Here is a 108,887-nt window from a genome sequence, read left to right on the forward strand (position 1 = left end):
GAGGTCGCCTTCGCGAGCGACCGCGGTGCGGTCCGCGCGGTCGCCGGCGTCAGCCTCCGGGTCGAGCGCGGCGAGGTGCTCGCCATCGTCGGCGAGTCCGGCAGCGGCAAGACCGTCACCGCCAAGTCGATCCTCGGGCTGCTGCCCGAGACGGCGACGGCCTCGGGCGTCATCCTGCTCTCGAAGAAGGACGGCAGCTCGTCGACCGACGTGGTCTCGGTGCCGAAGTCGCGCCTGCGCGAGCTCCGCGGCACCGACGTCGCCATGGTCTTCCAGGAGCCGGGCACCGCCCTGAACCCGGTCTTCACCGTCGGCTGGCAGATCGCGGAGGGCCTGCGCGCGCACGCCTCCGTCTCGCGCAAGGAGGCGCGTCAGCGCGCCATCGACGTGCTCCGCACCGTCGGCATCCCCGAGCCGGAGAAGCGGGTCGACTACTACCCGCACCAGTTCTCCGGCGGGCAGAAGCAGCGCGTCGTCATCGCGATGGCGCTCGTGCTCGACCCGGGGCTGATCGTCGCCGACGAGCCGACCACGGCCCTCGACGTGACCGTGCAGGCCGAGATCCTCGACCTGCTCCGCCGCTGCCGCGACGACTTCGGCACCTCGATCGTCCTGATCACCCACAACATGGGCGTCGTCGCCGACCTCGCCGATCGCGTCGCCGTGATGTACCAGGGCGAGCTGGTCGAGGAGGCGCCGGTCGCCGAGCTGTTCGCCGCGCCGAAGGCCGAGTACACCCGCACGCTGCTCGCCGCCGTGCCGCACGTGGGCCAGGGAGTCGCCCGGGCGAAGGAGCGCGCCATCGAGCGCGCCGGCGCCCCGGAGGCGGAGACGCTCGTCCTCGCCGAGGATCTGCGGATCCAGTACCCGGGCCGGCTCGGCCGCCCCGGCTTCGTCGCGGTCGACGGCGTCTCCTTCCGCATCCGTGCCGGGGAGGTGCTCGGCCTGGTCGGCGAGAGCGGCTCGGGGAAGACGACCATCGGCCGCGCGATCGCCGGGCTCACCCCCGTCACCGGCGGCTCATTGCGGGTGCTCGGCAAGGAGATGCGCGGCATCCGCGAGCGCGCCTTCCGCCCCGTCCGCGGCGACATCGGCTTCGTCTTCCAGGACCCGGCCTCGAGCTTCAACCCGCTGCTGACGATCGCCGAGTGCGTCGCCGAGCCGCTGATCGTGCACGGCCGAGCCCGCGACGCCGGCGCCGCCCGGAAGCGGGTCGACGAGCTGCTCGAGGCGGTGCAGCTGCCGCGCTCCTACGGCGACCGCTACCCGCACGAGCTCTCCGGCGGTCAGCGCCAGCGCGCCAGCCTGGCCCGCTCGCTCGCGCTCGAGCCGAAGCTGCTGATCGCCGACGAGCCGACCTCGGCGCTCGACGTCTCGGTGCAGGCGCGCGTGCTCGAGCTGTTCGCGGAGCTGCAGCGCGAGTTCGGCTTCGCCTCGCTCTTCATCAGCCACGACCTCGCCGTCGTCGACCTCCTCGCGGACCGGATCGCCGTGCTCTACCGCGGCGAGCTGGTCGAGGAGGGCACCGGCGAGGAGGTGCTGTCCGCGCCGAAGCACCGGTACACGCAGCGGCTGCTGGCCTCGCTGCCGGTGCCGGACCCGGGGGAGCAGGCCGAGCGCCGCGAGCTCCTGCGCAGCATCGTCGAGGCGGAGCGGACGGCGTGAGCCGAGCCGCCGCCTCGGCGCCCATCGTCGTCGACGACCTGAGCGTCGAGTACCCGCCGCGGGGGATCAGCGGGCGCTGGACCGCCCTGCGCGGGGTCAGCCTCCGCGTCGAGCCCGGCGAGGTGCTCGGGATCCTCGGCGGCAGCGGCTCCGGCAAGTCGACGCTGGCGCGCGTCCTCGGCGGCGAGGGTCTCGACGGCCCGGCCGGCGCCGGCGCGCGGACGCGGCCGGTGATCATCGGCGGCGAGGCCACCGTCTCCGGCCACCGCCTCCGCGGCATGCCCGCCCGCGAGGTCAAGCGGTTCACCTTCGACGTCGCGCACCTCGCTCAGGACGCCGGAGCGGTGCTGCGCCCGGAGCTGACCGTCTCCGAGCTCATCGCCGAGCCGATCTTCCTCCGCGACCGGCACTACGACCCGAAGAGCGCGGCGGTGCGCGTGGCGACGCTGCTCGACTCCGTGCACCTGCCGCTGTTCCTGCTCGACCGCTTCCCCTACGAGCTCTCCAGCGGTCAGCGGCAGCGCGTCGCGATCGCCCGCGCGCTCGTGCTCGGACCGAAGGTGCTGATCGCCGACGAGCCGACCTCGGGCATCGACGCGACCGTCCGCGAGTCGATCGTCGACCTGCTGACGGATCTCCGCCGGCAGGAGGGCTTCGCGGCGGTCGTCGTGAGCCACGACATCGACGTGCTCAGCCGGGCGACCGACCGGATCGCCGTGCTGGTCGAGGGCGAGGTGGTCGCCTACGGCCCGCTGCTCGAGGTTCTGACCGAGTCGCGGCACCCCTACGTCCGCGAGCTCGGCGCCGCGTTCGCGGAGTTCGAGCGCTTCGACGCCACCCGTGCCGCGCGCACGGCGCCCGCGGAGGACGCCGGATGAGCGCGCCGCGCGTCGCCGTCCTGCCCCGGCCGAAGCCGGTCTTCGCCGACGCGATCGAGGCGGGCGGCGGCACCGTCGTCGGCGTCGAGGAGGCCGAGGCGCTGCTCTGGCTCTCCTACGGACGCACCGACGAGCTCGCCGCGGTCCTGGCGGAGCATCCGGGCATCCGCTGGGTGCAGCTGCCCTGGGCGGGCGTCGACGTCTTCGCGCCCGTGCTCCGCAGCACCGGGCGTCGAGGCCTGCGCTGGACCAGCGCGAAGGGCGCCTACGCGGAACCGGTCGCCGAGCACGCCCTCGCCCTGACCCTCGCACTGCTGCGCTCGCTGCCCGAGCGCGCCCGGGCCGACTCCTGGGGAGCGAAGCGCGCCAGGACCCTGCACCGCGCGCGGGTCGTCGTCGTGGGCGCGGGCGGCATCGCTGTCGAGCTCCTGCGGCTGCTGAGTGTCTTCGACGCGCACGTCACCGTGGTGCGCCGGACCGACGCCGCCGTGGCCGGAGCCGACCGCACCGTCACCGCCGAGCAGCTGCCCGACGTGGTCGGCGACTCCGACGTCCTCGTGCTCGCGGCCGCCGCGACCGGCGGCACCGCCCGGCTGGTCGACGCCGAGCTGCTGCGGCGGCTGCCGGCCGAGGCCGTGCTGGTCAACGTCGCCCGGGGGAGCCTCGTCGACACCGACGCCCTCGTGACCGCCCTCGCGGAGGGGCGGCTCGCCGGCGCCGCGCTCGACGTGACGGATCCGGAGCCGCTGCCCGACGGGCATCCGCTCTGGAGCGAGCCGCGCTGCCTGATCACCCCGCACTCCGCCGACACCCCGGAGATGACGACGCCGCTGCTCGCCGCGCGGGTCCGCGCCAACGTCGCCGCGTTCGCCGCGGGCCGCGAGCTGCTCGGCGTCGTCGACCCGGCGCTCGGCTACTGATCCAGGATTTGGAGTTCGCGCAGACTTTGCTAAAGTAGTCACGCGCTGTTCGCCTCCGGGCGAGCGGATGATCCTCGATAGCTCAATTGGCAGAGCAATCGGCTGTTAACCGGTAGGTTCTTGGTTCGAGTCCAAGTCGGGGAGCGAAGGGCCTGGGACTCCACTCCTGGGCCCTTTTTCGTGCCCGCGAGTCGTTCCTCCGGGCCCGGTCTCCCTGCCGGGTTCCCGCGTCCCCACCGGTCCGCCGTGCTCTCTGCCACGACCCCGACCGGAGCCCCCATGCGCGACGACGTCCTCGACCTCCTCCGCCGCCGGCCCGACGTCGAGGCCCCCGATCTCGTCGCGGTCGACGCGAGCGACCGCCTCCTCCTCGACCTCGCCGCGGGGCACTCCCGGGTCGCCGTCGTCGGCGACGCCTTCGGAGCGCTGACGCTGGCCCTCGCCGCCGACGGCGTGGCGGTCTCCTCCGCCCAGGACTCGATCGTCGCGGAGCGCGCCCTCGCGGCCAATGCCGAGACGGTGCGCGCCACCGGCATCGAGCTCGCGCCCTTCACGATCGCCGACTCGATCGCCCAGGCGGTCGAGGGCGCCGAGATCGTGCTGCTGCGTCTTCCGCGCTCGCTCGACGCCCTGGCCGCCGTCGCGGCCGAGGTCGCACTCGCGAACCCCGCCGCGCAGCTCATCGGCGCCGGCCGGATCAAGCACATGTCGCTCGGCATGAACGAGGTGCTGGCACGCCGCTACGACAGGATCGACGTCAGCCTCGCGCGGCAGAAGTCGCGGGCGCTGCTCGCGAGCGAGGCGAAGGCGGACCAGCCCGCCGCCGCCGTCGCGGAGCGCCGCCGTCTCGTCGACCTCGGGCTCGAGGTCGTGGCGCTGCCGGGCGTCTTCGCCGGCGCGAAGCTCGACCTCGGCACGCGCGCGCTGCTCGCCGCGCTCGACCCGGCCGCCCTGCCCGGGGGAGTCGCGGTCGACCTCGGCTGCGGCTCCGGAGTCCTCGCCGCGTCGCTGGCTCTCGCCCGGCCGGACCTCGACGTCCTCGCCACCGACAGCTCCCGCTCGGCCGTCGAGTCCGCCGGCCTGACCGCCGAGGCGAACGGCCTGGGGGAGCGCATCCGGCTGCTCCGCGACGACAACGCCTCCACGCTCGCCGACGGATCGGTCGACGTGGTGCTCTGCAACCCGCCGTTCCACTCCGACGGCGCGGTGACCGACCTCGTCGCGCGCCGGATGATCCAGGCCGCCGGCCGCATCCTCCGGCCCGGCGGGGAGCTCTGGACGGTCTTCAACTCGCACCTCGCGCACCCCGCCGAGCTGCGCCGTTCCGTCGGGCCGACCAAGATCATCGAGCGCAGCGCGAAGTTCACCGTCGCGCGGAGCCGCCGCGAGGGCTGACCGCGAGCCCGCGTCGCCCGGGCGACCGCAAGCCCCCGTCGCGCCTCCGGCTCCGACGCCCGCTCCCGGGTACCATCGCTCTCCGGCGTCCCCCGCGCCGTTCCCTGATGCCCCGGAGGCCGTCGTGCTCGAAGTCGTCCTCGTCCTCGCCCTGATCGTCGCGGCGGCGGCGATCGTGCTGTGGCGCCGCTCCGCCGCCGCCGAGCGCCGCGCGCTCGACAGCCGGGCCGAGGGGGCGGCGCGCGCCGTCGCCCTCGAGCTGTCCGTCCGGGAGCAGGAGGCGCGGCTGCGCATCGTCGGCGAGCTCGAGCAGCTCGCCGTCCGCGCCGCGTCGAAGGTGGTGGAGGAGGCCGAGAGCGTGCGGCTCACGATCGACCGCGACCCCGCCGCGGCCTCGCGCTCCGCGGGTCGGGCCGTCAGCGCCGCCGAGGCGTCGCTCGCCCAGCTGCGCCGCATCGCGACGGTCGCCGCGGTCGATCCGCGCGAGCTGCCCGCGGCAGGCGGGACGGCCTCCCTGATCGGGAGCGCCCGGGAGCGCGGCCTGGTCGTGCAGGAGGAGACCTTCGGCGAGCCGTTCCCGCTCCAGGACGGCGCGGACGTCGCCGTGATGCGCGTGCTCGAGTACGCCTTCGACGAGGCCCTCGAGTCCGGCGGCACCGGCACCGAGCTGCGGATCACCTCGCGCTGGACCGCCACCGGCCTGCGCGTCGAGGTCGACGACGACCGCGAGCGCCACGCCGGCGCCGAGTCCGACGCGAGCGCCGTCGATGCGGATCTGCACGCCCTCACCGACCGCATCGACAGCCCCGCGCTCTCGGAGCTGCGCGAGCGGGCCGGCCTCTTCGGCGGCGACGTCGTCGAGAAGCGCACGCCCGGTGTCGGGCGCAGCGTCACCGCGTCCTTCCCGACCGTCCGCCACCACAACGGCGTGCACGGCGTCGACCTGGCCTAGGGCCTGCCTCGCCGCTCGGGCTCGGTCCTGCCCCGGCTCAGCTCTTCGCCGACTCAGTCCTCGAGGTGCTCGACACCCGGGGTCCAGGAGACGCCGGGCACGCCCCAGCCGCGCTTGCGGGTGATCTTCGCGACGGGCTTGGCGTACTCGTGCTCGAGGCGGTCCGTGTAGAGGACGCCGTCGAGGTGGTCGAACTCGTGCTGGAAGACGCGGGCGAACCAGCCCTCCGCCTCGATCTCGAACGGCGTGCCGTCGAGGTCGACCGCGCGCAGGATCGCGCGCTCGGAGCGCCGCAGCGGGAAGCGCTCGCCGGGGAAGGACAGGCAGCCCTCGGACTCGGTGTCCTCGTCGGCCTCGCCGAGCGGCGTCGGCGTGACGAAGAGCTCGGGGTTGATCGCGACGCCGCGGCGGGGCGTGCCGTCGTCGGCCTCGTAGTCGTAGACGAAGAGCCGCAGCGGCACGCCGACCTGCGGTCCGGCCAGGCCGACGCCGGGCGCCGTGTCCATGGTCTCGAACATGTCCGCGACGAGCGTGCGGAGCGCGTCGTCGAACTCGGTGACGGGGGCGGCGGGGGAGTGCAGGACGGGGTCGCCGGCGATGCGGATGGGGAGGACGGCCATGGGGATCAGGGTATCGCGGGCCCTGCGGACGGCCGTCCTGATCGTCATCCGCTCGTTAGCCGAGGTCCCCCGTGCGTCGGAGGATGCGCGGATCGATCGTGGGTAGGGTCGTGCCCATGCCCACTGACCTCGCCGACCTTCTGAACGACCCGGCGAAGTTCATCGGCATCCCGATCGCTCTGGTCGGGGCGGTCTTCCTCTCCCTCGGCGCTCAGTTCCAGCACCGCGGAGTCGTCAAGGTCGAGCGGTTCTCCAAGCGCTCCGGCTCGAGCGGGCTGAGCGGTGGGCAGCTGTTCGCGCTGCTCTCGCGGCCGTCCTGGGTGATCGGCACGCTGATGCTGGCGCTCGCGATCGTCTTCCAGCTCACCAGCCTCGGCTTCTCGCCGCTGATCGTCGTCCAGCCGCTCGGCGCCGTCGCCCTCGTCATCACGGCGATCGTCAACGCCCGGGTGAGCAAGGTCCGGCTGAACGCGTCCTCGATCCGGGCGATCATGCTCTGCGTCGGCGGCGTCGGGGTCTTCGTGCTGGTGGCCGCCTTCAACGCGGTCGACGAGTCGATCCGGACGTCGCAGCTGATCACGATCCTGGTGATCCTCGCGGTCGTGATGACGATCTTCGTCATCGCCTTCCGCGTCTTCCGCAAGAAGGCCCGGGCCATCTTCTACATCCTCGGCGCCGGCGTCGTCTACGGCTTCGTCGCCACCCTCGCCAAGGTCGTCCTCAACCGGATCAAGTTCGGCGAGTTCGACCCGCTGACCGTCGTCTGCATCGTGGCGCTCCTGGCCGCGACCGCGCTCGGCGGCTACTTCGTGCAGAACGCCTACGCGTCCGGGCCGCCCGACCTCGTCGTCGCCGGTCTCACCGTCGTCGACCCGCTCGTCGCCGTGGCGATCGGCATCATCGTCCTCGGCGAGGCGCAGTACGCCGCGCCGTGGGCGATCCCGCTCTTCATCGCGGCGGGAGTGGTCGCCATCTGGGGCGTCTTCCTCCTCGCGAAGCACCACCCGCAGGCCCGCTGAGCCGCCCGACGCGAGGCGCCGCAATCCCCGGATCCGGCGCTCTCCGCGCCTACACTGGGACCGCTTCGAGACGCCGTGCACCCGCCCGAACCCACGCCGATCGCTCCTTCCTCCGAGCGACACGACATCGTTAGGACCCACTCCGTGTCAGATCCCCGCGACGCGTCACGACCCGAGTCGTCGACCGGTGAGCCCGCCCCGGCTGACGCCGCCCGCCGCCCGCTGACCGTCGTGATCGGCTGCGACACCTTCGCCCCCGACGTCAACGGAGCCGCCAAGTTCGCCGAGCGCCTCGCCGCCGGCCTTCAGGCGCGCGGCCACGAGGTGCACGTCGTCGCGCCGTCGGCCGACGGCTGGAGCGGCACCCGCGTCGAGAGCCACGAGGGTCAGCGGATCATCGTGCACCGTCTCTTCAGCCTCCGCTGGTACCCGCACGACTGGCTGCGCTTCGCGCTGCCCTTCCGCATCCGCCAGAACAGCGCGCGGATCCTCGACGAGGTGAAGCCCGACGTCGTGCACTTCCAGTCGCACGTCATCGTCGGCCGCGGTCTGGGCCAGGAGGCGGCGAAGCGCGGCATCCGCATCATCGGCACGAACCACTTCATGCCGGAGAACATGCTCGAGTTCACGCTGCTGCCCAAGGCCGCCCAGGCGAAGGCCGTGGCGATGGCGTGGCGGGCCGCCCGCCGCACCTTCGGCCGCGCCGAGGCCGTGACCACGCCGACCCGCAAGGCCGCGCAGTTCCTCGAGAAGTACACCGGTCTGCAGGGCGTGCACGCCATCTCCTGCGGCATCGACGCCGACAACTACACGCCCGACTTCACCCCGCGCACCGCCAACCGCATCCTCTTCGTGGGGCGCGTCACCGGCGAGAAGCACATCGACGTCCTCCTCCGCGCGGTAGCGCTGCTCGATCCCTCGCTCGACGCGCAGCTCGAGATCGTCGGCGGCGGCGACCAGATGCGCAATCTGCAGCAGCTCGCCACCACCCTCGGCATCGCCGACCGCGTCCACTTCGCCGGCTACGTCTCCGACGCCGAGCTGAAGCAGGCGTACAGCCGCGCCACCGTCTTCGCGATGCCCTCCATCGCCGAGCTGCAGAGCATCGCGACCATGGAGGCGATGGCCTCGGCCCTCCCCGTGGTCGCCGCCGACGCGATGGCCCTCCCGCACCTCGTCCACGAGGGCGAGAACGGCCACCTCTTCGAGCCCGGCAACGCGCAGGCCCTCGCCGACGGCCTCACCGACGTCCTGACGGCCGACCCCGAGCGCCTCGAGGCCCTCAAGCGCAGCTCGCTCCGCATCGTCGCCGCCCACGACATCAACCGCACGATCAGCACTTTCGAGAGCCTGTATCGTGGGGAGCCGGTGGCCGATCCGGCCGCCGACGCAGCGTCCGCTCCGGCAGGCCGAGCCGCCTCCTGACGGTCCGTCCCGCTCCCTCGGGTGCCGCGGGGCGTTAGCTCAGCCGGTCAGAGCAGCGGACTCATAATCCGTCGGTCACGGGTTCAAGTCCCGTACGCCCTACTCAAGTAATCCGCTGGACAGCGGCTGTTTCTCGGAATGGGCCGGTGGCGCCACGCGGCGCTCGTGGAGCAGACATGGAGCAGAGCGCGGCAGACGCCGCGCGGCACGAGCGCTCGACCGGGCGTCCCGGAGGCGCCGCAGCCGGTACACGAGCATCGGCTCGGCGGCGAGCGCCGCGGGGTCCTCGAGCACTCGGGCGAGGCGCTGGTAGCAGCGTGCCGGGCTGCCGAACGCTCGACGGATCTCGTCCTCGTCGCCGGCGCCGAGGCCGTAGTCGCGCGCGAACTCGAGGACGTCGAGGTCGCTCACGCGCGCCGGCCTCCGCGGCCGCGGCGGTCGGCCTCCGCTGCGACCTCGGCGTCGTAGCGGTAGCGGCCAGTCTCCGGGTCGATCATCACCCGCCCGTTCTTCCATGCGAGCAGCCACGGCGCTTCCTCGCCGGCGTCGCGGTACGCCTGCACGGACGAGTCGACGTAGCCGCGCGGGCGGTGCGGATGGTTCGGATCGAAGGCGATTCCCATCCGAAGATCCTCCGCCCGACCACCGACATCAGCGCTCTGTCCAGCTCCACGCGAGGAACGCCTCCGCGGCGTCGCGCAGGGTGTCGCCGCCGCCGACGACCCACTCGTCGCGGCGAGTGACGCAGACGTAGGTCGGGAGGCCCTGGTAGTCGACGAGGCGGATCCAGCCGAGGTGCTCGCGCTTGTCGCCCACCCACCACTCGTTCGGGAGTACCGACCGCCGAACCATGCTCATCGGAGTCCAGTGGTGCGACATGTGGCCACAGTGGACGTGACCACCGACAGACGCTGCTCTCGGGTAGAGCCACTACGGGTAATAGATCGACCACTCATCTTCTGGAAGCTCTTGCAAGTCGTCGAGTACGCGGACGACCCATCCGCGCGCAGTGCGCTCCTCGATCTCTCCACGACGGATCTCTGGGCTCCAGCCGTCCCGAGTGTTCACGTATCGCACGAAGCGCATGTGTTGGCCGGGCAGGGGGCTCGCTGGTCCACCTCGTGACATGTCTCAACCGTGCCGCGTCCCGATGGAGGCGCATAGGGGATTGCGTCTTAGCGCCACCGCTCGATAGCCGCCGCTAGCTCTTTCAGCGCGAGCCTCGGGGGAGATCGTCGCGTTGCATCGCTTCGAGGTCTGCGACGTCCGCGTACTCGAGGAAGTCGAGCGGCGGCACGTCGGTCATCTCATCGTTCCAGGACGGCCGGGCCGGCTGCATGCGACGGGTCTCGCGCTCGATGTGGGCGATAGCCTCGGCGTCATCGGGCTCCTCGACCTCGCTGCTGTCGACCGGCACGGACCAGAGCTGACTTGCCGGTCCGATCAGGAGGTGCGCGTCGGCCCGACCGCCGCCCTCGGTCAGGACGGGGATCTGGATGACGTCCGACTTCCCGACGTCTGCGAGGGCCCGCGCATAACGCAGGACCGCCTTACAGGTAAGGTCGCCGACCAGTATGTGCCCGCTGGAGTAGTGCAGCTTTCTCATGCTCCCAGCCTCGCAACGGTTCCCCGGCGTCCTCCACAGGCTTGCCAACCACAGCAGACCTTGATATTCAGCCGCTGCAATCAGCGAATCGCGCGCCACGTCCACCGCTCTAGGCTGAGCGGACCACCCAGAGAACGGATGACGATGGACTACGCCCCGACGATGCTCGAGCGCACCAAGGACGCCCTGCACCTGCTCCACGGCGACACCTCGCGCCTGCACTTCACCGACTTCCCCGACTACGCGAACATCGGCGACTCCGCCATCGCGCAGGGCCAGTACCGCTACTGGCACTGGCGGAAGCTCGACATCCTCTCGACGTCGTCCTTCCACACGATGCCGCCGCGGCTCTACTCCGCCACCGACCCCGTCTACATCAACGGCGGCGGCAACTTCGGCGGCCTCTACAAGGAGCACAGCGAGCACCGCTACAGCCTCGCCGAGCGCCTGCCCGCCGAGACCCTCCTCATCCAGGGCCCCCAGTCGATCCACTGGGCATCCCCGGCAGATCGCGACGAGTTCCTCCGCCGCATGGCACCGCGGAAGCAGCTGCGCATCGCGGTCCGCGACCACGCCTCCTACGACGACCTCAAGGACGATGTCGAGGGGCTCGTCCTCTCGCCCGACGCGGTGCACATGCTCGGCCGCGTGCCCGCACCCGAGCCGACGCAGAAGGAGGTCCGGCTCATCCGCCGCGACCCCGAGTCCGCCGGCGGCCTCGGCGAGGGCATCGACTGGCCGAAGGACCAGCCCGTCACCCGCGCGAGCGCATGGCTCACCCACCGGACGAAGGAGCTGCCGTTCCTCCGCTCCGCGATCCCCACCGCCAACGGGCTCTGGGAGCCCCGATCACGCCGCCGACTGGCGACCGGGCTCGCGCTCCTCGCCCAGGGCGAGACCGTCGTCACCGACCGCCTCCACGGCATGCTCATCGCGCTGCAGCTCGGCCGGCCCGTGAAGGTCCGCGACAACAAGATCGGGAAGCTGCACAAGTACGTCGACACCTGGCTCGCCGACACCGACGCCGACATCACCTGGATCTGAGCCAACGACGAAGCGCCCCCTCGCCGCTCCCGAAGGAGTAGCGAGGGGGCATTCGTGCGTAGTGCGGCGGGTCAGGCGACGGCGGAGCCGGGGAGGACTGTCGGCCACGTCTGGGCCGGGTTGACCTCCCACGAGATCTCCTGCTGCTGCGATCCGTGCGCGACTCGGGCCGCGCTGGTCAGGCCGCCGCCGCCCGAGGATGCGGAGACGAAGCCGAGGTAGGGCGTCGCCGAGCTCCACAGGGTGACTCGCGCGTCGACCGCGGGCCGGAAGCCGGCGAGCGACGCTGTGGGGATGATGGTCGATCCGGTCGCCGCGGAGCCGTTCAGCCCCGCGAAGACGATGGTCGCGCGGCGGCCGCGGCGCACGAGGCGGATGAAGCCGTTCGCGTCCAGGGTCCAGCCGTTCCCGAGGAGGGTCGAGATGTCCCGCCATCCGGTGCCGTCGGCGATGCGATTGAACTCGGTCTTGATCTCAGTGAGGATCGCGATGAGGTCGTCGCCGACCTTGCCCTCGTAGGTGAGCGCCATTGGTGGTGTCCTTTCACTGCCAGAGGTCGTAGGCGACGCGGAGGTCCGCGCCGGCGGCGGGCGCCGCATCGAAGGTGATGGTGAGCGTCCCGTCGGCGAGGTCGACGAAGTGCGGTCGCGCCGCGGCCGACGACATCGCGGTCAGGTTGATCGCGCGCGCAGTCTTGAACGGCAGCCCGGATGCGACGGTGAAGACGACCTTGCTGCCATCTGCGCCGGTGAGGGTGGTGCGGTCGGCGACGCGGGTGCGCCACTCGTTCCCGTCCGCGCCGATCCCGACGTTGATGCCGGGCTCGGGGCCGGACCAGGCCGACCCGACCGCCTTCGTCCACGGCGTGGTGACCCGGCGGCCCACATTGTTCGCGAGGAGCATCCGCGAGCGTTCGCCGGTGCCGGCGTCGTGGATGATCGACCGCCACCGCTTCGTCGTCGACGGGCCGTAGAGCATGTTCCCGACGACGGACAGGTCGAGGATCTTGCCGGTACCGCTCATCGCGAGGAAGCTGCGCGCGTTGTCGACGATCGCGCTGTTCTGGAAGACGTTGTTCGCCTCGATGAGGATGTTCCGCGCGGTCGAGGTGCCGTCGGCGATGATGACGATCTGGTCGCCGATGACGCCCTCGAGCTGGTTGCGGATGATGTGGACGCCGCCGATCGTCTTCGACGAGTCGAGCTTGAGCGTGATCAGCGAGCCCGGGGTGGGGACGCCGTTCTGCCCGGTCCACATGTGCAGGTCGCCGACGAGGATGTTGCCGGTGCCGAGCGTCGACGATCCGATGGGCTGGATCATCATGCAGGCTCCGTCGGGGCCGGGCTGGCGGAGCTGGCCGTGCGAGAACTTGTTGTCGGGCTCGTGCGTGACGCGGATACACGAGCCGGTGTTGTTCTGCGCGACGGTGGAGAAGCCGTGGAAGGAGCCGTTCTGCCCCTCCACCTCGAGACCGATCAGCCGGCCCCAGTAGATGAGGCAGTGGTCGATCATCCACCGGCGCCCCGAGGTGAGGACGGTGTAGTCGGCGAGGTCGCGGCCGTCGACGAACAGGTCGACCATCGACGCCGACGTGTTCGTCGCGAGCGAGGACGTCGGGTCCGCGCCGAGCTCGATCAGCCGCGTCATGGCGGCGCCGGCGCGGATGACCGAGCAGCGCACGATGGCGTCTGTCGGGTCCGCGTACGGGATGCCCGTGCCGCGCAGCGTCACGCCGCCCGGGACGGGCAGAGTGGTGCCGTCGATGCGGTAGACGCCCGGCGGGAAGAAGACCTCTCCGCCGGTCGCGCCGATCAGGACCATCGCCCGGTTGAAAGCCGCCGTGTTGTCGGTCACGCCGTCTCCGACGCCGCCGACCTGCGGGTCGGTGAAGACGAGCCGGCCGCCGAACTGCTGCACGAGCAGCCGGGCAGACTTCGAGTTCGGCGTAGCGAGGATGAGCGAGATCCCGGTGTCGTCGGGAGCGAGCCCCTCGGGCAGGAGCGACTCGTCGAGCTTCCCGGTTTCCGGGTCGACGACGGGCATCTTCACTTCGACGGGCGTGTCCTTCGTGCTCGTCTGCACGACGGTCGGCGTGACGTACCGCGGGAGTGCCGCCTGCGGTTCGCGGAAGGTCCAGGACACGTCTGCCGTCGAGGTGTCGCTGACGAGTCCCTTCCCCTGCACGAGCTCGAGCTCGGAGGCCTTGAGGGCCCCGACTCGTGCCGCAGCGGCATCGACGACCTGCGGGTTCCCGGAGACCACCTGCTCGGCGATCGGCAGGACGCGATCGTCGATCGCGCGCTGCGTGCGAGTGCCCTCGGTCCCGATCAGGATCGAGGCGCTCACGTCGCCCATGACCTTGATCTCGCCGACGGGGACCATCTCTGCTTTCACTGGCGGACTCCGTTCTTGTAGTAGGTCGCCGTCAGGAGGTCGATGTAGGCGGGGTAGATCTTGTCCGGCTCGCCGAGCCCGACAGCGATCACGCCAGGCGGCGCCGGCGCGAGGAGCAGGTCGCCGATCCGGCCGCCAGTGCGGGGGACGCGCAGCTTCCACGGGAGCCGCTCGTACGGGGACGCCTGACCGGCCTCGAGGTAGCTGATCTCGGGCGTGTACCAGACCTCCGGCGAGACGGTCATGGTCGGGTAGAGGGCCGTCTTGAACGCCCCGTCTGCCGCGACGACTGCCTCGATGGGCACCTTCGAGAACAGGCGCCCCTCGTCGACGCCGGGGCCCGAGGGAGCGAACCGAAGCCGGACCTGGCGACCGGCGAGCGAGACGAGACGGAAGTCGGTGAGCATGCCCCACACGTCGACCGTGCCCTTGATGGTCGGGCTCGGGTCCGCCTTGAGTGGCGTCTCCTCGGTGATGATGTTCGACGACTTCCGGCCGGCGGTCGAGGACCAGGCGACCACGTAGACGCTGTACTCCTCGCCGGGCGTGAGGCCGGTGAGCTCGTAGGCACGCACCGTCGGGCTGACCTTGCGGACCACCGTCGGACCCGACATCACGTCGTAGCCTTCGGCGCCGGCGGAGGCGGTCCAGGAGATCTTCGCCGAGGTGGGGGTGATCGATCCGAGCGTGAGCACGGGAGCGGGCAGCTCTCCGCTCGGGGTCTCCGAGCCGATCGTGACGCTGCGCGAATTAGACCCGGTCCGCACCCCATCCGAGTCGACCGCGAACACCTGGTAGATGTACTGGTTGCCGTTCTCGACGGATGAGTCGCGGAACGTGGTCGCCAGGAGCGCCTTCCCTACCCTGCCCCCGGGCGTGCGCTCGACGTCGTACTTGACGATCGACCCCTCGGGATCGGAGGATGCCTCCCACGTGAGGGTGGCCGAGAAGGTGGTGACCGTGGGCTGCGCGAGGGTGAAGTCGAGCGGCGCCCGGTTCGTCGGCGCCTGGATCTCGGCGTTGTCGTAGACGGCCTTGAGGTACTCGCGAGTCTGCTCGGGAGCCTGGGCGAGGAACCACGACTTCGGCTTGTTCTGCAGCGTGTTGTCGACGCCCCACTGGGCGCCGCTGGACGGCTGCTGCGAGGACTGCGGCGCCTCCGACAGGACGGAGTCCTTCTGCCAGAGGAAGTCGAACGATCCGACCGTCCCGATCACGACGAGGCGGGTCGCGGTGCAGCCGGTGGGTCCGCCGTTCAGGGCGTTCGGGTTCACCCGCCCGGACCCGTCCAGGGTCCAGCCGACGGCGTCCTCGGGCAGCGGGTAGACGATGTTCGTCGCCCGGGTGCCGACGACGAGGACGTCCTCGAAGTGGTATCCGGTGAGCGCTCCGGTTGACTGGATCGCGGCGTTCGTGGAGCCGTAGATGATCGAGCGGACCCACTTGAAGTTGGACATCAGCGAGTTGCCCGACACCTGGCAGGAGTCGGTGTGCGAGGGCTTCTTGCGCTGCTCCTCCGTCTTCGGCGTCTCGTGGAACGCCGGGGCGACGTGAAGGCCCTTCATCAGGATTCCGGAGATGCTGGCGTTCGCGCCGGAGCGGATCGCGGCGACGTCCATGTTGTTGTTGACGTACCGCTTGAGCGTCGAGTCCGGGATGGACAGGTTGCAGAGCTCGACGCCCGAGGTCGGCTTGTTGTCGCTGGACTGGATGCCCCAGTACCAGAGCTCGCCCATGTTGAAGATGGCGCCCTCGGTCATGTCCGAGAGGAGGATGCCGCGGTTCACGCCCAGCGCGTAGTTGGTCGCGTTGAACTCGATGCCGCCGAAGGCGACGCCAGGCATCCGGATGCGCACGGACTTCGAGAAGGTGCAGGAGCCCCACTCGTCCCTGCTGATGACGAGCGCGCGGCGCTTGCGGCCGGTGCGCCCGTAGTCGATCCAGATGTCCGAGCCCGCGCCGGCGCCGTCGGGCGCAGCGGTGCCGGGGAGCATCCAGACGACGACGCCGGCGTCCCACTCGGCGTCGGTGAAGCTCTTGAGCGCGTCGACGACCGCGGTCGGGGTGAATGCGACGGTCTTCTGACGCGAGGCGGGGAAGGTGAGAGCCTCGGCACGGGTTGGCGTGCGCTCGGGCCAGAGGTCGACAGCGGGGCCGTACTTGGCCGGGGTGGGTCCGGGCATGGAAATGCTCCTCAGAGGGCGTCAGGCGCCCGTCTGCCGGGCGTGCGAAGGCCCCGGCCGGGAGTGGCGGGGGCCGGGTGGAGCTCGAGCGGGGTGGGACTACTTGGCGAGGTGGTCGGGGCCGTCGTCGACGGTCTCGACGGAGGTGAGCGAGGGTCCGTGTCCGCTGATGGGTGCGGAGACGACGGAGGTGAGGTAGCTGATGAGGATGCCGCCGCCGAAGACGCCGAGGAGGGTCGGGTAGTCGAGGGCGAAGGCGTTGATGACCTGGGCGTCGGCGTTGTCGACGGTGCCGGCGATGAGGCCGGTGGTGATGGTGACGACGACGAACTGGGCGCCGGACTTGAGGGCGCGCTCGGAGGCGGCGATCCAGAAGGCGAGGGTGAACATGGCTACTCCTTGAGTGGGGTGGTGGGCGCGGAGATCCCGCTGCCGGGGAGGACGGATTCGAGGCGCGGCCAGCGCTCGATGTCATCGGGGTCGACGCCGCGGAGGATGAGCTCGCGCCGCATGGCGGTCGCGTGCTCTTCCAGGCGGCGGCGGTTGCGCGCCTCGGCTTCCGCGCGCTCGTACTCTCGGTCGCGCTGCGCGACGAGGTCGTTCTTCCGCTTCGACTCCTTCGCGGAGACGCCGGTCTTGATGAGGGTGATGATGGACACGAGCTCGCGGAAGAAGACGCCGATGCCGCCGGCACCGATGACGGCGACGATCAGGGCGACGATGTTGACGCTCTCGACTACGGGTGCTGCTGTGTGCACTGCGCTCCCCCTACTCGGTGCGCGGTGCGACGTTCTGCGTTCGCCTCCGCAGCGCCTCGGCCACGCGCGACTGGAAGTCGAGGTGCGTCGGGTCGGAAGCGAAGATCTGCAGCTCGACGTAGCGGCGGATCATCACGAGCATCGCCACGAACACGAGGGTCGTCGCGACGGCCGCGGTGATGGACGTGAACGCGGTGCGGCCGAGAATCACGAGGTAGATCAGAATCCCGAACACCGCCGCGGGAGCCGCGGGAACTTCCAGCACCCAGTAGCGAGTGAGCCGGCCGATGAAGCCCACCCCACCGCCGATGAGCAGCAGCAGGGACCAGACGCCGATCAGCCACTCCCAGCCCGCGAGCTCGACCTGCACGGTCGTCGGGGTGAAGAACAGCGCGTAGACGCCGCCCGCGACGATCGCGAGGTAGATGACCATGTCGATGATCCGGATGAACGACTCGAGGCGCCGACGCTTCTCGTCGGGGATCGGGTAGCGGTCCACGCTCAGGCGATCCAGGAGCGCTCGAGCGCGCCGAACTCGACCTCGCGAAACTGGCCCCGCTCGGTCGACCAGCCGAGGCGGGGGTCGGCGTCCGTCTTGAGGAACTCCTCGACCGGGATGCCGTGCATGTTGAGGACGCGCTCGAAGTCGTCTTCGTTCAGGCTGCGGACGGGCTCGTCGAGCGCGTAGACGCCGATGCCCCTGGTCTTGTCGTCGGCGCAGCCCTTCACGAACTGCTTGCCGATGAAGTGGGTGCGGCCGGTCTTCTCCCGCAGGAACTGTCGCATGGTGTCCTCGTTCTCGTCGATCGGTGCCGGCGGGGCCGGCGGGGTGGTGGGTGGCGTGGCGGGCGCGGGCGGCGGGACGACGATCGGGCCGTCGCCGGGGATGATCGAGCCGCCGTGGTCGTAGGACCAGCCCTCGAGCTTCTGGCCCGGGAAGCGGCGGAGGTACGCCTGCCCGTCGATGAAGCCGAGGGCGGTCATGCCGGGGATCCGGTCGGTGACGCTGCTCGAGGCCATGAAGAGCAGCCCGCCGCCGACGTGGTAGGCGACGTGCCCCCAGTCGACGCGGTGGCCGTCCTCGGTGCCCCAGACGCCTGACATCCAGACCCAGTTGCCGCCGGGGCCGAGGCCGGGGCCCTGGATGCGGGACGCCTTCCGTGCGGAGGTCGCGTGGGGGAAGCTGCGGACGTAGCCGGGTGTCAGAACGTTGGTGAGGTTCCAGGCGGCGGCCTCGCACTTCCCGGACCAGTTGCGGCGGGCGTTGAGGAAGCTCGGCGCGACAGCGATGATGTGCTGGCGGGTGGGCATCTACTTCCCCCCGTTCGGCTGCGCGGGCTCGGTGGTGTCGGGCTCGGGGGTGGTGTCGCTCATCGCGAGCTCCTCTCGTGTCAGGCGGCTCGGAAGAGGCGCCCGGTGGGATTGATCTGCAGGTCGCCCGAGCCGCGGTCGGTGCGGGTGAGGCGGCCGTCGGCGCCGAGGCCGACGTTCCCGGCGCCGTTGACGCTGCGGGTGAAGCGGCCGTCTGCGCCGACGGTGAGGTTCCCGCCGCCCGGGTCGCCGGGGTCGTTGGGGTTCTCCGTGGGTGGGTCGCCGCCGCCGCCGTCGCCGGTGTCGGGCCAGTCGCCCGCGAGCGCTGCGCGGATGGCGGGGTCCGGGTCCTGGATGCCGGGTGAGCCGCCCTGCCAGATGGAGTCGTTGAAGCCGTAGGTGGTGTGGGAGTGGGGCCCGGACCAGGCGGAGCCGTGGAAGTCGGCGGCGGTGGCGGCGTAGCCGACGACGTCGCCGGGCTCGAGGTGCTGCCCGACGGCGACGGTGATGCCCCACAGGTGGGCCCAGGCGGCGCGCTTGTCGGAGCCGTCGATGCGGATGCCGACGACGGGGCCGAGGCCGCCGGTGCTGCTGACGATGTAGACGACGCCGGGTGCCCAGACGGGGATCGCCTGGCGACCGGAGGCGCTGATGTCGAGTCCGCGGTGTCCGATGCCGGGGGTGTAGAACGGGCCCGGCTCGCCGAAGGGGGTCGTAAAGCGGGCCGGGTTGTAGAAGGCGCGCCAGTCGGCGGTGGGCATCAGCTGTCCGGCAGGTTGTGGACGAAGACGTCGCCGCCCTTGAGCTCGATCCACGCGCCGGCGCTGCCGTCGGGTCCGACGATCTCGATGCTGTCTTCGCTCATCCCGATGACGCCGCCGCCGCCGCTGATGATCAGGCCGCGCTCGTTGAGCTGGATGACGCTTGACCAGGCGCGGATCTCCATCGGGACGCCGAACGCGAAGACCTTGCCGACGCCGTCCTGGTAGTAGAGCTGCATCGAGTGGCCGTTGTCGCCGGCGTCCGAGGCGACGACGCGGCCGCCGCCTTGCACGCGCATGCGTCCGGTGACGTCGACCTGGCCCTTGAGCTGGACAGGGCCCTCCCAGTCGATCGAGCCGTCGCCGCGCAGGGTGCCGGTGACCTCGATGGTTCCGTAGACCTTCTGGGAGCCCTTGCCGGCGTTCTCGCCCTCGGCTTCTCCGACGATGAGGCCCTCGTCGGAGAGGATGCGCAGGGCGCCGTTGGTGACGGAGGAGAAGCCGATCGGCGCCTGGGTGACGAGGCGCTCGAGCTTCTCGAGGCGGCGCAGCAGTTCGGACTTGTCGAGGTCGTCGTACTGCATCAGGGCCTCCATGGCTGGACGGACAGGGGCACTGCGGAGGTGAGGTCGCAGGAGTAGCCGATGACGTACTGCGGGTACCAGCCGCGGGCGATGAGGTGGTCGCCGCCGGTGTAGACGCGGATCACGCTCCCGATGCGGATCGACTCGAGGAGGGTGTTCTTGATGCGGACGCCGGAGGGCTCGTCGCGGACGTCGAGCTCGTACTCGCCGCGGGCGGTGTACTGCCACTGCTCGGTCGGCTCGCGCTGCCAGCGCAGGTCGGACATCGCGTGCCCGCGGAGGTGGTCGACGTCGTCGATCTCGGGGTAGGACTCGGAGCGGTCGCGGATCATCGACGTCCTGCCCGGGAGGCTGTTCGCGAAGGCGACTCGTTTGTCGGCCTCGGAGCCCTTCCCGAAGGCGACCGAGCCGGTGCGCAGCTGCTGTGCGTTGAGGCGGTAGACGACGTCGGTGAGGGGCACGTTCGGCGCGTCGAGGTTGAAGTCGAGGGCGCTCGAGGGGAGGGTCGGCGTGCCGCAGCGGACGACCCACTCGACGTTGGACGCGCCGGCCTGGTCGTAGACGGTCCAGCGCGGCTCGAAGTCGATGTCGGGGCCGTCGCTGGTGCTCTGCAGCTCTGTGAGCGCGCGTTCCGCGGTCCACCCCTCGTAGTACCACCAGGTGCGGGAGACGACGCCAGGGCCGTCCTCGGGGAGCACGAGGGGCAGGTTCCAGTTCGCGGTGCGCCCGGAGGTGGCCGCGGCGAGCAGCGCGCGGGCGGCGCCGGCGAAGCTGCGGTCCTTCACCTCAAGGGTGCCGGCGCGGTAGTTGCCCTCGTCGACGGGGTAGAGGAAGCGGTTCTTGAGGAAGTCGCGCACGCACGAGGTGCGGATCGTGAACGTCTTCGACGTGCGCACCCACGGGTCGATGGTGTGGATGTAGCCGGCGTACTTCACCGTCCCCTCCCAGGAGGAGACGAAGATGCGGTCCCAGAGCGGCAGCACGAGCGCCCGCCAGGGCACGTCGGAGTCCGGCTTGATCGTGAAGGAGTGCGTCCCTGTGGAGACCCCGTTGATGACCCGGTTGAACGAGGACGCGGAGACCTCTTCGGTGACCTCGGCGAGGTAGCGGCCGGAGTGACCGTCGCAGATGAAGTGCCGCCAAGCCATCCAGGCCTCCTCAGATGTAGGTGTCGGTGACCTCGGTCTTGAGCACGGCGAGGTCGGTCGCGGTGAACTCGACCTGATCGCCGGGGCGCACGGTCCAGACGTCGCCGCGTCGCACGCCGCCGAGGTCGACGACCCCGTCGACGCGGAGGAAGCCGTCGCGCATGTCGATCGTGTGCTCGTGGCCGGCGTCGAGGGCGCGGATGACCGTGTACTCGCCCGTCGGGCCGAAGATCGTGTACCCGTTCGGGAGGAGCCCTTGGATGCGGTGCAGCGGCCGGGCGGGGAAGTTGCCGCGGTGGGACGCCGGACGCTGCTCGAAGGTCTCGGTCGCTCCGTACTTGCGCGGGTCGGGCATCCAGAGCTGCAGCTGCCAGTCCGCGAATCGGGCGCCGCTGGCACCGCGAACGGTGAAACGGGTGCGTGCCGCCAGGCGGCACCGGCCCCAGAGCGTCTCGCCGTCGCGCTTCACCTGAATGCGCGCGTCGTCTCCGTCCGCGAGGAGGCCGGTGAGGCGGTGCTTGAGTGCGTCGAGCTCCTCCGGGCTGGGCGCCTGCGCGGTGCCGGCGAGGGCGACCGTGCGTGGGCCGAGACGCCCGATGGCATCGAAGGAGCCGTGCCCCTCCGGGCGGGCCGTCTCGTCTCGGCGGACGTCGACGCCGTCGTCCCAGCCGGTGAAGCCGGACTGGTCGATGAGGAAGCCGCCGTCCTCCGGAAGGTCGGCGCCGCGACCGTGGAAGGTCACGGCGCCGACGTTGATGGTGAGCTTCGGTGCGCGCATCACGCTCCTCGCAGCTCGTAGTTGATCGCATTCGCGGCGATCGTGCCGACGGTCTCTTCGGACATGCCGGGGCTGGTCTCGACGTTGACAACGGCGAGGGGGCCGTCGCCGCGCGCGTTGCCGATGTCGGGGTCGACGGTCGCGCCGCGGGGGAGGGTGAGCAGCTCGGGGCCGCGCTCTCCGACGATGACCGAGCCGGAGCCGGTGATCGTGCCGCCCTTCGCGAGCATCGGGATGCTGGGGATCGAGAGCGAGATCCCGATGGCGTCGCCGACGACGGAGGTGACCCCGTTGATGCCCTCGATCATCCCGTTGATGACCTGGATGATCGTGTTCAGCATCTGCTTCACGTAGGAGACGACCCCGTCGAAGGCGCCGCGGATGACGTCGCCGATGGTGCCGAAGACGTTGCCGAAGGCCTCGCCGATGATGTCGAGCACGCCCTGGATGTTGTTCCAGGAGTCGGTGAAGAAGGAGACGATCCCGTTCCACAGGCCGTTCCAGGCGGCGGCGATGAGGCCGCCGACGAAGGTAAAGACGCCGAGGACGAGGTTGATGTAGGCGGTGACGGCGCCGACGATCCAGTTCCAGATGCCGGCGAGGAAGTCGCCGATCCCGGTCCACAGTCCGTTCCACCAGGCGGCGATCATCGCGCCGACGACCTGCAGGCCGAGGAGGAAGTTGGCGAACACCTCGGAGACCCAGGTGGTGAAGCCGGTCCAGATCTCGACGATCCAGTTTCCGAGCCCGCCCCACATCTCCGACCACCAGGCGCCGAAGGCGTTCAGGCCGTCGGTGATCCAGCCGATGAAGCCGCCCCAGATGTCGGTGATCGTCGCGACGACGGTGTCCCAGTTGAGGACGAGGAGGACGATCGCGGCGATGAGCGCGATGATGCCGACGACGATCCAGGTGATCGGGTTGGCGAGCAGCGCGATCGTCGACGCCCAGATGGAGGCGGTCCAGGCGATGAACGCGGCGACGAGGCCGACGCCGATGACGCCGGCGATGACGCCGACGGACTCGGTGTTCTCGCCGACCCAGGTGCCGAGGTCGTTGAGCAGGGGCATGGCGGCGGTGAGGCCGTCGCCGAGGGCCGTGAAGACCGCGGTCGCGATCGGCTCGAAGGCCTCCATCGCCTTGTTCATCGTGATCTGCCAGCGCTCGGCGAAGTCCATGGTCTCTTCGCCGACGCCGAGGATCGTGTCGCCGGTGTCGCCGGTGGCGGCCATCAGGTCGTCCATGTTGAGGACGCCGTCCTGTAGCGCGCCGACGAACTGCGAGGCGCCCTTCGTGCCGAAGACCTCGGACGCGAGGTTCAGCGCGGAGGCGGTGTCGCCCGCGTCGACGAAGCCCTGGATCTCGCCGGTGACGCGCTGGAACGCGGCCTGCGGTTCCTCGCCGTCCTTCGCGAGGTTGATCATGCCCTTGGACATCGAGCCGAGGATCGCGGTCGAGTTCAGGCCCGCCTTGTCGAGCGTGCCCATCAGGTTGACGGACTCGTCGAAGCCGAAGCCGAGGGTCTGCAGCGCGGGGGCGACGGTCTGGACGCCGGACGCGAGCTCGTTCATGCCGACGCCGGTGGCCTGCGAGGTGCGGAACAGGCTGTCCATCGCGCCCTCGACGGCCTCGCCCTCGATGCCGAACGCGGTGAACGCGGCGGAGGTGGTCTGCACGTCGACGGCCTGGCCGAGGATGCGGCCCGCCTCGAGGTACTGGGAGGAGACGGTCTCGAGGGTGTCGCCGGAGAGGCCGAGGCGCTGGTTGAGGTCGGAGACGGTCTGGCCGGCGGCGGCGAAGTCGGTGGGGATCGAGGTGCCGACGTTCTTGGCGACCTCGGCGAGGCCCTCGAGCTCGGCGCCCTGAGCGCCGGTGCCGACGCGGATCGTGTCGGTGATCTCGTCGAAGGTCGACCCGATCTCGTAGAGGCCCTTGAAGGCGCCGACGACGCCGGTGACGATGCCGGCGCCGGCGAGGGCCTTGACCATGCCGCCGCCGAAGCGGCCGCCGGCCTTGTCGCCCTCGCCGGCGGCGACGTCGGCGGCGCCTCCGAACTGCTTCGCGATCTCGTCCTGGATGCCCTCGAGCGTGGGCACGAGGCGCATGTAGCCAGTGACGACCTCGTTGCCTTCGGGCATGCGGACCTACCTCTCGTCGTGCGCGGGGTGGGGACGGCTCGCGCGCGTCGAGGGTTGGTGGACGCGTCGCGTTCACCAGGTGCTCGTGATGCGTCGCGGTGCGCGGCCGCGAGACGCGTCGCTCGCGGCCGCGGACGACGCGTCGTCCTGAGCAGCTCAGCGACGGGAGATGAAGCGGCCGCGGGAGTCGCGCGGTCTCCCGGGTGGGGGCGCGGGCGGTGTCTTGACCTGCGCGTCCCACCAGCCGTCGAACTCGGCGACGGGGATCGCGTCACGGCCGAGGGTCTGGGTGCGCTTCTTCTCCCAGGGGCGGGGGATCGGCTTGGGCCGCGGCGCGGACTTCTTGCCGGCGCGCTGCCAGTTGCCCTGCGCGATCGAGTCGGCGACCATCGCGAGCAGCTGCTCGCTGATGCCCCAGCGCAGGCCGTGCACGGACTCCGACGTCGACGACTCCGGCCGCTGCTCCCAGCGGCGGATGAGCAGGCGCAGCTCGTACCAGCTGAGGCGCTCGGTGCCGACGTCGTGGAGGTGGAAGCCGGCGAGGACGAGGTCGGTGCGGATGGCCTCCGCGTGCTCTCCGGTTAGGAGATCGAAGAGGCCGAGGATTCCCCCAGGTCGATCTCCGAGCCGCCCTTCCAGGCGCGCATGAAGTCGTTGAAGCCGTTGCGGTCGAGCACGTCGAGGTGCTCGAGCTGCTCCTCGGTGAGGACGCCCTCGAGCAGGGTGAAGACCTGGTCGAGGGGCTGCAGCTTCCGAGCGGCGCGGAGCGCTCCGATCGGGATGTTCTCGAAGCGGGGGACGACGAGCTCGAAGCCGTCGGCCAGGGTGTAGTGGAACTTCTCCATCATCAGGAACCTCTCGTGGGTCCAGGAGCCGGGTGAGGACCGGGCGGGGGCGGGTTCCTGGGGCGCCCCCGCCCGGTGGTCGATCAGGCGGAGAAGACGCCGTCGTCGGTGAAGATGTAGATGTTCTGGCCGTCGGCGTCCGGGTAGGTCGCGAGGGTGACGGGCAGCGTGATCGCGCCGGTCGCGGTGAGGGGGATCTCGCCGCGGGAGACGACCTGCGCGCGCGGGGCGACGATGAGGACGCGGCGGTCGCCGTCCTTGACCTTGAAGTACCAGGCCTTGATCGGCAGCTCGTTCTTGCCGAGCGAGGCGCGCATGCGCGTGCCCTTGGTCGTGGTCGCGGCCTTCACGTCGACGTGGTCCTCGCCGAAGTAGTTGCGCGCGGACTCGGCGTTGAGCTCGAGGTGGGTCCACGCGATCTCGCCGGTGAACTCGGAGAGGATGCGGCGGATCTCGGCGCCGGACCAGTCCTTGATCGTCTCGGTCGAGTCGGAGGGCGTGATGGTCACGCCGTCCTCGTTGACGTAGCCGGAGTCGCCGAGCCCGGTGAGCGTGACGTCGTCGATGTCCTCGGGGACGTCCTCGAGCTCGGGACCGGTGAGAATGGCACCGGTGGCCTTCTGATCGGGCGCACCGACGAAGACGTTCTTGTTGTTGACACCCATGCGGGCAGCCCCTTTCAGGCGTGGTGGAGTGGCCGCGGCGCGCGCGACGGAGGCCGTCCCCGGCGGGGACGGAGCGAGGGGTCGTCAGAGCGCGGTGAGGCGGGTGTCGACGACGAGGGTGCGCGTGTAGCGGTTGCGCTTGGTGACGGGGTCGGCGCTGTTCGCCCCTCCGCCGAGCGAGCCGACGCGGTAGACGACGATGCCGGGCAGGTGCTCCTCGCCGACGAGCGAGCGGATCAGCGCCGTGGAGATGCGCATCAGCAGGGCGGACTCGGTCAGGGTGCGGCCGAAGCACTCGAGGGTGATCTGCTGGCCGACGAGGACTTGGTCGCGGGTGTCGGTGCCGCCGGTGTCGACGACGCGCACGTGCGGGGCGTCCTCGACGCGGCCGGACACGGTCGCCTTCGCGTCGTTCTGCTCGAGCCCCTCGGGCAGCCAGACGATCAGGCGGCCGGCGAGGTCGGGCTCGGCGAGCATCTCAGCCACGGCGCACCGCCCCGAGCGCGGCGGGCAGGAGGGTTGAGTCCTCGCGGACCGCGTCGAACGCCTCGGGGGAGACGGGGCGGACGATGGTGGAGACGCGGTCGCGGCCGTAGAGGCGGCGCGCCTCGAAGCCCTCGCCGAGATCCTCGGCGGCGCGGGCGCCGGCGGCGTCGACCCAGTCGGCGACCTCGTCGGAGCGGAGGATCTTCGCCATGCCGCGCGAGTTGAACTCGAGCCGGCGGCCGCCGCGACTACTCGCCATGTCGCCACCTCCGGATCGTGAAGAGGACGTCGGACACGAGCAGCGACCCGGTCGGCGACGGGGCCTTCGTCGGCTCGCCCTCGACCTGGTAGTCGAGGCCGTCGAACTCGACGATGTCCTCGGCGGTGACGTCGGAGCCGTGAGGCGCGGCGACCGAGTAGCCGGTCGCGACGGCGATGCGGTCGTCCGTGACCTCGGTCGAGGCGAGCGGCTCGACCCAGCAGCGCCGGATCGGCTTGCTGTCGGGGGTCGCGGCGTAGTCGCGGACGCTCGTGCCCATGTCGTCGACCTGCGGGTACCGCTTCCGGACGAGGACCATGCGGGCGAAGGATGCGGTCACGGGAGAGACCCCGGGACGTAGGAGGACAGCGCGGCGGCCTCGTGGGGCATGAGCACGGTGCCGCCGGCGACGCCGGCCGCGGTCTGCGTCCACTGGATCTGACCGGCGAGCGACTGCTCGCGGACCTGGCCGAGGGGTGCGCCGAGCGCGCGGGCAGCGATCTGCAGCGCGAGGTCGACGACGAGAGGGACCGCGGCGAGCGCGTGCCCGTGGGTGATGGTGACGACGACGGGCCAGGCGAGTCCGGGCGCTTCGATCGCGCCGTCGTCGTACCAGGTGAGCGCGGTGACGTCGAGCTCGCGGCCGGCGGAGGTGAGGGCGACGACGCCGGTGAGGTGCGTCGTCGGGAGGTAGAGGGTGCCGCCGACGTACTCGGAGCGGCGCGGCCGGTAGACGCTCGTCCGCGACGGGGCGATGTGCCAGTGGCAGTGGTCGGTGATCGCCTGCGCTGCGGCCTGCAGCGCGAGCGGGAGGTGGGGGTGGTCGGCGGGGATGTAGCCCTGCGAGCGGTCCTCCATCTGCTGCGCCGTGGCGAAGCCGTGGACGGGCTCGGGCTCGGTCTGGTCTGCCATCCCCGCCGCCTCCCTACTTCGTGCGGGCGGCGCGAGCCGCCTTGTTGGTGGGTGCGGCCTTGCCGGCCGGCTTGACGGTCTCGGTGAGGCCCTGCCGCTTCGCCTCTTCGGGCGAGAGCAGGAGGGTCGTCTTGTGGCCGTTGATGGTGGTCTCGTAGCGCTTGAGCGTCATGCTGTCGCCCTCTCTCCGTACGGCGCGGTGGTCGACGGGGACCACCGTGGACGGTGCTCCGCATGCCGCGTGCGGTGCTCCGCAGATGCGGCACTGTGCCACGGTGGTCCCCTCTCGGGTTACGCGGTCAGGTCGATGGTGACGAACGCCTTGGGGCGCAGGACACCGAACGCGACGCGCTCCTCGCCGAGGATGGCGACGAGGTTGCGGATGAAGAAGTCCGCGTGGGAGTCGGTCGCGGTGATCGACGCCTGCTCGCGGTCCCAGAGGACCGCCTTGCGGAAGTCGCCGACGAGGGCGACTCCGGAGGCGACGGCCTCCGACTCGACGACGGGCAGGCCGTGCAGGGTCGGGATCGCGCCGGCGGTCGCCTCGTTCTGTGGGTTCTTCGCGAGCCGGGCGAGCTGGATCTTCTCCCAGTCCGTCGGGTTCATCAGGTACCCGGTCGGCCGCGAGCGGCCCACGGTCTTGACCTTGGTCTGCGCGAGCAGGGTCGTCTCGAGCAGCGGGTCAAGACCCGCGACGGTCGAGGAGTAGCCCTGCGCCTGGATGCCCGAGGTGCTCAGGATCCCGCGCAGGTGCTCGCCCGTGCCGGAGCCGTTGACGATCTCGTCTTCCTCGGTCTCCGCGAGGTCGTCACGGAGCTCCTGGTCGATGAGGCCGCGCAGCTGCCCGGCGTCGGCGAGGCCGCGCTTGGTGGCGGGCACCCACTCGGCGATCGTCTTGACCGTCTCGGTCACCTGCTCGAAGGCCATCGAGCCCTCGGGCTTGTAGCCGCCGCCCGCGGCGAGCACGAGCGGTCCCGCGGCGCCGGGCGCCGTCGGGGCGGCCGAGCTGGTGGCCTCGGCGACGACGTCCGCGGAGTTGAGCTGCGCGGTCTGGCGGACGTACTCGACGGTGTCGGAGGTCGTCTGCCGGACCGAGATCAGGTCGCGCAGCGCGAGCGGCCGGCGGCCGAGGAGCTCGAAGTCGCTCTGGCGGTCGTTGGTCACGAACGCGCCGCCGGAGGTGCTCGAGGTGCCGGTGAGCAGCGCCTTGAGGCCGAGGGGCTGCGACTGCACGCGAGCCTTCGAGCTGATGCGGCCGTCGGGGAACGACTTCATCATCGCGTCGTACTCGACGGACTCCGTGAAGAGCTGGCCGATCGACTTGCCGCGGGTGGGCGCGATGAAGTCGCCGGGGGCGTTCTTGCGCTCCGGGGTCTGCTCGAGTCCGAGGTCGATGCCGATCGCAGCGAGCGCGGCCTTGACCTCGGCGCTGGACTGGCCCTTCTCGAAGTCGGCCTTGGCCGCCTCGTAGGACTTGAGGTGGGTCGACGCTGCGGCGACCTCCTCGTGGGTCAGGTCGCGGTTCTCGGCCTCGGCCTTGGCCGCGATGTCGCGGGCGGCCTTGAGCTCGACCCGCATCTTCTCCTTGGGGTCCACGGGGGACCTCCCTTCGTTAGAGAGTTGCGAGCTCGCAGGTTGCGAGCTCGATCTGCAGACGGGTCAGAGCGGACGGCTCGCCGGTCGGTTCGTCGGACTTCACCGTCGCCGGTTCGTCGTCCTTCACCTCGTGACTGCCGCTGGCCTTGCCTTCGTCTTCGGTTTCGAGGGCGGACAGCACGCGGCCGATCGAGTCGTACGCGGTGCGCAGCTCGCCCTCGTTCTTGGCCGAGATGACTCGGCCGGCCTTGACCTCGGCAGCCAGGCGTGCGGCGGAGCGGCCGCCGGCCTTGACTGCGAGAAGTTCGGTCTCCTGGTTCGCGCCGATCGGCGTCGGCCCGACCTCGTAGAGCTTGAGCTTGCGCAGCTCCCAGACGGAGTCGGGCTCGTCCTCGCTCTTGACGATCGCGTAGTCGAGCACGTCGTACGCGAAGGAGAACTGCGCGACGCGGCGGCCCTTGAGCAGGCGGTACACCTGCATCGCCTTCGGGCCCTCGAGGTCGAGCTGGGCCTTCACCCACAGGCCCTCGTCGGTCTCCTTCGCCTCGAGGACGTGCCCGATGTTGTAGTCGGGGTCGTCCATCCGGTGCGACCAGTAGACGGGGATCGGGTTGCCCGACGCCTCCCACTCGGCGAGGGTGTCGGCGAAGGCGCCCTTGAGGACGCGGTCGCCGTAGCTGTCGACGTTCCCGAAGACGGAGACGATCGCCTCGAAGACGCCCTCGCCGAGCTCGTCGTCGGGGCCGACGGCCTTCACCTGGACGGTGCTGTTCTTGGTGAGCATCTCTGCCTCCTACTCGAAGTCGATGACGACGTCGCACATGCAGCCGGCGACGTCGTCGACGTCGAGCGCAGAGGAGTCGCCGGGCCAGTTGGCGCCGTTGCTGAATGCCGCGTCGATGGCGACGGTCTCGCCGTTCATCGAGGCGTGCGTGGACCGGGGGTTGCTCGACGTGGTGATCCACGTCTTCGTCGCGCCGCGGCCGCCGGAGACCTGCGTGGCGGCCTCGACGGTCGCGAAGCCGGCGAGCGACGTCGTGATCGTCTGCGCGAGCTCGTCGGAGCGGGCGCCCTTGGCGACGTCGAAGACATGGCCGACCTCGGCGAGCGGCTCCTCCGCCTCGGCGAGGGCGTCCTCGAGCTTGATGCGGGTGACCGCGTTGATGCTCGTGGCGTTCGACTTCGCCACCTTCTGCAGGTACGCGAGGGTGCGGTCGACGTCGTACTCGTCGGGGTCGGCGCCGAGCGCGTCGAGCTGCTTGCGCGCGACGTCCTCGGTGATCGACGACGAGAGCGCGAAGAGGATCGCCGCGAGGTCGGTGTCCCAGCGGTCGCCGTTCCACCAGTCCGCGTCGGCCTTCGCGCCGAGCACCGATCGGATCGACTGCTCCTGCTTGGCGAAGAAGTCGCCGATGACCTTGCGCGCCTTCACGCGCTGCTGCGACGTCGCGCGCGCCTTCTCGAGCGGGCGCGCCTTCCGCGTCGGCCGTGGGCTCGAGAGCTCGCCGCCGGGCGCCGCCTCCTCCGCGACCGGGTCGGTCGCGCCGACCTCGAGCATGTTCAGCGGGGCGAGGAGGATGTCGCCGCCGGGGACGCTGGGCAGGTTCGCCCGGGCGCGTGCCTCGTTGCGGGTCATGTAGGGCGCGCCGACGGAGGACTGCAGCTGCGCGGCCTGCTCCTCGAAGGAGCCGCGGAGCTTCTCCTCCATGTTGAACTCGACGTAGACGCGGTCGGTGTCCGGGAATTCGGGCAGCAGCTGCAGCGCGATCTCCTGCTGGATGTCCGCGAGCCACGGGCCGAGGGTGTCCTGGTAGAGCATCTTGTGCTGCTCAGTGATGTTCGAGAACGTCGCGTGGTCGAGGATTCCGACCATGGGCGGCGGGATGAAGTAGGCGGCCGCGACCTCCTCGCGGGTGAGCTTGCGGCTCTCCACGTACTGCAGGTCGACGGCGGAGTGCGCCGCAGCGACGAACTTCATGCCGTCCTCGAGGACGGGCGTCCCGCCGGCCTCGGTCGCGGATCCACCGTTGTACTGGGCGCGCCACGCCGACCGGAATCGGTTGCGGGCCGCGGGGTCCCACTCCTTGCCCTGCGGGTCGGCGGGGCGCTCGATGTAGCCGGAGACGCGCGCGCCGTTGCGGAGGACCTGCTCGCGCATCTGGCCTGCGGCGTACTCCTCGGCGAGGATCCGGCGCAGGGTCTCGATGGGCGAGAGGCCGGAGCGGCCGTTGGTCGGGTTGTAGCCGCGGAAGTAGACCACGTGCCGGGCGTCGATCTCGGTCTTGCCCTTGTCGCCCTCGACGGCGAAGGACGTCGGCCGGAGCCAGTCCTCGCCCGAGGGCTTGATCATGGGCGGCGGGATGCGCACGAGGGCGGCCTGGCCGGCCTCCTGGTTCTTCACCCAGTAGGCGGCGTCGAAGATGCAGCGGTCGGCGACGAGGTCGCGCTTGAGGCGGTACGGGGTCGTGAAGCTGTTCGGCGCGCCGAGCAGCTGCGCGAGGGGGTGGTCGCGCAGCCGCTCGCGGTCCGTGTCGGAGATGCGGCGGAAGGCGTGGATGTTCAGCTGGGCGATGTTGCGGGCGAGGAAGTCGACGACCGTGCGCACCGCCGGCTGGGTCTTGTAGATCTCGGCGTAGTCCTGGGTGAAGTCGTCCGAGATCTTGAGCGCGTAGGGCGCCTGCGCGGTCGGCTTCTGCAGCGAGACCAGGGATCCGGAGGAGACGGCGAAGGCCATGCGGTGCCCCTCCCTCAGAGTGCCTGGATGTAGAGCACGCGGTCGCGCTCGATGACGGCCTCGCCGTCGAGCTGCAGCGGCTCGGCGCCGCGCTCGAGGCGGGTCGCGTCGCGCAGCACGAGGAGCGGGCCGGTCTGGCGGTAGAGGATCCCGTCGAAGGCGGACCCGTCGACGAGGTTGACGATGACGCGGCGGCGCCAGAGCAGCCGGCGGAATGCGAGCACGAGCGCCTCCTAGACGATGAACAGGTCGTGGTCCTCGTACGCGGAGCGTCGAGGCTTAGGCGCGGTGCGCATCAGCCAGTGCGCGCCCATGACGCCGGAGAGCGGGGAGGCGTCGCCGGGGGAGTTGACGCGGTCGACGACGTAGGTGTCGCCGAGCTTCTTGACGACTGCGGTGCCGGCGGCGACGTCGAGCACGGGCTGGTCGCGGTGCCACGCCTTTCCGTTGTGCACGGCGTCCAGCAGGAGACCGGTCGCGATGCCGATGTCCGGGCCCTTCCAGTCAGCGACGACGAAGCCTGCCTGCTCGAGGTCGACGCGCAGCGACGAGGCTGGCCCGCCGTTGGTCTGCAGGGTGACGCCGCCGAGCGGCCACGTGCGCTCGGGCGAGGACAGCCAGGGGACGAGCCAGTCGGTGCCGGGGCGGGAGCGCATGATGCCGATCTGCGCGGCGCCGTCCTCGCGCTCCATCGCGTAGGCGATGTGCGCCCAGGTGCGGTCGTGCGAGACCTCGACGCAGAGGTAGACGGGGGCGTCGGCCGGCGCGGTCGTGAGCGGGTCGCGCTGCTTCGCCCAGGTGCCCTCATGGAACGGGCCGCCGGTCGAGTCGTCGAGGAAGAGGTTCATCACCTCGGAGGTGAAGACCGGGGCCGGGTCGTAGGAGTACGACGAGGCGATGCTGTCGACGTGGATCGAGTAGCCGAGGGACGGGTTGGAGTAGGCCCAGGTCTCGGGCATGGACGGGTCGGCGCCCTTCGGCGGCGACCACCAGAAGAGGCCGACCGAGGTGTTCGTGTCGCCGGCCTCGATCGCGTCCATGGCGATCTTGTGGAAGTGGCGCTGAACGATCGAGTCGAGGTAGCCGGTATTGGACGCCGCGAGGATCTGCGACCGCCGCCGCGCCATCGTCGTCTTCGAGAGCGCCGACCAGGCCGAGAAGGTCTTCTGCTTGAGGATCTCGTCGACGAAGACGAAGTCGAAGGTGAGCGAGCGGCCGCCGTTCTCTGCGGAGTCGACCCAGTAGCGCTGCCCGCCGGCGAGCTCGAACCAGAGCTCGCCGTTGGTGTTGGACTCGCGCGCGAACTCCGAGCGCAGGTCGGCGACCGCGGCGATGATCTTCTTCGCGTGCTCCCACGGCTTCTTGGCCGCGGCGAGCTTCTGCGCGACACCGAGCACCTGCGCGTCGCCGTCGAGGTACATGCGGAAGAGAATCATCAGCGCGGCGACGAACGTCTTGCCGTTCTGCCGCGCGACCCACAGCAGGATCAGCTTGAAGCGGTAGGAGCCGTCGGGGTTCAGCTCGAGCGCGTGGATCAGGAACCAGCATTCCCAGGGGTGCAGCGGAGGGGCGAGCTCGGCGTAGCGCGTGTCCGCGAGCTCCGCCGTCAGCATCGCCGCGAAGGCGATGGCGGCGAAGCCCGCGGAGGTGCGCTCGGTTAGCGGCCGGCGCGGGGGCGTGAAGACCCGCGGCACCTCGTGCCCGACGAGGGGCTTCTGCTCACGCCTTCTTCCGCCCGCTGCTCGCGCTGCCACCCTGCGAACCTCCGTTCCAGAACTGCGTGCGCAGGCTGTCGAGCTTGCTGACCTCCTTGGTCTTCGACGCCTCGGCGAGCTTGCCCATCACCTCGACGTAGCGCGAGGCGAGCGAGGCACGCTGCGGTACGTTCCCGGCGCCGTCGAGGTCGCGGGCGAGCGTGATGGCCAGCGCGGCGAGGTAGGCCATCCCGGGCGGGATGGTGAGCGCCTCGACAGCGTCGAGCGCCGAGAGCTCGTTCGGGCCCGGGCCCGCTGGCTCCTCCTCGGAGGGGACAGGGGACACGGTCGGTGTCCCCTCGAATGTCCCCCCTGCTGTCCCCCCTCGCGGTGCGCGCGATGGCCGCATCTCGGTCACGGGAGCGACGTGCGGTGCGGCCTTGGAATTGGCCCGCTGCCTGCGCTTTTTCTCCCGCTCGCGTTCGCGCTTCTGCTCTGGTGTGAGCGGCACGGTGACCACCTCCTCGAGGTGGGATGGGGGACGGGACAGCGGGACAGGGGGGACATGCCTGCCCGGGGGGGGGGACGATTCTCTGCCGGCGGAGGTCGACGGGCGACCGCGCCAGCGATGCGAGGCCCCCTACCCCTCCGGGTCGGGCTCGATCTCGGCGAGGCGCTTGATGGTCGCGACCTGTTCGTCGTCGAGCTCGACTACGAGGGTCGCGTGCATGATCGCGAGACCGCCCGACATCGTCTCGATCTCAATCGGCTGGTCCGCGAGCTGCACGAGGGGCCGGACGCTCAGGCTGAGCCCGGCGACATCCGCGATGTAGTCGACGATGGCCTTCGCGCCAGCGCGCTGCACGTGCTTGTGCTGGGTGATGACGAGCTCGGCGCTCATAGCTACCAGACCCTTCCCGGATCGCCCAGACCAGGCTTTTGGTCGCCGGCGCCCTTGTTCTTGTTGCAGAGGGAGTGCGACGGCTGGCCGTTCGCGGGATCGTCGGCGAGCTCGGGATAGGCGATGCGCGACTTCTTGTGGTCGTATGCGAAGGCCTGCGGGTCTCGCCAGTCGAGGTAGGTGTCGATCGGCTCGCCGCAGAGCGCGCAGGGCAGGTTGTGTTCGCGGGTGACCTGCTTGAGGTTCTTGACGTTGCGGCGGTGCGCGGCGGTCGTGCGGCCGGGGATGCCAGCAGCCATAAGGGCGCCTCCGATGAACGACGAAGGCGCCTCGACCCGCTGACCGGGGAGACGCCTTCCGCTCGACACTTTCGCTTCCTACACGTGTCGGCCTGTGGCCATCATACACATTTCGAGACCGGGCGAAAGTCAAGCCGCGTCAATAAGATCAGCGGATGAGTGTGTGGCGCCCCTGGGATGCGGACGATGACGAGCAGGCCGAGCGGATGACGGTCCGGGAGATGATTCCGGATCCCGTAAGGGCAGGGGTTGGGGAGTGGCTCCGCGTGGAACTGCTCGGCCACTACGGCATGACTTCGGTTAACACGATCACCTTCGTGCAGGCAGCCCTACAGCATGACTTCGGTTTCGCGCCGGGCGCCGTCAACACGGACTACTTCGTCAGCCAGATCCTCAGCAACGGCGACAAGTTCACGATGCGTGTGATCGATCTCCTTGCTGGTCAAATTCGTCCCGGAATCTCCGCCGCAGAGAGCCGCATCAGGCAGATCGACACGCACCTCGAACTCGGCGCATCGAGCGTCACCGTCACTCGGCAGGGTCGCGAGTTCCGGGTCGCTCGGCGTCTTCCGGAAGGGGTCGAAGAGCTCGCCGCTCAGTCCGTCTCGTCAGCGTCGCGGCTCGCTGGGAATCATCTTGTGGTGGCATGGAATGAGATTCGCTCGTTGTCCCCGAATGTCAGCACAGCTATGACCGAAGCAATTCGGGCTGTGGAAGCGGCAGGTGGCGCTGTAGTCACGCCCAAGGAACTGAGGCCTCGTCTCAGTAAGATCGTGTCCACGATCAAGGACAACGATCGATGGACGCTGATCCTCGCAACCAGAGACGATGGATATCCCGACCACAGAGCTGTCCTGGTCGGCATGCTCGAGACCCTGGCCTTCGCTCAGCAGGACCGGCACTCAGGCAAGCCGCACACCGTCCCCGAAGGCCTCGGGCACGTGCAACTCGCCTCCACATTGGTGGCGTGGTTCTCGGCTGGCGTAGTCAAGAAGAAGGCGAGCTAGGGCGCTCGTACTCCGGCGAGCGCCGTGGGTCGGTGGTGGGGGTCGAGAAGATGTCCCAGGCGCGGAGGACGCCGCCGGAGCCGGGGAAGAGGTCGGTGAAGTCGTCGTGGGGTTCGGCGCCGAGCAGGTCGAAGATCCAGCGGCAGAAGACGGCGGGCTTCGCGCCGACGACGCGGTTCGGGTCGGTGAGGCGGGGCTTCGCGGCGTAGACGAGGGAGTCGACTCGTCGTGTCGCGCCGGCGTAGCGCAACGCATCGTGCGGATCCGCGAGACGCGTCGTCGAGCTGCTCGGGTCTACGGATGCGTCGCGTCCACCAGGTGCGGCGGATGCGTCGCGCTCGACGTCGGATGCGACGCGTCGCGATGCGCGGCCGCGAGACGCGTCGCCGTCGGCCGCGAACGACGCGTCCCGGCCACCGAAGTAGATGACCGGCTCCCACGCGTTCGCCGGCCCCCGCGAGCGACCGTGCCGGTCGCCACGATGCCAGGCCGCGACGCGTACTCCTGGAGGGCACGACGCGAGCACCTCGGGCAGCGCGCGGGCCGACGTCGACAGCGCCCACCCGTCGAAAGCGGCCAGCGAGGCGATCAGCGCGGGATGGTCGACTTCCCCGCCGAAATCCGGGTGCTCGCCGTAGTAGCGCTTCGACAGGCCCGGATACGGCGGATCGGCGTAGGCCAGGCGCAGCTTCTCGCCGCGGCGCGACGCGACAGGATCGCCGACCCCGCGGGCGAAGCGGTGCCTCGCCTGCCTGCAGCGGACCGAGCAGCACACCGCATCACGGCGCGCCGCCGCTGGGATCGGGCCCGAGCACCACGAGCAGATCCGCGTCGAGCTGCTCGGCACGACGGATGCCTCAGCCATGGTCGACCTCAGCGAGCGCCGGGGGTTCGTAGATGATGTGGGCGGGCAGGGGCACCAGCGCGTTCGGGAAGCACCCCTGGCGGCCGGCGCGCGTCCATCCCTCGGCGAGGCAGTGCCAGACCTCCAAGTCGTCGGCGTCGGCGCGGAGGACCGTGCCGGGCGGAAGCGTGCGCAGGTGGGCGGCCGTCGACACCAGACGTCCCCGCTCGAGCACCTCGATCCGCTCCCGCGCCGTCCGCTCCTTCGCCTGCAGCCGACCCATCTGCGCGAGGATCTCCACCGGCTGCCGAGCCGCGAGAGCCTCCGCCAGCGCAGTCAGCAGCTCCCGCTCCTGCGAGCCGTACGGGTGCTCCGCCGCCAGGATCCGGCCGTACGCGATCAGGTCGACCGCCGGCGCCCCGACCATCGAGCCGCGGTCCGCGCGCTCCGCCGCCGGCTCGAGCGGCTCCGGCACGGCGAGGGCGACCTCGACGGTCCAGTCGTGCACGTCCGCGCTCATCGGGTCCTCCTCGCGTCACGCAGCGCCTCGTTCGCCTCATCGACCGACACCCAACCCTCAGCGCCCGGATCCCCACGAGAGATGTGCACGGCGACCACGGCGAGCGCCGTCAGGGCGAGGGCGAGCAGTCCGCGCATCACGGCCGCACCGCCGTCATCGTGGCGAGCGCCGAGAGGTTCGCGCGGGCGATTGCCCAGTCCGTCGGCGTGCACAGGGTGTGGGTGTGGGTCTGCGCGACGACGTCGGCTACGAGGCCCTCCGAGAGGCCGAGCTGCTCGCCGAGGTCGCGGGTCGCGCGCTCCTCCTCCGAGCAGACCTCCTCGGCGGCCTGCCCGAAGGCGCCCGCGAGCAGAGCGCCCCACGCGGCGCTCACCCGCCCGAAGAGGCCGATCACGTCCGTCACCACCTCGCCGAGACGGCCGAACCGCTCACCGATCGTGAAGATCCGCTGCGCCTCCGCGAGCTCCCGCCGGCGCCGCGCGCCCCGCACCTTCATCCGCGGCCACTCCGCCGCCGTCCGCTTCCTCGTGCTCATCACAGGCTCCTCTCGGTGTACTTCCTCATCAGGTGAGCCGTCAGTCGGCTCCCCGCCGTCAACGCGCGCTGCTCCCGGTCGAAGAGCAGCAGCTCCGCCTCGTACTCGTCCTCCGACCACACGTGCTCGCAGACCACGCAGCGGATGACCATGTGCGACGTCTGCTCCGTCGGCGGGAACACCGCGACCGTGAACGTCCCTCGCTCCGGCGACCAGCAGCACGTCACCCGATCCGAGTGCGGCATCCGCGACCAGCGCGGCTTCATCGTCTGGAACCAGCGCCGCTCGAGCGTCCGCGTGTACTCCGCCTCCTCCACGAACCAGCGCACGACGTCGAGGTAGTGGTCCGACACCGCCGTCTCCGCGAAGATCGCGTCCAGGTGCCGGTCCAGCCACTCCGACTGCACCCGCGTCTCCCGCTCCGCCAGCCACGGCGAGACGCCGCCCGGGAAGCCGATCACCCGGCCCGTCGCGTTCCGCCACGCCTGCAGCGCCGCCAGCGGCCGCGACTCCCGCAGCCGAGCCGCGAACAGGCCCGAGAACTGCACGAGGATCGCGTAGAGCTCGTTCAGGTCATCGAAGGCCTGAGCGTTCATCGGGAGCGGCGCATCCTTCGCGACCGCGCCGGCCGACTCCCCGACGAGCTTCGTGCCCACCAGGGACGCCACGTGCGCCGCGAGCGTCGGCGCGAGGCGCAGGGCCGAGCGGGTCCGGTAGAAGCACCGATCGCAGAACGCGCCATGCAGCGCTCCCATCGGCTCCGGGACCTCGTCGAGCTCCGTGCCCCGACGGACACACCCACGCACGCACGTCAGCACCACGACGCCCTCGGCGAGCGCCGCATCGATTTCCTGCTGCTTCGTCATCAGCTCCCCGCCGGACTGTGGTTGATGCCGTGCCCGACCGCGCCGCACGACAGCTCGTTACTCCCCGACTCGAGATCCAGGGCGCGGCCCGTCGCCTCCCGGTCGCACCACGAGCAGCTCACGCGACGACCTCGCCCTCGAGCGCGGCCGCGCGCTCCTCGTACCGCGACGAGCGGGAGGCGTGCACGTCATCCATCAGGCGGCGGTCGATCGCCTCCGCCCACTGCGTCGCGACCGCGGCCGCCTGGATCAGCTCGACGCGCAGCCGCGCCGGGTCCTCCTCAGCGACCGCCTCGAAGACCTCCTCGAGGAAGATGTCCCGCCAGGTCACGGCGCCGACGAGGGCGGCCGCGTCCGTGATCGCGCTGAACAGGTCCGCGAGGTGCTTCGCGCGGGAGTCGTGGTAGACGCCGTGGAGCGGCCGCGTGTCCGGGCCAGTGCCGTCGGGGTGGTTTTGCTCGCGCCACTTCCGGTGCTGCCGGGCGCGCTCGGCGGCGATCTCGTCGAGCACCGTCTGCATCGGTTCGGTCATCATCTCGTCCTGTCTGATATCGCTGGTATGGGGTACTGGGGTGGCGAGCCGCTAGAACGGGGTTTCGTCGTTGTAGGAGCCCGGAGTCGTCCAGGCGGCATCGGCGGCCGGCGCGCTCGACGCCCACTGCTCCTGCGAGCCGCCGTCCGGGCCCGGCTGAGCGCCCGACACCGGCCGGCTCGCCGCCTTGCCGCCGGCCGCCCGGGTGACCTGCGCCGTCGCGTAGCGGAGCGAGGGGCCGATCTCGTCGATCTCGAGCTCGATCGACGTGCGCTTCTCGCCCTCCTTCGTCTCGTAGGAGCGCTGCTTGAGGCGACCCGTCGCGATGACGCGCATGCCCTTCGTCAGCGTCCCGGCGACGTTCTCGGCGAACTCACGCCAGACGGACGCGCGGAGGAAGAGGGCGTCGCCGTCCTTCCAGTCGTTCGCCTGCCGGTCGAAGGTGCGCGGCGTCGAGGCGATCGTGAAGTTCGCCACGGCGAGGCCGCCCTGCGTGTAGCGCAGCTCGGGGTCGGCGGTCAGATTGCCGACGACGGTGATGATCGTTTCGCCTGCCATCAGGAGGCCTCTCTCTCGGTTTCGGTCTGGATCCGGTCCGCCACGGCGAGCGCCGGGAGGGCGTCGGTGGGCGGCTCGGGGGTGTGCATGCGGGCCTTCGTCGTGGCGGGGCGGCGGATGAGGCCGAGGCGGGAGCGGGTGACGCGGACGGAGGAGATCGGCATGCCAGCGGAGCGGGCGATGTCGGGGTCCTCGAAGCCGGCGGCGAAGAGGACGCGGACGCGCTCTCGGCGGCGGGCGACAGCGAAGGCCGAGCTGCCCTCCGACGACGGAGGCAGCGGCTCGAGTCCGAGGGGCGCCTCCCAGCCGTCCTCGTCGACCGTGGGCGCCTCAGGAGCGGGCGGCGGGGTCTCGGCGGCGTAGGCGGTCAGGACCGGCGCGAGGGCCTGGCTGACCTGCTGCTCGATGAGGACGTGCGCGTTCACCTGCTGGCGGATGGCGATCGAAGACAGGGCGCGGTACTCGAGGTCCGAGATCTCGATCTGCAGGATGACGCTCATGCGCTCAGTCCTCCGGCTCGAAGCGGGGTCCGGCGGTAGCTGCTGCTGAGCGACGTTCCCTGGCGAGCTGCTGGTGGTACTGGCGCGCATCCCCGCAGTCCCGACAGTTGACCCCCCGGCCAGGACCCGCAGGCTGATGCACGACGCAGAACGGAGACGGGAGATCCAAGAGCGGCACCCCGCCCGGCTCGCCCTGCGCCCCCCGCGCGCCCCCACCCCCCTCTGCCATGAGCCGCTCGCGAGCGGCTCGCGAGGCACTCGCGAGGTCCTCCGGAGGACCTGGGAGTCGGCTGGGCGTCGCGCGCTGAATCGTCGACACCTCGCGCAGGAGCAGGTACTCCCGCCCCATCGCCGAGTACAGGTACAGGTACTCGATCTCCGCCAGCTGCAGCAGCATCGACTCGATGTCCGACTCCGACGTCGTCGCGTCCTCGAGGTACAGGTCCGCCTTCAGCTTCGACGCCTTCGACGACGCCCGCCCCTCGTCGTCCGCCTGCCAGTGCAGCAGCAGCGCGAACAGGCGCACCGCCGGCGGCAGCTCCTCGATCAGCTCGTCGAAGACGATCTCCGCCTTCAACGTCCTCTGCCGGCTCGTCGTCGACATGCTTTGCCATCCCTCGGAAGATCGTGTCCAGTGCCTCGGCGAGCGCCTCTCGGTCGACGCGGAAGCACTCGGTGAAGCCGCGGCCGCGGGGGAGCAGGTGCTCGCTCGCCTCGGGCGTCGCGAAGGCGCGCGCGAAGGTGGCGCGCATCTCGCGCAGCGCGTGAGTCTCGTAGCCGGCGGGCGTGTCCCGCATCAGCAGGAGCACGTGCGCGCCGGTGTCGGTCAGGTAGTAGATGCGGGCCATGCGGGACGCGCGGCCGACCTTGAGCACGCCGTGCTCGGGCCACCAGACCGCGTAGGTCATCGCCAGTTCGGGGCGCTTCATCGGGTGGTCTCTCTCTCGTACTGCTCGGGGGTGATCGCGACGCCGTCCGCCGTGAGATGGCGGAGGCGGCCGCGGTAGATGACAGGCACGGCCAGGGGGTCCTCGTCGGCGCGGACGGCCCAGCCGATAGCCGAGCAGCGCTCGGGCGTCGGAGGGCTGCCGTGCGCGGCGCCGTGGCAGCCGGAGTGGTTCCCGGACCCGCACAGGTGCAGGAGGTTTTCGACCGCGTTGTCGCCCCCACGGGAGCGGAACTTCCGGTGGTGCACCTCCGTCGCGCGGCGCAGGCCGCAGCCCTCGCACATTCCGGCGGAGCGCGCCTCCACCGCGAGGCGGGCGCCCTCCGGGATCGGCTCCGGCTCGGCCCGCTTGCGCGGCTCCGGCTTCGGGTACGCCGGGCTCATGCCGCTGCCTCGGCGAGCGCCGGTCGGAGCGCGTGCGCAGCGGCGACCTCGGTGAGGAGGTGCGCGGCGACGGGCGGGGAGACGACGTCGCCGGCCTGCTGGAACTGGGAGGTGCGCGAGCCGGTCCACGGGTAGTCGAGCGGGAAGCCGTTGAGTAGGCCAGCCTCGGCCGCAGTGAGACGCAAGCCGTCGTCGCGGGCCCAGGTGCGGGAGCGGCCGGTGAGGCACCACGACGGGCCGTCGGCCGAAAAGTCGTTGCCGCCGGACGTGCGGCGGACGCCGCGGGTGTTCATCGTGTGGCCAGCCGGCCAGCCGAGCGCGTCGGCCATGCTCGCGTGCTCGTCGCGGCGGAGGCCGACGGCGATCGGCCGGTAGTGGGAGGCGACGAGGAAGGTGCGGCGGCGACGCGAGGGGACGCCGAGGTCCATCGCGTCGATGGTTTGCACGTCGACGGACTCCCAGCCGACGGAGTAGAGCTCGGCGCCGAGGTCCTCCCACGCGAACTCGACCGCGGGGACCTGTTCCATCGCGATCCACTCGAGCGAGGGAAGGCTGAGCGCCCACAAGCCGGCGAGGGCGAGGAGCGCAGTGCGCGGGTCCTCGACGGTCGCGAAGACGTCGTCGACGGCTTCCTGCGGATCGATGCCCCAGCCGATCGACGTCCAGGAGTCGAGGACGCGCTGGTAGTCGTCGCCGCGGCCCGTCCCTCGACCGGCTGCTGAGAAAGTGGGACACGGCGTGGACGCGATGAGGCCGGTCGCGTCGGCGTAGTCCTCGAGCGATGTCGCTCGCATGTCCTCGTGGATGCGGTGGAAGCCCGCGGCGCGGGCGGTCGCGACCGCGTTGGCCGCGAGCTCGACGCCCTCGATGTCGAGGTCGAGGCCAGCCTGGCGGGCGCCCTCGTCCCAGCCGCCGGGGCCGGCGCAGAGGTCGATGGTGCGTGCGCTCATGCGACGATCCGTTCTCTGTCGAAGCCGACGACGGCCGGAAGGTCGAGCTCCTCGCGGATGCGCTCGACGGTGCGGATGTTGCAGGCCAGCGCGGCGGCGATCGCGCTGTCCGCGCGGCCCGCGTCGTTCATCTCGCGCACGGCGGCGCGGCGCTCGGCCGGGGTGAGGCTGACCGGCTCGCCAGCGACCGCGAGCTGCACCGCGACCTCGTCGACGTCGACGTCCTCATCGGCAACCGCCGGCGTCTCGTCCTCGTCGATGTCGTCCCAGGCGAGCGGTGCCGGCCAGCCGCCACGGCGAGCCTCGTTCATCGCGCGGGACACCGACTGCCGGTCCGGCTGCGTCGACGTTGGCGGGGCGACGTTCCAGATGCGCTCGTACGTCTCCGCGAGCGTCAGGTGCACCCGCACGGTCACGGTGTCCTCGAGCATGAGCCGATGGAAGTTCTCGGGCAGCATGCCCATCTGCCGCGCGATCTTTTGCCGAGACCAGCCGCGCGCCATCAGCGCCTGCATGCGACGGCGAGCGCCGCGGGCGGGGATCTTCGCGTTCTTCGACATCGTTGTCAGGTCCGCGCGGACGGCGAGGATGCGGTCCGCGGTGTCGCGGGAGATGCGCTGCAGCATCTCGCCGCGGCGCGGGTCGCCGTCGGCGCCGGTGCGGCCGTGGAGGAGGCGGGCGACCGTGCTCTTCTTGACGCCGGCGAGCGTCGCGGTCTGGGACCAGCCGACTCCCTGCGCCTTGAGGGCGAGGACGTGCTCGCGGACGGGCGCGGCGGGGACGTAGCGCTCGACGAAGCGGCCCTGCGCCTTGAGGCGGTAGCGGGTGCGCGCGTAGTCGGCGAGCACGACGCGGCAGTCGCGGCAGCGGCAGCCGTGCTGGCGGTAGCAGGTGACCCCGTGCTGGTGCTCCGGCGGGCACGTCGACGCGGCGCTCATGCGAGCCCCGCCATCGAGCGATCGGCGCGCGACTTCTTGCGGCGAGCGGCGACGCCGAGGAGGCGGTAGGTGACCTCGGGGTTCACGTCGAGGCACGCCTGCATCTGGTAGCCGAGCGCGTGGAACAGCCGCTCCCAGTAGCGGGTCTCCGAGAGGCCCCACCGCTCGCGGACGACGTCGCTGTGCGTCAGGAGCCGGCCGTCGACGTTCAGGCGCTTCGACCGATCCGGGAAGGACGCCTCGAGCTCGATCATCTCGCGCGGCGTGGGCGCCGGCGGCCGCTCGTTCTTTGGCGCGGTCACGAGCGGACCCTCCTCGGGGCGAGCGCGACCGCGAACGCCGCGACGACGAGCGCGGCGGCGAGGAAGCTCAGTCCGTCGAAAGCCCACCGCGACATCGCGATCTTGCCGACCAGCGCAGCGGCAGCGGCGAGGACGAGCGCGGCGACGATCGTCAGGCGCAGCAGCGCGGCCCGCGAGGCGGCGCTCATCGCGAGCCCCCGCGACCGAAGACGAGGAGCGCGACGGCGACGACGCCTGAGACGACCTGGTAGAGCTCGAACATGAGCTGTCCTTCCCGCGCCGAGGCGCGACGAATAGCGCCCAGGTGGGCGCGACGAGGTGGGGGAGAGGTGAGGCGGGGGCGAGCGCCGGGTCAGGCGGAGCGGCGGGTGCGGATCGGGGTCACGTTCCGCTGGTGCTCGCACTTCTCGCCGTCGAGGTAGGCCTCGAGGCACGGCTCCTTGACTGTCCAGGGGCCGCGGACCTTGCGCTGCTGGCCGTGGAGCTCCTTCGACCGGAGCAGCTCGCGGACGGTCTCGGGGTGCTTGCGGGCGATGGCGGCGGTCTCTTCGACGGTGAGGTAGGTCGCGGCCATCAGACGGCCTCTAGGGATCGGATCTCGACGGGGTCGTCGAGGTGGGCGAGCCGGATGCCGTCGTCGGGGTCCGGGGCGGGGGGAGGGGGCGGCGGCGCCGGGGAGAGCGCGCGGGAGAGCACCGCCGTCACGGTGCCGACGTAGGTCTTCGAGGGGATGAGCTTGTCGGTCTCGATCTTGGAGAGGTAGGCGACAGCGGTGTCGGCTTCTCGCGCCACATCTTCGAGAGTCAGGCCGGCGAGCATGCGCATCGTTCGGAGCGACTGTCCGATGCTTGCGGGTGCTTGGCGGGTCATGTCAAAGACCCTAGGCACTCTTTGACATGAGTGCAACCTCAGATGTCGAATACACAGGCCGGGTCTTGGTCGCCATGTCAACTTCTCGGGGGTGTTGCACCCGGAATGACGAGGGTAATAGGATCTGGCCATGTCAAAAAACGAGTCGGCGAGCATGTCTAACTCCGAGCGCGAGGAGTACGCCCGCCGCATCAAGTCGCTGCGGCAATCGGCCGGCATGAGTCAGGCCGAGCTCGCCGAGTACTCACGCGCCTCACGGCAGACGATCTCGAACATCGAGCGAGGGTCCGTCGTGCCCCAGGAGGACGTGCTGCGCCGGATCCTCGACGCGCTCGGCTTCGAGTACGCCGCGCCGCGCTTCGACCGCCAGACCGACCTCTGGCTCACGATGATGGGCACGCTCATCGAGGCGATCCCCGAGACCAACCGCGGCCCCGTCGTCGACCGCGCCATCCGAGTCCTCGCCGACGGCATCAAGAGCACGGGCGAGCGCCCCGTGGTCGAGCTCAGACCGACGAATGTCGGGAGCGGCGCACATACTGACGGCCTCGACATCGCGTCCGCCGACGAGGTGCAGGAATCGCTCGAGCTGCCGATGGCCGCCCGACGTGGCAAGCGGAAGGCCGACGAGGCGCCTTCCGCGGAGTAGGGGGGGGCTCGTGAGGGCATTGATGGATGAGGCCGCTCGACTCAACGTGCGAGTGCACCTGGCCCACCTAGATCGCGATCTGCTCGGCTTCTACAGCCACGAACGCCGCACCGCCTACATCAACCTCAGCCTGACGCCGGACGAGATCCGCGAGACGCTCGCGCACGAGCTCGGCCACGCCTACCACGGGCACACCTGCACCGAAGGCAACGAGGACGCCGCCGATCGCCGAGCCGCGCTCCTGCTCGTCGACCCCGACCTCTACGCCAAGGCCGAACTCCTCCACCACCATCCGGCCGCGATCGGCGAAGCGCTCGGGCTCAGCGAGCACATCATCCGCATCTGGCGCGACTGGTGGATCCCCAAGATCAGCGAGAGACTCCACCGCCATGCCTAGACGACTCCCGACGGACCCAGCCGCACCTCTTCGACGGACCGCCTGATGGCGTGGACGGAGCAGCTCCCCTCGGGGCGCTGGCGCGGCTCCTACAGGCTGGCGAGCGGCGCGAGCCGGTCGGCCGGGACCTTCGCCCACAAGAGCGCCGCGATGAACGCGGCCGCAGCCGCCGAGGCGAAGGCGCGGTCCCTCGGCTGGCGCGACCCCCGCGCCGGCCTTCGGACCTGGGGCGACTGGTGCGACGAGTGGTGGCCCACGCGCGGAGTCGAGGCGTCGACCCTGAAGAAGGACGCCTCCCGCCGCGACTCGCGGCTCGCGCCCCGCTGGCGCTCCGTCCCGCTCATCGAGATCACCCGGCACGACGTGAAGGCGTGGGCCGCCGAGCTCGCAGCGGACGGGCTCGCTCAGTCCACGGTGCAGCGGTGCGTCCATCTGCTGTCGGCGTCGCTCGCGGCCGCTGTCGACGCCGAGATCATCCCGACCAACCCGGCGTCCCGGATCGGGGTGAAGGTCGGCGACACGACGAAGGAGCGGTTCCTCACTCAGAAGGAGGCGCAGAAGCTCCTCGCCGAGCTCGACGACGACTCCGTCGACGAGGCCCTCGTCTCGCTCCTCATCGGGACTGGGCTCCGCTGGGGCGAGGCCGTGGGCCTGCGCGTCGAGCGCGTCGACCTCGAGCGCGGCATCGTCCGCGTCGCTGAGGTGTGGGACAACGTCAACGGCGTGATGAAGGCGTACCCGAAGAGCCGGCGCCGGCGGACGGTGCCGCTGCCGAAGTGGGTGGCGAAGAAGCTCAAGCCCCTCGTGAAGGGGCGTGCCGACGGGCACGTCTTCCTCTCGGCCGAGGGGCAGGCGATCGACTACTCGAACTGGCGCCGGCGCACCTGGGTCCCCGCGGTCGCCGCGGCCGGGATCCGCGCGCTCACAATCCACGACCTCCGGCACACCTACGCCTCATGGCTGATCCAGGACGGGGTTCCCCTCGAGGAGGTCGGCCGCCTCCTCGGACACGTGTCGCCGCTCACCACGCGCCGATACGCACACCTCGCCGAGACGCCGCGCGAGCTGGTCCTTGCCGCGCTGCCGGACCCGTCGAAGAAGGCGAAGCGTGGAGCATCCGTGGAGCAGAAGGCTCCGAAACGAGCCGGGACCGGACTGTACCGCGCGGTAGACAATCGCGCCGGAAAGACTGGCTGATCAGCCATTAGCTGCACGAGACTGTACGACGCGGGATAGGCCGGAATGAGCCGATATCGCAGATAGAGCGCTCATAATCCGTCGGTCACGGGTTCAAGTCCCGTACGCCCTACGTCCGTCTCTCGTTCCCCACTGCGGCGGAGACGTCCTCCGTCGTTCGTGGGGCCGCTGCGGAGGAGACGCCTCACGGTGTCGGAGCACTCGTCACGGCCTCCGCGATGACGTCGGCGAGCATCGTCGAGTACTGGATCGTGAGGTGGCTGGAGTCGGCGTGGACCGGCGTGGTGCCGACGAAGCCGGGACAGCGCTGGTGTGCGCAGAACCAGCCGAGAGTATCGACGTGCTCGGCGGGACTGCCCTCGAGGGCCCGCTTCTCCGCGGCGATCGTGGTGGCGAATTCGCGCGACGGCGAGGTCACGCAGTCCGCCGGTGAGGCGAAGGCCGTCGCGCACTCGCGCATCTGCTTCCCCTCGGGAGGAGAGGACAGCACGATCATCCTGTCGCTGCTCGAGGAGATGCCGTCGACGGTCCGGCGGAGGCCGGCGGCGAGCTCCTCGGCGTGCTCAGCGGGGGAGCCCGGCGACGTCATCCGGAGGATGGTCCCGTGGGACTGGGCGAGGATCGTCAGCTCCGGTGCGATCTCGGCCACCCGCTCCTGCCGCCACTCGTGGATCTCGTCGCACTCCGGGTAGGCGGCGCCGGTGCCGTGAGTCACGCTCACGAAGGAGGCGGGGCACTCTCCGCGGGTCAGCGGGTGGATGCGGTAGCCGAGCGGCTCGAGCGCGGCCTTGATGCCGGGCGACCAGGCGATGGCGAACGAGTCGCCGAGCACGACGACGTCCAGGCCCGTGTCGGTGGGGCCGCTCTCGCAATCGATGCTCTGCTGCGTCGTGGTGATGTCCAGGCAGTCCGGAGTCGTGACGGACGAGAACAGCGCCTCGGTGCTGAGATCGGCGATCGGCGGGTCGAACTCGGGGAAGGTCGTCGATGCCAGCGCCTGCTCGATCCGTCCCGTGAGCTCCGTCGCAGCGGTGACGGGCGCCGCTGGGCTCTCGGACGCGGCCGATGCGGTCGGCGTGAGCGGCCCCGGGGCGGCGCCCGCGGGCGGTGGCGGCGGCGGGGTGAGGGCGATCGAGACGGGGACGATCGTCGCGACGGCGAGGGCTGCGACGGCGCCGATCCTCAACCGAGGTCCGAAGACGCCCCACCAGGTGTGCCACGCCTGACGCCGTTCCCGCCGTCGTCCACCGGCCAGGAGAGGCGACGCCTGCGCGGGCTGCTCGATCAGGTGGTACGACGCGATCGACAGGACGAGGGCCGCGATCAGCGAGGACGCGACGAGGAGTGGCGACCCCGCGGGGAAGAAGGAGCCGGCGAAGACGACGGCGGGGAAGTGCCACAGGTAGAGCGAGTACGAGATGTCGCCGAGGAAGGTCGACACCCGGTTCGTCAGTGGCAGGAGGTGAGTCGCCTGGCTCCGCGTCCCGCTGTTGGCCGCGAGGACGAGGACGGTGGAGAGGACGGGCAGCAGCGCCCACGGGGCCGGGAACGGGAGCTCGTCGTCGATCAGGGCGAAGGAGACTCCGATGCCCGCCAGCCCGGTCCAGGCGAGGACCGGGCGCACGGCGGCAGGCAGGTGTGCGAGCCGGCCGGCGAGCACAGCGAGGATCGCGCCGGCGCCGAGCTCCCACGCCCGGCTGAGGGTCGAGAAGTAGGCGACGGTCGGGTTCGCCGTCGACTCCGTCATCGCCCAGGCGAAGGAGGCCACCGTGAGGAGGCCGATGACCACCCCGACCGCGGTCCGAGCGGCGGAGGCCGGGCGTCGCGCGACCGAGACCGTCAGCCAGAGGACGAGGAGCATCAGCCCCGGCCAGACCAGGTAGTACTGCTCCTCGACGGACAGCGACCAGAAGTGCTGAAGCGGGGAGACGGCGTCCCCGCTCCGGAAGTAGTCCGTCCCGATGGCGGCGAAGCGCCAGTTCGCGGTGACGAGGAAGGCGAAGAGCGAGTCGACTGCGACGCTCTCGAACTGGCGCGAGCCGTACAGGGCCGCGGCCGCGGCGAGGGTGGCGAGCAGGACGACGATCGCTGCCGGCAGGATCCGCTTGATGCGGCGCGCGGAGAAGCCGAGGAGCGAGATGCGCCCCGAGCGCTCCCACTCGCGGAGGAGGAGCCCGGTGATCAGGAAGCCGGAGACGACGAAGAAGACGTCGACTCCGACGAATCCGCCCGACGGCCAGGCCAGGACGTGATCGAGGACCACCGCGACGACGGCGACGGCGCGCAGGCCCTGGATGTCGCGCCGACTGTGCGTTCCACCCGACGAGGTGCCCGCACCCGGACGTCCCGTGGTCTGCAGGACCGAGCTCTGCGACATCCGCACTCCCCTTCCGCGGTGCCTCGAGAGGAGGTCCCGCGGAAGCACCGGTGGAGTTTTGCACGCTCGCGCTGCGGGGCGTCGCGATGTCGTGCGGTGCGTGCTCCGGCTGGCGCCGACCGCCGCGCTCGGGAAGGACTCCGCCCCCGAGCTGATGATCGGTCGTCGGGGTCCGAGCCGGTGGAGCTGTGGGGTCAGGCGTCCGGGCGGGACTTCTTCAGGCGGGACTTCGCGGCGCGCTCGGTGAGGACGGAGAGGTAGTCCTGGACCGGGCGGTCGGCGAGGGAGTCGAGCTCCTTCTGGACGGCCGACTCCACCTCGGCGGCGGGGCGGTCGGGGAAGCGGGTGCGCAGGCGCGCGGACACTTCGGAGACGATCTGGTCGAGGTTCACTTCAGCGGTCACGGGCGGATCTTCCTCCCTCCTGGTTAACGGACGGTGTTGCGCACACGGCGACCGCGCGGGCGCTAGCACGTCCGCCGCCCGGAAGCCCGTAGTGGCCGCTCCCCGCACGACGTGGTTCGCTGTTCTCGTGCCTGACCTCCCGATGTTCCCGCTCGGCTCCGTGCTGCTGCCGCACATGCCGCTCCCGCTCCGGCTGTTCGAGCCGCGGTACCTGCGGATGCTCGGCGACGTGCTCGAGGACGACACGCTCTCCTTCGGCGTCGTCCTGATCGAGCGCGGGCAGGAGGTGGGCGGCGGCGACCAGCGGTTCCCGATCGGCACGGTCGCGCGCATCCTCAACATCGACGGCGCCGAGTCGTTCGTCACCCTCGACAGCGTCGGCGAGAACCGCTTCGAGGTCGTCCGCTGGTACGAGGACGACCCCTACCCGAAGGCCGAGGTGCGCCCCGTGGCTCCGCTCGAGTGGGCGCCGGAGCACGAGGAGCTGCTGCGCTCCGCCGAATCGGCGGTGCGGACGGCGCTAGCGGTCGCGAGCGAGTTCGTCGAGCAGCGCTACGGCGCCGTCGTCGAGCTGGCCGAGGACCCGGCCGCGCACGCCTGGCAGCTCGCGGGAGTCGCTCCGGTCACCGAGCTCGACCGGCTCGCGTTCCTGCGCAGCACCTCGATGGTCGAGCTGCTGGAGGCCGTGCGCGAGCGCTCCTCCGAGGCGACCGAGTCGTTCCGCGCCGGCTGGGCCTGACCGACGGTCTCCGCTGACCGCTGGGGCACACCTCACTCCTCGAGCGCGACTCCGCGCTCGGCGGCCAGCTTGGCCAGGTCGTCGACGACGACGAGCGCCATCCGCACCGAGCGGTCGCGGCGGTACTCCTCCGCGTCCGCGTCGATCAGCGGCGCCCGATCGAGGGTCTCCTCGATCGACTGCGACAGCTCGCGCCAGGCGTCCTGCCGGGCGTCGTCGACGAGCGCGGCCAGGTACTGCTCGTCCCGCGCACGCTTGCGCAGGGAGTCCGCCACCGACAGCGAGAGCCGCTCGCGGTGGTCGAGGTTGTCGATGTCGGCCGAGCGGTAGTCGTGCACGTGGTCGGAGCGGCCGCCGACCAGGGTCGCGTCCGCGGCGATGGCGCGCAGGCGCTCGGCCGCGGCCTCCGACTCGTCCGCGAGCTTCTCCAGCTCGGCGGCGGCGATGACGGAGTAGTGCCGGACGTCGAAGGCGACGCCCTCGGCCAGGCCGTCCATCAGCACGCGGTTCTTCACGGCCATCCGGCTCGCGTACTGGGCGAGCAGCAGGCCCTCCTCCGCGGCCTCCTCGACCGAGACGGGCTCGCGCGACGGGTTCTCGTCAGGGTCGTACGGCTCCATCTTGAACCTGCGTCGACGGCGGAACCACACGCGCGTCACCTGCACCCTCGTCCGAGCGCCCCGCCCGCCGGAGCACCTCTTCGAGAGTACCGGTCGGGCGGGCGCGATGGTCGGCCGCTCAGGCGTCCCGCCAGTCGTCCTGCAGGAGGTGCGAGCCGGCCTGCGGGCCCATCTGCAGCATGCCGCCGTCGACGACGTAGGAGGATCCGGTGATGTAGGCGCCGGCGGGGGAGGCGAGGAGGGCGATCACGGCCGCGATCTCGCGAGCGTCGCCGGAGCGGCCGAGCGGGATGCCCGGGCGGTCGATGCCGTGCGGATCCACGTCCTCCGCGTCGTTCATCGGGGTCGCGATCTCGCCGGGTGCGACGGCGTTGGCGGTGATCCCGTAGCGGCCGAGCTCGAGGGCGGCGACCTTCAGCAGTCCGCCGAGTCCGTGCTTGGCGGCGACGTAGGCGCCCGCGCCGACGCGGGGCTGGTGCTCGTGCACGCTGGTGACGCCGATCAGCCGGCCGCCGGTGCCCTGCTCGACCATGATCCGGGCGGCGCGCTGGAGGCCGACGAACGCTCCGTCGAGGTTCAGCGCCACGACCTCGCGCCAGCTGTCGAGGCTCTGCTCGAGGAAGGCCTCGCCGCCGCCGCCCCCGGCGTTGTTGACGAAGACGTCGAGCCCGCCGAGCCGCCGGGCCAGGTCGTCGATCACGTCGCCCACCGTGTCGAGCTCGGTCGCATCGAGACGGGCGACCTCGGCGCGGCGGCCGTGCGAGCGGACCTCCTCGGCGGTGTCCTGGGCGCCCTGCTCGTCGCTGTGCCAGGTGATGCCGACGTCCATGCCCGCCTCGGCGAGGGCGACAGCGGCGGCCCGGCCGATGCCGGAGTCCGAGGCTGTGACGACGGCGCGGGTGGGTCGGAAGTCGCGGGGTCCCTGGGTCATGACGTCTCCTGTTCCGAGGAGGCGCGGCGCCCCCTCGGTCCCGATCCCAGCACCAGGGCCCGGAGGGCGGGACCCGCTTGACACGCCGGTCGGTGGCGTCGTGGGCGTGGCGGATGCCCGGGCGGGTGCCCGGATCGAGTTGACTGTCCCGATGGACTCCCGACGCATCTCCGTCGTCGTCCCCGTCAAGGACGACGCCCGGCACCTCGAGCGGCTGCTCGCCCTCCTCGCCGAGCAGACCCTCGCCCCGTTCGAGATCGTCGTCGTCGACGACGGCAGCACCGACGACAGTGCCGACCTGGCGCGCGCGGCGGGTGCGCGGGTCATCGTGCACGGCGGCAGCGGCATCCCGGCCAGCACGGCCCACGGCTTCGACGAGGCGGAGGGCGACGTGCTCGCCCGGCTCGATGCGGACTCGCAGCCCGACCGGCACTGGCTCGCGAGGATCGCGGCCCACTTCGCCGATCCGAGCGTCGGGGCGGTGACGGGCCCCGGCCGCTTCGTCGAGCTCGGGCCGGTGGCGCGGACGCTCGCCCGCATCGTCTACATGGACGCGTACTTCGTGCTGATGGGCTCCGCGCTGGCCAACTGGCCGCTCTTCGGCTCGAACTGCGCCGTCCGCCGCTCGGCCTGGCAGGACATCGCGGGGGAGATGCACCGCGACGACCCGTACGTGCACGACGACGTCGAGATCAGCGTGCACCTGGGGCTGCGCCACCGGATCGTGTACGACCGCCACCTCGAGGTCGGCATCTCGGCGCGCCCCTTCGGCGCGGCGACCGACATGGTGCGGCGCTTCGATCGCGCGCTGCACACGCTCCGGCGGCACCCCGGACTCGGGGACCCGGTGCGGCGCTGGACCCACCGCACCCGGCGCGGGCACGTCGACCGGCTGCGGGCCCTCGCCGCCGCCCGCCGCTCTCCCCGCTAGGACTCCGCGGAGGTCGCGGCCGGAGCCTTCGTCGGCCGCGGGTCGTCCTTCGGCATCGCGCGGACCGCGAAGAGCATCCCGACCGCGAGGACCGTCAGCGCGATGCAGACGAAGCGGGTGCCGGCCGCGAGGCCCTCGGGCGTCGGATCGCCGCCGCCGGCCTGGGCGTTGACGATCGCGCCGAACACCGCGACGGCGATCGCACTGCCGATGTTGCGGGCGAAGAAGTTGGTCGACGACACGACGCCGCGCTCGTTCCACTCGACGCTCGCCTGCGCGCGGATGAGCGTCGGTGTCGCGACCAGGCCCATGCCGGCGCCGATCAGCACGCAGAAGCCTGCGATCTCCCAGAGGCTCGAGGAGGCGCCGAGGAGGATCGTCAGCCCGGTGCCGACCGTGACCAGCGCCGCCCCGAGGAAGGCCGTGCGCCGGAAGCCGATCCGCAGGTAGAGCCTGCCGGAGAGGCTCGCCGCCACCGGCCAGCCGATCGTCATCGCGGCGACCGCGAAGCCGGCGCCGAGGGCGGAGCTGCCGAGGACGCCCTGCGCGAAGGTCGGGAAGTAGGAGGTGACGCCGAGGGTGATCGCGCCGACCGTCACCGAGACGAGACTCGTCGAGAGCAGCACCCGCCGGGTGAGCACCCAGAGCGGCAGCACCGGCGCGACCGCCCTGCGCTCGATCGCGACGAAGCCGGCGAAGGCGAGCGCCGCGACGACGAAGACGCCGACACCCGCTGGGGAGAGCCACGGCCAGGCGCTGCCGCCCTCGAGCAGGCCGAGGATGAGCAGCGCCGTGCCGACGGCGAGCACCGACGCTCCGGCGAGATCGAGCGGGGTGCGCTCGCCGCGGGTGGTCTCGCGGAAGCTGCGGATCAGGAGGAAGGCGGCGAGCAGGCAGAGCGGGATGTTGACCAGGAAGATCCAGCGCCAGGCGCCCAGATCCGACAGCACACCGCCGAGTGTGGGGCCGACGACCGAGGAGATGCCCCAGACGCTCGCGAGGTAGCCCTGGGTCTTCGCCCGCTCGGCGACCGTGTAGATGTCGCCGGCGATCGTGATGCCCATCGGCTGGATCGCTCCGGCGCCGAGGCCCTGCAGGGCGCGGAAGGCGATCAGCGCGGGCATGCTCCAGGCCAGGCCGCAGAGCAGCGAGCCGACGAGGAAGAGACCGATCCCGATCAGCATGATGGGCTTCCGGCCGATCACGTCGGAGAGCTTGCCGTAGAGGGGGACGGAGACCGCCTGCGCGAGCAGGTAGATCGAGAACAGCCAGGGGAACTGCTCGAAGCCGCCGAGGTCCGCGACGATCGAGGGCACCGCGGTGGAGAGGATGGTCGCGTCGAGGGCGACCAGCGCGGTCGAGATCATCAGCGCCAGGAGGATCGGACCGCGCTCGGAGCGCAGTCCGACGCTCGCGCGCGTGGGGGAGTCGGTCATTCCGCTCACGCTATTGCAGAGCCGGGCGATGGAACGGGGGCTCGACGCACTCGGTAGACTGGCCCTATGGAACTCGTGCTCTGGCTCGTCGTAGCCGCCATCGCCGGTGTCGGCCTCGTCTCCGGAGTCGCCGCTCTGATCGCCATGACGAAGGCGCCCTGGTCCGACAGCAAGTAGTGGGGTCCGGGTCGCGCCCGCCGGCCCTCACTCGTAGTACCGCACCACGCTCCAGCACGGATCCGCCGAGGCGACGACGTCGAGCACGAAGGCTCCGCCCGTCTCGAGATCGGTCGCCTGGAAGCGCCAGCCGCCGATGCTGACCGGCACGCCGCCGAACGTCGGCGGGAAGCCGTCGAGCGGCGCCCACCAGTCGCTGGTGCGCGTCCAGACCGTCGGACGGTCGGTGACCCGGTAGCTGGCGCCGCGCCACTCGAGGGCGACGGGCACCCCGTCGCCGTCGGTCGCGACCATCGCCGTCTCGTCGATCACCGCCATCGTGGGTGCTCCCGCCTGCTCCGCTCGACCCGTCGGACTCGACTGGCCGTTCGAACATGTGTTCGATAGTCTGCGAGTGTACGCCGCGGCGCCCGTGCTCGCCACGGCAGCGGACCGACCGGGCAGGAGGCGAGATGATCGAGTGGAGTCCCCTCCAGATGCTGCGCAGCAGCGGGCCCGACGAGTGGGTGATGGTCGACGCGATGCGGACGGGGCGGATCGGGCTGATCCGCCGGATCGAGACGGGCCCGTACCGCGAGAGCTGGTATCGGGCGGTCACGTGGGCCGCGGAGCCGAGCCGCCGCACGCTCGTGGGCTACTCGCGGTCGATGGACACGATCGCGGCGGCGCTCTGGGCGCATCAGCCTTTGACCGCGCAGGAGAAGCCGTTCCCGGGCTATCCCGCGTCGAAGCCGGCGCCCGAGCGCGCCCCGTGACGGCGGCCGCCCGGGCGCCCGTCCGAGCCGGGGCCGCCGCGGAGGAGAATGGCCGGATGCTCCTCGCGCTCACCGGTGGCCCCACGGGGGCGTGGCGGGCGATCGCGGCGGACGGCACGGGCACCGAGGTCGGCCGTGGACGCGGTCCGGTCGAGCTGGCCGCCTTCGTCCGCGAGCGCGAGGCGGAGCGGCCGCGCTGGGTCTGGGACGACACGGCGCGCTGGTACCCCGCGCTCCTGGCGGAGGGCGTGCACGTCGCGCGCTGCCACGACCTGCGCCTCGCCCGCGCCATCCTCCGCCGCTCGGAGCAGACGGCGCGCTCGCCGCTCGCTCGCGCGGCGCCCGATGCCTGGGACGCCGGAGCGGCCGCTCCGGTCGCGGGCGACACGCTGCTCGGCTTCGAGGAGGCTCCGGCCGCCACGGACGAGCTCGACCCGCTCGTCGAGCTCTCGCGGCAGGAGGAGGCGCTGACGGCGGCCGCCGAGGGCGGGCGCCTGCGGCTCCTGCTCGCCGCCGAGTCCGTCGGCGCGCTGATCGCCCGCGAGATCGCCGCAGCCGGGCTGCCGTGGCGCGCGGACATCCACGACCGGGTGCTCACCGACCTGCTCGGGCCGCGTCCGCACTTCGGCGGCCGGCCGGCCCGCCTCGAGGCGCTGGCCGACGACATCCGCCGCGAGCTGGGCGCTCCCGAGCTGAACCCCGACTCGCCGACGGAGCTCCTCCGCTCGCTCCGCCGGGCGGGCCTCGCGGTCGAGTCGACCCGCTCCTGGGAGCTGACGTCGATCGAGCACCCCGTGATCCCGCCGCTGCTGGAGTACAAGAAGCTCTCGCGCCTGCTGACCGCCAACGGCTGGGCCTGGCTCGACGCCTGGGTGCATGACGGGCGCTTCCGGCCCGAGTACGTCGTCGGCGGCGTCGTCACCGGACGCTGGGCGACCTCGGGCGGGGGAGCGCTGCAGCTCCCGCGGCAGATCCGCGCGGCGGTGACCGCCGATGCGGGCTGGACGCTCGTGGTCGCCGATGCGGCGCAGCTGGAGCCGCGCATCCTCGCCGCGCTGGCGGGCGACTCCGTGATGGCCGCCGCCGGCCGCGGCAAGGATCTCTACCAGGGCATCGTCGACGCGGGTGTCGTGCCGGACCGGCCGCGGGCCAAGGTCGCGATGCTCGGTGCGATGTACGGGGCGACCAGCGGCGAGGCCGGGCGCCTGCTCCCGCGGCTGGCCCGCGCGTATCCGCTGTCGGTCGCGCACGTCGAGGCGGCCGCCCGCGCCGGCGAGCGGGGCGAGCGGGTGTCGACCCGGCTCGGGCGCAGCTCGCCGCCCGGCGACGTCGACGCCGGTGGGCAGCGTGCTCGCGACTGGGGGCGCTTCACCCGCAACTTCGTCGTGCAGGGCACGGCCGCGGAGTGGGCGCTCTGCTGGATGGGAGAGCTGCGGGCCCGGCTGCGCGCGGAGGGCGCGCTCGCGCACCTCGTCTACTTCTTGCACGACGAGGTGATCGTGCACGCGCCGGCGGGCGAGGCGGAGCGGGTTGCCGCGATCGTGCGCGAGGCCGCCGCGCGCGCCGGGCGCGCGCTGTTCGGCGAGCAGGACGTCGACTTCCCGGTCACCGTCGCGGTCGTCGACGCCTACGACGAGGCGAAGTGACGGCGGAGCGACGAGTCGCTCAGTACCAGTGCGGGGAGCGGTTGTTCCACGCCGACCACGCCGCGCACGGCGAGCCGTAGCGGTCGGAGATGTACGCCAGACCCCAGTCGACCTGGGTGGCGGCGTTCGTCTGATAGTCGGCGCCGTAGGTCGCCATCTTGCTCGCGGGCAGGGCCTGCGGGATGCCGTAGGCGCCCGAGGAGCGGTTCAGCGCGTTCCAGCGCCAGCCCGACTCGCCGTTCCAGAGCGGGATCAGGCAGTTGTCGACCTGGTCCTGGCCCCAGCCGTGGACGCCCATGACGGACCGGGCGTAGTTCTGCGCCTGCGCGGGTGACATCCCGTCGGTGCGGCCGGCGTAGGTGCTGAGCGCGGCGATGGTCTTCGCGGAGCTGTCCTTGCCGGAGGCGTCGTCGTCGCCCAGCTCGACCGGGCCGCCGCCGCCGCCGCCGCCCGTGGACGGCGCCGCGGGTGCGGGCGCGGCCGGCGCGGGGGCGGAGGGTGCGGACGGCGCCTTCGCGGCCTGCTGGCGACGGGCCTCGGCCTCGGCGGCGAGGCGGGAGAGGCGCTCCTGCTCCTCGAACGCGGCCTTCGCCTCCTGACCGGTGGCGAACTCCTCCTCGAGTGCGGCCGTGGTGTTCTTGAGCGAGGCGAGCTGCTCGTAGAGACCGGAGCTGTACTGCTCCTGGTCGGCGACCTTCGCATCGGCGTCGGCTTGCGCGGCCTGCGCGGTCGCGAGCGCGTCCTGCGCGGCGCTGACGAGGGAGAGCCGCTCGGTGCGCGCCTGCTCGGCCTGGCCCGCGAGGGAGGCGGCGGCGTTCTCGGTGGTCTCGGCGTCGTCCTGGAGGCGGCTGGTCTGCAGCGTGAGCTGGCTCATGGTGCCCAGGCGGTAGAGCAGCTGGTCCGACTGCTCGCCGCCGACCAGGAGGTTGAGCGTGGCGTCGGTGCCGCCGTTGCGGTACAGCTGGGCGGCCAGGCGGCCGGCCTGCTCCTTCGCGGCGTCCGCATCGGCGCGGGCGGCGGTGGCGCGCTCCTCGAGCGCGGTCACGCGCTGGGTGGCCTCGTCGAGAGCGCTCTGCGCGGCGTCGGCCTCGGCGGCCCGGGAGATGGCGGCATCGGTGAGGGCGGCGGCCTGATCGCGCAGGTCGGCGAGGATCGCCGTGATGCGGTCGACCTCGGCGGCGGTCGCGCTCTCGCTCGACTTCGCGGCCTCGACGTCCGACCAGGACGGGTAGTCCGCCGGGTCGTAGGCGGAGGCCGCCATCGGGGCGGCGAGGGCGGCGCAGAGGACGAGGACCGTGCCCGCACCGGCTGCGACGAGCCGTCGGCGCGCGGAGGTGGACACGCGGAGGCCGAGAGGCGAACGGATCATACCCGCCAGCCTAGGCGACGGCGCCCGCGCCTGTCTCGTGCCGGCCGATCCTGTCGCCGGGCGGCTCCTCCGCGGCGGCGTCGTCCCGCGCCGCTGCCCTGCGGCCCCGCCGCGGGCGCTCGAGCGCGTAGCCGCGGACGGCGGCTCCGTCACCCGTTCCGGCGAGCTCCTCGCGGGCGGCCTCGAGCAGCCGGCGCAGCGCGTCGTCGCGCACCAGCACCGCGCGGGCGGCCAGGCGGCGCTGCGGGTGGTCGTCGAGCACCTCCTGCTCGTCGGGGAGCGTGCTTCCGTAGGCGTCGAGGACCGCGTCGAGATCGGCGTCGGACAGGCTCGAGGCCAGCAGGATCCGGTCGAGCACGTCGTCCCAGTCCTCCTCGGCGGACGCGCCGTCGCCGCTCAGCCAGGCGAGCGCCTCGGCGCGCCCCTCGTCGGTGAGGGCGTGCAGGGGGAGTCCGTCCTCAGTCGATCCCGCGCCGGCGACGAGGCCGCGCTCGCGGAGCCGGTCGAGGGTGGAGTAGATCTGGCCGACGTTGACCCGGCGACGGTGGGCCGCCCGGTCGAGCAGCTCGGCGTGGAGCTGCAGGCCGTAGGCGGGGCCGAGGGTGAGGAGAGCGAGCAGACCGTCGCGGACCGACACGGGGCTCCTCTCGAGCGGATCGCGGGCCCGGATGCGGGCGGCGCCGCGGTTCGGGCGGACGATCCCGAGTATAGGCAGGGGATCTCGGCGACCCGTCGGCGGCCGCGGCGAGGCGCCTTGTCGTGGCGCGGAGGGTCCTGCATAATCTGAACCGGTGGCTCGTCCACCGCACAAGAAGGCACTGCACGTCGCTCGTGGTCCAGGTCGTTGGGGAAGACGCACCAGGACGGACGGAGGACAGCGTGGTGACGCAACAGACTCGGGGTGTGCTCTTCGTGCACTCCGCCCCCCGCGCGCTCTGCCCCCATCTGGAATGGGGAGCGGGTCGCGCTCTCGGTCGTGCCGTGAACTTCACTTGGATCGAGCAGCCGGTGCAGCGCGGCGCCCAGCGTGCCGAGTACGCGTGGGAGGGCCCGGTCGGCACCGGTGCCGTCATCGCGTCCGCTCTGCGCGGCTGGGCCGACGTGCGCTACGAGGTGACCGAGGACCCGTCGCCCGGTGTCGACGGCGGCCGCTGGATGCACACGCCCGAGCTGGGCGTCTTCCACGCCCAGACCGACAGCGCCGGCAACACCGTCGTCCCCGAGGACCGCATCCGCTCCGCCATGGAGACCGCCGGCGCCGACCCCATCGAGCTGCACCGCGAGCTGCGCCTCGCCCTCGGCCAGGCCTGGGAGGACGAGCTCGAGCCGTTCCGCGCGGCCAGCGACTTCGGGCGGGTCATCTGGATGCACAGCGTCGGCTGAGCAGGCGGTGCCCATTTCTGCGCCGCTCCCCGCGCGGCGCAGCGCGGTCGGCTCGGGGAGGTGGTCGCGGTCCGCAGAGCGGGGTGCGAACGGCGACGGCGATTCGCTGGTACGCGAATCGCCGGATACGCCTCGTGGGGCGCGGCGATACGGTGCGCGCGACTCTCTGAAGGGTGGGCACATCTTCGGCTCGTGAGACGCGCTTCTGCTCGTCGGAACGTCGGGATCCGGCTGCTGGTCCGCCGTGCTGGGGACGGTGGGTCTCGATACGCCCCTGCGGGGCTACTCGACCAGCATGAGGGGGCGCTGCCGACCAGACGAGACGCGAGGCGGCCTGCTCCAGAAGTGCTGCCGGAGGTGTCCGACGGAGCGAGCCGCAGGCGATGCGGTCACTTCACCCGGAGTGCTGCAGCGAGTGTCCGGCAGAGCGAGACGCAGGCGATGCGGCCCTGTTCCCGGAACTGCTGGCGAGGGCTCGCGGTGAACGACCACCCTCGCGGCACGAGGCGTATCCGGCGATCCGCGTTCCAGCGGATCGCCGTCGCCGCACCGCACCGGCCCTGCGGAACGCGACCCCGCCGGGAGCGGACGCGCCTGCGCCGCGCGAGGAGCGGCGCAGCCCGCGTTCCGCTCGGGGTGACGGGGCTACGCCCCGTTACACCGACCGGAACGCGGCAACAGCATTGTGCCCCCCGAACCCGAACGAGTTGGAGAGGGCGACGAGCGGCGCGGCTCCGAGGCTGCGCGGGCTGGTGACCACGTCGAGGGGGATCTGCGGGTCCTGCTCGGTGAGGTTGATGGTGGGCGGGGCGGTGCGCTCGTGCAGGGCGAGGACGGTGAAGATCGCCTCGAGGGCTCCGGTGCCGCCGAGGAGGTGGCCGGTGGAGGCCTTGGTGGCGGAGACGGCGATGTTCGGGAGGTGGTCGCCGAAGACGCGGGCGAGGGCGCGGTACTCGGCGATGTCGCCGACGGGGGTGCTGGTCGCGTGAGCGTTGACGTGGGTGACGTCGGTGCGCGCGGCGCCGGCCTGCTCGAGGGCCTCGATCATCGCGCGGGCGGCGGCGGAGCCCTCGGGATCGGGGGCGGTGATGTGGTACGAGTCGCTGGTGACGGCGCCGCCGGCGAGCTCGGCGTAGATGCGGGCGCCGCGGGCGAGGGCGTGCTCCTCGGTCTCGAGGACGAGGGTGGCGGCGCCTTCGCCGAGGACGAAGCCGTCGCGGGAGACGTCGTAGGGGCGGGAGGCGGTGGCCGGGTCGTCGTTGCGGCGGGAGAGGGCCTGCATCGACGCGAAGGCGGCGAGGGGGAGCGGGTGGACGACCGACTCAGTGCCGCCGGCGATGACGACGTCGGCGAGGCCGCGCTGGAGGTGCTCGTACGCGTTCGCGATCGCCTCGGTGCTGGAGGCGCAGGCGGAGACGTCGGTGCGGGCGTAGGCGCGGGACGGGATGGCCATGCTGATCGCGGCCGCGGCGGCGTTGGGCATGAGCATGGGGATGGTCATCGGGAGGACGCGGCGGGGGCCGCGCTCGCGGAGGGTGTCCCACGCGTCGATGAGGGTCCAGAGTCCGCCGATGCCGGTGGAGTAGTCGACGCCGACGCGCAGCGGGTCGACGTCGGTGATGCCGGAGTCGGCCCACGCCTCGCGGGCGGAGATGAGGGCGAACTGGCTGGAGGGGTCGAGGCGCTTGGCCTCGGGACGGGGGAGGACCTCCTCCGGACGCACCTTCGCCTGAGCGGCGAAGGTGACGGGGAGCTCGAGCTCGGTCACCCAGTCGGCCTGGATCGTGCTGACGCCGGACTCACCCGCGAGAAGGGCGCTCCAGGACTCGCGAGCGGTGCCGCCGAGGGGCGTGCTGGCTCCGATGCCGGTGACGACGATTTTCTTGGGACTCATGACGACGATCTCTGTTCCGTGACGGGTGGGTTCCGGGCGCACCCCGGCCGGGCTCAGGGCCCTGGCCGGGGTGTCCGCCTCGAGGACGGGGGCGCGGGGCGCTGGTTACGCGGAGGCCTTGACGATGAAGGTGACCGCGTCGCCGACCGTCTTGAGGTTCTTGACCTCGTCGTCCGGGATCTTCACGTCGAACTTCTCCTCGGCGTTGACGACGATGGTCATCATCGAGATGGAGTCAATGTCGAGGTCGTCGGTGAACGACTTCTCCATCTCGACGGAATCGGTCGCGATGCCCGTCTCGTCGTTGACCAGTTCGGCCAGGCCGGCGAGGACTTCTTCGTTGGACAGTGCCATGGTTCTCTCCTTGAGGGGTGTTCGATCAGGGTGTTTCGACTCGGTGTTCGTCGAGATCGAGGTGTTCGTCGTGTGACCGTAGGTCAGTTTAGGGGTGGGCCTGCGCCCCCTAAGGGAGCACCACGACCTGCGCGCCGAAGACGAGTCCGGCGCCGAAGCCGATCTGCAGGGCGAGTCCGCCGCTGAGCTCGGGGTGCTCCTCGAGCAGGCGGTGGGTGGCCAGCGGGATGGAGGCGGCGGAGGTGTTGCCGGTCGTCTCGATGTCGCGGCCGATCGTCACGGTCTCGGGCAGCTTCAGCTGCTTCGCGAGCTCGTCGATGATGCGCATGTTCGCCTGGTGCGGGATGAAGGCGGCGAGGTCCTCGGGCGCGACGCCCGCCTCGGCCAGCGCCTGCTTGGCGACCTTGGCCATCTCCCAGACCGCCCAGCGGAACACGGACGGGCCGTCCTGGCGCAGCGTCGGCCACTCGGCGACGCCGTCGCGGTAGGCGGCGAGCGGGTTGTCCATGCCGACGGTGTCCCACTTCGAGCCGTCGGAGCCCCAGACGGTCTTCGAGATGCCGACGGTGTCGCTCGGGCCGACGATCGCGGCACCCGCGCCGTCGCCGAGGAGGAAGGAGATGCTGCGGTCGGTCGACTTCACGATCTCGGACAGCTTCTCGGCGCCGACGACGAGGACGTACTCGGCGAGTCCGGAGCGGACGAACGAGTCGGCCTGGGCGATGCCGTAGGTGTAGCCGGCGCAGGCCGCGGAGATGTCGTAGGCGGGGGCGGGGTTCGCGCCGATCCGGTCGGCGAGGAGCGCCGCGAGCGACGGAGTCTGCACCGTGTTGCTGATGGTCGAGACCAGCACGAGCCCGATCTGGTCGGCGCGGATCCCGGCCTTCTCGATGGCCTCGAGGGAGGCGGTGGTCGCGAGGTCGACGGCCTGGACCTCGGCCGAGGCGCGGCGGCGCTCGACGATGCCGGTGCGCTGGCGGATCCACTCGTCGGAGGAGTTGATCGGGCCGACGAGGTCGTCGTTGGGCACGACGAGGTCGCCGCGGGCGGCGCCGATGCCGAGGATGCGGGTGTACTGGCTGCCGCTGGACTGGCTGAGGGTAGGGGTCGTCATGGGTCTCTCCTGCTAGGCGGCGTGCTCGTCGATGAAGGCGCGGGCGGCGTCGAGGTCGTCGGGGGTCTTGATCGCGAGGGTCGGGAGTCCCTTGAGGCCGCGCTTGGCGAGGCCGACGAGGGCGCCCGCGGGAGCCAGCTCGATCAGGCCGGTGACGCCTGCCTCGGCGAAGGCCGCCATGCAGAGGTCCCAGCGGACGGGCGAGGCGACCTGGCCGACGAGCAGCTCGAGGAAGCGGGCGCCGGAGCCGACGACGGAGCCGTCGCGGTTCGTCCACAGGCGCAGCGTCGGGTCGGCCGGGGTGATCGAGGCGGCGACGCCGGCGAGGGAGTCGCGGGCCGGGGCCATGTAGCGGGTGTGGAACGCTCCGGCGACCTGCAGCGGCACGACGCGGGTACCGCGGAGGGGCTCGTCCTTCAGCGCCTGCAGCGCGTCGACCGCGCCGGCGACGACGATCTGCCCGCCGCCGTTGTAGTTGGCCGGCTCGAGGCCGAGCTCGTCGAGGCGGGCGAGGAGGGCCTCCTCGTCGCCGCCGAGGACGGCGCTCATCGCGGTGGGCGTCGCGGCGGCCGCGGCGGCCATGGCGCGGGCGCGCTCCCGGACGAAGACGAGCGCGTCGGGCTCGGAGAGGACTCCGGCTCCGGCCGCGGCGGTGATCTCGCCGACCGAGTGGCCGGCGATGCCCGCGATGCGCTCGCGGCGGCCGCCCTCGAGCAGCGCGGCCAGGCTGACCAGCCCGGCGGAGACGATCAGCGGCTGGGCGACCGCGGTGTCCCGGATGGTGTCCGCGTCCGAGACGGTGCCGTGCGCGGCGAGGTCGATGCCGACCGCCTCCGAGTGCGCGGCGACCTGCTCGGCCACCGAGGGGACGGCGAGCCACGGCTCGAGGAATCCGGGGGTCTGGGAGCCCTGACCCGGGGCGACGACGACGATCACGCTTTCAGTCTTCCGATCCGCGCCGGTTCGTGCGGCGCAATGAGGTACTGACAAACCACAAAGAGCTTGTGGCGGTTCTACAACAGGGTGCGGGGAGGGTGCGGCTCACTTGCGGGTCGGACGGCGGCGGACCGCTCCGTCCGGATCGCTCATCGAGCCGAGGATGAGGGCCGACTGGAGGATGAGCGCCTCGCGAGCGCCCGTCGCGTCCCAGCCGATCACCTCCGCCACCCGCTTGAGGCGGTAGCGGACGGTGTTGGGGTGCACGAAGAGCTCGCGAGCCGTCGCCTCGAGCGAGCGGCCGTTGTCGAGGTACGCCCAGAGCGTGGTGAGCAGCTCGGTCGAGTGCTTCTGCAGCGGCTTGTAGATCTGGGTGATCAGGCTCTGCCGGGCGAGCGGATCGCCGGCGAGAGCGCGCTCGGGCAGCAGGTCGTCGGCGTTGACCGGCCGCGGGGCGTTGCGCCAGGAGCGCGCGACCGCGAAGCCGGCCAGGGCGGCGCGGGCGCTGCGCGAGGCCTCGACGAGCGTCGGCACCTCGTGGCCGAGGACCAGATGACCGGAGCCGAAGCCCGGCTCGAGCGCGTTCGCGATCTCGAGGAAGGCGACCGGCGGGCCGGTCTCCTCCGTCGCGTTCTCGCTCGGCTCGGCGCGGCCGATCACCAGCACGAGCCGGCTGCCCTGCACGCCGATCAGCACGTCGGCGCTCATGTGCCGGGCGGTGCGGCGGAGCTGGTCGACGTCGAGCATCTTCGGCGCGGTGCCCACGAGCACCGCGACCTCGCCGTGGCCGTGCCAGCCGAGGGCCGCGATGCGGCTGGGCAGCTCGTCGTCGGCCTCGCCCGTGAGGATCGAGTCGACGACGAGGGCCTCGAGGCGGGCGTCCCAGAGGCCGCGCGCCTCCGCCGCCCGGGCGTAGACGTCGGCCGCGGCGAAGGCGATCTCGCGCGAGTAGAGCAGGATCGCCTCGCGTAGGTCCTCGCCGCGATGGGTGATCCGCTCCTCGACGACCTCGACCGTGACCTTGATCAGCTGGAGCGTCTGGGTCAGCGAGACGGAGCGGAGCAGCTCGCGGGGAGCCGCTCCGAAGACGTCGGCGGCGATCCACGGCGTCGCCGAGGGGTCGTCGAACCAGGAGATGAACGAGGTGATGCCGGCCTGCGCGACCATGCCCACGGCGGAGCGGCGGCCCGGCGGCATGCTGCCGTACCAGGGCAGCGTGTCCTCGAGCTTCTTGATGGTCTGCGTGGACAGCTCGCCCGAGAGGGTCCGCAGCCACGCGAGGGTCTGCTCCTTCGTGCGCGGAGCGCCCGGCCGGGTGGCCGGACGCTCCGCCGAAGGGGCAGTGCCCCGCGTCGTCGACTGCTCGTCGTCGGAGGAGAGCACCGAGCCGTCCGTCAGCTCTCGCCGCCCGCGTTGCCGGTGGTGCCGGCGTTCACGTCGTGGAGGCTGTACTTCTGGATCGCCTGGGCGGCGAGCGAGGGGTCGACCTCGCCGCGCTTGGCGAGCAGCTGCAGCGTCCGCACGACGACCGACGGTCCGTCGATCTTGAAGTGGCGGCGCGCGGCGGCACGGGTGTCCGAGAAGCCGAAGTCGTCCGCTCCGAGCGTCGCGAAGTCGCCTGGGATGAACTGCCGCAGCTGGTCGGGGACCTGGTGCGAGAAGTCCGACACGGCGACGAAGGGGCCCTTCGCGTCGGCGAGCTTCTGCGTGACGTAGGGCACCTGCGCCTCGTCCTCGGGGTAGAGGAAGTTGTGGTGCTCGGCCTTGATGCCGTCGCGCCGCAGCTCGTTCCACGAGGTGACCGACCAGACGTCGGCCGACACGCCCCAGTCCTCGGCGAGGAGCTTCTGCGCCTCGATCGCCCACGGCACGGCGACGCCGGACGCGAGCAGCTGGGCCTTCGGGCCGTCCCACTGACCCCAGGAGACGCGGTGGATGCCGCGGACGATGCCGTCCACGTCCACGTCCTCGGGCTCCTTCGGGTGCACGATCGGCTCGTTGTAGACCGTCACGTAGTACATGACGTTCGGGTCCGGGTGCGTCCCGCCGTACATCCGCTCGAGACCGGACTGCACGATGTGCGCGATCTCGTAGCTGTACGCCGGGTCGTAGCTCACCACGGCCGGGTTGGTGGCGGCGAGGATCGGCGAGTGGCCGTCCGCGTGCTGGAGGCCCTCGCCGGTCAGCGTCGTGCGACCGGCGGTCGCCGCGATCATGAAGCCGCGGGCCATCATGTCGCCCGCCGCCCAGATCGCATCGGCCGTGCGCTGGAAGCCGAACATCGAGTAGAAGACGTAGACCGGGATGAGCGGCTCGCCCTGCGTCGAGTACGAGGTGCCGACCGCGGTGAACGCCGCGAGGGCGCCCGCCTCGTTGATGCCGACGTGCAGGATCTGACCCTGCGGGCTCTCCTTGTAGGCCAGGAGCAGCTCGCGGTCGACCGACGTGTAGTGCTGGCCGCGCGGGTTGTAGATCTTCGCGTTCGGGAAGAACGCGTCCATGCCGAAGGTTCGGGCCTCGTCGGGGATGATCGGGACGACGCGGTTGCCGAAGTCCTTGGAGCGCAGGATGTCCTTCAGGATGCGGACGAACGCCATGGTCGTGGCGATCTCCTGCGTCCCGGAGCCCTTCTTGCCGATCTTGTAGGCCGAGTCGTCCGGCAGCGAGAGCTGCGTGTACTTCGACCGGCGCTCGGGCAGGTAGCCGCCGAGCGCGCGGCGGCGCTCCTGCATGTACTCGATCGCCTCGTCGCCCTGACCGGGGTGGTAGTACGGCGGGAGGTAGGGGTTCTCCTCGAGCTGGGCGTCCGTGATCGGGATCCGCATGGTGTCGCGGAAGCCTTTCAGGTTGTCCAGGGTCATCTTCTTCATCTGGTGGGTCGCGTTGCGGCCCTCGAAGCTGCGGCCGAGACCGTAGCCCTTGATGGTGTGCGCGAGGATGACGGTCGGCTGGCCCTTGTGCTCCGTCGCGGCCTTCATGGCGGCGTAGATCTTGCGGTAGTCGTGGCCACCGCGGCGCAGGCCCCAGATCTGCTCGTCGCTGTAGTCCTCGACGAGCTTCTTCGCGCGCTCGTCGCGGCCGAAGAAGTTCTCGCGGACGTAGGCGCCGTCCTCGGTCTTGAAGGTCTGGAAGTCGCCGTCGGGCGTCTTGTTCATCAGGTCGAGCAGCGCGCCCTCGGTGTCGCGGGCGAGCAGGTCGTCCCACTCGCGGCCCCAGATGAGCTTGATGACGTTCCAGCCGGCGCCGCGGAAGAACGACTCCAGCTCCTGGACGATCTTGCCGTTGCCGCGGACCGGTCCGTCGAGGCGCTGCAGGTTGCAGTTGACGATGAAGTTGAGGTTGTCGAGGCCGTCGTTCGCGGCGACCTGGAGCTGACCGCGCGACTCGACCTCGTCCATCTCGCCGTCGCCGAGGAACGCCCAGACCTGCTGGTCGGAGGCGTCCTTGATGCCGCGGTTGGTGAGGTACTTGTTCGCCTGCGCCTGGTAGATCGCGTTGATCGGGCCGAGGCCCATTGAGACGGTCGGGAACTGCCAGAACTCCGGCATGAGGCGCGGGTGCGGGTAGCTGGAGAGCCCGCCGCCCTGGTGCGACTTCTCCTGGCGGAACCCGTCGAGCTGGTGCTCGCTCAGGCGTCCCTCGAGGAAGGCGCGCGCGTAGGGGCCGGGGGAGGCGTGGCCCTGGATGAAGATCTGGTCGCCGCCGCCCGGGTGGTCCTGGCCGCGGAAGAAGTGGTTGAAGCCGACCTCGTAGAGCGAGGCGCTCGACGCGTAGGTCGAGATGTGCCCGCCGACGCCGATGCCGGGGCGCTGCGCGCGGTGCACGAGGATGGCCGCGTTCCAGCGGATCCAGGCGCGGTAGCGGCGCTCGACGTCCTCGTCACCGGGGAAGTCGGGCTCGTTCTCGGCCGCGATGGTGTTGATGTAGTCCGTGGTCGGCACCATCGGAACGCCGAGGTGCAGCTCCTTGGAGCGCTTGAGGAGGCTGAGCATGACGTCGCGTCCGCGACCGGCACCCCGCTCCTCGACGAGCGCGTCCAGCGACTCGTTCCACTCCGACGTTTCCTCGGGATCCGAGTCGACGTGTCCGACGGAATACGGGTCCTGATCGTTAACAGTCACCCTCGACCTCTCTCTGGGGGCAGATCGTGCCCGAGACATCACTCTCATGAAGCGGTGCGGATCCGCGCGCAGGATCCTCGGATGACGAGGAGCGCGCGGGCACCCGTGCAAGCCTAGCGATTCCGGCCATGTGTGGCGATCCACGACGGATCCGCACAGGGCTCTGTGGGATTTCTCCAGCAGCAGCGCGTTCAGCGGCCCGGACGGCGGCCACGATCCCGACCGCTGTTCGGCTCCTCCTTGGTGCACGGCCGGAGCGGGTCTAGCATTGCCCCTCGTGCTCGCGCGACATTCGCGCGCATGGAAGGACATCGTCCGATGGCTCTCGAGAAGCTCACGCTGGCTCCCGACTTCGAACTCGCGAACCAGTACGGCGAGCGCATCCAGCTCGGCGACTTCCACGGGCGGCGCAACGTCGCCCTCGTCTTCTTCCCCCTCGCCTTCTCCGGCACCTGCACCGGCGAGTTCTGCGCGCTGCGCGAGAACCTCTCGCTGTTCGAGCACGCGGACGTCGAGCTGATCGGCATCTCGGTCGACTCGAAGCACACCCTCCGCGCCTGGGGCGAGAAGCAGGGCTACGACTTCACGCTGCTCTCGGATTTCTGGCCGCACGGCGACGTCGCCAAGCAGTACGGCGTCTTCCTCGAGGGCAAGGGCTACGCCACGCGCGCGACCTTCCTCATCGACAAGGAGGGCGTCATCCGGGACACCTTCATCACGGCGCCCGGCGAGGCCCGCTCGATGGACGACTACCGCGCCGCGATCGACGCGCTCACTCCCGCCCACGCCTGACGCCCCGGCGCTCCTCCGCGAGATGCCACTTGTGACCGCCTTTCACGGCGTGTCGCGTGCACAAGTGGCATCTCGCGGAGTGCGGGCGCGCGTGCACACGACGAGGGTCAGCTCAGGATGTTGACGGCTCGGGAGATGACCAGGGCCAGCAGGACGAAGCCGGTGAAGCCCTCGAGGGCCATCAGGAGCTTGACCCGGCTGGAGAGCGGCATGGTGTCGGTGGGGCTGAACGCCATGGTGTTCGTCGTCGAGACGTAGAGGTAGTCGACGAAGCCCGGGCGCCAGTCGGCCTTCTCGGAGGAGCCGACCGCCACCTCGGCGACCGTGTCGCCGAAGGTGTCCTGGGGGAAGGCGAAGTCGGCGGGCGGCAGCTGCGAGCGCTCGAGCGTGCCGCGCGAGACGGGGCCGCCGCGGTCGAGCTCCCAGAAGATCAGCGCGTAGGCGACGACGTTGGTCACCCAGACCTGCAGCGCCGTGAGCAGGAGCAGCGGGCCGTCGGCGGACCCGTCGACGAGGTCGACCACGACCCGGACGACGTTGACCTGGTTCGCCGCGGCGAGGACGACCGCGAGGGTGATCGAGACTCCGCGCGACCAGCGGGTCTCGGTGTCGAAGCGGCGCGGGTTCACGACGAAGAGCGGGATCAGCAGCGCGAGCGTCAGGACCGCTGCGGCGATCCGGACGACCGAGGTGCTGGAGTCGTGCCCGACGAGGTTGAGCGCCACAGCGACGAGGATCGCGGCGGAGGCCGGCCAGCGGCTCTCGGCCCGGCGCCTCGCGCGCCCGTCGTCCGTGTCCGCCATGCGCCGAGAGTAGCGGTGCGAGCCGTGTCGTAGGATCGATCCGATCGTCCGCGGCCCGGCCGCGACGGGGGCCTTTAGCTCAGTTGGTAGAGCGCCACGTTTACACCGTGGATGTCATCGGTTCGAGCCCGGTAGGGCCCACCGAATCGACCTGTGATCAGCGTCATCGGGCTCAGGGCCACGAGTGGGAGCGCCCTCCGGACCTTCCTGCCGCGCTCTTCTCGTCGCACGCCCTCCGAGGCGTGCGCGGTCGCGTCGTGACGGCCGCAGGCCCGACCAGACCGGTATGGTAGGCGCGTCGGCCTATCGGAAGGCATCGCTCATGCGGCTCATGCACGTCGTCGATCGTGCTGTGGAGGGTGACGGCGCCTACGGCCGTCTCGCCGCGCATCTTGCGGAGTGGCTGAGTGATCCCCTGGTCCGCCTCGCACCTCTGGACCTCGCAACGAACGGAATGCGCGAGCTCGCTGCTGCGAGGACACCCGGCGGTGACCACCCTCGCCACGGAGACTGGGAGGTCAGCGAGGCAGGAGGAGACCGTGCGCTCAAGCTCGTCGTCTCTCAGGCCGTGGGCACGGGCCTCGAATCGTCCACCCGCGTCACGGTGAGCAGCATCAGCGGCGCTGTCCGTCTCCGAGTCGGGATCGGACGTGAGACGACGAATCAGCGTCTTGTCCCCGTCGGTACGACGGACATCTCTCAACCCGGCGCACTTCGCTTGCTCGATCAGGATGAGCATCTCACTCTCCGCGCGCGCGGCCGGCTCGTGAACCGGCGCTACATCCCCGTGAAGACGGCGGCAGAAGCCGGCGCCGTCGTCGACATCCTCACCAGTGAGGACCGACTGCCCCTCGCTCTCGTCGATGTTCGCTCCACCGAACATCGCGAGGGGACTCTCGAGAAGGCTGCTGGGGCTCGTCCGGACAGTGACGGTGAACGTCGAGACTGCGCGGATCATCGGAGAGGCGCACGCGGACGCGCGCGTTCCCTTCGGTGGGCTCGCCATCACGTGGCCCGGCCTGGAGGCGGCCTCTCCGACCGTCTCGGCGGAGCGATCGAACGCACTGGGCGCGGCTGAGGTGTGCCGCGATCTCACTCAGCGTCCAGGTGCTCCTGCTGCTCTCGGAGGGGGAGCGGACACGTCCTGGAGGCGAGTGCGGTCCGCAGCGGAGAAGGTGCGCCTGGTCGAGCTCTCCGATCAGGAGCGGCGTGCGCGCCGAGGCGGCGACGAAGACGGTGAGATCTCAGCACTCAAGCAACAGGTCGAAGCGCTCGAAGCCACGACAGCGGAACTGGAGACCATCGGCGAAGACGCACTCCGACAAGCTGACATCAGTGCGCGTGCTGCGCGCCAGCTCGAGGCAGAGCGCGACCGGGCTCGCGAGGAAGCAGAGATGTGGCAGAACTGTTATCGCGAACTGTCCGCCGGGAGATCGGTCCTCTCACCGGAGCCGGAGAATGCGTGGACCGCCGTTCCGAGGCTCGTGGCGAGGTCGAATCCCGACGCGACCTTCCTCGCGATCATGGATGCCGCCTCCGAGCACATCGTCTTCACCGATCGAGCTCGGAAGTCGTGGGAGGACATCGATTACCCCGATCCCGACGACATGACGGAGAAGCTCATCGCGCTCGCGCGGGCCGCCGTCGTCCTCTACGACGGCGAAGAGAAGAGCATTCCGCGACTGGATGATTGGCTGAAGGAGAACTTTGCGATCACTGTTGCACTCACGGACCAGACCATCACGAAATGGAGAAGGAAGGAGATGCGCTGGTTGAATCAGTTCGAGCACGAAGGCGCGACTCTCAACGCCACACCTCATGTCAAGGTCCGCGACGCAGTGAAGTTCAATGAGTGCGGACGTATCCATTTCGCCCTGGAGGCGGCCAAGGGACGGCTCGTCGTCCACCACGTCGGCGTCAAGACGTACGAGTGACGTTGCAGGGACCCTGGGTCAGCGGGACTGGCGGCGCTTGTAGGGCTTGGGCTGGCCCTTGACGACGGGGGCGCGGCCGGTGCCCTTCGAGGCCTTGGCCTTGCCGCCCGACTTGGGCGCCTCCTCCGGCTCGTCGCCGAGGGCGGCGAGCTCCTCGCGGGCCGAGGCGAGGCGCTGGCGGCCGGCGGCGGTGAGGGTCGTGGCGGCGGCACCGGGCTCGAAGAGCGGGCGGCCGAGGTCGAGCTCGACGGCGGCGACGGAGGAGTCGAGCTTCTTGCGGGAGATGCCGAGCTTCTCGGCGGCGCGCACGAAGTGGAGCTCCTCGGCGACGGCCACGAAGTGACGCAGCTGGCTGATCTTCATGAGGAACCTTTCGCGGCCGCTCGCTGCGACCGCCTCCACCCTAGGCGGACGCCGGGCTCGAGCGGACCGGCGCCGGCCTCACGCGGACGGCGTCAGCCGCTGGTCGCCGACCACTCCGAGCAGCCGCAGCGCCTCGGCGGAGGCGGGGGAGCCGGGGCGCGGCGTGAGCACCAGCAGCACCTGCGCCTGGTTCTCGGTGAAGAGCGCCTGGCAGTCGACGTCGATCTCGCCGACCTCGGGGTGCCGCAGGGTCTTGTGGTCCTCGAAGCGGGCCGTGACCTCCTGCAGCTCCCAGTAGCGGCGGAACTCCTCGCTCCGGCCGAGCAGCGACGCGATGATCTGCGCGGCCAGCGGGTCGGCGTCGGGTGCGGCGGCGGCGAAGCGCAGCTGGGCGGTCTGCATCCGGCCCTGGTGCTCGTGCTCGCGCTCGGGGTAGCTCCGGCGGGCCTCGTCGGGGTGGGCGAACCAGCGGTGGATGCCGCTGCGGTCGAGGCCGGTCCAACTCGAGTCGTCGCCGAACAGGGCGCGGGCGAGCCGGTTCTGCACGAGGGTCTCGGCGAGCTCCGTGATCACCAAGGCCGGCGTGTCGTCGAGGCGGTCGAGCACGCGGAGCAGCCCGGGGGAGACGTGCTCGTCGCGCCGGTGCCGAGCGGGCGGGGTCTGCCCGGCGAGCCGGAAGAGGTGGTCGCGCTCGTCGAGGTCCAGGCGCAGCCCGCGGGCGATCGCGGTGAGCATCTGCTCGGACGGCTGCGGGCCGCGCTGCTGCTCGAGGCGGGACCAGTAGTCCGACGACATGCCGACGGCGGCGGCGATCTCCTCCCGGCGCAGGCCCGCGGTCCGGCGCCGCGCTCCGGGCGGCATCCCGACGTCGGACGGCTGCAGCCGCTCGCGTCGGCCACGGAGGAACTCGGCGAGCGCAGGTCTGTCCATGCGCTCATCCTGCCGCTCCGCGCGCGTGGCGGACCAGGGAGCGCCGGTCCCTGGATCGTCCAGCCCTTCCGGCCCGCGTCGCGCCGGGAGACGGTGGAGTCCGGCCGGGCAGGACAGCCCGGGCAGACGAAGGAGACGACATGAAGACCACGGGCAGCACCATCCTGATCACCGGCGCGACCTCGGGCATCGGCCGCGGGCTCGCCGAGCGCTTCCTCGACGCGGGGAGCACGGTGATCCTGGGCGGACGCCGGCGCGAGCTGCTGGACGAGTTCACCGCGGCGCACCCCGGCTCGCACTCGGTCGTGATCGACGTCACCGACCCGGAGTCGATCGCCGCCGCGGTCGAGACGGTCACCCGGGAGCACCCCGCCCTCGACGTCGTCGTCACGATGGCGGGCATCATGCTGCCGGAGGATCTGCAGGACTCCGGGCACCTCGACACCGCTGCGGCGATCGTCGAGACGAATCTCCTGGGGACGATCCGCACGCTGACCGCCTTCACGCCCTGGATCTCCGCCAAGGAGGACGGGGTGCTGATGACGGTGTCCTCGGGCCTCGCGTTCGTGCCGCTGCCGGCCACGCCGACCTACAGCGCGACGAAGGCGGCCGTGCACTCGTACACGCAGAGCCTGCGGGCGCAACTCGCCTCGACGCCGGTCCAGGTGATCGAGCTGGTCCCGCCGGCCGTGCAGACGACGCTGATGGGGCAGCAGGACGACCCGAGCGCGATGCCTCTGGACGAGTTCCTCGACGAGACGATGCGGATCCTCGCGACGCAGCCCGAGGTCGAGGAGGTGCTCGTGGACCGCGTGCGCTTCCTCCGCGACGCCGAGGCCGAGGGGCGCCACGCCGACGTGCTGGCGCTGCTCAGCAGCCGGCACTGAGGCGGGATCGGGATCTCGCCGACGCCCGGCCGCCGTTCAGCGACTGTTCGCCGTCAGGCGTTGCGCTGGAGCGCTCTCACGCCTACCCTCACGGGCGTGGTCGGAACCCGAAGCCGCCCGCAGAGGAGGCCGATGTGGGCGCGCTCGTCTACAGCGGTGTCGCCTCGATCGACGGCTACACCGTCGACGAGACCGGGGATTTCAGCTGGGCCACGCCCCGCCCCGAGGTGCACCGCTTCATCAACGAGACCGAGATCGGAGTGGGCACGTACCTCTACGGCCACCGGATCTACGAGACCATGCGCGGCTGGGATGCGGGCTACGAGCTCGCCGAGCAGTTCGCGTTCATCCACGACTTCCAGGAGATGTGGCGGGCCGCGGACAAGGTCGTCTACTCGACGACGCTGCCCGAGGTCCGCACCCGGCGCACCCGGCTCGAGCGGTCGTTCGATCCGGCGGCCGTCGCGGCGGAGGCGCGCTCCAAGCCGCACGACGTCTCCGTCGGCGGCGCGACCCTCGGGGCGCAGGCGCTCCTCGCCGGCGTCGTCGACGAGATCCGCTGGTACGTCGCGCCGCTCGCGGTCGGCGGCGGGACGCCGTTCCTGCCCGGCGGCTTCCGGAGCCGTCTGGAGCTCCGGCAGCAGCGGAGCTTCGCGGACGGGACGGTCTTCCTCCGCTACGGCGTGAAGCCCTGAGGAGGAGCGACGCGGGCGCCGGTCAGGCGCCGGCGGGCCCGCCCGCGCCGACCAGCGCCGCGAGGCGTGCCGCGATCCGCGCGCCCTGCGCCCGTCCCGCCCGGGCGGCGGCGGGGCGGACCTCGGGGTCGAGCGAGTTCGGGCCGAACGCGGCGATCGACGTCTCGTCCGCGTAGACGACCTCCACCCGCGAGCCGGACAGGGCGTCGAGCTCGGCGGTGGGCAGCGTGCCGACGCCGGGGGAGCCGATGCCGGACATCGGCGTGATGACGACGACCCAGTCGGCACCCGCGGCGAGGTCGGCGTTGCTGCCGGAGCGCACGCCGCCGTCCATGAAGCGGACGCCGCCGATGCTGACCGGCGGCCAGACCCCGGGCACCGCGCAGCTGGCGGCGATGGCGTCGACCAGGCCGACGCCGCTCGTGCGGTCGAAGACCTCGAGCGCGCCGGTGGCGGTGTCGATCGCGGTGATGAGGAGGCGCTGCTCGGGCCAGTCGGCGTCGGCGACCCGCGCGGCGATGACGTCGCGGCGGGACTCCTCGGACAGGGTCGCGGTCTCGAGGGCGAGCGCGCCGATCCGGCGCCGGGCGTCCTCGGGCGAGGTCGCGCCCTCGATCGCGGCCGCGTACATCGCCTGCAAGCGCTCGACGTCGACGACGGCGCCGATCTCGGCGGACTCCTCGCGCAGCTGGGACGCGTACGCCTCGTCGAGGCCGACGGAGGTGCTCAGCTGCGAGGCGACCGCGGAGCCGGCCGAAGTGCCGATCAGGGTCGTGGAGGGGTCGAGGAGGAGGCGGGCCGCCTCGGGAGAGGCGTCGCTGAGGCCGCGGACGATGCCGAGCTCCCAGGCGATTCCGGCGAGGCCGCCTCCGGCGAGGACGAGGGCTCCGGGCATGGGTGGTCCTTTCGATGTGCGGTGAGGGGTGCTGCCAGCGTGGCCCCCGAGGCTGGGAGGCGCCGGCCAGGGGACGGAGTCAGGCCCGGGCGGCGGCGAGCGCGTCGGCGGCCAGTCGCGTCGAGGTGTCCCGGTCGCGGAGCCAGAGCGGTACCGAGTGGACCCGCAGTCCCGTGCCGTCGAGGGCGCCGACCGCCGCCGCGTCCTCCTCGCCGACCAGCCAGGCGTCGAGCAGTCCGCCGGCCGAGCGGGCGCCGTAGTGCCGCCCCACCGCCTCGGCCGACGTCTCGACACCGATCGCGGGGAGGCAGTGATCGGCCATACCGCGCACCACGGCGCCGCCGATGATCGGCGAGACGCCCACGACCGGAGCCGAGGTGGTCCGCACGGCCTCCGCGATCCCGGGCACGCCGAGGATCGTGCCGATCGACACCACGGGGTTCGACGGGGCGATCAGGACGGCGTCGGTGTCGGCGATCGCCTCGAGCACGCCCGGGGCGGGGCGCGCTTCCTCGACGCCCTGCTGGACGAAGCGGCGGGCGGGCACCGAGGCGCGCAGCCGCACCCACCACTCCTCGAAGTGCAGCAGCCGGACGCCCTCGCCGGGCAGGTCGACCTCGACGTGGGTCTCGACGTCGGAGTCGGACATCGGCAGCAGGCGGACGCCGAGCGGCCAGCGCGCGGTGATCCGCTCGGTCGCCTCGGACAGGGTGAGCCCGTCGCGGAGCATCGAGGTGCGAGCGAGATGGGTGCCGATGTCGAGGTCGCCGAGGGTGAACCAGGGCCAGCCGACGCCGAACGCGGTGAGCTCGGCCGAGACGCGCTCGCTCTCGCCGGCCCGGCCCCAGCCGCGCTCGGTGTCGTTGACGCCGGCGAGCGCGTAGGTGAGGGAGTCGAGGTCGGGGCAGACCTTGAGTCCGGTCAGCCACATGTCGTCGCCGGTGTTGGCGACGACCGTGATCTCGGAGGGTCCGCCGCCGGCCGCCTCGAGATCGCGGAGGTGCTCGCGCACCGCGGAGGTGAAGCGGGCGCCGCCGACGCCGCCGGCCAGGATCGTGATGCGCATCCCTCGACGCTACCGCGACCGGTGCCCGCCGCGGATTCCGAAGGGGCCGAGGCCTTAATGCTGCGGATCCGTGCCGGAAACACCCGGGAAACGTCGGAGGACGACGATGAACCCCTGTCCGGCGAACGGGCGGAGGCGGTCATTGCCTTCGGTCCTCGCGCGGACCACAGTGAGACCACGGCCCCTCGGCCCCGCCTCCCGCTCCGCGGGGATCCCGGCGGAGCCTCGACCGGGCCGACCGAAGCATGGAGGTACCGATGACCATCGTCCGCGCAGCGATCACCCAGACCACGTGGACCGGCGACAAGGAGTCGATGCTCGACAAGCACGAGCAGTTCGCCCGCGACGCCGCCGCCCAGGGCGCGCAGATCGTCTGCTTCCAGGAGCTGTTCTACGGCCCGTACTTCGGCATCACCGAGGACAAGAAGTACTACCGCTACGCCGAGCCGGCCGACGGCCCGATCGTGCAGCGCTTCGCCGCGCTGGCGAAGGAGCTCGGCACGGTGATGATCCTGCCGATCTACGAGGAGGACATCACCGGCGTCTACTACAACACCGCCGTGGTCGTCGACGCCGACGGCACGATCCTCGGCAAGTACCGCAAGCACCACATCCCGCACCTCGACCGCTTCTGGGAGAAGTTCTACTTCCGCCCCGGCAACCTGGGCTACCCGGTCTTCGACACCGCCGTCGGCAAGGTCGGGGTCTACATCTGCTACGACCGGCACTTCCCGGAGGGCTGGCGCGAGCTGGGACTGAACGGCGCGCACATGGTGTTCAACCCGAACGCGACGAAGCCCGGTCTCTCGAACCGCCTGTGGGAGGTGGAGGGCCCGTGCGCCGCCGTGGCGAACGGCTACTTCGTGCTCCAGCCCAACCGGGTCGGCCGCGAGGACAACGAGTACGGCGAGCTGGCCGTCGACTTCTACGGCACGAGCCAGGTGATCGACCCGCGCGGGAACTTCGTCGGCGAGCGCGGCTCGGGCGACAGCGAGGAGATCCTGATCCGCGATCTCGACCTCGACATGGTGCAGCAGATGCGCGACGACTGGCAGTTCTACCGGGACCGCCGTCCGGACTCGTACACGAGCATCCCCAAGCCCTGACCGCCGGCCCGCCGCACCGCCCGATCCACCGAGGAGCATCGATGAAGACCCTCATCACGAACGGCACGGTCGTCAACGCGACCGGCACTGCCACCGCCGACGTCCTGATCGACGGCGAGACCATCGCCGCGGTGCTCGCGCCCGGCTCGACGCTGCTGGGCTTCGACCTCGCGGCGAACGTCGACCGCGTGATCGACGCGGCCGGCAAGTACGTCATCCCGGGCGGGATCGACGCTCACACGCACATGGAGATGCCGTTCGGCGGCACCTTCGCCTCGGACACCTTCGAGACCGGCACCCGGGCCGCGGCCTGGGGCGGGACGACCTCGATCGTCGACTTCGTGGTGCAGTACCCGGGCGAGAGCGTCGTCGACCGCTACCAGGCGTGGCAGGAGAAGGCGGCCGGGAACTGCGCGATCGACTACGGCTTCCACCAGATCCTCTCCGATGTGCAGGACTCGTCCCTGGTGGCGATGGACGAGCTGATGGCCGAGGGTGTGACCAGCTTCAAGCTGTTCATGGCCTACAAGGGCGTGTTCCTCTCGGACGACGGGCAGATCCTCCGGGCGTTCCAGAAGGGCGCCTCGAACGGCGCGATGATGATGATGCACGCCGAGAACGGCGCGATCATCGACGAGCTGGTGAAGCAGTCGCTCGCCGCCGGCAACACCTCGCCCTACTTCCACGGCACCTCGCGGCCGTGGCAGGCGGAGGAGGAGGCGACGCACCGGGCGATCATGATCGCCGATCTCACCGGCGCGCCGCTCTACGTGGTGCACGTGTCGGCGAAGCAGGCGGTCGAGCAGATCGCGCAGGCCCGCGACCGCGGGATGAACGTCTTCGGCGAGACCTGCCCGCAGTACCTCTACCTCTCGCTCGAGGAGCAGCTCGGCGCACCGGGCTTCGAGGGCGCGAAGTGGGTGTGCTCGACGCCGCTGCGCTCCAAGGCGGAGGGGCACCAGCACCACATGTGGCAGTCGCTGCGCACCAACGACATCCAGATGGTCTCCACCGACCACTGCCCCTTCTGCATGAAGGGCCAGAAGGACATGGGCGTCGGCGACTTCTCGAAGATCCCGAACGGCATCGGCTCGGTCGAGCACCGGATGGACCTGATGTACCAGGGCGTCGTGTCCGGGCAGATCTCGCTGCCGCGCTGGGTGGAGCTGACCTCGACGACTCCGGCGCGGATGTTCGGGATGTACGGGAAGAAGGGCGTGATCCAGCCCGGCGCCGACGGCGACGTCGTCGTCTACGACCCGAACGGGCACACCTCGATCGGCCTCGGCGAGGGCCGCAGCCACCACATGAACATGGACTACTCCGCCTGGGAGGGCTTCGAGATCGACGGCCACGTCGACACGGTCATCTCCCGCGGCAAGGTCGTCGTCGACGACGGCTCGTACATCGGCTCGGCAGGCGACGGGAAGTACATCAAGCGGGGCTTGTCCCAGTACCTGATCTGAGTGCGGAGCATCGCTCCGCGCCCCGATCAGAAAAGGCGGCCAGCCCCGCGACCTCCGTCGCGGCCGCTCGGAAGACCACGCAACGCAACGGCGACCCTCAATGGGTCGCATGAGTACTCCGTCAGCACTAGCGCTCACGCTCGACCAGAAGGAAGCACCATGGACTTCGGAGTCGTCCTCCAGACCAACCCGCCCGCCTCGCGCACCGTCGCACTCGCCGTCCTCGCCGAGACCTACGGCTTCGACTACGCGTGGACGTTCGACTCGCACCTGCTCTGGCAGGAGCCGTACGTCATCTACTCGCAGATCCTCGAGAAGACCCACCGGATCACCGTCGGCCCGATGGTCACCAACCCGGCGACCCGCGACTGGACCGTGATCGCCTCGCTGCACGCGACGCTCAACGAGATGTACGGCAACCGCACCGTCTGCGGCATCGGCCGCGGCGACTCCGCCGTCCGCGTCACCGGCGGCGCTCCCACGACGCTGAAGACGCTGCGGGAGTCGATCCACGTCATCCGCGAGCTCGCCAACAGCCGCTCGGTCGAGTACAACGGCTCGACCCTGCAGTTCCCGTGGAGCCGCGGCTCCTCGCTGGAGATGTGGGTCGCCGCCTACGGGCCGCTCGCGCTCAAGCTGGCGGGGGAGACGGGCGACGGGTTCATCCTGCAGCTCGCCGACCTCGACATCGCGCGCTGGATGATCCAGACGGTGAAGGACGCGGCGGCGAACGTCGGCCGTGACCCGGAGTCTCTGCAGTTCTGCGTCGCGGCGCCGATGTACATCGGGACCGACCGCGCGCACATGTACGACCAGTGCCGCTGGTTCGGCGGGATGGTCGGCAACCACGTCGCCGACATCGTCGGCCGCTACGGGACGAGCGGCGCGGTGCCGCAGGCGCTGACCGACTACATCGCCGGGCGCGAGGGCTACGACTACAACGAGCACGGACGCGCCGGCAACTCGCACACCGCGTTCGTGCCCGACGAGATCGTCGAGCGCTTCTGCGTCCTCGGCACCGCCGACGAGCACATCGCGAAGCTGACGGCGCTCGCCGAGATCGGCGTCACGCAGTTCGCCGGCTACCTCCAGCACGACAACAAGGAGGAGACGCTGCGCGTGTACGGCGAGCGCGTCATCCCGGCCCTCGGCCCGCACATCGTGGCCAAGGCATGAGGTCGCCGGCCGCGACGCGCGGGGTCCTGCTCGGCGCGGCCGGGCTGCTCCTGCTCGCGGTGCTCTGGGAGGCCTACAAGGCCCTCGGGCCGGAGACCGGCGTCGTCGTCGGCGGGGTCACCGTGCTCCCGCGCACCAGCGCCATCGCGATGCCGCACCTGTGGGAGATCGCGGGCCGGCTCCTGGAGCCGGTGACCGGCGCCCGCAACGCGCCGGTGCTCTGGCTCGCGGTGCTGCAGGCCAGCGCCTTCTCGCTGGGGGTCGCGGCCGTCGGCTGGGTCGTCGGCGTGGTGGTCGGTCTCCTGCTCGCCGTGCTGATGCAGCGCTTCCGCACGGCCGAGTCCGCCGTGCTGCCGTGGATCGTGCTGAGCCAGACGGTGCCGCTGATCGCGATCGCACCGCTGGTGCGCCGCTGGGGCTCGCAGCTCGAGCTCGGCGCGTTCACCTGGGAGAACTGGATGTCGGTGGCGCTGATCGCCTCCTACCTCGCCTTCTTCCCGGTCTCGATCGGCGCGCTGCGCGGTCTGAACGCGCCGTCGGCGCACCAGGTCGAGCTGATGCGCGTCTACGGCGTGGGCTGGTGGAAGACACTGCTGCGGCTGCGGCTGCCCGCGAGCGTTTCCTACCTGCTGCCGGCGCTCCGGCTCGGCGCCGTCAGCGCCGTGATCGGCACCGTCGTCGCCGAGGTCTCGATCGGCCTGCGCGGCGGCATCGGCCGCATGATCATCGAGTTCGCCTCCTCCGCCGGAGGAGACCCCGCCAAGCCCTGGGCGCCGATCCTGGGCGCGGTGCTGGTGGGCCTCGCGGCCGCCGGCGCCGTGGGCCTGATCGGCACCGCCCTCCGTCCGTTCCGCAGAGGGGAGCAGCCCGCATGAGCGCTGCCGAACCGGCCGTCGTCGTCGACTCCGTCACGAAGACGTTCACCACGAAGAAGAGCACGAGCGTCACCGCGCTCGACACCGTCTCGCTCGAGATCGCCGCGGGGGAGTTCGTCTCGCTGATCGGACCCTCCGGCTGCGGCAAGTCGACGCTCCTGCGTCTGATCGCCGACCTCGACGAGCCGACCTCCGGCACGATCTCGGTCTTCGGCAAGACGGCTCGGCGCGCCCGGCTCGACCAGGAGTACGGCATCGCCTTCCAGCAGGCGGGGCTGCTGCCCTGGCGCAGCATCCGCTCGAACATCGCGCTGCCGCTCGAGCTGCACGGCGTCGGCACTGCCGCGCGCCGATCGCGCGTCGACGAGCTGCTCGCGCTCGTGGGGCTCGGCGACTTCGCCGACTCCTACCCGGACCAGCTCTCCGGCGGGATGCAGCAGCGGGTGGCCATTGCGCGCGCCCTCGCCGAGAGCCCTCGGCTGCTGCTGATGGACGAGCCCTTCGGCGCCCTCGACGAGATGACGCGCGAGCGGATGCAGACCGAGCTGCTGCGCATCCGGAGCGAGACGGGGGCCGCCGTGGTCTTCGTGACGCACTCGATCCCGGAGGCGGTGTTCCTCTCCGACCGCGTCGTGGTGATGTCGCCGCGGCCCGGGCGGATCCGCGACGTGCTCCGGATCGCGCTGCCCGACTCCTCCGAGCGCGAGGCCGGCGTCCGAGAGGACGCGGCGTTCTTCGCCGACGTCGGGGCCGTCCGCGAGCTGCTGCACGGCGACGCCGCCGCCGTGCCGCGCGGGGTGGAGAACCGGTGAGCAGTCCCGCGCTCGCCCGGGCGGTCGTCGCCCCGCTCGTGCTCGGCGTCGCGGCGCTGCTGCTCTGGCAGGTCGGCGTCACCGCGCTCGACGTGCAGCCCTTCGTGCTGCCCTCGCCGCTCGCGATCGGGGCGGAGTTCGCGCAGAACGCCGGCTCGGTCCTGGCCGGGAGCCGGGTGACCGGCGGGAACGCCCTGATCGGGCTGATCGCCGGGGCCGTGCTCGCGGTGCTCGTCGCCGCGGTGTCGGCACTGGTGCGCGTCTTCGACGGGCTGACGGCGGCGATCGTCGCGGCCGCGGCCGTCGTGCCGATCGTGGCGCTCGCTCCGGTGCTCTACACGATGTTCGGCGCCAACGTCGAGACGGCCCGGCAGCTCGTGGCGGCGCTCGCGGTCTTCGTGCCGGTGTACGTCAACACGCTGCGCGGGCTGCGCCAGGCGGCGCCCGTCCATCGCGATCTGATGCGCGCCTACGCCGCCTCGCCGTGGCAGACGGCGCGGACGATCACGCTGCCCGGGGCGGTGCCGTTCTTCTTCACGGGGCTGCGGATCGCCTCCTCGCTCGCCGTGATCTCGGCGCTGGTCGCCGAGTACTTCGGCGGGCCGATCGGCGGGCTCGGCAAGTCGATCACCTCGGCGGCGTCGGGCAGCGACTACGCGCTCGCCTACGCCTACGTGCTCGGGGCCGTGCTGGTCGGTCTCGTCTTCTACTGCGTCACCGCGGGCCTCGAGGCGCTCGCGCTGCGGCGCAGCCATGCGCGCTGAGACGCGCCCTTCCACTCCCGCCGGCTCGCGTCGGCGGGTACTCCGGCACCACCCGAACGCACCACCTGCACCACCGCACTCGCATCACCTGCACTCGCTCCATCCGCTCCACCGCTCCATCCGCACCACGGCACTGACGGCCCGCCCGGGCCGCATCCCGCACCGCACCGCACCAGGAGGAACAGTGAACAGACGCACGCGCATCGCGATGACGACCACGGCGGGGCTCGCCGCCGTCGGACTCGCGCTCACCGGCTGCAGCGCATCCAGTGACACCGGCTCCGGAGCCTCGGGCGACTCGGGGGATCTCACCCCGGTCACCCTGCAGCTCCAGTGGGTCGCCCAGGCCCAGTTCGCCGGCTACTACGCCGCCGTCGACCAGGGCTACTACGAGGACGAGGGCCTCGATGTGACCATCGCCGAGGGCGGCGGCGACATCGTCCCGCAGGACGTCCTCGCCTCGGGAGACGCCGACTACGCGATCTCCTGGGTCCCGAAGGTCCTCGGCTCGATCGAGAACGGCGCGAACATCACCGACGTCGCGCAGATCTTCGAGCGCAGCGCCACCACGCAGATCTCGTTCAAGGACAAGGGCATCACCTCGCCGGCCGACCTCGCCGGCAAGCAGGTCGGCAGCTGGGGCTACGGCAACGAGTGGGAGCTCTTCGCCGGCATGCAGAAGGACGGGGTCGCGCTCAGCGACATCTCGCTCGTGCAGCAGCTCTTCGACATGAACGGCTTCCTCGCGGGCGACATCGACGCCGCGCAGGCGATGACCTACAACGAGTACGCGCAGGTCCTCGAGACCGTGAATCCGGACACGGGCGAGCTGTACACGCCGGACGACCTCAACGTGATCAGCTGGAACGACGTCGGCACCGCGATGCTGCAGGACGCGATCTGGGCCGACGCGGACAGGCTCTCGAGCGACGACGCCTACGCCGAGCAGACCGTCGCCTTCGTCAAGGCGTCGATCAAGGGCTGGATCTACGCGAAGGACAACCCGCAGGAGGCGGCGGACATCGTCACCGCGGCCGGCTCCACCCTCGGCACCAGCCACCAGCTCTGGATGACCAACGAGGTCAACAAGCTGATCTGGCCGTCGACCGACGGCGTCGGCATGATCGACGAGGCCGCCTGGGACCAGACGGTCGAGATCGCCAAGACGACGGAGAACGAGACCGGCGCGACCATCATCAGCGAGGACCCGCCGGAGACCGCCTACTCGAACGAGTACGTCGAGAAGGCGCTCGCCGAGCTCGCGGACGAGGGCGTCGACACCAGCGGTGCCGACTACGAGCCGATCGAGGTGACTCTGCAGGAGGGCGGCGCCTGATCCGTCGGATCCGAGCATCCCCCGCCCTGGACCGGGGCGGGGGACTAGGCTCGATCCTCGTGACTGCTTTCAAGAAGACGCCGTTCACCGTGAACGTGCGCGACATCGTGAACCGCCCGGGGGAGATGCGCGAGCACCGTCTCGACCTCGAGGCGCCCGAGGCCTTCGGCGAGGGCATCGTCGCCGTCCGCCAGGGCGCGCCGCTCGATCTCGACGTCCGGATCGAGTCGGTGCACGAGGGCATCCTGGCCAGCGTCCAGGTCTCCGCGGAGGCCGTCGGCGAGTGCAGCCGCTGCCTGACCGACATCTCCCTGCCTGTCGATGTCGAGTTCCAGGAACTTTTCGCGTACTCTTCTGACGAAGCTTTCGACTATGAGGTTCACGACGACCACGTGGATCTTGAACCTCTGGTCAGGGATGCGGTGGTGCTGTCGCTGCCGTTCCAGCCGGTGTGCCGGCCGGATTGTCCGGGCCTCGACCCTGTCACGGGGGAGCGGCTGGCCGAGTCCTCCGTGTCCGAGCCCGAGGCTCCGCGCGACTCCAGGTGGGCCGCGCTCGCCGGGTTGGGCGAGTCGGGGACCGGTGGGGCCGCTGCGCCCGGAGCTTCCGCAGACAGTGGTGCCGGCGCCGAGCCGCGCACCGAGACCGACCCGAACCAGTACTGATCAGCCCCGCCTGATCCGACCGAGCTAGAGAAGAGAGAATCATGGCTGTTCCCAAGAGGAAGAAGTCCCGCGCGAACACCCACGCTCGTCGTTCGCAGTGGAAGGCGGAGGTCCCGCCCCTGGTGAAGACCGTCGAGAACGGCAAGACCGTCTACAGCCTCCCGCACCGCGCCAAGGTCGTCGAGGACTCCGCGGGCACCGCGCTGTTCCTCGAGTACAAGGGCCGCAAGGTCGCGAACGTCTGATCCAGTCCCTTCGGCTCCGCGTCGCCTCGCGACACGAGCCGTGCGGTCCATGGTGAACCAGACCCCCGCAACACCCTCCAGCGACGACCGGTCGCGTCTGGAGGCCACGCTCGGCGTGAGCCTCGACGGTGAGCTCTTCGAGCTCGCCCTGACGCACCGGTCGTTCGCTTTCGAGCACGGCGGCATCCCGCACAACGAGCGCCTCGAGTTCCTCGGCGACTCGATCCTCGGGCAGGCCGTGACCGTGATGCTCTACACCGAGTACCCCGCGCTGAGCGAGGGCGACCTGGCGAAGCGCCGGGCGAGCCTCGTCTCGACCGTCGCGCTCGCCGAGATCGCCCGCGGCATCGGGCTCGGTGAGCACCTCCGCCTCGGTCGCGGCGAGGAGCTGACCGGCGGCCGCGACAAGTCGTCGATCCTCGCGGACACCGTCGAGGCGATCATCGGCGCGGTCTACCTCGGCACCGGGCCGGACGCCGCGCGCGACCTCGTGCTGCGGCTCATCGCTCCGCTGACCGCGGATCCGCTGCGCTTCGGCGTCTCGATGGACCCGAAGACGAGCCTGCAGGAGACGGCGGCCGAGCGCGGCGCACCCGCGCCCCGCTACGAGATCGCGGCGACCGGGCCGGACCACAGCAAGGTCTTCGTCGCCACCGTCATCGTCGGCGGGCTCGTCACGGCCCGCGGCGAGGGCACGAGCAAGAAGGCGGCCGAGATGGCCGCCGCCCTCGACGCCTGGACGCGCCTCTCGGCGACGGCTCCCGGCGCGCCGGTCGCGCCGACCGCCGCTCCGACCCCTCCGCCCGGGGACTGACCGTGCCCGAGCTGCCCGAGGTCGAGGTGGTGCGGGCCGGGCTCGCTCCCGCGGTCACCGGCTCGCTGGTGACGAGCGTGGAGATCGTCGACGAGCGCTCGCTCAAGCGCCACGTGCATCCGCTCGGCTCGTTCGAGGGGCTGCTCGTCGGGCGGCGCCTGCGGGGTGCCGTGCGGCGCGGCAAGTTCCTCTGGCTGCCGGCGGGGCGCGACGAGGCGCTGCTCGTGCACCTCGGGATGAGCGGGCAGGTGCTGCTGCGGACGGCCGACGCGGCGCTCGCGAGGCTGACCCGGATCCGGATCGGCATCGAGCATCCCGAACACGGGGAGCTGGCCCTGCACTTCGTCGACCAGCGCATCTTCGGCTCGATGGCGATCGACTCGCTCGCCCCGACCGCGGACGGCGCGCCCGGTGGCTACGCAGGCGACGACGCCGTCGACGGCGACTGGCTGCGGGCCGTGCCCTCGCAGGTCGCGCACATCGCCCGCGATCCGCTCGATGCGTTCTTCGATCTCTCCGCGGTCCTCGCCGTGCTGGCGCGTCGGAACAGCGGCATCAAGCGCTCCCTGCTCGACCAGACGCTGGTCAGCGGGATCGGCAACATCTACGCGGACGAGTCGCTCTGGGCGGCCGAGCTGCATCCCGAGACGCCCAGCTCGTCGCTGACCGAGCCGCGGATCCGGCGCCTCTTCGCCGAGGTGCGCTCGGTGCTCGAGCGGGCGCTGGCCGAGGGCGGCACCAGCTTCGACGCCCAGTACGTCAACGTGAACGGCGCCTCCGGCTACTTCTCGCACAGCCTGAACGCCTACGGGCAGACCGGCAAGCCGTGCCCGCGCTGCGGCGAGCCCATCGTCCGCGTGCCGTTCATGAACCGCTCGTCGCACCTCTGCCCGCGCTGCCAGCGGGCGCCGCGCTGAGGGGTGCGGCCTCAGGTCCGATCGGCGCTGCCTCCGACGGAGGAGCCGCTGCAGAACGTCAGCTGAGGTGGCACGTCATCGCCGAGGGGCGATGAGCGGCGCTCCTGGCTGATGTTCTGCGGAGGCCCACTCCGTCCGACGGGGCGGAGCAGGGTCAGGCGGCCGCCTTCTCCTCCGCGGGGGTCGCGTGCTTGACGTGGGCGACGAGGTGGCCGAGGAGCGAGGCGACCAGGGTGATCGCGGCGGCGATGGCGAGGCCGAGCCAGAGGCCGACGTTCAGGGCCAGGGCGCCGACTCCGGCGCCGGCGGCGATCAGGACGACCGCGGTGACGCGGCGGAACCAGGGCTGGCCCTTGCCGCCGCCGAGGCGGGAGTCGGCGGCGAGGCCGGTGATGGTCGAGGTGACGACGACGGTGGTGACGTCCTTGACCGCGATGTGGCGGGCGGTCGCGGCCTGGAGGCCCATCGCCAGGCCGAGCACGCCGGTGACGGTCAGGGCGAGCGGCTCCGGGTGCTCGGGGACGACGCCGAGGACGACGGCGAGCACGGCCATCAGCAGGCCGACGACGGTGAAGAGCCAGGACGAGCGGGTGGTCCAGCCGACCTTGACGGGGCGCAGGACGCGGCCGCCGACCGCGGCGCCGAGCATGAAGCCGGCGAGGGCGATGATCGGGCCGACGATGGGGAGGTCGTCGGCACCGGCGAGCGCCATGCCGAGGATGACCACGTTGCCGGTCATGTTGCCGGTGAAGACCCGGTCGAGGCCGAGGTAGCCGACGGCGTCGATGATGCCGGTCGAGAAGGTCAGGGCGAGCATGAGGCCGAGGTGGACGTTGTCGGTGCGCGTGCGCAGGCGTCGGAACACGGGGGTCCTGTCGTCGGAGGTGGTGCCGCGAGATGCCACTTGTGACCACCTCCACCGGCGTGTCGCGCGCACAAGTGGCATCTCGCGGGAGGGGAGAGGGGGAGGTGCGGGGCCGATCCTGCCATGGATGCGGCCGCGCGCTGGGACACGAGGGCGCAACACGGCGCCGCTACTGTCGGACGGAGCGCGGGGCGGACCTGCGCGGAGAGGCGGCCATGGTGCAGGACGTGCAGAATCGGGACGCGCAGGAGCGGCCGGCGCAGGAGCAGCCGGCGGGGTGGGCGGTCCAGCCCGGCGAGGGACTCCCCGAGGGGATCGAGTACCTTCCGGCGGGCTCCGGGTCGGTGCTGTGGGGGCGGCTGCCCTGCGCGAGCGATCGGGCGGTGCTCACCGTCGACTCAGGAGCGGAGGTCGTCATCGACACGCTGAGCCACGAGGGGGTCCTGGAGGACCAGGGCCGCGATCCCGTCGCGTTCTTCGGCGCGCACGGCGTCGCTGCTGACGGCGTGCTGCGCGATGCCGTCGAGCTGGCTGCCGGCGGCCCCTTCCGCGACACCGCCGTCGACGGGCCGCACGTGGTGACCGGCCCGATCGCAGTGCGCGGGGCGATGCCCGGCGATCTGCTGCGGATGACGCTGCTCGAGGCCGAGCCGCGCGTCCCGTACGGCGTGATCTCGAACCGGCACGGGCGCGGTGCCCTGCCGGGGGAGTACCCGCTGGCCGCGGGTCCGTTCAGCGCCTTCGCCCGGGTGGAGGTGGGCGAGGACGGGATCCGCCGGGGCGTGCTGCCGCTGACGCCCGGGGGTGAGCGCTCGGCGCGCTTCGAGCTGCACCCGTTCCTCGGGATCATGGGCGTCGCGGTGGCCGGCGACGAGCGACCGCACTCGGTGCCGCCCGGAGCCCACGGTGGCAACATCGACATCTCGCTGCTCACGGCCGGCACGAGCGTCTATCTGCCGGTGCAGGTGCCGGAGGCGCTCGCCTACGTCGGCGATCCGCACTTCGCCCAGGGCGACGGCGAGGTCGCGCTGACCGCGATGGAGGCGAGCCTGCGGGTGCGGGTGCGCTTCGAGGTGATCCCGCGGGCGGAGGCGCTCGCCGCGTTCGGCGAGATCGCCGGGCCGCTCGGCGAGACGGCCGAGTTCCTGGTGCCGACCGGGATGGACGAGGATCTCGACGTCGCGGTGCAGAACTGCGTGCGCGCGGCGATCGCGCTGCTCCAGGCCCGCTACGGGATGGACGCCAGCCTCGCCTACGCGTACCTCAGTGCCGCGACGGACTTCAACATCTCGCAGGTCGTCGACCTGGTGAAGGGCGTGCACGCCCGCGTGCGGACGGCGGACTTCGATGAGTGAGCCGCACGTCGGCGAGCCGCGCGTCACGACGCTGGAGGGGGAGCTGCCCGACGGGCTCGTCGACGCGGTGCTCGCCTACGAGGCCGCGCTGTCGGCCGACGACGTTCCGGCGCTCGCCGACGCCTTCGTCCGCGAGCCGACGACCCTGCGGGGCGACGCCTCCGGGCTGCTCGTGGGGCACGAGGCGATCACCGGGTTCCGCGGGCGGCGGGGCGGGACGCCTGCGCGGGCGCTCGCCGAGCTGCACGTGCGGGCCCTCGGGGCGGACGACGCGCTGGTCGTGACGGTGAACCTGCCGTCGAAGGGCGGACGCGGGCTCGTCACGCAGCTGTGGACGCGCGACTCCGGAGTGTGGCGGGTGCGCGCGGCGCAGGTGCAGGCCCCGGTGCCGGCCCTCGACGTGCGCGTCTGGCGGGCGATCGGGGCTCCGCTCGTCCCCGCCTCGGCGTCGGGGCCGCTCGACGGGCTGGACGTGGCGGTGAAGGACCTCTTCGCGCTCGAGGGGCAGCGGATCGGCGCCGGGATCCCCGCGCGGCTGGCGGAGGCCTCCGTGGAGCGGGAGACCGCGCCCGCCGTCGCGATGCTGCTGGACGCGGGAGCCTCCGTCCGCGGGATCGCGCAGACCGACGAGTTCGCGTACAGCATCGCCGGGCGCAACTCCGGCTACGGGACGCCGCCGAATCCGGCGGTGCCGGGGGCGATCCCCGGCGGCTCCTCGAGCGGACCCGCCACCGCGGTCTCCCTCGGGCAGGCGTCGATCGGGCTGGCGACGGACACGGCGGGATCGATCCGCGTGCCCGCGTCCTACCAGGGGCTCTGGGGGCTGCGGACGACGCACGGAGCGGTGCCGGTCGAGGGGCTGCTGCCGCTCGCGCCGAGCTTCGACACGGTGGGGTGGCTGACGCGGGACCTCGAGACGCTGCGGCGGGTGGCGCGCATCGCGCTGACCGCGCCCAGGGGATCGCCGGCGAACGGGTTCGTCGTCGCCGACGCGCTGCTCGAGCGGGTCGACGCACCGGTCGCGGCCGCGTTCTCGGCGGCCGTCGACGGACTCGGGGCCGAGCGGATCGAGCTGCCGCCGGTGGCGGAGATGTTCGAGGCGTTCCGGACGGTGCAGGCCGCGGAGGCGTGGGCGTCGGACGGTGACTGGGTCACGGCGCATCCGGGCGTGCTGGCACCGGACGTGCAGGGCCGGTTCGACGCGGCGGCGCGGATCGACGCGGAGACCGAGGCGGCGGCGCGGGAGCGGGTCGCGGGGTTCCGCGAGCGGCTCGACGCGGCGCTCGGCGGACGGGTGCTGCTGCTGCCGTCGGCGTCGTCGGTCGCGCCGGCGCTCGACGCGTCGGCCGAGGTCATCGACGCGGCGCGGACGGCGACGCTCGGGCTGACCTGCCTCGCGGGGATCGGCGGGTATCCGGCGCTGTCGGTGCCGCGGCTGAGCGTCGACGGGCGGCCGGTGGGGCTGTGCCTGGTCGGGCCGCGCGGGGCGGATCTGGCGCTGCTGGAGCTGGCGGCGGAAGTGCTGAGGTAGGCGGGTCTCACGGAGCAGAGCACCGTGTCGATGGTGGGCCTCTGAAGGGCTGCTCGACCAGCGAAGGCTGCGGGCGTCTCTTCCCGGTGCCTCTTCCGGCGCCGAAACATGGGCGAAACGTCTGTTGCAGTACGCTCGGGAGTTGAAACAGGTTTTTCTCTGCACGTCCGTCTGCGAAGAAGGTGGCTCCCATTCCGACCGCGCCCGCGATCTCGACGTTCCTCCCCATCGACCCGCCGCCCCGGCTGCTGATGGGTCCCGGCCCGATCAACGCCGATCCGCGGGTCCTCCGCGCGATGTCGGCGCAGCTGGTGGGCCAGTACGACCCGTTCATGACCTCGATGATGAACGAGACGCAGGAGCTCTACCGCCGCGTCTTCGCCACCTCGAACGAGAAGACGATGCTCGTCGACGGCACCAGCCGCGCCGGGATCGAGGCGGCGCTCGTCTCGATGCTCGAGCCGGGCGACAGGGTGCTGGTGCCTGTCTTCGGCCGCTTCGGCCACCTCCTGCGCGAGATCGCCGAGCGCTGCGGCGCCGAGGTGCACGTGATCGAGGCGGAGTGGGGCCAGGTGTTCCCGGTCTCGGTGATCACCGAGGCGATCGAGCGCGTGCGGCCGAAGGTGCTGGCGGTCGTGCACGGCGACACGTCGACGACCATGGCGCAGCCGCTCGAGGAGCTCGGCGCGGTCTGCGAGAAGCACGGCGTGCTGTTCTACACCGACGTCACGGCGTCGCTCGCGGGCAATGCGTTCGGTGCCGACGAGCTCGGGCTCGACGCCGTCTCGGCCGGGCTGCAGAAGTGCCTCGGCGGGCCCTCCGGCTCCGCTCCCGTCACCTTCTCCGAGCGCGCCGTCGCCGTGATCGAGGCGCGCAAGAGCATCGAGGCCGGGATCCGCGACGAGGGCGACGCGGTCAGCGCGCACCCCGTCCGCTCCAACTACTTCGACCTCGGCATGGTCTTCGACTACTGGGGCCCGCGCCGGCTCAACCACCACACCGAGGCCACGACGATGCTCTACGGGGCGCGCGAGTGCGCCCGGCTGATCGTCGAGGAGGGCCTCGACACGACGATCGCGCGGCACGAGCTGCACGGTGCGGCGATGCTCGCCGGCGTGCAGGGGCTCGGCCTCCGCGTCTTCGGCGATCTCGCGCACAAGATGAACAACGTCGTCGCAGTGCACATCCCGGACGGCGTGAACGGCGACGCGGTGCGCGGCGCGATGCTGGAGGACTTCGGCATCGAGATCGGCACGTCCTTCGGACCGCTGCACGGCAAGGTCTGGCGGATCGGCACGATGGGCTACAACGCCCGCCAGGACACGGTGCTGACGACCCTCGCCGCACTCGAGGCGGTCCTGCGCCGCGCGGGCGCGTCCGTCGCTCCCGGCGGCGGCGTCGCGGGCGCCTACGACCTCTACGACTCCGCACGGGGAGGCGCGGCGTGAGCGTCGTCGACGCCGCCGCGATCATGGCGCGCTGCGACGAGCTCGCGGCGGTGTCGAGCACCCGCGGCGCGATCGAGCGCGTCTACCTCTCGCCCGAGCACGCCCGCGTCAACGCGATGGCGGCGCGCTGGATGGAGGACGCGGGGATGCGCACCTGGCAGGACGCGGCCGGCAACCAGTGCGGCCGCTACGAGGGCGCGACTCCCGGCCAGCCCGCGCTGCTGCTCGGCTCGCACCTGGACACGGTGCCGGACGCGGGGCGCTACGACGGGATCCTCGGCGTGATGCTCGCCATCGCCGTCGTCGCCCGGCTGAACGCCGCCGGCACCCGGCTGCCGTTCGCCGTCGAGGTCGTCGCGTTCGGCGACGAGGAGGGGACCCGCTTCGGCACGGCCCTGCTCGGCTCCCGCGCGGTCGCCGGCACCTGGGACGAGCACTGGTGGGAGCTGGAGGACGCGCACGGCACCACCCTCGTCGAGGCGTTCCACGAGTTCGGCCTCGACCCCTCGCGCATCTCGACCGCGGCGCGCGACGCGGCCGACGTGCTCGCCTACCTCGAGACGCACATCGAGCAGGGCCCGTACCTCGAGGAGGCCGACCGCGCCCTCGGCGTCGTCTCCTCCATCGCCGGTGCCCGCCGCTTCGCCCTGACCCTCACCGGCAAGGCCGGCCACGCGGGCGGCGTGCCGTTCGACCGCCGCCGCGACGCGCTGACCGGCGCTGCCGAGGCCGTGCTCGCCGTCGAGCGGATCGCCCGCGAGCACGGGGCGATCGCCACCGTCGGCCGCCTCGAGGCGTTCCCCGGCGCGGTCAACGTGATCCCCGGCCGGGTCGACTTCTCGCTCGACCTTCGGGCCGAGTTCGACGACGTCCGCGACACCGTCTGGAACGGGATCGAGCACGCGATGTCGGAGTCGGCCCGCCGCCGCCGGCTCGCGCTGACCGTCGAGGAGACGCACGGGGCGCCCGCCGTCGTCGCGGCCGACTGGCTGCAGGACGTGGTCCGCGCCGGCATCCGCGCGACCGGCGACGAGGAGCCGATGGTGCTGTTCTCCAAGGCCGGGCACGACGCGATGGCGATCGCCGACCTCACCGAGTACGCGATGCTGTTCGTCCGCTGCGAGGGCGGCGTCAGCCACCACCCCGAGGAGAACGTGACCGAGGCCGACGTGGCGACGGCACTGGACGCCTTCGAGGCGGCGGTGCACGCCTTCGCCGAGGCACGGGCGGGCCGGGTGTGACCCTGGTCTCCGCACCGAGCATCGGCCACCGGATCGACGCGGGCTACGCCTCGCTCTCGCGGCAGGAGCAGCGCGCGGCCGACTTCATCCTCGACCACCTCGGCGACCTCGCCAGCTACACGGCCACCGAGCTCGCGCAGCACAGCGGAGTCTCGAAGGCCACGGTCTCGCGGCTCTTCCGCCGCCTGGGCTTCTCCAACTCGCAGGAGGTGCGCGAGCACGCCCGCGCGCTGCGCAGCTCCGGGGTCCCCGTCGGCCCGGCCTCGGCCGGAGCCCCCGCCGACGCGCTCGCCGCGCACCTGGAGAGCGAGCACGCGAACCTCCGCCGGCTCGCGACGACCTTCGCGGACGGGCGGCTCGAGGAGTCGGTGCGGCTGCTCTCGGGCGCGCGCGAGGTCGTCGTGATCGGCCTGCGCAACAGCTACCCGGTCGCGCTGCACCTGCGCCAGCAGCTCGTCCAGGCGCGCGCCCGCGTGCGGGTCGCGCCGCAGCCCGGGCAGTCGCTCGGCGAGGAGATCGCCGGGCTCGGGGCGGAGGACGCGGTGGTGCTGGTCGGCTTCCGCCGGCGGCCCGCCGCCTTCGCCGCGGTCGTCGACGTGCTCGCCGCGCGCGGGGTGCCCGTCGTGCTGCTCGCCGATGCGCACGCCCGCCGCTTCGCGGATCGCTGCGCGGTGTGGCTGGAGTGCCCCGTCGACAGCGACGCCGCCTTCGACAGCTACGCTGCCGCGATGAGCGCGGTCGCCGTGCTGGCCGCCGGGGTGCTCGGCGCCGTGCCGCGGGAGTCGCGCGAGCGCATCGCGGGCATCAGCACGCTCTACGCCGAGCTGGCGGAGCTGGAGGAGCGGCCGTGAGCGCCGAGGCGGCCGAGCTGATCCGGGCGCATGCGCAGCACCCGGTCGGCCGCGACGAGGCGGTGCCGGCCGGGGTGCTCGGCCGGGCCGAGCTGCTGACCCCGACCTGCGGTGACCGGATCGAGGTCCGGGTCTCCGGAGACGCGGCGGCGCCGGCGATCAGCTGGAGCGGGCGCGGCTGCGAGGTGTCGCAGGGCTCCGCGTCGCTGCTCGCGGACGAGCTCGACGGGCTCGACCCGGCGAGCATCCGGCAGCGGGTGGTCGCCTTCCTCGACGCGATGGCGGCGCACGACGCGGTGGCCGGACGCGCGGCGGATCCTGACGGCTCGGCGGGCCATGCGCTCGGCGACGAGGCGGCGCTGCTGCTGGTCGCCGCGAACCCGGTGCGCTCGGTCTGCGCGACCCTCGCCTGGCGGGCCCTGCGCGACGCGCTCGACGAGAGCGGGCTCGCATGACCGCGTCAGCCGGGCCCGTCGCGGTCGGCCCCCGAGAAGAGATCGCCGCACTCCACCGCGAGTGCTCCGTGCCGCGCGAGGTAGTCGCGGGCGCCGGAGTCGCCGGTGAGCGTCGTCGCGAGCGGCCGCCAGTGCGCGCTGCCCAGCAGCACCGGGTGACCGGGGCGACCGCGGTACGTCGCGCGGGCGAGCACCGCTGGACCCACGGGGGAGTCGCGGAGCAGTCGCTCGCCGACCTCGGCCGGCTCGTCCGGCAGGTCGACGAGCGTCACCAGCGCGGCGTCGCCGATCGCCGCGGCCAGACCCGCTCGCAGGGACGCGGACAGGCCCTCGGCCCAGTCCTCCGCGACGACGACTCCGATGCGCTCCGGTACCAGGCGTCGCGCCTCCTCGGCCTCGGCACCGAGCACCACGAGGACGCTCCCGCAGCCGGCGCCCTCGAGTCTCGCCACGGCGCGCTCGACCCAGCTCACGCCCGCCGCATCACGTCGCAGCGCCTTCGGCCCGCCCGCGCGTCGGCCGGCGCCCGCGGCGAGCACCACTCCCACCACGTCCATCCGACCATCGTGCCGCACACCCCGGCCGACGAGGAGACCGCATGACCGACTCCACCCCCCTCCGCGACGCGCTCCTGGCCTGCCTCGCCGTCCCGCGCTGGGCCGATGGGGTCACCGCCGGCGCGCCCTACGCCTCGACCGACGCCCTCGCGGCCGCGGCCGATGCGATCGCGCGCAGCCTCACCGCCGAGGAGGTGGAGGCGGCGCTGGCCGACCACCCGCGGATCGGCGAGCGGCACGCGGGCACCGGACGCTCCTCCGACTTCTCCGCCGCCGAGCAGGCGGCCAGCCTCTCGCCGGACGAGGCGCTGGCCGAGCGCCTGCTGGCCGGCAACCGGGCCTACGAGGAGCGGTTCGGACGGGTGTTCCTCATCCGGGCGGCCGGGCGGGACCGCGCCGAGATCGTCGCCGAGCTCGAGCGCCGGCTCGGCCACGACGACGAGACCGAGCGCGCGATCGTGGCCGATCAGCTCCGCGAGATCACGGTGCTGCGGGTGCGAGCGCTCGGACCGGAGACCGGCGCCGTCCTGGAGGCGGCCCGATGAGCGCGCACCGCAGCCACGTCACGACGCACGTCCTCGACGCCGTGCTCGGCCGCCCGGCGCAGGACGTGCCGGTCGCGCTCGAGGTGCGCGGCGCGTCCGGCTGGGAGCCGATCGCGACCGCGCGGACCGACGCCGACGGCCGCGTCGCCGAGTTCGGCCCGGCGGAGCTGCCCGCGGGCGTCTACCGCGTCGTCTTCGACACCGCCGCCTACTTCGAGCGCTCGGGTACGGAGTCGTTCTACCCCGAGGTCGTCGTCGCGTTCCGGCTCGAGGACACGGCCGCGCACTTCCACATCCCGCTGCTGCTCAGCCCGTTCGCCTACTCCACCTACCGGGGGAGCTGAGCGTGCAGCTCCGAGAGCTCCTGGACGCGCCGACGCTGCGGATCCGCGCGGTGCACACCACCGAGGAGGCGCTCGCGCGCGAGGTGAACTGGACGTTCACCACGGATCTGCTCGACCCCCGCCGCTACCTCGCCCGCGACCAGCTCGTGCTCACCGGCATGATGTGGCGGCGCACCGCGGAGGACAGCGAGACGTTCGTCGCGGCGGTCGCCTCCTCCGGCGCCGTCGCGCTGCTGGCGGGCGAGGGGCTGCTCGGCTTCGTTCCCGACGACCTGGTCGCGGCCTGCCGCGCGCACGGGGTCGCGCTGTTCGCCGTGCCGGCCGACGTCTCGTTCGCCTCGATCACCGCGCACCTCTCCAATGCGCTGGCGGGCGACCGGGTCGCGCGGCTGACCGCCGGGCTCGCCCGCCAGCGGCAGCTGCTGACGGAGGTCTACCGCGGGCAGCTCCTCGACGAGCTGATCGCCCGCACCTCGACCGAGCTCGGGCGGCCCGTGCGAGTGCTGACGGCGACCGGTCGCCCCGCCGCCGCCTCCGCGGAGCCGCTGAGCACCGACGAGGTCGACCGCGTCGTGCACGCCGCGCTCACGGCGCGGCGCACTCCGGTCACCGTGCCGGACGCGCACGGGGGCGTGCTGTCGGTCCTCGCCGTCGCCGGGGCGGAGGAGCACCGCGCGGCCTCGTGGTTCGTCGTCGTCGCGGGCGACTGGAACGAGTGGCACCCCTCGCTGCTCGATGCGATCACCGAGCTGACCGGTGTCGTCGGGCTGTACCGCCTGCAGCGCGAGGCGGCGCTGCTGGCCGACGCGGCGCTCGCCGACCGGCTGCTCGAGCTGATCGAGGAGGACAGCGAGCAGCCGGAGACGGCGGTCTACCTCCGGCAGCTGGGGCTGGGCGGTGTCGAGCGGTTCGCGGTGCTGGCGGCGGCGGTGGACGGCGGCGGCGAGCTGGCGCGCTCCGTGCTCACGGACGCGGTCGCGCACCTCGGCCGGGCGGTAGTCGGGCGCGACACGGACGGCGCGGTGGCGCTGATCCCGGTGGCGGACGAGGGGGCGCTGGCCGTGGTGACCGCGGCGCTTCGCCGAGCCGGAGCGGCGCTGGACGGCGCGGTGCTGCGGGTCGGAGTGAGCGCGCCGAGTCCGCTGCCCGCGCTCGGCGGGGCCCTGCGGTCGGCGCGGTACGCGCTGCGGCTGCCGTCCGCGCCCGGCGACGGCTCGCCGGTGCGGATCGGGACGGCGGGCGAGGTGACCTCGGCCGTTCAGCTGCTGAGCGCGGTGCCCGACCACCTCCGCGCGGTGTTCGTCGAGCTGGTGCTCGGGCGGCTGCTCGAGCACGACGCGCGCTACAACTCGCAGCTGGTCGCGACGCTCTCGGCGTTCCTCGACTGCGGCGGCTCGTGGGTGCGCGCGGCGGAGCAGACGCACCTGCACCTCAACACGGTGCGCTACCGCATCGCCCGCGTGGAGGAGCTGACTCAGCGCGACCTCTCGAACACGTCCGACCGCGCGGACCTGTTCCTGGCGCTGCGGCTGCGCTGAGCGTCCCTGCTTCATGCTGATCGAGTAGCGCGCGCAGCGCGCGTATCGAGATCCACGCACCGTTCTGACGGGTGGGTCGCGATACGCCCCTGCGGGGCTGCTCGACCAGCATGAGAAGGGGGCACTGCGCGGCTAGTCGGTCAGCGCGGGGGCCGCGACCCGGCGGCCCTGCACGTGCACCGCGGCGATCGCGGGCTCGCGCAGGCCCAAGAGCAGCGCGAACAGCAGCTGCGCCGTCGCCTCGTCCGGGTCGTCGGCGCGGATCCCGTGCGCGAGGACCTCGGCGAGCGGCTCCCAGCGGTCGGGCTCGATGCGGAGGAGGTCCGCGTCCTTGCCGAGGTCGAAGTTGCCGAACCGGTCCTCCATGTCCAGGGCCCGCGCGCCCGCCAGCGTCGCGGTGAAGAGCAGCTGGGCCGGGTGCAGCGCGATCGACGCGTCACCCTCCTCCGACAGGTGCACCTTGAAGGCGTCGTTGGCCACCCGCGCGAGCAGCCACTCGTCGCCGGCGCCGATGTCGCTGCCGAGCGCGATCGTGACGCCCGCGGCCGCCGTGCGCCGCCACGGCATCGTCCCCGAGCCGAGGAACTGCTGCGAGGTCGGGCAGTGCGCGATCGAGGTGCCGGTCGCGGCCATCCGGCGCAGCTCGGCGTCCTGGCAGTGCACGGCGTGCGCGAGGATCGTGCGGCGACCGAGCAGGGACGAGCCGCCGCGCTGCGAGCCGGGCAGGAACAGCCCGTCGTAGGTGTCCAGGTAGCTGCGGGTGCCGAAGCTCGCGCGGACCGCCGCGATCTCGCCGTCGCCCGGCCGGTCGTTCTCGTTGAGGTGGCTGTGCACGTAGACCCCGCGGTCGCGGACCCCGTCGTAGAGCTCGCCCAGGCCCGCGAGCGTCGTCGGCGTCACCGAGAGCGAGAAGCGCGGGACGAGCGCGACCTGGAGCAGCGCCGTCGCGGGGTCGCCGGTGTCGACCGCGTGCCAGCGCTCGATCTCGTCCGCGACGAGCGCCAGGGCCTCGTCCTCGCCGGTCAGCAGCGCCGCCGCCGAGGGCGGCCCGACCGTCTGCAGACCGCGACCGGACACCGTCCGCAGCCCCGCCGCCCGGCTCTGCTCGAACAGCGCGTCCTGCGCGTGCGGGAACGCCGAGCCGAAGACCATCGCCGCGGTCGTCCCGGCGCTCACCCGTCGCCGTGTGAAGGCCCGCGCGATACGGCCGGCGAACTCCTCGTCAGCGAGCCGCGACTCCGCCGGGAAGATCGCCGTGTCGAGCCACTCGAGCAGCTGTCCGCCGCCGAACGCGTTGGTCGAGAAGGCCTGCGGGAAGTGCAGGTGCGTGTCGACGAAGCCGGGCAGGAGGAACGCGCCCGCGTCGCCGGTGACCGGCCAGTGGGTGTAGTCGCGGGGGAGCGCGGCGTGCGGCCCGACCCAGAGGATCGTCCCGGCATCGCCGACGACGAGCGCGCCGTCCGGGATCGACACCAGCGCGGCCTCCGCCGTCTCGACGGTGGGCCGGCCGGCCACATGGAGGACGTGGCCGCGGTGCACGCCGCGCGGGCCGGCGCCCGGACCGGACCCTCCGGTCACACCAGTCCCGAGTAGGCGTACCAGGCGGGCCCGGCGTCCGGCGCGTCGTCGCGGGTGACGGCGGCCTGGATCAGCCCGTACGGCCGGTCGGCGGCGTGGTAGACCTCGTTGTCGTTCTCGACGCCGAAGGGCGAGAGGTCGTAGAGGAAGTGGTGCTTGTTCGGGGCCGAGAGGCGCACCTCGACGATCTGCGGGAACTCCTCCAGCACCGCCTTGCCCATCTCGAAGAGCGTCTGCTGCAGGGCGAGCGAGTGCACGGTGGCGAAGCGGCTGATCATCAGCGCCTTCACTCCGGCGTAGACGGCCTCCCAGTCGCTCGCGGCGATCTCCTCGTCGCTGAGGGCGAAGCGCCACTTCGCGACCAGTGAGGTCGCCATCACGCGGTCCCGGGTCGGCGGGAGCACGGTGTACGGATCCGTGAGGAAGCCGTGGAACTCGGAGCCGGTGGACTTGAGGATGGTCAGGTCCTTGAAGCCGCCGGTGATCCAGACCTGCTGCGCGTCGCCGGTGCCCTCGACGGTGACGGAGGCTGTGCGCACCTCCTGGCCCTTGCGAACCCAGGTGTGGTCGTGCTCCGCGCCGTCGACCAGGACGCGCTCCCAGGCGAACTCCTCGATCTCGATGCGCGCACCGTGCACCGTCTCGGTGCCGTCGACGAAGTGCCGGGCCAGCTCGAGGCCGTACGCCTCGATCGAGCGCAGCCCCTTCTCCTTCGCGAAGGAGTAGGCGGTCTGCTTCTGCGTGTCCGTGGGGAGGACGGCGGACTGGTCTCCGGTCAGGTGCGCGGCCGCGAAGTCGCCGCGCAGGGCGGTCGAGACGTTCACGTCGTGGATCTCGTGCCGGGGGCTGTCGCGGTAGATCCGGACGACGCGGTTCTCGGCCTTCCCGTACTGGTGGTCTCCGAGGATGATCGACATGTCCGCTCCTGTTCGCGTTCGGTGGTTCGTGGGGCTCCGCGGGCGTCCGCGGTCGCGCGGCCGGGCGGTGCCCGCCTGCCAGGATGCCGCGCGCGGCGATCCCGTCGCACCGGCGGAGCGCTCAGCGTCCGGCGCCCGCGTCACCCGAGTCTTGTGCGATCCGCCCGGAACCGCGCCCGGAACCGCGGGAGTTCACACGGCGGAAACGTGACCGGAACACGCGGCCCGGCCCCGTCGCTCCGACTCCGCTGCCGGTGACGGCTCAGGGCCGCTCGATCAGCCGGCCGACCGGCGCCGCGGTGCCGCTCGCGACCCGGACCCCGCCGACCCAGGTCGCCGCAACGGCGCCGCGCAGCACGCGGCCGTCGTACGCGGAGACCTTGTTCTTGTGCGAGAGCGTGTCGACGTCGACCGGCGACGCCGCCTCCGGATCGAACGCGACCAGGTCGGCGTCCGCGCCGGCGCGCAGCAGGCCCTTCTGCCCGAGGCCGGCGAAGGCGGCGGTGGCGGTCGACATCCACGCGACGACCTGCTCGAGCGGGATCCCGCGCTCGCGGGCCCCCGTCCAGACCGCGCGGAAGCTCAGCTCGAGCCCCGAGATGCCGCCCCAGGCGAGGCCGAAATCGCCGTCGTGCGCGAACTTGAGCTCGGCGGTGGCGGGGGAGTGGTCGGACGCGATCAGGTCGATCGTGCCGTCGAGCAGCCCCTTCCAGAGCAGCTCGCGGTTGCGCTCGTCCCGGATCGGCGGGCAGCACTTGAATTGCGTGCCGCCGTCGGGGATCGTCTCCGCGTCGAAGGTGAGGTAGTGCGGGCAGGTCTCCGCGGTGATCCTCAGGCCCTCCGCCTTCGCCTCGCGCAGCAGCGGCAGCGCCTCGGCGGAGGAGAGGTGCAGGATGTGCGCCCGCCCGCCCGTCTCGCGGACGGCCTGGATCACGCTCGCGATCGCCGAGTTCTCCGAGGCGGGCGGCCGGGAGTCGACGAAGGCGTCGTAGGAGGTGCCGCCGCTGTTCGCGCTCGCCTCGAGCTCGTCCGGGTCCTCGGCGTGCACGATCAGCAGGCCGTCGAAGGCGGAGATCTCGCGCATCGCCGCGAAGAGCTGCTCGGTGCTGAGGTGCGGGAACTCGTCGACGCCGCTCGGCGAGAGGAAGCACTTGAAGCCGAAGACGCCCGCGTCGTGCAGCGCGCGGAGGGTGCCGAGGTTTTCCGGGATCGCCCCGCCCCAGAAGCCGACGTCGACGAGCGCCTGCGGGCCGGCCGCCGCCTTCTTCGCCTCGAGGCCCGCGACTGTGGTGGTCGGCGGGATGGAGTTGAGGGGCATGTCGATGATCGTGGTGACTCCGCCCGCGGCGGCCGCGCGGGTGGCGGAGGCGAAGCCCTCCCACTCGGTGCGGCCGGGCTCGTTCACGTGCACGTGCGTGTCGACGATCCCCGGCAGCAGCACCTGACCGGCCGGGAGCACGACCTCCTCGAGGGTCTTCCAGGGCGCGTCGATGTCGCCCACGGCGACGATGACTCCGCCCGCGACGGCGACGCTGGCGGGCCGCGTCCCGTTCTCGGTGAGGACGGCGGAGGAGCGGATCACGAGGTCGAGCGAGGGGGAGTCGTCGGGCATGGGTTCGACCATATACTCGGCATGTTTCCCGCGTGTGAGCGCCCGCCGGCCGCACGACCTCGCCGGCGCCGTCGCCTCCCGCCCGCCGACGTCGGAGGCCGCCGTGCTCGAACTCGCCGTTCCGCTCCTCGCGCGCGTCGAGGCGGGCGAGCGCGTGGCCGTGGTCACCGTCACCCACGTCTTCGGCTCGGCGCCCCGCGCCCTCGGCTCCTCGATGGCGGTCGACGCCGACGGCAGCGCGATCGGCTCGATCTCCGGCGGCTGCGTCGAGGCGCAGGCCTACGCACTCGCTCAGGAGGTGCTCGGCTCGGGCGGTTCGGGCTCGGAGCACTTCGGCTTCGATGACGAGGCGGCCTTCGCAGCCGGGCTCTCCTGCGGCGGTCAGCTGCGCGTCTTCGGCCACGTCGTCGACGCGAGCTCGGGGGCCGTGCTCGCCGAGCTGCGGGCCGCGCGGGCGGGCCGCCCGGCGGGTCTCGCGATGATCGTGGGCGGCCCCGACGAGCTCGTCGGCCTGGTGCTGACCGGCGCGACCCGCGCGCAGGACGTGGTGGGGCCGGCGCTGGACGAGGACACCGTCCGCCGGATCCTGGCCGAGCGGGCCGCGCGCCTGGCCTCGGGCCGCTCGGCGACCGTCGAGATCGCCTGCCAGGGCACCGAGCTCGAGGTGACGTACGTCGTCAATGCCGAGAAGCCGCGCCTGCTGATCTTCGGCGCCGTCGACTTCTCCGCGGCGCTCTGCGCGGCCGGGGCGCTGCTCGGCTACCGCGTGACGGTCTGCGACGCGCGCCCGGTGTTCGCGACGGCGGAGCGCTTCCCCGGCGCCGACGAGGTCGTGGTGGAGTGGCCGTCCGACTACCTCGCGGCGACGGAGGTGGACGAGCGCACGGTGATCGCGGTGCTCACCCACGACGAGAAGTTCGACGTGCCGCTGCTCGAGACGGCGCTCACTCTGCCCGCCGCCTACATCGGCGCGATGGGCTCGCGCCGCACCCACGAGCGCCGGCTGCGGCTGCTGCGCGAGGCCGGGGTGACGGAGGAGTCGCTCGCCCGCCTGCACTCGCCGATCGGCCTGGACATCGGCGCCTCGACACCCGAGGAGACGGCGGTGTCGATCCTGGCGGAGGTGCTGGCCGTGCGGGCGGGAGCGTCCGGGGCACCGCTGGCCGCCCGGACCGGTCCGATCCACGCCGCACGCTAGAGGCAGGCGCGCGGCCGGATGCGCTGAGGGGAGGACGCGTCCCGCACCGTGCAGCGGATCGTCCGGGGGAAACCGCCGCGAAACACCGCGCTGCCATGCTCGGAGGATGCAGCGCCACGTCATCACCGGAGCCCATGTCGCCACCGTCGACGCCGCGGGGACGGAGCATCCGGGCGGTCACGTGGTCGTCGACGACCGGCGGATCGTCGCGGTCGGCCCCGGCGAGCCGCCCGCGTGGGCCCTCGACGGCCGCGCACCGACCGGGTCGCCCTCGCCCGAGCCCGTCGTGCTCACCCGCGTCGACGGCCGCGGCCACCTGCTGACCCCGGGACTCGTCAACACCCACCACCACCTCTACCAGTGGCTGACCCGCGGCTGGGCGCAGGACGCGATCCTCTTCGACTGGCTCGTCGCGCTGTATCCCGCCTGGTCCCGGATCGACGCCGATCTCACCCGGTCGGCCTCGCTGGGCGCGATGGGGGTTCTCGCCCGCTCGGGCTGCAGCACCGTCGGCGACCACCACTACGTCTTCCCGCGCGGCTCCGGCGACATCGTCGGCGGGATCGTGGACGCCGCCTCGACCCTCGGGGTGCGCCTGCACGCGACGCGGGGCTCGATGGACCTCGGCGAGTCGCAGGGCGGGCTGCCGCCGGACTTCGCGGTCGAGACGACCGCCGCGGCACTCCAGGCCAGCGGCGAGGCCGTCGAGCGCTACCACGACGCCTCCTTCGACGCGATGGTCCGCGTCGCGATCGCCCCGTGCTCGCCGTTCTCGGTGACGCCGGACCTGCTGTGCGAGTCGGCGGTGCTCGCCCGGCAGCTCGGCGTGCGGCTGCACACCCACGGCTCCGAGACCGTCGAGGAGGACGCGTACACCCGCGAGGCCTTCGGGATGTCGCCGACCGACTACCTCGAGTCGCTCGGCTGGCTCGGCGACGACGTCTGGATGGCGCACGGCGTGCACCTCGACGACGACGCGATCGCGAAGTTCGCGGCCACGGGCACCGGAGTCGCGCACTGCCCGTCGTCGAACGCGCGGCTCGCGGCGGGCATCGCGCCGATCCCGCAGCTGCTGGCGGCCGGGGCTCCGGTCGGGCTCGGCGTCGACGGCGCGGCGTCGAACGAGTCCGGGCAGCTCGGCTCCGAGATCCGCGCGGCCGTGCTGATGAACCGGCTCCGCGCGGGCGCCGATCGGATGAGCGCGCGGCAGGCGCTCTCGATCGCGACGATGGGAGGAGCGCGCGTGCTCGGCCGCCAGGACGAGATCGGCTCGATCGAGGTGGGCAAGCTCGCCGACCTGGCGCTGTGGCGGATCGACGGGATCGAGCACGCCGGCATCGCCGACCCGGTCGCGGCCCTCGCGCTCGGGGCGCAGCCGCCGCTGACGCTGCTGCTCGTGAACGGGCGGCCCGTGGTCGCGGACGGCCACCTCGTCGCCGCGGACGAGGACGCGATCGCCCGCGAGGTCGCCGCCGCGAGCGCGGAGCTGGCGGAGCGCATCTGACGTCTCGGCGCGGTGTGCTGATGGGCGTGGGTATCGACACGCCGCTGCGCGGCTACTCCACCAGCACGGGTCGGCGCGGCCGCGTCCGCGGCCGGCGCGAGGCGCGTCCGGGGTCAGCCGGGAGGCGCGCCCGCGTCGACCGCCGGGCCGGGCGGCGCGTCCGGGTGGAGCAGGCGCCAGACGCGGTCGCGGGAGAGGGGGAGCGCGTGCGGCCGGACGCCGACGGCGTCGCGGACGGCGTTGGCGAGCGCGGGCGCGACCGGGTTGTAGGGCGCCTCGCTCATCGACTTCGCGCCGAACGGACCGAGCTCGTCGGCCGTGTCCGCGAGGTGCACCTCGGTCGGCGGCACGTCCGCCATCTGCGGGATGTGGTAGTTCCGCAGGATCGCCGTGGTCACGGTGCCCTCGCCGTCGAGGATCACCTCCTCGTACAGCGCCGAGCCGATCGCCTGGGCGACTCCGCCCTCGACCTGCCCGCGGAGCTGCGCCGGATTGATCACGAAGCCCGCGTCCACCGCCTGCACCGACTGCAGGATCCGCACCTCGCCGGTCGGCGCGTGCACCGCGACGCGGAAGCCCTGCACGTTGAAGGCGAGCGAGCGCTGGGCGCCGTCCTCGCTGCCGATCGCCGACACCGGTCCGCCGGCGGCGAGCACCAGGTCCGCGTAGCTCACCCGGGTGCCGTCCGCGGCGAGGAGCCCCTCGTCGTCCGGCTCGAACTCGCTGCCGTCGTGCCCGGTCAGCCGCTTCGCGAGCGAGCGCAGGTCGGCCAGCAGCCGCAGCGCCGCGCTGTAGACGGCCTTGCCGGCGACGACCGTCCCCGCGCTGCCGAACGCGCCCGTGTCGTAGCGGGCCGCGGCGGTGTCCGACTGCCGGATCCGCACGCGGTCGGCTGACGCGCCGAACGCACTCGCGACGAGCTGGGTGTGCACGGTCGTCGTCCCGTTGCCGAACTCGGCGGTGCCGACCCCGATCGTGAGCACGCCCTCGGCGTCGACCGACACCGTGGCCTCGGAGAAGTGCCCCCGCGGGGGCAGCGTCGCGATCATCGCCACCGCCATGCCGCGACCGGTGCTCCAGCCCGGTCCCTCGGGAGCGGTCGCGCCCGTCGCGCGGTCGAGAGCCGCCTCCGCGAGATCGAGGCACTGGTCCAGCCCGTAGGAGGCGAAGCCGATGTCGTCGCCCTCCACGTGCGTGACGACGAGCGGTTCGCCGGGCTTCACCGCGTTGATCCGCCGCAGCTCGAACGGGTCGATGCCCAGCTCGCGGGCGAGCTCGTCCATCGCCGACTCGATGCCGAAGATCACCTGGCCGAGGCCGTAGCCGCGGAACGCGCCCGAGGGCAGATTGTTCGTGTAGACCGCCTGCGCGTCGACGCGCTTGTTCGGCGCCGTGTAGGTCGCGACCGACTCCGACGTGCCGTGGAACATCACACCGGGGCCGTGGTTGCCGTACGCGCCGGTGTCCGAGAGCACATCGACGCTCAGCGCGGTCAGCCGCCCGTCGCGGCGCGCGCCGAGCGTCACGTCGACCCGCATCGGGTGCCGGCAGGGTGCCATCGTGAACTCGTCGGAGCGGGTGAACTCGAACTGCACCGGACGCCCGGTCGCGAGCACGGCCAGCGCGACGACGTCCTCCGTGAGGATCTCCTGCTTGCCGCCGAAGCCGCCGCCGACCCGGGCGGTGAAGACCCGCACGCTCGCGGGGTCGCGGTCGAAGATCCGCGCGATCTCGTCGCGGACGAGGAACGGCACCTGGGTGGAGGTGCGCAGCACCAGCTCGTCGCCCTCGAGCCAGCCGATCGTGCCGTGCGTCTCCAGCGCGGTGTGCGCGACGCGGGAGGTCGTCCACCGGCCCCCGACCACGACGTCCGCCTCGGCGAGGCCGGCCGCCACGTCGCCGTGCTCGCCGTGCAGCTCGGCGACCACGTTCGAGCCCGGGTCGGCGATGCGCGAGGCGATCGGGTCCTTCTCGGCGTGCAGGAGCGGGGCGCCGGGTGCGCGCGCCTCCTCGGGGTCGAAGACCGCCGGCAGCAGCTCGTACTCGACCTCGATCGCCCGGCAGGCGGCCTCGGCCACCCCGACCGACTCGGCGACGACGACCGCGATGCGCTGGCCGCGGAACCGCACGACGGTGTCGAGCATCCGGGTGTCGTCCGGGTCGTCCAGCCGCGACTCGTGCCGCGCCGTGGAGTAGAGGATGTCCGGGACGTCGGCGGCGGTCAGCACGGCGACGACGCCGGGCATCGTCGCGGCGACGGCGGTGTCCATCGAGAGGATGCGGGCGTGCGCGTGCGGGCTCTGCAGCACCTTGAGGTGCAGCAGCCCGGGCACGGCGACGTCGAGCGTGTACGGCTCCTGGCCCGACACGATGCGCCGGCCGGCCGGGGCGCCGAGCGATCGGCCCACCCGGGAGTCGTCGGCCGAGGTGCGCCCGGTGCGGCGCACGGGGGTCAGGCCGGTGGGCGGCTCGCAGAGGTGCTCGGACACCGCCTCGCGGATCGGCCGGTAGCCGGTGCAGCGGCAGAGGTTCCCCTTCATCAGCCGGGGGAGGTCCTCCTCCCGCGCACCCTCGAGCGCGCTCGCGGTGACGACCATGCCCGCGGTGCAGAAGCCGCACTGGAAGGCGGCGTGGTCGACGAACGACTGCTGCACCGCGCCGGGCTCCTCCGGGGTGCCGAGTCCGGCGGCGGTGGTGACCTCGCGCCCCTCGATGCGGTGCGCGGGGTAGAGGCAGGAGTGGAAGGGCGTGCCGTCGACGAGCACCGAGCAGGCGCCGCAGTCGCCGGCGTCGCAGCCCTTCTTGACCTCGAAGTGCTCGTGGTCGCGCAGCAGGGTCCGCAGCACCTGGCCGGGGCGGGGCGACGCGTCGACCGGCTCGCCGTTGACGGTGAATCTCATGCGGCGCCTCCCGCGCTCGGGACCGGCGGGGCGGTCGTCTCCGGCTCGCCCGCTCCGCCCAGCTCGCCGCGGATCTCCTCGGCCAGCACGCCGACCACCGCGCGCCGCCAGTCGGCCGCGCCGTGCGGATCGGTGAACCACGTCGTGATGGTGCCGAGGGCGTCCTCGAGCGCGCTCGACGAGGGCAGCTCCGGCCACCGCAGCACCTCGGGCCGGATCGTCGCGGCCGTCACCGCGAGCACGAAGGCCCCGTCGGCGTCCACCCGGCCGATGACGAGCGCTCCGGAGCGCCCGAGCGGCGACAGCGCGGTCTTCCGGTACGCCGTCCGCGCGTCCAGCGCCCGGCGCGGGAACTCGATCGACCGGATCACGTCGCCGTGCCCGAGCGAGGTGGTCATGTTGCCGGTCACCAGCTCGGCCACCGGCACGAGCGCGTCGGAGCCGTCCGCGCGCCAGACCAGCGCCTCGGCGTCGAGCGCCGCCGCGAGGCTGATCATCGGCCCGGCCGGCAGCGCGTTGGCGATGTTGCCGCCGACCGTCGCGACGTTCCAGATCTTGAACGAGCCGAGCAGGGCGGTGCAGCACTGGAAGAAGAGCGGGTGCGAGGGCCGGCCGCCGTCGGGCATCGCGGCCAGCTCGGCGAGGGTGCAGGTCGCCGCGACGGAGAGCCCCTCGGGGGTCTCGCGGAACGGCTCCCAGCCGAGGCCCTGCAGGTCGAGCAGCTCGTCGAGGTGGTCGTGCGGGAGCGAGAACACCCAGGACCCGCCGCCGATCACCGCGGTGCGGCGACCCATCGCGGCCAGCTCGGCGCGCTCGCGGACGACGCGCACGCGCTGGATCGTGTTCAGGTCCATGCCGCGCCCTCCGCTCCGTGCGCCGGCGGCGCGCTCCCTCCAGTGAACCTCAGACGTGTGACGCTCGTGTTTCCGAGCCCGCCGCGGCTGCTCAGCCGAGCGACGCGACCCACTCCGAGCTGCCGTCCACGAACGACTGCTCCTTCCAGATCGGCACCGTCGCCTTGATGTCGTCGACCAGGGCCGCGCAGGCCTCGAAGGCCGCGGCGCGGTGCGCGGAGGCGACGGCGCAGGCGAGCGCGAGGTCGCCGACGACGAGGTCGCCGACCCGGTGCACGGCGGCGATCCGCACGTCCGGGAAGCGCTCCGCGATCCGCCGGGCCGAGGCGAGCAGCGCCGCCGGCGCCTCGGGGTGCGCCTCGTAGGAGAGCCGCAGCACACCGCGCCCCTCGTCGTGGTCGCGGACGACCCCGGCGAAGGTGACGACGGCGCCGTGGGTCGGCGATTCAACGGCGTGCTCGCACTCGTCGACGGTGACGGGGTCGCGGGCGATGCGGGCCAGGGCGACGGGATCAGCGGACATGATCGCCCCCGCCGAGCTGGTCGAGCACGTGGCCGATGATCGGCTCGAGCACGTCGATGCCGTCCCGGACGCCGCCGGGGGAGCCGGGCAGGTTCACGATCACGCTCCGGCCGCTGACCCCCGCGCGCCCGCGGCTGAGCACCGCGGTGGGCACGTGCGCGGCGCCGCGCGCGCGGATCGCCTCGGCGAGACCGGGCAGCTCCCGCTCGAGCAGCGGCGCGGTCTGCTCCGGAGTGACGTCGCTGGGGGCGACGCCCGTGCCGCCGGTGGTGATCACGACATCGGTGCCGGCCGAGAGCGCGTCCGAGACCGCCTCGCCCACCGCGTCCCCGTCCGCGACGACGACCACGCGGCCGTCCCAGCCGCGGCTCTCGAACCAGGCCAGCAGCGCCGGGCCGGTGCGATCCTCGTAGACGCCCGAGGCCGCGCGGGTGGAGGCGACCACCGCGACCGCGGTGCGGGTCACGACCGGCTCCACGAGCCGCTCCTGCCGCCCTCTTTCGCCAGGACGCGGATCCCGGTGATCACCGCGCCGCGGTCGACGGCCTTGATCATGTCGTAGACGGTCAGCGCGGCCACGCTGACGGCGGTGAGCGCCTCCATCTCGACGCCCGTGCGGCCGCTGGTGCGCACGCGCGCCTCGATCCGGACCCGGTCGTCGCCGGGCTCGAGGTCGATGTCGACGCCGTCGAGCACCAGCGGGTGGCAGAGCGGGATCAGCGCGGAGGTGGCCTTCGCGCCCATGATGCCGGCGATGCGCGCGACGCCGAGCGCCTCGCCCTTGGGCAGCTCGCCCTGCGCGAGGAGGCGGACGACGTCGGGGGTCGTCTCGACGAACCCCTCCGCGACCGCGACCCGCGAGGTGACCTGCTTGCCGCCGACGTCGACCATGTGCACGGCGCCGTCGCCGCGGACGTGGGTCAGCTCGGTCCCGTCGTCGGCCTGCGTGCTGTCCGTCGTGTCAGTCATCGATCCTCCAGATCTCGACCGTGTCTCCGGTCGCGGCGTGCTCGGTCCCGATCGGGACGTGGATCAGCACGGTCGATCGAGCGTAGGACGCGAGCAGGTGAGAGCTCGGACCGCCGACGGCGTGCACGAGCCCTTCGTCGTCGAGGGTGCCGCGCCGGATCTGGTGCAGGTGCCCGGGGGAGTCGAGCGGCGTGGCCAGCCGGGCGCGCAGCCGCGGGCGCTCGGCCGGCAGCCGGCCCGCGAGCGAGCGGAGCACGGGCCGCAGGAACAGCTCGAACGAGACCAGGGCGCTGACCGGGTTGCCCGGCAGCGAGACGATCGGCAGATGCAGGTCGTCGCGGACCCGGACGAGGCCGAGGCCCTGCGGTCCGCCGGGCTGCACCGCGACGTGGCCGAACTCGGAGCCCGC

The 108,887-nt window shown here is 72.0% G+C and carries 121 protein-coding genes and 3 tRNA genes (2 of these 124 only partly in view); 46 read left to right on the forward strand and 78 right to left on the reverse strand.

Annotation, left to right across the window (positions count from 1 at the left end; genetic code table 11):
• The 6 genes from GTU73_RS08670 to GTU73_RS08695 form a co-directional block, all read left to right on the forward strand.
• Positions 1-1,665, forward strand: the 3' portion of a protein-coding gene (locus tag GTU73_RS08670; RefSeq protein ID WP_160088669.1) for an ABC transporter ATP-binding protein. 72 nt of this gene lie to the left of the window's left edge; only the last 1,665 of its 1,737 coding nucleotides appear in the window; its start codon lies off the left edge, out of view; it ends in the stop codon at positions 1,663-1,665.
• On the forward strand, positions 1,662-2,543 hold the full coding sequence (locus GTU73_RS08675) for an ATP-binding cassette domain-containing protein (protein ID WP_244231825.1): 882 nt from the start codon (positions 1,662-1,664) through the stop codon (positions 2,541-2,543). Before GTU73_RS08670 ends, GTU73_RS08675 begins: the two co-directional genes overlap by 4 nt.
• Positions 2,540-3,463, forward strand: coding sequence for an NAD(P)-dependent oxidoreductase (locus GTU73_RS08680; protein ID WP_160088671.1), 924 nt, complete (start codon positions 2,540-2,542; stop codon positions 3,461-3,463). Before GTU73_RS08675 ends, GTU73_RS08680 begins: the two co-directional genes overlap by 4 nt.
• A 71-nt stretch (positions 3,464-3,534) precedes the next feature.
• Positions 3,535-3,607 (forward strand) — tRNA-Asn (locus tag GTU73_RS08685).
• Between the two features lie 135 nt (positions 3,608-3,742).
• Positions 3,743-4,858 carry a methyltransferase gene (locus tag GTU73_RS08690; RefSeq protein ID WP_160088673.1) on the forward strand — a complete coding sequence of 372 codons (1,116 nt, stop codon included), beginning with the start codon at positions 3,743-3,745 and terminating at the stop codon, positions 4,856-4,858.
• A 124-nt stretch (positions 4,859-4,982) separates the two neighbouring features.
• The gene (locus GTU73_RS08695; protein ID WP_160088675.1) at positions 4,983-5,810 is read left to right on the forward strand and encodes a hypothetical protein; all 828 of its coding nucleotides are present in this window, start codon (positions 4,983-4,985) and stop codon (positions 5,808-5,810) included.
• Between the two features lie 53 nt (positions 5,811-5,863).
• Here the strand turns inward: GTU73_RS08695 and def are convergent, their stop codons facing one another.
• The gene (gene def, locus GTU73_RS08700) at positions 5,864-6,430 is read right to left on the reverse strand and encodes a peptide deformylase (protein WP_127886296.1); all 567 of its coding nucleotides are present in this window, start codon (positions 6,428-6,430) and stop codon (positions 5,864-5,866) included.
• A 116-nt stretch (positions 6,431-6,546) separates the two neighbouring features.
• Here def and GTU73_RS08705 point away from each other — a divergent pair, with 116 nt between their 5' ends.
• From GTU73_RS08705 to GTU73_RS08715, 3 genes are all read left to right on the forward strand, one after another.
• Entirely contained in the window at positions 6,547-7,449 is a 903-nt protein-coding gene (locus GTU73_RS08705; RefSeq protein ID WP_160088679.1) for a DMT family transporter, read from the forward strand.
• Positions 7,450-7,683: 234 nt separating this feature from the next.
• Positions 7,684-8,874 carry a glycosyltransferase gene (locus tag GTU73_RS08710; protein ID WP_160091292.1) on the forward strand — a complete coding sequence of 397 codons (1,191 nt, stop codon included), beginning with the start codon at positions 7,684-7,686 and terminating at the stop codon, positions 8,872-8,874.
• A gap of 28 nt (positions 8,875-8,902) precedes the next feature.
• Positions 8,903-8,976 (forward strand) — tRNA-Ile (locus GTU73_RS08715).
• On the opposite strand, the gene GTU73_RS08720 is transcribed toward GTU73_RS08715, so the two are convergent.
• The 4 genes from GTU73_RS08720 to GTU73_RS08730 all read right to left on the reverse strand — a co-directional run bounded on the left by GTU73_RS08720 (position 8,974) and on the right by GTU73_RS08730 (position 10,480).
• Positions 8,974-9,285 (reverse strand): DUF3263 domain-containing protein, encoded by a 312-nt coding sequence (locus GTU73_RS08720; RefSeq protein WP_244231826.1) that lies wholly within the window; start codon positions 9,283-9,285, stop codon positions 8,974-8,976. The two genes, GTU73_RS08715 and GTU73_RS08720, sit on opposite strands and share 3 nt — an antisense overlap.
• Positions 9,282-9,497, reverse strand: a complete 216-nt coding sequence (locus GTU73_RS19280) for a hypothetical protein (protein WP_244231827.1) — start codon at positions 9,495-9,497, stop codon at positions 9,282-9,284. Before GTU73_RS19280 ends, GTU73_RS08720 begins: the two co-directional genes overlap by 4 nt.
• Positions 9,498-9,525: 28 nt before the next feature.
• Entirely contained in the window at positions 9,526-9,690 is a 165-nt protein-coding gene (locus GTU73_RS08725; RefSeq protein WP_160088683.1) for a hypothetical protein, read from the reverse strand.
• A 394-nt stretch (positions 9,691-10,084) separates the two neighbouring features.
• Complete coding sequence (locus GTU73_RS08730) at positions 10,085-10,480, reverse strand: hypothetical protein (RefSeq protein ID WP_160088685.1); 396 nt, start codon at positions 10,478-10,480, stop codon at positions 10,085-10,087.
• A gap of 144 nt (positions 10,481-10,624) precedes the next feature.
• Between GTU73_RS08730 and GTU73_RS08735 the strand changes: the two genes are divergently transcribed.
• Entirely contained in the window at positions 10,625-11,524 is a 900-nt protein-coding gene (locus tag GTU73_RS08735) for a polysaccharide pyruvyl transferase family protein (RefSeq protein ID WP_160088687.1), read from the forward strand.
• A 71-nt stretch (positions 11,525-11,595) separates the two neighbouring features.
• Here the strand turns inward: GTU73_RS08735 and GTU73_RS08740 are convergent, their stop codons facing one another.
• From GTU73_RS08740 to GTU73_RS08870, 28 genes are all read right to left on the reverse strand, one after another.
• Positions 11,596-12,054 carry a hypothetical protein gene (locus tag GTU73_RS08740; protein WP_160088689.1) on the reverse strand — a complete coding sequence of 153 codons (459 nt, stop codon included), beginning with the start codon at positions 12,052-12,054 and terminating at the stop codon, positions 11,596-11,598.
• A 13-nt stretch (positions 12,055-12,067) separates the two neighbouring features.
• Positions 12,068-13,918: a glycosyl hydrolase family 28-related protein gene (locus GTU73_RS08745; RefSeq protein WP_160088691.1), complete on the reverse strand. Its 1,851-nt coding sequence runs from the start codon at positions 13,916-13,918 to the stop codon at positions 12,068-12,070.
• The gene (locus GTU73_RS08750) at positions 13,915-16,101 is read right to left on the reverse strand and encodes a fibronectin type III domain-containing protein (RefSeq protein WP_160088693.1); all 2,187 of its coding nucleotides are present in this window, start codon (positions 16,099-16,101) and stop codon (positions 13,915-13,917) included. The genes GTU73_RS08745 and GTU73_RS08750 overlap by 4 nt, the downstream gene beginning before the upstream one ends.
• Before the next feature lie 99 nt (positions 16,102-16,200).
• Positions 16,201-16,491, reverse strand: coding sequence for a holin (locus GTU73_RS08755; RefSeq protein WP_160088695.1), 291 nt, complete (start codon positions 16,489-16,491; stop codon positions 16,201-16,203).
• Between the two features lie 2 nt (positions 16,492-16,493).
• Positions 16,494-16,859: a hypothetical protein gene (locus GTU73_RS08760; protein WP_160088697.1), complete on the reverse strand. Its 366-nt coding sequence runs from the start codon at positions 16,857-16,859 to the stop codon at positions 16,494-16,496.
• Between the two features lie 10 nt (positions 16,860-16,869).
• Complete coding sequence (locus GTU73_RS08765) at positions 16,870-17,358, reverse strand: hypothetical protein (protein WP_160088699.1); 489 nt, start codon at positions 17,356-17,358, stop codon at positions 16,870-16,872.
• 2 nt (positions 17,359-17,360) lie between these two features.
• Positions 17,361-18,170 (reverse strand): hypothetical protein, encoded by an 810-nt coding sequence (locus tag GTU73_RS08770; RefSeq protein ID WP_160088701.1) that lies wholly within the window; start codon positions 18,168-18,170, stop codon positions 17,361-17,363.
• 80 nt (positions 18,171-18,250) lie between these two features.
• Positions 18,251-18,931, reverse strand: coding sequence for a peptidoglycan DD-metalloendopeptidase family protein (locus GTU73_RS08775; protein WP_160088703.1), 681 nt, complete (start codon positions 18,929-18,931; stop codon positions 18,251-18,253).
• Complete coding sequence (locus tag GTU73_RS08780) at positions 18,931-19,515, reverse strand: hypothetical protein (protein ID WP_160088705.1); 585 nt, start codon at positions 19,513-19,515, stop codon at positions 18,931-18,933. The genes GTU73_RS08775 and GTU73_RS08780 overlap by 1 nt, the downstream gene beginning before the upstream one ends.
• Entirely contained in the window at positions 19,515-20,663 is a 1,149-nt protein-coding gene (locus tag GTU73_RS08785) for a hypothetical protein (RefSeq protein WP_160088707.1), read from the reverse strand. Before GTU73_RS08785 ends, GTU73_RS08780 begins: the two co-directional genes overlap by 1 nt.
• A gap of 10 nt (positions 20,664-20,673) precedes the next feature.
• Positions 20,674-21,441, reverse strand: coding sequence for a hypothetical protein (locus GTU73_RS08790; RefSeq protein WP_160088709.1), 768 nt, complete (start codon positions 21,439-21,441; stop codon positions 20,674-20,676).
• On the reverse strand, positions 21,441-23,579 hold the full coding sequence (locus tag GTU73_RS08795; RefSeq protein ID WP_160088711.1) for a phage tail tape measure protein: 2,139 nt from the start codon (positions 23,577-23,579) through the stop codon (positions 21,441-21,443). Before GTU73_RS08795 ends, GTU73_RS08790 begins: the two co-directional genes overlap by 1 nt.
• A gap of 156 nt (positions 23,580-23,735) precedes the next feature.
• Positions 23,736-24,011, reverse strand: a complete 276-nt coding sequence (locus GTU73_RS08800; protein ID WP_160088713.1) for a hypothetical protein — start codon at positions 24,009-24,011, stop codon at positions 23,736-23,738.
• A 149-nt stretch (positions 24,012-24,160) separates the two neighbouring features.
• Complete coding sequence (locus GTU73_RS08805) at positions 24,161-24,427, reverse strand: hypothetical protein (RefSeq protein ID WP_160088715.1); 267 nt, start codon at positions 24,425-24,427, stop codon at positions 24,161-24,163.
• An 80-nt stretch (positions 24,428-24,507) separates the two neighbouring features.
• On the reverse strand, positions 24,508-25,089 hold the full coding sequence (locus GTU73_RS08810; protein WP_160088717.1) for a hypothetical protein: 582 nt from the start codon (positions 25,087-25,089) through the stop codon (positions 24,508-24,510).
• A gap of 84 nt (positions 25,090-25,173) precedes the next feature.
• Positions 25,174-25,575, reverse strand: coding sequence for a hypothetical protein (locus GTU73_RS08815; RefSeq protein ID WP_160088719.1), 402 nt, complete (start codon positions 25,573-25,575; stop codon positions 25,174-25,176).
• The gene (locus GTU73_RS08820; RefSeq protein WP_160088721.1) at positions 25,568-25,834 is read right to left on the reverse strand and encodes a hypothetical protein; all 267 of its coding nucleotides are present in this window, start codon (positions 25,832-25,834) and stop codon (positions 25,568-25,570) included. The genes GTU73_RS08815 and GTU73_RS08820 overlap by 8 nt, the downstream gene beginning before the upstream one ends.
• Entirely contained in the window at positions 25,824-26,174 is a 351-nt protein-coding gene (locus GTU73_RS08825; protein WP_160088723.1) for a hypothetical protein, read from the reverse strand. The genes GTU73_RS08820 and GTU73_RS08825 overlap by 11 nt, the downstream gene beginning before the upstream one ends.
• Positions 26,171-26,746 (reverse strand): hypothetical protein, encoded by a 576-nt coding sequence (locus GTU73_RS08830; protein WP_160088725.1) that lies wholly within the window; start codon positions 26,744-26,746, stop codon positions 26,171-26,173. The genes GTU73_RS08825 and GTU73_RS08830 overlap by 4 nt, the downstream gene beginning before the upstream one ends.
• A 13-nt stretch (positions 26,747-26,759) precedes the next feature.
• Complete coding sequence (locus GTU73_RS18925) at positions 26,760-26,918, reverse strand: hypothetical protein (protein WP_167306041.1); 159 nt, start codon at positions 26,916-26,918, stop codon at positions 26,760-26,762.
• Between the two features lie 119 nt (positions 26,919-27,037).
• Positions 27,038-28,342 (reverse strand): phage major capsid protein, encoded by a 1,305-nt coding sequence (locus tag GTU73_RS08835; RefSeq protein ID WP_208543753.1) that lies wholly within the window; start codon positions 28,340-28,342, stop codon positions 27,038-27,040.
• Positions 28,343-28,358: 16 nt separating this feature from the next.
• A complete protein-coding gene (locus GTU73_RS08840; protein ID WP_160088727.1) occupies positions 28,359-29,126 on the reverse strand; it encodes an HK97 family phage prohead protease in 768 nt (255 codons plus the stop codon).
• A gap of 9 nt (positions 29,127-29,135) precedes the next feature.
• On the reverse strand, positions 29,136-31,076 hold the full coding sequence (locus GTU73_RS19055) for a phage portal protein (protein WP_208543754.1): 1,941 nt from the start codon (positions 31,074-31,076) through the stop codon (positions 29,136-29,138).
• A 14-nt stretch (positions 31,077-31,090) separates the two neighbouring features.
• Positions 31,091-31,300, reverse strand: a complete 210-nt coding sequence (locus GTU73_RS08850; protein WP_160088729.1) for a hypothetical protein — start codon at positions 31,298-31,300, stop codon at positions 31,091-31,093.
• A gap of 9 nt (positions 31,301-31,309) precedes the next feature.
• On the reverse strand, positions 31,310-32,830 hold the full coding sequence (locus GTU73_RS08855) for a hypothetical protein (RefSeq protein WP_160088731.1): 1,521 nt from the start codon (positions 32,828-32,830) through the stop codon (positions 31,310-31,312).
• Complete coding sequence (locus GTU73_RS08860) at positions 32,796-33,116, reverse strand: hypothetical protein (RefSeq protein ID WP_160088733.1); 321 nt, start codon at positions 33,114-33,116, stop codon at positions 32,796-32,798. The genes GTU73_RS08855 and GTU73_RS08860 overlap by 35 nt, the downstream gene beginning before the upstream one ends.
• Before the next feature lie 294 nt (positions 33,117-33,410).
• Positions 33,411-33,671 (reverse strand): hypothetical protein, encoded by a 261-nt coding sequence (locus tag GTU73_RS08865; protein ID WP_160088735.1) that lies wholly within the window; start codon positions 33,669-33,671, stop codon positions 33,411-33,413.
• A gap of 2 nt (positions 33,672-33,673) precedes the next feature.
• Positions 33,674-33,970 carry an HNH endonuclease gene (locus tag GTU73_RS08870; protein WP_160088737.1) on the reverse strand — a complete coding sequence of 99 codons (297 nt, stop codon included), beginning with the start codon at positions 33,968-33,970 and terminating at the stop codon, positions 33,674-33,676.
• 155 nt (positions 33,971-34,125) lie between these two features.
• On the opposite strand from GTU73_RS08870, the gene GTU73_RS08875 reads away from it, so the two are divergent.
• Positions 34,126-34,977: a hypothetical protein gene (locus GTU73_RS08875; RefSeq protein ID WP_160088739.1), complete on the forward strand. Its 852-nt coding sequence runs from the start codon at positions 34,126-34,128 to the stop codon at positions 34,975-34,977.
• Here GTU73_RS08875 and GTU73_RS08880 read toward each other — a convergent pair.
• The 15 genes from GTU73_RS08880 to GTU73_RS19565 all read right to left on the reverse strand — a co-directional run bounded on the left by GTU73_RS08880 (position 34,958) and on the right by GTU73_RS19565 (position 43,941).
• Positions 34,958-35,842: a hypothetical protein gene (locus GTU73_RS08880; RefSeq protein WP_160088741.1), complete on the reverse strand. Its 885-nt coding sequence runs from the start codon at positions 35,840-35,842 to the stop codon at positions 34,958-34,960. The two genes, GTU73_RS08875 and GTU73_RS08880, sit on opposite strands and share 20 nt — an antisense overlap.
• On the reverse strand, positions 35,835-36,341 hold the full coding sequence (locus GTU73_RS08885) for a hypothetical protein (protein WP_160088743.1): 507 nt from the start codon (positions 36,339-36,341) through the stop codon (positions 35,835-35,837). Before GTU73_RS08885 ends, GTU73_RS08880 begins: the two co-directional genes overlap by 8 nt.
• 136 nt (positions 36,342-36,477) lie before the next feature.
• Positions 36,478-36,876: a hypothetical protein gene (locus GTU73_RS08890; RefSeq protein WP_160088745.1), complete on the reverse strand. Its 399-nt coding sequence runs from the start codon at positions 36,874-36,876 to the stop codon at positions 36,478-36,480.
• Positions 36,876-37,790, reverse strand: coding sequence for a hypothetical protein (locus GTU73_RS08895; protein ID WP_160088747.1), 915 nt, complete (start codon positions 37,788-37,790; stop codon positions 36,876-36,878). Before GTU73_RS08895 ends, GTU73_RS08890 begins: the two co-directional genes overlap by 1 nt.
• Positions 37,791-37,860: 70 nt before the next feature.
• Entirely contained in the window at positions 37,861-38,277 is a 417-nt protein-coding gene (locus GTU73_RS08900) for a hypothetical protein (protein WP_208543755.1), read from the reverse strand.
• Between the two features lie 48 nt (positions 38,278-38,325).
• Positions 38,326-38,832 carry a single-stranded DNA-binding protein gene (locus GTU73_RS08905; RefSeq protein ID WP_160088749.1) on the reverse strand — a complete coding sequence of 169 codons (507 nt, stop codon included), beginning with the start codon at positions 38,830-38,832 and terminating at the stop codon, positions 38,326-38,328.
• Positions 38,832-39,332 carry a hypothetical protein gene (locus GTU73_RS08910; protein WP_160088751.1) on the reverse strand — a complete coding sequence of 167 codons (501 nt, stop codon included), beginning with the start codon at positions 39,330-39,332 and terminating at the stop codon, positions 38,832-38,834. Before GTU73_RS08910 ends, GTU73_RS08905 begins: the two co-directional genes overlap by 1 nt.
• A gap of 4 nt (positions 39,333-39,336) precedes the next feature.
• Positions 39,337-39,936, reverse strand: coding sequence for a hypothetical protein (locus GTU73_RS08915; protein WP_160088753.1), 600 nt, complete (start codon positions 39,934-39,936; stop codon positions 39,337-39,339).
• A 321-nt stretch (positions 39,937-40,257) separates the two neighbouring features.
• A complete protein-coding gene (locus GTU73_RS08920; protein WP_160088755.1) occupies positions 40,258-40,662 on the reverse strand; it encodes an HNH endonuclease signature motif containing protein in 405 nt (134 codons plus the stop codon).
• On the reverse strand, positions 40,659-41,612 hold the full coding sequence (locus tag GTU73_RS08925; RefSeq protein ID WP_160088757.1) for a DNA cytosine methyltransferase: 954 nt from the start codon (positions 41,610-41,612) through the stop codon (positions 40,659-40,661). The genes GTU73_RS08920 and GTU73_RS08925 overlap by 4 nt, the downstream gene beginning before the upstream one ends.
• Positions 41,609-42,550, reverse strand: coding sequence for a hypothetical protein (locus GTU73_RS08930; protein WP_160088759.1), 942 nt, complete (start codon positions 42,548-42,550; stop codon positions 41,609-41,611). The genes GTU73_RS08925 and GTU73_RS08930 overlap by 4 nt, the downstream gene beginning before the upstream one ends.
• Positions 42,547-42,852, reverse strand: a complete 306-nt coding sequence (locus GTU73_RS08935) for a hypothetical protein (RefSeq protein WP_160088761.1) — start codon at positions 42,850-42,852, stop codon at positions 42,547-42,549. Before GTU73_RS08935 ends, GTU73_RS08930 begins: the two co-directional genes overlap by 4 nt.
• Positions 42,849-43,040, reverse strand: a complete 192-nt coding sequence (locus GTU73_RS08940) for a hypothetical protein (protein ID WP_160088763.1) — start codon at positions 43,038-43,040, stop codon at positions 42,849-42,851. The genes GTU73_RS08935 and GTU73_RS08940 overlap by 4 nt, the downstream gene beginning before the upstream one ends.
• A 164-nt stretch (positions 43,041-43,204) precedes the next feature.
• A complete protein-coding gene (locus GTU73_RS08945) occupies positions 43,205-43,426 on the reverse strand; it encodes a helix-turn-helix domain-containing protein (protein WP_160088765.1) in 222 nt (73 codons plus the stop codon).
• Positions 43,426-43,941, reverse strand: coding sequence for a helix-turn-helix transcriptional regulator (locus GTU73_RS19565; RefSeq protein WP_347877753.1), 516 nt, complete (start codon positions 43,939-43,941; stop codon positions 43,426-43,428). The genes GTU73_RS08945 and GTU73_RS19565 overlap by 1 nt, the downstream gene beginning before the upstream one ends.
• Between GTU73_RS19565 and GTU73_RS08955 the strand changes: the two genes are divergently transcribed.
• From GTU73_RS08955 to GTU73_RS08965, 3 genes are read left to right on the forward strand one after another with little or no spacing between them, the layout of a single operon-like run.
• Positions 43,853-44,371 carry a helix-turn-helix transcriptional regulator gene (locus tag GTU73_RS08955; protein WP_160088769.1) on the forward strand — a complete coding sequence of 173 codons (519 nt, stop codon included), beginning with the start codon at positions 43,853-43,855 and terminating at the stop codon, positions 44,369-44,371. The genes GTU73_RS19565 and GTU73_RS08955 overlap by 89 nt on opposite strands.
• A 22-nt stretch (positions 44,372-44,393) precedes the next feature.
• On the forward strand, positions 44,394-44,768 hold the full coding sequence (locus GTU73_RS08960; protein ID WP_160088771.1) for an ImmA/IrrE family metallo-endopeptidase: 375 nt from the start codon (positions 44,394-44,396) through the stop codon (positions 44,766-44,768).
• 45 nt (positions 44,769-44,813) lie between these two features.
• The gene (locus tag GTU73_RS08965; protein WP_160088773.1) at positions 44,814-45,965 is read left to right on the forward strand and encodes a site-specific integrase; all 1,152 of its coding nucleotides are present in this window, start codon (positions 44,814-44,816) and stop codon (positions 45,963-45,965) included.
• Positions 45,966-46,149: 184 nt separating this feature from the next.
• Here GTU73_RS08965 and GTU73_RS08970 read toward each other — a convergent pair whose 3' ends face one another.
• Both GTU73_RS08970 and GTU73_RS08975 read right to left on the reverse strand, forming a co-directional pair.
• Positions 46,150-48,342: an acyltransferase family protein gene (locus tag GTU73_RS08970; protein WP_160088775.1), complete on the reverse strand. Its 2,193-nt coding sequence runs from the start codon at positions 48,340-48,342 to the stop codon at positions 46,150-46,152.
• 194 nt (positions 48,343-48,536) lie between these two features.
• Positions 48,537-48,746: a hypothetical protein gene (locus GTU73_RS08975; RefSeq protein ID WP_132437785.1), complete on the reverse strand. Its 210-nt coding sequence runs from the start codon at positions 48,744-48,746 to the stop codon at positions 48,537-48,539.
• 127 nt (positions 48,747-48,873) lie between these two features.
• On the opposite strand from GTU73_RS08975, the gene GTU73_RS08980 reads away from it, so the two are divergent.
• Entirely contained in the window at positions 48,874-49,485 is a 612-nt protein-coding gene (locus tag GTU73_RS08980) for an LON peptidase substrate-binding domain-containing protein (protein ID WP_160088777.1), read from the forward strand.
• Between the two features lie 32 nt (positions 49,486-49,517).
• Here the strand turns inward: GTU73_RS08980 and GTU73_RS08985 are convergent, their stop codons facing one another.
• Complete coding sequence (locus GTU73_RS08985; RefSeq protein ID WP_160088779.1) at positions 49,518-50,105, reverse strand: hypothetical protein; 588 nt, start codon at positions 50,103-50,105, stop codon at positions 49,518-49,520.
• A 118-nt stretch (positions 50,106-50,223) separates the two neighbouring features.
• Positions 50,224-51,036 (reverse strand): SDR family oxidoreductase, encoded by an 813-nt coding sequence (locus GTU73_RS08990; RefSeq protein WP_160088781.1) that lies wholly within the window; start codon positions 51,034-51,036, stop codon positions 50,224-50,226.
• A gap of 151 nt (positions 51,037-51,187) precedes the next feature.
• Here GTU73_RS08990 and GTU73_RS08995 point away from each other — a divergent pair, with 151 nt between their 5' ends.
• A complete protein-coding gene (locus GTU73_RS08995) occupies positions 51,188-51,967 on the forward strand; it encodes a glycosyltransferase (protein ID WP_160088783.1) in 780 nt (259 codons plus the stop codon).
• Here the strand turns inward: GTU73_RS08995 and GTU73_RS09000 are convergent.
• A complete protein-coding gene (locus GTU73_RS09000) occupies positions 51,964-53,403 on the reverse strand; it encodes an MDR family MFS transporter (protein ID WP_160088785.1) in 1,440 nt (479 codons plus the stop codon). The two genes, GTU73_RS08995 and GTU73_RS09000, sit on opposite strands and share 4 nt — an antisense overlap.
• Before the next feature lie 204 nt (positions 53,404-53,607).
• A complete protein-coding gene (locus tag GTU73_RS09005; protein ID WP_160088787.1) occupies positions 53,608-53,898 on the reverse strand; it encodes a hypothetical protein in 291 nt (96 codons plus the stop codon).
• Between the two features lie 134 nt (positions 53,899-54,032).
• Here GTU73_RS09005 and GTU73_RS09010 point away from each other — a divergent pair, with 134 nt between their 5' ends.
• Together GTU73_RS09010 and GTU73_RS09015 are read left to right on the forward strand one after the other, a co-directional pair.
• Entirely contained in the window at positions 54,033-54,335 is a 303-nt protein-coding gene (locus GTU73_RS09010; protein ID WP_160088789.1) for a hypothetical protein, read from the forward strand.
• A 56-nt stretch (positions 54,336-54,391) separates the two neighbouring features.
• Positions 54,392-55,981, forward strand: a complete 1,590-nt coding sequence (locus GTU73_RS09015) for a bifunctional 3'-5' exonuclease/DNA polymerase (protein ID WP_160088791.1) — start codon at positions 54,392-54,394, stop codon at positions 55,979-55,981.
• 19 nt (positions 55,982-56,000) lie between these two features.
• Here the strand turns inward: GTU73_RS09015 and GTU73_RS09020 are convergent, their stop codons facing one another.
• Together GTU73_RS09020 and GTU73_RS09025 are read right to left on the reverse strand one after the other, a co-directional pair.
• Entirely contained in the window at positions 56,001-57,350 is a 1,350-nt protein-coding gene (locus GTU73_RS09020; protein WP_160088793.1) for a hypothetical protein, read from the reverse strand.
• Between the two features lie 10 nt (positions 57,351-57,360).
• The gene (locus GTU73_RS09025; RefSeq protein WP_160088795.1) at positions 57,361-57,987 is read right to left on the reverse strand and encodes a helix-turn-helix transcriptional regulator; all 627 of its coding nucleotides are present in this window, start codon (positions 57,985-57,987) and stop codon (positions 57,361-57,363) included.
• Positions 57,988-58,253: 266 nt separating this feature from the next.
• On the opposite strand from GTU73_RS09025, the gene GTU73_RS09030 reads away from it, so the two are divergent.
• Positions 58,254-58,733 (forward strand): DUF3145 domain-containing protein, encoded by a 480-nt coding sequence (locus tag GTU73_RS09030; RefSeq protein WP_160091294.1) that lies wholly within the window; start codon positions 58,254-58,256, stop codon positions 58,731-58,733.
• Positions 58,734-59,388: 655 nt separating this feature from the next.
• Here GTU73_RS09030 and GTU73_RS09035 read toward each other — a convergent pair.
• From GTU73_RS09035 to aceE, 6 genes are all read right to left on the reverse strand, one after another.
• Positions 59,389-60,627, reverse strand: a complete 1,239-nt coding sequence (locus GTU73_RS09035; protein WP_160088797.1) for a beta-ketoacyl-[acyl-carrier-protein] synthase family protein — start codon at positions 60,625-60,627, stop codon at positions 59,389-59,391.
• Positions 60,628-60,732: 105 nt separating this feature from the next.
• Positions 60,733-60,981, reverse strand: a complete 249-nt coding sequence (locus tag GTU73_RS09040; RefSeq protein WP_123445660.1) for an acyl carrier protein — start codon at positions 60,979-60,981, stop codon at positions 60,733-60,735.
• A gap of 109 nt (positions 60,982-61,090) precedes the next feature.
• The gene (locus tag GTU73_RS09045; protein WP_160088798.1) at positions 61,091-62,095 is read right to left on the reverse strand and encodes a beta-ketoacyl-ACP synthase III; all 1,005 of its coding nucleotides are present in this window, start codon (positions 62,093-62,095) and stop codon (positions 61,091-61,093) included.
• Between the two features lie 12 nt (positions 62,096-62,107).
• Positions 62,108-63,031, reverse strand: coding sequence for an ACP S-malonyltransferase (locus tag GTU73_RS09050; RefSeq protein WP_160088800.1), 924 nt, complete (start codon positions 63,029-63,031; stop codon positions 62,108-62,110).
• Positions 63,032-63,136: 105 nt separating this feature from the next.
• Positions 63,137-64,303 (reverse strand): helix-turn-helix domain-containing protein, encoded by a 1,167-nt coding sequence (locus GTU73_RS09055; protein WP_208543788.1) that lies wholly within the window; start codon positions 64,301-64,303, stop codon positions 63,137-63,139.
• 122 nt (positions 64,304-64,425) lie between these two features.
• Entirely contained in the window at positions 64,426-67,152 is a 2,727-nt protein-coding gene (gene aceE, locus GTU73_RS09060) for a pyruvate dehydrogenase (acetyl-transferring), homodimeric type (protein WP_160088804.1), read from the reverse strand.
• A gap of 318 nt (positions 67,153-67,470) precedes the next feature.
• On the opposite strand from aceE, the gene GTU73_RS09065 reads away from it, so the two are divergent.
• A complete protein-coding gene (locus GTU73_RS09065; protein ID WP_127886307.1) occupies positions 67,471-67,944 on the forward strand; it encodes a peroxiredoxin in 474 nt (157 codons plus the stop codon).
• A gap of 107 nt (positions 67,945-68,051) precedes the next feature.
• On the opposite strand, the gene GTU73_RS09070 is transcribed toward GTU73_RS09065, so the two are convergent.
• Positions 68,052-68,747, reverse strand: a complete 696-nt coding sequence (locus GTU73_RS09070) for a hypothetical protein (protein ID WP_160088806.1) — start codon at positions 68,745-68,747, stop codon at positions 68,052-68,054.
• Between the two features lie 68 nt (positions 68,748-68,815).
• On the opposite strand from GTU73_RS09070, the gene GTU73_RS09075 reads away from it, so the two are divergent.
• Positions 68,816-68,888 (forward strand) — tRNA-Val (locus tag GTU73_RS09075).
• A 791-nt stretch (positions 68,889-69,679) separates the two neighbouring features.
• Positions 69,680-70,681 (forward strand): hypothetical protein, encoded by a 1,002-nt coding sequence (locus tag GTU73_RS09080; protein ID WP_160088808.1) that lies wholly within the window; start codon positions 69,680-69,682, stop codon positions 70,679-70,681.
• 18 nt (positions 70,682-70,699) lie between these two features.
• Here the strand turns inward: GTU73_RS09080 and GTU73_RS09085 are convergent, their stop codons facing one another.
• Together GTU73_RS09085 and GTU73_RS09090 are read right to left on the reverse strand one after the other, a co-directional pair.
• Positions 70,700-71,044: a LysR family transcriptional regulator gene (locus GTU73_RS09085; protein WP_160088810.1), complete on the reverse strand. Its 345-nt coding sequence runs from the start codon at positions 71,042-71,044 to the stop codon at positions 70,700-70,702.
• 78 nt (positions 71,045-71,122) lie between these two features.
• A complete protein-coding gene (locus tag GTU73_RS09090) occupies positions 71,123-71,974 on the reverse strand; it encodes a helix-turn-helix transcriptional regulator (RefSeq protein WP_160088812.1) in 852 nt (283 codons plus the stop codon).
• A gap of 140 nt (positions 71,975-72,114) precedes the next feature.
• Between GTU73_RS09090 and GTU73_RS09095 the strand changes: the two genes are divergently transcribed.
• Together GTU73_RS09095 and GTU73_RS09100 are read left to right on the forward strand one after the other, a co-directional pair.
• Positions 72,115-72,861, forward strand: coding sequence for an SDR family NAD(P)-dependent oxidoreductase (locus GTU73_RS09095; protein ID WP_160088814.1), 747 nt, complete (start codon positions 72,115-72,117; stop codon positions 72,859-72,861).
• 134 nt (positions 72,862-72,995) lie between these two features.
• Positions 72,996-73,556 (forward strand): dihydrofolate reductase family protein, encoded by a 561-nt coding sequence (locus tag GTU73_RS09100; RefSeq protein ID WP_160088816.1) that lies wholly within the window; start codon positions 72,996-72,998, stop codon positions 73,554-73,556.
• Between the two features lie 22 nt (positions 73,557-73,578).
• Here GTU73_RS09100 and GTU73_RS09105 read toward each other — a convergent pair whose 3' ends face one another.
• On the reverse strand, positions 73,579-74,451 hold the full coding sequence (locus GTU73_RS09105) for a patatin-like phospholipase family protein (RefSeq protein WP_160088818.1): 873 nt from the start codon (positions 74,449-74,451) through the stop codon (positions 73,579-73,581).
• Between the two features lie 79 nt (positions 74,452-74,530).
• Entirely contained in the window at positions 74,531-75,517 is a 987-nt protein-coding gene (cofD, locus tag GTU73_RS09110) for a 2-phospho-L-lactate transferase (protein WP_160088820.1), read from the reverse strand.
• A gap of 257 nt (positions 75,518-75,774) precedes the next feature.
• On the opposite strand from cofD, the gene GTU73_RS09115 reads away from it, so the two are divergent.
• The 11 genes from GTU73_RS09115 (at position 75,775) to mutM (ending at position 85,693) form a co-directional block, all read left to right on the forward strand.
• The gene (locus tag GTU73_RS09115) at positions 75,775-76,623 is read left to right on the forward strand and encodes a nitrilase-related carbon-nitrogen hydrolase (RefSeq protein ID WP_123445673.1); all 849 of its coding nucleotides are present in this window, start codon (positions 75,775-75,777) and stop codon (positions 76,621-76,623) included.
• A 41-nt stretch (positions 76,624-76,664) separates the two neighbouring features.
• Positions 76,665-78,089 carry a dihydropyrimidinase gene (gene hydA / locus GTU73_RS09120; RefSeq protein ID WP_160088822.1) on the forward strand — a complete coding sequence of 475 codons (1,425 nt, stop codon included), beginning with the start codon at positions 76,665-76,667 and terminating at the stop codon, positions 78,087-78,089.
• Between the two features lie 159 nt (positions 78,090-78,248).
• A complete protein-coding gene (locus tag GTU73_RS09125; RefSeq protein WP_123735494.1) occupies positions 78,249-79,265 on the forward strand; it encodes a TIGR03842 family LLM class F420-dependent oxidoreductase in 1,017 nt (338 codons plus the stop codon).
• A complete protein-coding gene (locus GTU73_RS09130; RefSeq protein ID WP_160088824.1) occupies positions 79,262-80,140 on the forward strand; it encodes an ABC transporter permease subunit in 879 nt (292 codons plus the stop codon). The genes GTU73_RS09125 and GTU73_RS09130 overlap by 4 nt, the downstream gene beginning before the upstream one ends.
• Positions 80,137-80,952 (forward strand): ABC transporter ATP-binding protein, encoded by an 816-nt coding sequence (locus GTU73_RS09135; protein WP_160088826.1) that lies wholly within the window; start codon positions 80,137-80,139, stop codon positions 80,950-80,952. Before GTU73_RS09130 ends, GTU73_RS09135 begins: the two co-directional genes overlap by 4 nt.
• Positions 80,949-81,716 carry an ABC transporter permease subunit gene (locus GTU73_RS09140; RefSeq protein WP_160088828.1) on the forward strand — a complete coding sequence of 256 codons (768 nt, stop codon included), beginning with the start codon at positions 80,949-80,951 and terminating at the stop codon, positions 81,714-81,716. Before GTU73_RS09135 ends, GTU73_RS09140 begins: the two co-directional genes overlap by 4 nt.
• A 208-nt stretch (positions 81,717-81,924) precedes the next feature.
• Positions 81,925-83,052: an ABC transporter substrate-binding protein gene (locus GTU73_RS09145; RefSeq protein WP_160091295.1), complete on the forward strand. Its 1,128-nt coding sequence runs from the start codon at positions 81,925-81,927 to the stop codon at positions 83,050-83,052.
• Positions 83,053-83,177: 125 nt separating this feature from the next.
• The gene (locus GTU73_RS09150; RefSeq protein ID WP_160091296.1) at positions 83,178-83,717 is read left to right on the forward strand and encodes a YceD family protein; all 540 of its coding nucleotides are present in this window, start codon (positions 83,178-83,180) and stop codon (positions 83,715-83,717) included.
• Between the two features lie 41 nt (positions 83,718-83,758).
• Complete coding sequence (gene rpmF, locus GTU73_RS09155; protein WP_123445680.1) at positions 83,759-83,962, forward strand: 50S ribosomal protein L32; 204 nt, start codon at positions 83,759-83,761, stop codon at positions 83,960-83,962.
• Between the two features lie 49 nt (positions 83,963-84,011).
• A complete protein-coding gene (rnc, locus tag GTU73_RS09160) occupies positions 84,012-84,776 on the forward strand; it encodes a ribonuclease III (RefSeq protein ID WP_160088830.1) in 765 nt (254 codons plus the stop codon).
• Between the two features lie 2 nt (positions 84,777-84,778).
• On the forward strand, positions 84,779-85,693 hold the full coding sequence (gene mutM / locus GTU73_RS09165) for a bifunctional DNA-formamidopyrimidine glycosylase/DNA-(apurinic or apyrimidinic site) lyase (protein ID WP_160088832.1): 915 nt from the start codon (positions 84,779-84,781) through the stop codon (positions 85,691-85,693).
• Positions 85,694-85,847: 154 nt separating this feature from the next.
• Here the strand turns inward: mutM and GTU73_RS09170 are convergent, their stop codons facing one another.
• Positions 85,848-86,558, reverse strand: a complete 711-nt coding sequence (locus tag GTU73_RS09170; protein ID WP_347877754.1) for a YoaK family protein — start codon at positions 86,556-86,558, stop codon at positions 85,848-85,850.
• 227 nt (positions 86,559-86,785) lie between these two features.
• Between GTU73_RS09170 and GTU73_RS09175 the strand changes: the two genes are divergently transcribed.
• From GTU73_RS09175 to GTU73_RS09200, 6 genes are all read left to right on the forward strand, one after another.
• Positions 86,786-87,913: an acetamidase/formamidase family protein gene (locus GTU73_RS09175; RefSeq protein ID WP_244231828.1), complete on the forward strand. Its 1,128-nt coding sequence runs from the start codon at positions 86,786-86,788 to the stop codon at positions 87,911-87,913.
• Positions 87,906-89,444, forward strand: a complete 1,539-nt coding sequence (locus GTU73_RS09180; protein WP_160088838.1) for an AtzH-like domain-containing protein — start codon at positions 87,906-87,908, stop codon at positions 89,442-89,444. The genes GTU73_RS09175 and GTU73_RS09180 overlap by 8 nt, the downstream gene beginning before the upstream one ends.
• A 251-nt stretch (positions 89,445-89,695) precedes the next feature.
• Positions 89,696-90,892, forward strand: coding sequence for an alanine--glyoxylate aminotransferase family protein (locus GTU73_RS09185; RefSeq protein WP_160091297.1), 1,197 nt, complete (start codon positions 89,696-89,698; stop codon positions 90,890-90,892).
• A complete protein-coding gene (locus GTU73_RS09190) occupies positions 90,889-92,133 on the forward strand; it encodes an allantoate amidohydrolase (RefSeq protein ID WP_244231829.1) in 1,245 nt (414 codons plus the stop codon). Before GTU73_RS09185 ends, GTU73_RS09190 begins: the two co-directional genes overlap by 4 nt.
• On the forward strand, positions 92,130-92,984 hold the full coding sequence (locus GTU73_RS09195) for a MurR/RpiR family transcriptional regulator (RefSeq protein WP_244231830.1): 855 nt from the start codon (positions 92,130-92,132) through the stop codon (positions 92,982-92,984). Before GTU73_RS09190 ends, GTU73_RS09195 begins: the two co-directional genes overlap by 4 nt.
• A complete protein-coding gene (locus tag GTU73_RS09200; RefSeq protein ID WP_160088840.1) occupies positions 92,981-93,439 on the forward strand; it encodes an iron-sulfur cluster assembly scaffold protein in 459 nt (152 codons plus the stop codon). Before GTU73_RS09195 ends, GTU73_RS09200 begins: the two co-directional genes overlap by 4 nt.
• Positions 93,440-93,444: 5 nt before the next feature.
• Here GTU73_RS09200 and GTU73_RS09205 read toward each other — a convergent pair whose 3' ends face one another.
• The gene (locus GTU73_RS09205; protein WP_160088842.1) at positions 93,445-93,996 is read right to left on the reverse strand and encodes an NTP transferase domain-containing protein; all 552 of its coding nucleotides are present in this window, start codon (positions 93,994-93,996) and stop codon (positions 93,445-93,447) included.
• Positions 93,997-94,037: 41 nt separating this feature from the next.
• Between GTU73_RS09205 and uraD the strand changes: the two genes are divergently transcribed.
• The 3 genes from uraD to GTU73_RS09220 are packed head-to-tail and all read left to right on the forward strand — an operon-like array spanning position 94,038 to position 96,423.
• On the forward strand, positions 94,038-94,541 hold the full coding sequence (gene uraD / locus GTU73_RS09210; RefSeq protein WP_160088844.1) for a 2-oxo-4-hydroxy-4-carboxy-5-ureidoimidazoline decarboxylase: 504 nt from the start codon (positions 94,038-94,040) through the stop codon (positions 94,539-94,541).
• Positions 94,538-94,885 (forward strand): hydroxyisourate hydrolase, encoded by a 348-nt coding sequence (uraH, locus tag GTU73_RS09215; protein WP_160088846.1) that lies wholly within the window; start codon positions 94,538-94,540, stop codon positions 94,883-94,885. The genes uraD and uraH overlap by 4 nt, the downstream gene beginning before the upstream one ends.
• Positions 94,886-94,887: 2 nt before the next feature.
• On the forward strand, positions 94,888-96,423 hold the full coding sequence (locus GTU73_RS09220) for a PucR family transcriptional regulator (protein WP_160088848.1): 1,536 nt from the start codon (positions 94,888-94,890) through the stop codon (positions 96,421-96,423).
• A 132-nt stretch (positions 96,424-96,555) separates the two neighbouring features.
• Here the strand turns inward: GTU73_RS09220 and GTU73_RS09225 are convergent, their stop codons facing one another.
• The 3 genes from GTU73_RS09225 to allB form a co-directional block, all read right to left on the reverse strand.
• Positions 96,556-98,001, reverse strand: a complete 1,446-nt coding sequence (locus GTU73_RS09225; protein WP_208543756.1) for an amidohydrolase family protein — start codon at positions 97,999-98,001, stop codon at positions 96,556-96,558.
• On the reverse strand, positions 97,998-98,918 hold the full coding sequence (gene pucL, locus GTU73_RS09230) for a factor-independent urate hydroxylase (RefSeq protein ID WP_127886323.1): 921 nt from the start codon (positions 98,916-98,918) through the stop codon (positions 97,998-98,000). The genes GTU73_RS09225 and pucL overlap by 4 nt, the downstream gene beginning before the upstream one ends.
• Positions 98,919-99,180: 262 nt before the next feature.
• Complete coding sequence (gene allB / locus GTU73_RS09235) at positions 99,181-100,530, reverse strand: allantoinase AllB (protein ID WP_160088850.1); 1,350 nt, start codon at positions 100,528-100,530, stop codon at positions 99,181-99,183.
• A 34-nt stretch (positions 100,531-100,564) separates the two neighbouring features.
• Here allB and GTU73_RS09240 point away from each other — a divergent pair, with 34 nt between their 5' ends.
• Positions 100,565-101,728: an XdhC/CoxI family protein gene (locus GTU73_RS09240; RefSeq protein WP_244231831.1), complete on the forward strand. Its 1,164-nt coding sequence runs from the start codon at positions 100,565-100,567 to the stop codon at positions 101,726-101,728.
• A 106-nt stretch (positions 101,729-101,834) separates the two neighbouring features.
• Positions 101,835-103,232, forward strand: a complete 1,398-nt coding sequence (locus tag GTU73_RS09245; RefSeq protein WP_160088854.1) for an 8-oxoguanine deaminase — start codon at positions 101,835-101,837, stop codon at positions 103,230-103,232.
• A gap of 113 nt (positions 103,233-103,345) precedes the next feature.
• Here the strand turns inward: GTU73_RS09245 and GTU73_RS09250 are convergent, their stop codons facing one another.
• From GTU73_RS09250 to glp, 6 genes are all read right to left on the reverse strand, one after another.
• Positions 103,346-106,132: a molybdopterin-dependent oxidoreductase gene (locus tag GTU73_RS09250; RefSeq protein ID WP_160088856.1), complete on the reverse strand. Its 2,787-nt coding sequence runs from the start codon at positions 106,130-106,132 to the stop codon at positions 103,346-103,348.
• A complete protein-coding gene (locus GTU73_RS09255) occupies positions 106,129-106,986 on the reverse strand; it encodes an FAD binding domain-containing protein (RefSeq protein WP_160088858.1) in 858 nt (285 codons plus the stop codon). Before GTU73_RS09255 ends, GTU73_RS09250 begins: the two co-directional genes overlap by 4 nt.
• Before the next feature lie 91 nt (positions 106,987-107,077).
• Positions 107,078-107,509 carry a molybdenum cofactor biosynthesis protein MoaE gene (locus tag GTU73_RS18930; protein WP_167306042.1) on the reverse strand — a complete coding sequence of 144 codons (432 nt, stop codon included), beginning with the start codon at positions 107,507-107,509 and terminating at the stop codon, positions 107,078-107,080.
• Positions 107,499-107,975 carry a molybdenum cofactor synthesis domain-containing protein gene (locus tag GTU73_RS18935; RefSeq protein WP_167306043.1) on the reverse strand — a complete coding sequence of 159 codons (477 nt, stop codon included), beginning with the start codon at positions 107,973-107,975 and terminating at the stop codon, positions 107,499-107,501. Before GTU73_RS18935 ends, GTU73_RS18930 begins: the two co-directional genes overlap by 11 nt.
• A complete protein-coding gene (gene moaC, locus GTU73_RS09265) occupies positions 107,972-108,478 on the reverse strand; it encodes a cyclic pyranopterin monophosphate synthase MoaC (protein ID WP_160088860.1) in 507 nt (168 codons plus the stop codon). Before moaC ends, GTU73_RS18935 begins: the two co-directional genes overlap by 4 nt.
• Positions 108,471-108,887, reverse strand: the end of a protein-coding gene (glp, locus tag GTU73_RS09270) for a gephyrin-like molybdotransferase Glp (RefSeq protein WP_160088862.1). 855 nt of this gene lie beyond the right edge of the window; only the last 417 of its 1,272 coding nucleotides appear in the window; its start codon lies beyond the right edge, outside the window; its stop codon occupies positions 108,471-108,473. The genes moaC and glp overlap by 8 nt, the downstream gene beginning before the upstream one ends.

The organism is Rathayibacter sp. VKM Ac-2804 (genome assembly GCF_009866655.1).
In the GTDB taxonomy this organism is placed as follows: domain Bacteria; phylum Actinomycetota; class Actinomycetes; order Actinomycetales; family Microbacteriaceae; genus Rathayibacter.

Bases quoted from the DNA above. Each gene is read 5' to 3' on its own strand.
- GTU73_RS08970 (WP_160088775.1), bottom strand. From the start codon at position 48,342: ATGTCGCAGAGCTCGGTCCTGCAGACCACGGGACGTCCGGGTGCGGGC.
- GTU73_RS08780 (WP_160088705.1), bottom strand. From the start codon at position 19,515: ATGCAGTACGACGACCTCGACAAGTCCGAACTGCTGCGCCGCCTCGAG.
- GTU73_RS08840 (WP_160088727.1), bottom strand. From the start codon at position 29,126: ATGCTCACCAAGAACAGCACCGTCCAGGTGAAGGCCGTCGGCCCCGAC.
- GTU73_RS08955 (WP_160088769.1), top strand. From the start codon at position 43,853: ATGTCAAAAAACGAGTCGGCGAGCATGTCTAACTCCGAGCGCGAGGAG.
- GTU73_RS08910 (WP_160088751.1), bottom strand. From the start codon at position 39,332: ATGAGCGTCATCCTGCAGATCGAGATCTCGGACCTCGAGTACCGCGCC.
- uraD (WP_160088844.1), top strand. From the start codon at position 94,038: ATGACCGACTCCACCCCCCTCCGCGACGCGCTCCTGGCCTGCCTCGCC.
- GTU73_RS09005 (WP_160088787.1), bottom strand. From the start codon at position 53,898: ATGGCGGTGATCGACGAGACGGCGATGGTCGCGACCGACGGCGACGGG.
- GTU73_RS09015 (WP_160088791.1), top strand. From the start codon at position 54,392: ATGCTCCTCGCGCTCACCGGTGGCCCCACGGGGGCGTGGCGGGCGATC.
- GTU73_RS08705 (WP_160088679.1), top strand. From the start codon at position 6,547: ATGCCCACTGACCTCGCCGACCTTCTGAACGACCCGGCGAAGTTCATC.
- GTU73_RS08795 (WP_160088711.1), bottom strand. From the start codon at position 23,579: ATGCCCGAAGGCAACGAGGTCGTCACTGGCTACATGCGCCTCGTGCCC.
- GTU73_RS08990 (WP_160088781.1), bottom strand. From the start codon at position 51,036: ATGACCCAGGGACCCCGCGACTTCCGACCCACCCGCGCCGTCGTCACA.
- GTU73_RS09010 (WP_160088789.1), top strand. From the start codon at position 54,033: ATGATCGAGTGGAGTCCCCTCCAGATGCTGCGCAGCAGCGGGCCCGAC.
- GTU73_RS09000 (WP_160088785.1), bottom strand. From the start codon at position 53,403: ATGACCGACTCCCCCACGCGCGCGAGCGTCGGACTGCGCTCCGAGCGC.
- GTU73_RS08755 (WP_160088695.1), bottom strand. From the start codon at position 16,491: ATGTTCACCCTCGCCTTCTGGATCGCCGCCTCCGAGCGCGCCCTCAAG.
- GTU73_RS09180 (WP_160088838.1), top strand. From the start codon at position 87,906: ATGAGTGAGCCGCACGTCGGCGAGCCGCGCGTCACGACGCTGGAGGGG.
- GTU73_RS08730 (WP_160088685.1), bottom strand. From the start codon at position 10,480: ATGAGAAAGCTGCACTACTCCAGCGGGCACATACTGGTCGGCGACCTT.
- GTU73_RS08985 (WP_160088779.1), bottom strand. From the start codon at position 50,105: ATGGAGCCGTACGACCCTGACGAGAACCCGTCGCGCGAGCCCGTCTCG.
- GTU73_RS08880 (WP_160088741.1), bottom strand. From the start codon at position 35,842: ATGGCTGAGGCATCCGTCGTGCCGAGCAGCTCGACGCGGATCTGCTCG.
- GTU73_RS08775 (WP_160088703.1), bottom strand. From the start codon at position 18,931: ATGCCCACCGCCGACTGGCGCGCCTTCTACAACCCGGCCCGCTTTACG.
- GTU73_RS08865 (WP_160088735.1), bottom strand. From the start codon at position 33,671: ATGAGCGCCGAGCTCGTCATCACCCAGCACAAGCACGTGCAGCGCGCT.
- GTU73_RS09185 (WP_160091297.1), top strand. From the start codon at position 89,696: ATGGGTCCCGGCCCGATCAACGCCGATCCGCGGGTCCTCCGCGCGATG.
- GTU73_RS09245 (WP_160088854.1), top strand. From the start codon at position 101,835: ATGCAGCGCCACGTCATCACCGGAGCCCATGTCGCCACCGTCGACGCC.
- GTU73_RS09150 (WP_160091296.1), top strand. From the start codon at position 83,178: ATGCGCGAGCACCGTCTCGACCTCGAGGCGCCCGAGGCCTTCGGCGAG.
- GTU73_RS09090 (WP_160088812.1), bottom strand. From the start codon at position 71,974: ATGGACAGACCTGCGCTCGCCGAGTTCCTCCGTGGCCGACGCGAGCGG.
- GTU73_RS08820 (WP_160088721.1), bottom strand. From the start codon at position 25,834: ATGGCGAGTAGTCGCGGCGGCCGCCGGCTCGAGTTCAACTCGCGCGGC.
- GTU73_RS08965 (WP_160088773.1), top strand. From the start codon at position 44,814: ATGGCGTGGACGGAGCAGCTCCCCTCGGGGCGCTGGCGCGGCTCCTAC.
- GTU73_RS18930 (WP_167306042.1), bottom strand. From the start codon at position 107,509: ATGTCCGCTGATCCCGTCGCCCTGGCCCGCATCGCCCGCGACCCCGTC.
- hydA (WP_160088822.1), top strand. From the start codon at position 76,665: ATGAAGACCCTCATCACGAACGGCACGGTCGTCAACGCGACCGGCACT.
- GTU73_RS09070 (WP_160088806.1), bottom strand. From the start codon at position 68,747: ATGGCGGACACGGACGACGGGCGCGCGAGGCGCCGGGCCGAGAGCCGC.
- moaC (WP_160088860.1), bottom strand. From the start codon at position 108,478: ATGACTGACACGACGGACAGCACGCAGGCCGACGACGGGACCGAGCTG.
- GTU73_RS09085 (WP_160088810.1), bottom strand. From the start codon at position 71,044: ATGAAGATCAGCCAGCTGCGTCACTTCGTGGCCGTCGCCGAGGAGCTC.
- rnc (WP_160088830.1), top strand. From the start codon at position 84,012: ATGGTGAACCAGACCCCCGCAACACCCTCCAGCGACGACCGGTCGCGT.
- GTU73_RS08940 (WP_160088763.1), bottom strand. From the start codon at position 43,040: ATGAGCGCCGCCTCGCGGGCCGCGCTGCTGCGCCTGACGATCGTCGCC.
- GTU73_RS08875 (WP_160088739.1), top strand. From the start codon at position 34,126: ATGAGTGTGTGGCGCCCCTGGGATGCGGACGATGACGAGCAGGCCGAG.
- GTU73_RS09045 (WP_160088798.1), bottom strand. From the start codon at position 62,095: ATGACGACCCCTACCCTCAGCCAGTCCAGCGGCAGCCAGTACACCCGC.
- GTU73_RS09105 (WP_160088818.1), bottom strand. From the start codon at position 74,451: ATGCCCGGAGCCCTCGTCCTCGCCGGAGGCGGCCTCGCCGGAATCGCC.
- cofD (WP_160088820.1), bottom strand. From the start codon at position 75,517: ATGCGCATCACGATCCTGGCCGGCGGCGTCGGCGGCGCCCGCTTCACC.
- GTU73_RS08830 (WP_160088725.1), bottom strand. From the start codon at position 26,746: ATGGCAGACCAGACCGAGCCCGAGCCCGTCCACGGCTTCGCCACGGCG.
- GTU73_RS08805 (WP_160088715.1), bottom strand. From the start codon at position 24,427: ATGATGGAGAAGTTCCACTACACCCTGGCCGACGGCTTCGAGCTCGTC.
- GTU73_RS09250 (WP_160088856.1), bottom strand. From the start codon at position 106,132: ATGAGATTCACCGTCAACGGCGAGCCGGTCGACGCGTCGCCCCGCCCC.
- GTU73_RS09115 (WP_123445673.1), top strand. From the start codon at position 75,775: ATGACCATCGTCCGCGCAGCGATCACCCAGACCACGTGGACCGGCGAC.
- GTU73_RS08925 (WP_160088757.1), bottom strand. From the start codon at position 41,612: ATGAGCGCACGCACCATCGACCTCTGCGCCGGCCCCGGCGGCTGGGAC.
- GTU73_RS09125 (WP_123735494.1), top strand. From the start codon at position 78,249: ATGGACTTCGGAGTCGTCCTCCAGACCAACCCGCCCGCCTCGCGCACC.
- GTU73_RS08790 (WP_160088709.1), bottom strand. From the start codon at position 21,441: ATGCGCGCACCGAAGCTCACCATCAACGTCGGCGCCGTGACCTTCCAC.
- GTU73_RS08770 (WP_160088701.1), bottom strand. From the start codon at position 18,170: ATGCCCACCCGCCAGCACATCATCGCTGTCGCGCCGAGCTTCCTCAAC.
- GTU73_RS08900 (WP_208543755.1), bottom strand. From the start codon at position 38,277: ATGATGACCGAACCGATGCAGACGGTGCTCGACGAGATCGCCGCCGAG.
- GTU73_RS08740 (WP_160088689.1), bottom strand. From the start codon at position 12,054: ATGGCGCTCACCTACGAGGGCAAGGTCGGCGACGACCTCATCGCGATC.
- GTU73_RS08870 (WP_160088737.1), bottom strand. From the start codon at position 33,970: ATGGCTGCTGGCATCCCCGGCCGCACGACCGCCGCGCACCGCCGCAAC.
- GTU73_RS08735 (WP_160088687.1), top strand. From the start codon at position 10,625: ATGGACTACGCCCCGACGATGCTCGAGCGCACCAAGGACGCCCTGCAC.
- GTU73_RS19565 (WP_347877753.1), bottom strand. From the start codon at position 43,941: ATGCCGGCCGATTGCCGCAGCGACTTGATGCGGCGGGCGTACTCCTCG.
- GTU73_RS18925 (WP_167306041.1), bottom strand. From the start codon at position 26,918: ATGACGCTCAAGCGCTACGAGACCACCATCAACGGCCACAAGACGACC.
- GTU73_RS09065 (WP_127886307.1), top strand. From the start codon at position 67,471: ATGGCTCTCGAGAAGCTCACGCTGGCTCCCGACTTCGAACTCGCGAAC.
- GTU73_RS09135 (WP_160088826.1), top strand. From the start codon at position 80,137: ATGAGCGCTGCCGAACCGGCCGTCGTCGTCGACTCCGTCACGAAGACG.
- GTU73_RS19280 (WP_244231827.1), bottom strand. From the start codon at position 9,497: ATGGGAATCGCCTTCGATCCGAACCATCCGCACCGCCCGCGCGGCTAC.
- GTU73_RS08930 (WP_160088759.1), bottom strand. From the start codon at position 42,550: ATGAGCGCCGCGTCGACGTGCCCGCCGGAGCACCAGCACGGGGTCACC.
- GTU73_RS19055 (WP_208543754.1), bottom strand. From the start codon at position 31,076: ATGGCCTTCGCCGTCTCCTCCGGATCCCTGGTCTCGCTGCAGAAGCCG.
- GTU73_RS08785 (WP_160088707.1), bottom strand. From the start codon at position 20,663: ATGGCTTGGCGGCACTTCATCTGCGACGGTCACTCCGGCCGCTACCTC.
- GTU73_RS09040 (WP_123445660.1), bottom strand. From the start codon at position 60,981: ATGGCACTGTCCAACGAAGAAGTCCTCGCCGGCCTGGCCGAACTGGTC.
- pucL (WP_127886323.1), bottom strand. From the start codon at position 98,918: ATGTCGATCATCCTCGGAGACCACCAGTACGGGAAGGCCGAGAACCGC.
- GTU73_RS08920 (WP_160088755.1), bottom strand. From the start codon at position 40,662: ATGAGCCCGGCGTACCCGAAGCCGGAGCCGCGCAAGCGGGCCGAGCCG.
- GTU73_RS08945 (WP_160088765.1), bottom strand. From the start codon at position 43,426: ATGGCCGCGACCTACCTCACCGTCGAAGAGACCGCCGCCATCGCCCGC.
- GTU73_RS09020 (WP_160088793.1), bottom strand. From the start codon at position 57,350: ATGATCCGTTCGCCTCTCGGCCTCCGCGTGTCCACCTCCGCGCGCCGA.
- GTU73_RS09095 (WP_160088814.1), top strand. From the start codon at position 72,115: ATGAAGACCACGGGCAGCACCATCCTGATCACCGGCGCGACCTCGGGC.
- GTU73_RS08680 (WP_160088671.1), top strand. From the start codon at position 2,540: ATGAGCGCGCCGCGCGTCGCCGTCCTGCCCCGGCCGAAGCCGGTCTTC.
- def (WP_127886296.1), bottom strand. From the start codon at position 6,430: ATGGCCGTCCTCCCCATCCGCATCGCCGGCGACCCCGTCCTGCACTCC.
- uraH (WP_160088846.1), top strand. From the start codon at position 94,538: ATGAGCGCGCACCGCAGCCACGTCACGACGCACGTCCTCGACGCCGTG.
- GTU73_RS08885 (WP_160088743.1), bottom strand. From the start codon at position 36,341: ATGAGCGCGGACGTGCACGACTGGACCGTCGAGGTCGCCCTCGCCGTG.
- rpmF (WP_123445680.1), top strand. From the start codon at position 83,759: ATGGCTGTTCCCAAGAGGAAGAAGTCCCGCGCGAACACCCACGCTCGT.
- GTU73_RS09255 (WP_160088858.1), bottom strand. From the start codon at position 106,986: ATGGACCTGAACACGATCCAGCGCGTGCGCGTCGTCCGCGAGCGCGCC.
- GTU73_RS08960 (WP_160088771.1), top strand. From the start codon at position 44,394: ATGGATGAGGCCGCTCGACTCAACGTGCGAGTGCACCTGGCCCACCTA.
- GTU73_RS08750 (WP_160088693.1), bottom strand. From the start codon at position 16,101: ATGCCCGGACCCACCCCGGCCAAGTACGGCCCCGCTGTCGACCTCTGG.
- GTU73_RS08690 (WP_160088673.1), top strand. From the start codon at position 3,743: ATGCGCGACGACGTCCTCGACCTCCTCCGCCGCCGGCCCGACGTCGAG.
- GTU73_RS08905 (WP_160088749.1), bottom strand. From the start codon at position 38,832: ATGGCAGGCGAAACGATCATCACCGTCGTCGGCAATCTGACCGCCGAC.
- GTU73_RS09205 (WP_160088842.1), bottom strand. From the start codon at position 93,996: ATGGACGTGGTGGGAGTGGTGCTCGCCGCGGGCGCCGGCCGACGCGCG.
- GTU73_RS08995 (WP_160088783.1), top strand. From the start codon at position 51,188: ATGGACTCCCGACGCATCTCCGTCGTCGTCCCCGTCAAGGACGACGCC.
- GTU73_RS09130 (WP_160088824.1), top strand. From the start codon at position 79,262: ATGAGGTCGCCGGCCGCGACGCGCGGGGTCCTGCTCGGCGCGGCCGGG.
- GTU73_RS08890 (WP_160088745.1), bottom strand. From the start codon at position 36,876: ATGAGCACGAGGAAGCGGACGGCGGCGGAGTGGCCGCGGATGAAGGTG.
- GTU73_RS09035 (WP_160088797.1), bottom strand. From the start codon at position 60,627: ATGAGTCCCAAGAAAATCGTCGTCACCGGCATCGGAGCCAGCACGCCC.
- GTU73_RS09145 (WP_160091295.1), top strand. From the start codon at position 81,925: ATGACGACCACGGCGGGGCTCGCCGCCGTCGGACTCGCGCTCACCGGC.
- allB (WP_160088850.1), bottom strand. From the start codon at position 100,530: ATGCCCGACGACTCCCCCTCGCTCGACCTCGTGATCCGCTCCTCCGCC.
- GTU73_RS08915 (WP_160088753.1), bottom strand. From the start codon at position 39,936: ATGTCGACGACGAGCCGGCAGAGGACGTTGAAGGCGGAGATCGTCTTC.
- GTU73_RS08810 (WP_160088717.1), bottom strand. From the start codon at position 25,089: ATGGGTGTCAACAACAAGAACGTCTTCGTCGGTGCGCCCGATCAGAAG.